The sequence below is a fragment of the Mesorhizobium sp. WSM4887 genome, from assembly GCF_029625865.1.
GTDB lineage: Bacteria > Pseudomonadota > Alphaproteobacteria > Rhizobiales > Rhizobiaceae > Mesorhizobium.
This window is the reverse complement of sequence record NZ_JARTVP010000004.1, coordinates 127,237-241,976: the sequence shown is the minus strand read 5'-3', so window position 1 is coordinate 241,976 and position 114,740 is coordinate 127,237. Positions and strand designations below refer to the sequence as shown.

Sequence of the window (114,740 nt, the reverse complement as noted above, 5' to 3'; positions counted from 1 at the left end):
AACACAGCCGTTACGGGAACCATCGCCGAGGCCGGCGGGGTCCGTGTGAGAACGTCGCGCGGTGACGTTCTCGCCAGGAAGGTGCTGATCTGCACGGATGCCTATACCGACGGCTTCGATCCTTGGCTGCGACGCCGTATTGTGCCGGTGCGCAGCCGCATCATCGCTACCGAGCCATTGGCAGAAGGCGTCATGGACCGGTTGATGCCGAAGCGCATGATGTATGGCGATATGCGCCAACTCAGCTATTACTATCGCCCTTCGGCGGACGGATCGCGCATCCTCTTCGGCGGCAGGGACGGCACCACGGCGGGTGACGCGCTGGCGCCGACCATCCATTTGCGCAGCGAACTTGGCCGAATTTTCCCCGAACTGAGGGGCGTCGGCCTGACGAATAGTTGGTTTGGCCAGGTCGCCATGCATCGCGACATGGTGCCTCGGATTTTCACCTCGGGTGATACGGTTTACGCCACCGGCTTCTGCGGCTCCGGAGTGGTCTGGGCCCGCTGGCTGGGCAAGAAGGCCGCCTTCAAGATCCTCGGCGAAACCGAAAAGGCGCAGTCCGCCTTCGATTTCGACCCCGCTCCGAAGGCCGTGCCGTTTTACCGCGGCAAGCCATGGTTCATCCCGCTTGTCTATTCCCTTTACGAATGGCGGGATAAGCGTGCGATGCGCCGTCGCCAGCCCGAAGCAAAGAGGCGATAACGTTGCTCTTCCTTGGGGACGGGCCCGCCGGGTACAGGAACCTCATCTTGTCTGGATGGCGCGCACCGCGTCCGTCGTGAAAACAGTGTCAGATGCCCCGCCTTGAATAGAACGACAGGCGATTAGCGTTCGAACGCGCCATTCCGCTCGGTTCGGCAATCTCAAAATTTTGGCGATGAGGCCTACTCACCCCATTGTCTCAGATCCGAGTATGTTGGCTCTCGCGGTCAAGATATGGCTATGCATTCTTTGTTCGGCCTGCCCACCATCGCGGTCAGTGATCGCCTGTAAGATCGCGCGATGATGAGCCGTATACTCCTGCATACGCTCTTTCGTCAGAGACAGCTCTTTCATGCGCCCCCAAAGACGCCCCGCCCGAAGCGAGTGAATACCTTCGTAGAGCGAGGCCAGCAATCCATTGCGGGCCGCCACCACTACCAGTTGATGGAACGCGGCGTCCCAACGCTCGAACTCCGCCAGCGTCGCGGCGGTACTGCCATGCTGGATGACCTTGTGCATCTCTTCAGTTTCATAGGGGGTCGCCCGCAACGCCGCGAGCGCCGCCACCTTCGGCTCGATGATTAATCGTGCTTCGAAGACCTCAGCGGGATAGGTCCACAGTTCCTTCCGGGAGGCGTCGTGTGCGCGATACGGAGCGCTGGCAGTTGCCCCTCGCTCGGCGACGAAAGTGCCACGCCCGACATGGCGAAGCAGGCGCCCCTCTTGCTCCATCTCAGCCAGCATGCGCCGGAGGGCCGTGCGGGGTAAACCTAGCTTGAGGGCCAGATCGCGCTCGGGTGGCAGCCGGTCGCCTGGCTGCAATCCTGCCGCCTCGATGAAATCCCTCAAAACGACGGTCATGCAGCCACTCCAGAACGAATCGGGCAGATTTCTCCGCAACCAATTTGATCTATATTGACACCGGTTGCAATACCAATGTCATATTGGTTCCAGCGATCGACCGACTGGTTGCGCAAGTTTTCTAAAGCCGCGAGAGGATGGGTGTGAGTCAGACAGCAAGGGATATCGAACCTTTTTGCGTGGATGCTGCGGCTATCATTGCAAGCGCTCCTGTGGATCTGCTACTGGGCGGCAAATGGACAAGTGCAACCGGCAGCAATCGGTTTAATGTCGCCGATCCATCCAACGGGCGCACGATCGCGTCTGTCGCAGACGGCGCAGTCGCCGACGGAATCCGGGCGATCGATGCTGCGGAGGCTTCTGCGACGATGTGGAGGCAAACACCCTCACGCCGGCGATCGGACATCCTGATGTGCTGCCATCAGCTCATGCTCGATCGTGCCGAATGGCTGGCGCAACTGATATCTCTGGAGAACGGCAAGGCCCTCCCAGACGCTCGCGCGGAGGTAACGTATGCCGCGGAGTTCTTCCGATGGTACGCCGAGGAGGGGGTGCGTACTCTCGGCGACATCGGCCACGCGCCGGGCGGTGCAAACCGAATCCTGGTTCAATACCAGCCGATTGGCATCGCCGTTCTCGTCACGCCCTGGAATTTCCCTGCGGCCATGGCGACCCGCAAAATCGCCCCGGCGCTCGCGGCGGGTTGCACGTGCGTACTGAAGCCGGCGGCTGAGACTCCACTGACCGCGTTGGCGATCGGTGCGATCCTCATGGAAGCCGGTTTGCCCGAAGGTGCCCTCAACATCGTGACGACCACGGCCGCGGGGCCTGTGGTGAGCGCGATGCTGCACGACAATCGGGTGCGCAAACTGTCATTCACGGGTTCGACCGCCGTTGGGCGCATCCTGTTGCGTGAGGCCGCCAACCGGGTCATCAGCTGTTCCATGGAACTCGGCGGCAACGCTCCTTTCATCGTGTTCGATGATGCGGATCTGGACGATGCCGTGGCCGGCGCCATGGTCGCCAAGATGCGCAACGGCGGAGAAGCCTGCACTGCGGCGAATCGCTTCTATGTGCAGCGCGGCATTTACGACGCTTTTGTCCGCCGGCTTACCCAGGAAATGTCGTCGCTTTCAGTGGGGCCGGGTCTTCAAGCGACGACCCAGCTCGGGCCCCTTATTACCGCGACGGCCGTGGAGAAGGTTGATCGCTTGCTGAAGGATGCCGTTGCCCGTGGGGCGCGTATCGAAACGGGCGGCAAACCGCGGCCTGGCGAGGGCTTCTTCTATCCTCCGACAGTCCTAGCTGACGTTTCCCCCGATTCCGACATCGCGAAGGAAGAGATCTTTGGGCCGGTCGCAGCGATCACGCCGTTCGATACGGAAGACGAGGCTGTCCGGCTGGCGAACGACACGGAGTATGGCCTCATATCCTACGTCTACAGTAGTGATCTCAGACGCGCCCTGAGGGTCGCCGAACGCATCGAAAGTGGAATGGTCGGCGTCAATCGTGGCCTAGTTTCGGACCCGGCAGCGCCGTTCGGGGGGATGAAGCAAAGCGGGCTCGGCCGCGAGGGAGGGCATCACGGCCTGCTTGAATATCTCCAACCAAAATACATCGCGACCAACTGGTAAAACCGCAAAATCGCTTCTCCGCCGAGTTGCGCCACATATCGGTCGTGCAGGTTACGCTAGCTACTTCTGGGAAACCGACAAGCCTGCTTGCGGGCCCATCCGGTCCTTCGAGACTGGAACTTATGATATCCCACGCACGTCAACGATTGGGCGAGCAGCCGCGTCGAGTCCTTTCCCCTTGCCAACGCCGCCACCTTCGCCTAATCTCCCTTTGAGAAAACCTTTTCCCAAATCGCCCCGCGTCCGCTGACCTCACCCGTCATCTTCGCGCAGGACGATAAGGGAAAACCTTTTCCCAACTTAGGGATGCGCCTCGAACTATGTCTTCCGACGCCGAGCCAGCGCCAGTTTCCGCCAAGCTGCCGGTCACGCTGCGCGAGGTGGCGGCTGCGGCCGGCGTCAGCGTGGCGACGGCGTCGAAGGCGCTGAACGGGCAGGGGCGGATGACCGCCGAGACGCGCGAGCGCATTCGTGAGGTGGCGCAGCGTCTCGGCTTCCGGCCGAACCACCTGGCGCAGAGCCTGCTGCGCAAGCGCTCCTTCACCGTCGGCCTGCTTACCAACGATACCTATGGCCGCTTCTCGCTGCCGCTGATGGCCGGCGTTTCGGATGCGCTGGTCGACAATGGCGTCTCGGTGTTCCTGTGCAATGTCGAGGACGACACGCGGCTCGGCCAACTGCATGTCGAGGCCATGCTCGACAAGCGCGTCGACGGCATCATCGCCACGGGAAAGCGCATCGACCGCCATCTGCCGATCGATCTCTCCAATTTGCGCATTCCGGTCGTCTATGCCTTCACTCAGCCGTATGCCGGCGCGGTCGGCCTGGTCTCCGACGATGCCGGCGGCGCGCGGCTGGCGGTCGAGCATTTTTTGCGGCTCGGGCGCCGCCGCATCGCCCATGTCACCGGACCGGCGGGCTTCGCCGTGGTGCACGCGCGGGCCGAGGCTTACCGGGAAGTGCTCGAGGCGCATGGCCTGCCGGTCGGCGAGCCGCTGCTCGGCGCCTGGTCGGAAGCCTGGGGGCACGATGCGGTGGCGAAACTGTTCGGCAACGGCCGGGGCAGGCAAGGCTGGCCCGATGCCGTCTTCTGCGGCAACGACCAGATCGCGCGCGGCGTCATCGACGCGCTGCGCGAGCGCGGCATCCGCGTGCCCGACGATGTCGGCGTCATCGGCTTCGACAATTGGGAGATCGTGGCCGAGGCGACGCGCCCGCCGCTGACCTCGGTCGACATGAACCTTTCAGCGCTCGGCCGCGAGGCCGGGCTCGCTCTGCTTTCGCTCGTGGGCGGCCAGCCGGCCGCGCCGGGCATCAGGAAACTGCCGTGCCGGCTGGTGGTGCGTCAGTCATGCGGCCGTCCGCCGGGCGGCTGAGGCATCGAACGAAACGGCCGTCGCGCAACGGCCAAACTGGGAGGAGAACCATGAGGAGGAATACCGTGACAACCATGTTTGCCAAGCTGGCCCTGGCCGCGGCCGTGATCGGCGGCGGCCTGCAGGCGGCGTCCGCCGAGACCGCCAACATCTGGGTGCGCGCCGACGGCTCGAATTTCATGCCGCGCATCGTCGACGCCTTCAACAAGGCGCATAAGGACCAGATCAAGCTCGACATCATCCCGAACGCCGAGATCATCCCGAAATATGGCGCGGCCGCAGCCGGTGGCACCGCGCCCGATGCGCTGTCGCTCGACCTGATCTACACGCCATCCTTCGCCGCCGCCGGCCAGCTCGAGGACATCACCGACTGGGCGAAATCCTTGCCCTATTTTTCGAGCCTCTCGCCGGCGCATGTGAAGACCGGCACCTATAAGGGCCGCATCTACGGCCTGCCGTTCTCGGCCGATTCTTCGGTGCTGATCTGGAACAAGAAGCTGTTCAAGCAGGCCGGGCTCGATCCGGAAAAGGGGCCGAAGACCTGGGCCGAGATCGAGGCCGACGCCGAGAAGGTCAACGCGCTCGGCGGCGACATCAAGGGCTTCTACTTCTCCGGCAATTGCGGCGGCTGCAACATCTTCACCTTCACGCCGCTGGTCTGGGCCTCGGGCGGCGACATCCTCTCCGAGGACGGCTCCAAGGCGACGCTCGATAGCCCGCAGCTGCGCGGCGCGATCGACCTCTACCGCTCGATGGTCAAGAAAGGGCTGGTGCCCGAGGGTGCGCAGACCGACACCGGCGCCAACTTCTTCGCCGCCTTTGCCGGCGGCAAGATCGGCCTCTCGCCGTCTGGCGCCTTCGCCATCGGCGCGCTCAACACGCAATACCCTGATATCGACTACGGCATCACCTTCCTGCCGGGCAAGGATGGCGGCTGGTCGTCCTTCGCCGGCGGCGACAATTTCGTCGTCACCAAGGGCACCAAGAAGATCGCCGTGGTGAAGGAGTTTTTGGACTTCGCCTACTCGCTCGAGGGCCAGACCATCCTCGCCAAATATGGTAGCCTGCCGGTGCGCGGCGACATCGCCAAGGAAGCGCTGAAGGACCTCGATCCGCGCTACCAGGTGGCGGCCGAGGCGATGGCCAAGGGCCGCACGCCCTATTCGGTGGTGTTCAACGACCTGATCAACTCCGCCAACGGGCCGTGGACGCAGATGGTCAACGAGGTCTTCTTCGGCGACGATGTCGACGGCGCGATTTCGAACGCGCAGGAGACCATGCAGTCGATCATCGACCAGGCGCCGAACAAGTAAAGCGCGGCCCTAAACCTCCCCTCGAGGGGAGGTCGGACCGCACCCGGGTGGGGTCGCCCGCGAAGTACGCCGACGCTATCTCCCGTAGGCGCACTTCATAGAGGACCTCACCCCCGGCCTTCGGCCGGACCCTCCCCTCAAGGGGGAGGGGGACGCCGCGCTAAATGGCAGGATTATCGCGTTGAGAAAGCTCACTCATCATCATCGCCAAGTTGAGGCGCCGCGAGGTTCGCTCCCTCTTCTCCCCCTGTGGGAGAAGGTGGATCGGCGCGCAGCGCCGAGACGGATGAGGGGTGTTCCAGGGAACACCAGCATCTCACTCCGCTGGAACACCCCTCATCCGTCGCCTTCGGCGACACCTTCTCCCAGAAGGGGAGAAGGGGGAGCGAAGCCATGACCTCCATCGCCGCAACCCACGCGCCCGCCCGAGCCAGACGCATCGGCGTCAGCCGCCGGCAATGGGTGGGCCTGCTCTATGTCCTCCCGGCCGTCGCCTTCGTCACCGTGTTCTTCGTCATCCCGCTCGGCATGACGGCGTGGATGTCGCTGCACAACTGGCCGCTGATGGGCGAGCACGCTTTCATCGGCCTCGATAACTATGTCGCCATCCTGCGCGACACGCGGTTCTGGAACGCGCTCAAATTCACCTTCTACTACACGCTGATCGTCACCATCGCGATCTTCGCCGTCGCCTTCCCGCTGGCGATCTTCATCGAGCGGCCGCGCCCGCTCACCAATCTCTACCGCACAGCCTTCTTCATGCCGGCGGTGGTGGGCTTTGCTTCCGCAAGCCTGCTGTGGTCGTGGCTGCTGAACGTCGATTCCGGCCTGTTCAGCCCGGCCGCTTACGACCTCGGCCTGACCGAGAGGAAGGTCAATCTTCTCGCCACCTTCCAGCCGGCCTTCTGGTCGATCATCGCCATGGTGGTCTGGAAAGTGGCCGGCTTCACCATGATCATCCTGATGACCGGCCTGCAGTCGATCCCGCAGGACCTGCAGGAGGCCGCCGTCATCGATGGGGCAGGGCCGTTCGCCCGCTTCAGGGCGATCACCCTGCCGCTGATGCGCCGCACCTTGGCGCTGGCGCTGATCCTGTCGGTCGCGGGCTCGATCCTCGCCTTCGACCAGTTCTACATCATCCTGCGCGGCGGCCCGCGCAACCAGACGCTGACGGCGGTCTACTGGATCTTCAACCAGTCCTTCGTCTCGTTCAAGCTCGGCTACGGCGCGGCACTTTCCATGGTGCTGCTGGTCATCCTGGTGGCGCTCAGCCTCATCCAGCTCTGGCTGCTGCGCAAGCCCGAGGGGCTCGACTGATGGCCGAGGCGATGTCGCAGCACCGCAAGGCGGCCTTCAGCCTCGCCAGGCATTCCACCGGCATCATCGCCTCGGTGCTGTTTTTGGCGCCGATTGTGTGGACGGTGCTCTCCACCTTCAAGCCGGCGCAGGAAGCGCGCCAGCCGCCGCTGCCGCCCTGGCCGACCACCGGCTTCTCGGTCGAGAACTATCAGACGCTGAACACCTTCGGCGACGGGCTTTGGGCCTCGGCGCAGAACAGCATCTATGTCTCGGTGATGACGGTATTGCTCTCCGTGCTGGTCAGCGTGCTCGCCGGCTACGGCTTCTCGCGTTTCCGCTTCCCGTTCCGGGACTTCTTCTTCATCCTCATCCTGTCGACGATCATGATCCCGTTCCAGTCGATCCTGACGCCGATCTTCCTGGTGCTGACGAAACTCGGTCTCCACAACACGCTGACCGGCCTGGTCTGCGTCTATGTCACGCTGCAGCTGCCGTTCTCGATCTTCATGATGCGCAACGCCTTCGACGCCGTGCCGCGCGAGATCGAGGAGGCGGCGCGCATGGATGGCGCCAACAATGTCACCATGCTGGTCAAGGTGATGCTGCCTTTGGTCTGGCCGGGCGTCGTCACCATCGCGCTTTTCGCCTTCCTCGGCGCCTGGAACGAGTTCCTGGCCGCGCTCGTGCTGATGACCGACCAGTCGAAATTCACCCTGCCGGTGATGATGACCGCGCTTCAGTCCGGCCGCTTCGGCGCCATCGATTGGGGCGCGGTGCAGGCGGGCGTCACGGTGATGATGGTGCCCTGCCTGATCCTGTTCCTGGCGCTGCAGCGCTTCTACATCCGCGGCCTGATGGCCGGGGCCGTCAAATGATTTCGCGCATTCGAATGGAGTGACGTTATGACCGCAGCACAATCCGCCACCGCAGCCCAGGCAGCCGCGGCTGCGAAGCCGAAGCTTGCCTTCCGGCCGCTGCCCGTGCCGCAGGTCGATGTCCGCGGCTTCTGGGGTGACCGGGTCGACGCGGTCGCCGCCAAGACCGCCGGCATCCTCTACGACCGCTGCGTCGAGGCGCGCATGCTTGAGCAGATCGATCCCGACCGGCCGTCGCCCGGCGTCGTCATTCCGTTCCATTCGCCGTCACCCGACGAGGCCGACGCGCAGGGCGCCGAGTTCACCGGCTCGACGGTGACGACCCAGATGTTCTGGGATTCCGATTGGGGCAAGACCATCGAGACCGCCGCCTATTCGCTTTACCGGCGCCGCAATCCGGAGCTGGAGAAAAAGATCGATGCCCTCATCGACATGTACGGCAAGCTGCAGCAGGAGGACGGTTATCTATCGAGCTGGTACCAGCGCATCCAGCCGGGTCTCCGCTGGACCAACCTGCGCGACTGCCACGAGCTCTACTGCGCCGGCCATCTGATCGAGGGCGCCGTCGCCTACTTTCAGGCGACGGGCAAGCGCAAGCTGCTCGACATCATGAGCCGCTACGCCGACCACATCGCCTCGATGTTCGGCCCGGAGCCCGGCAAGAAAAAGGGCTATTGCGGCCATGAGGAGATCGAGCTGGCGCTGGTGAAGCTCGCGCGGGAGACGGGTGAGAAGAAGTACATGGATCTGGCGAAGTACTTCATCGACCAGCGCGGCCAGCAGCCGCATTATTTCGACGAGGAGGCGCGCGCCCGCGGCGCCGACCCGAAGGCCTATCATTTCAAAACCTACGAATACAATCAGTCGCACAAGCCGGTGCGCGAGCAGGACAAGGTCGTCGGCCACGCTGTGCGGGCGATGTACCTCTTCTCCGGCATGGCCGACATTGCCACCGAATATGGCGACGACAGCTTGCGCGCGGCGCTCGACAGGCTGTGGGACGATCTGACCACCAAGAGCCTCTATGTCACCGGCGGCCTCGGGCCGTCGGCTCACAATGAGGGTTTCACCAGCGACTACGACCTGCCCAACGAAACCGCCTATGCCGAGACCTGCGCCTCGGTCGGCCTGGTGTTCTGGGCGAGCCGGATGCTCGGCATGGGGCCGAACCACCGCTATGCCGACATGATGGAGCGGGCGCTCTACAACGGCTCGATCTCGGGCCTGTCGCTCGACGGCTCGCTGTTCTTCTACGAGAACCCGCTGGAGAGCCGCGGCGGCCACCACCGCTGGAAATGGCACCGCTGCCCCTGCTGCCCGCCCAATATCGGCCGCATGGTGGCCTCCATCGGCAGCTATTTCTACGGCCTCGCCGACGATGCGCTGGCCGTGCATCTCTATGGCGACTCCACCGCACGCTTCGAGATCGCCGGCCGGCCGGTCAGCCTGGTCCAGACCAGCAATTATCCCTGGGACGGCGCGGTCTCGATCGAGTTCGAGGCACAGACACCGGTCGAATTCACGCTTTACCTGCGCGTGCCCGCCTGGTGCCGCAACGCGGCGCTGAAGCTGAACGGCAACATGCTAGATCTCGATGCGGTCACGGTCGACGGCTATGCCGCGATCCGCCGCGAATGGCAAAAGGGCGACCGCGTCGAGCTCGACCTCGAAATGTCGATGGCGCGCCTCTTCGCCAATCCGGAAGTGCGGCAGGACATCGGCCGCGTCGCGCTGTCGCGCGGCCCGCTGCTCTACTGCGTCGAGGAAACCGACAATGGCGGTGGCCTGCACCGCATTGCGCTGCCGCGCACGGCCAGGCTGGAGGCGCACAAAGAGCCGAACCTGCTCGGCGGTATCGTCACGCTTTCGGCGATCGGCAGCCGGGCCGAGGCGAAGACCTGGGGCGGCGATCTCTACCGCCCCGAGCCGCCGGAAACCGAAGAGACGACGCTCAAGGCAATTCCTTACTTCGCCTGGGACAACCGCGATCCCGGCGAGATGCTGGTCTGGCTCAGGGAAGGGTAGGGCGATCGCTGGATCTACAGATGCACGAAGGCGGTCAGCGGCAGGTGGTCGGACGCCACGCGCGACAGCGGCGTGTCATGCGCTTCCACCGCCGACACCATGCCGTCGCGGTTGCCCATGATCCGGTCGAGCGCCAGTACCGGCAGGCCCGACGGAAAGGTGGGCACGGCGGGCAGCGAGGGGCCGAAGGTGGTGTGCAGCGTGTTGAGCGCGGAGCGGTTGCCCAGCCGCCATTCGTTGAGGTCGCCGAGCAGGAGCGTCGGCCTTTCGTCCGCGCTGCTCATGATGTCGAGCACGACGCGGGCCTGTTCCGAGCGCGAGCGGCGCAACAGGCCGAGATGCGCGGCGATCACGCGCAGCGTCCGGTTCTCGTCGAGGTCGATCTCGGCGACCAGCGCCCCGCGCGGCTCAAGGCCGGGAAGCTTGATCTGGTGCACGTCGCGCACCGTGCCGCGCTTGAACAGAAGCACGTTGCCGCGCCAGCCATGTGCCTTGCCGTTTCCGGTGACCGGCACCGGCAGCAGCCCCGTTTCGATTTCGAGGCGGTTGAGGTCGAGCAGTCCGGCGCGGTCGCCGAAGCGGTTGTCGGCCTCCTGCAGCGCGATCACATCGGGGCTGATCTCGCGGATGACGCGCGCGGTCCGCTCGGGGTCGAACTTGCGGTCGGTGCCGATGCATTTGTGGACGTTGTAGGAGGCGACCACCATCTCGGCGCCGCCGACCCGTTTCGGCGCCGTGGCTTTCGCTTTCCGCATCTTTCTGCCGCGGATCGACAGGAGCACGGTTTCGGGGAGGGTGCGTCCGTTTCTCTCCATGGTTCCTGCTGCTCGTCTTTCTTGCCTACAGATAGGGCGATCCCAGCCACAGCAATCGGTCGAGGACACGAATGACGAAGGCTCTGGCCCTCAGCATCTGCAGCGTCACCGGTTTCGCCGACGCGATCGCCGCGTCGATACGCGCCTCGATCGCCCGGGCGAAGTTGGCATCCAGGACCTCCATGTCGATCTCGAAATTCAGCCTGAGCGACCGGGCGTCGAGATTGGACGAGCCGACATAAGCCCACGCGCCGTCGATTGCCATAAGTTTCGAGTGATCGAAGGGGCCTTCGTGCCGCCACACCCGGCAATAATGCTTCAGCACCTGGTCGAATTGTGCCGTCATGGCGCGGTCGACGAGGAAAAGGTTGTTCACCGCCGGCACCACGATGTCGATCTCGACACCGCGCGCGCCGGCCGTGGTCAGCGCGCTGATCAGCTCGCGGTCCGGCAGGAAATAGGGCGACATGATGCGGATCGATTTGCGGGCGACCGAAAACGCACCCATCAGCAGCTTGTGGTTGGTTTCGTTCGCGGCATCCGGTCCTGTCGCCACGGCTCTGACCAGCATCGGCTGGCCGGGCGGCGGGGCGGTTCGCTCGACCTGCCAGGCGTCGCCCTTCAGCGCCTCGTTGCTGGCGAAGCGCCAGTCCTCGGCGGCGACTGAGAACAGGTCGGCCACCACCGGCCCGGTGACCTCGAAATGCGTGTCCCTGGAGCTGTCGGAACCGGCGAATTCGGCCGAGAACCCCTTGCGGATGTTCATGCCTCCGGTAAACGCCACTGTCGCGTCGATGACCAGGACCTTCCTGTGGGTTCTGAGATTCGCATAAGGAAGTCTCAAGCCCATGACGATGTTGCCGTTGAAGAGATCGACGGCGACGTTGGACTCCCTGAGCTGCTTCAGGATGCTGGGTACCGAATAGCGCACGCCGACGGCGTCGATCAGCACGCGCACGGCAACGCCGCGTTTGACCGCGGCGGAGAGCGACTGCGCGAACATCTGTCCGACGGCGTCGTTGTCGAAGATGTAAGTTTCGAGAAGCACGCTCTTTTGCGCGCCGTCGATCGCCCGGCACATCGCCATATAGGCCTCGTCGCCGGTCTCGAGCACGGCGATCATGTTTCCCGAAGTCAGCGGACGCCGCGCCACCCTGTCGCCCAGTGTCTTCAATCCGACGAAGCGCTGGCCGAATTGGGCCTCGATCAAGGCTTCGACGGCGACGTCGCGATTGTGCCCCTCATCCGCCGAACCGGCGCTGGGCCGCATGGCGCTGATCGTCGCGCGGCGGATGCGGTTGATGCCGGCGATGGCGTAGATGATCGCGCCGAGGAAGGGCGACAGAAGCATCACGCCGACCCACCCCGTGGCGGCGCGCACGTCTTCCTTCGTCATGATGGCATGGACGATGCCGACCGCCGCCATCGCCAACGACAGGAAAAGGATAAGCGTCGACCAGTGACTCGCTATCGCCTCGAACATCGGCCCGACTATTGTGCGAGCCGGCGCGGAAGGCAATGCGCCAGGTCAAGGCGGCCCGGATTCGCATGCAGCTCTTTCCGGCCCGGTTGCATGAGGGATCCCGCCAGTGTGACCGGTCGTTCGAACGCTTTGCGCCTCTGTGCGAAAATCGGTCCACCAGGCAAGACGAAATCGTCGTCGGCATTATGTCGGCGCTGCCTCAGTGCCGAAGTGTCGGAGCTCACGCGGGAACCTTCGGCGATCCGATGCGTTTGGCTCTTCGTTGCCGAGCGGGAATGGGAGATGCGCATCGAAAGCCTTCAAGGAACCGAGGGGTTTATCCGTACCCCGCAGGACGCCGTCGCCCTGCAAATCCCGCCCGACTTCATCGAGACGCTGCCCATTGCGATCTACGCTTGCGACGCGCAAGGCCGATTGCTTTGGTTCAACAAGCGCGCTGCCGATTTGTGGGGGCGAACGCCCTTGCTTGGCTCGGACAGCGAACTCTATTGCGGATCCCACAGGCTCTATCTCGATGGACGGCAGATCGCGCGCGCCCAAACCCCGATGGCCGCGGTGCTGCGAACCGGCATTCCCGTCAGGGGGGTTGAAGGAAAGCTCGAGCGGCCGGACGGCACGGCGATATGGGTGATGGTCCACATCGAACCGATCGAAGACGAGGACGGTCGGGTCGTCGGAGCCATCAACTGTTTCCATGACGTCACGGACCGGCGTCTGACCGATGAGATCATTGGGCAACAGGAGCAGCGGCTCGCTGCAACTTACCAGCATGCGGCGATTGGCATCGCTGAAGTCAACGCGAAGGGCGAACTCGGGCGCGTCAACGGCTACCTGGCCGACCTGCTCGGCTATTCCGCCGATGAACTTGTCGGCAGGTCGGTGTTCGATGCCACTCTGGCGGAGAATGTCGATGCGGACCTGCGTCAGTTCGAGCGTCAGGTGCGAGGCGAGATCGACAGCTACCGGCACGAAAAGCGCTTCATCCGCAAGGACGGGGCAAGAGTCTGGGTCGCGGTCACGTCCTCGAGCGTAAGGGACTCCGAAGGCCGCTTCTTGTATGCGGTGCGCGTCCAGCAGGATATCACCGCCCGCAAGAAGGCCGAGGCCGCGCTCGTCCGGCATCTGGAGCAGCAGGCGGCGCTTTACGAATTCACGGACAGCCTTCAGCGCGCGGCGAATCTCGGCGAGGTTCACGAGATAGCCCTCAGCACCATCATTCGCGCATTGGGTGCGGACCGGGCCTCCATACTCTTCTTCGACAACACCGGCTTCCTCAGATTTGCCGCCTCGCGAGGCCTGTCGCAAGCTTACAGAACGGCCGTCGAAGGCCATTCCCCCTGGTCGCGCGACACACGCGATCCCGAACCGATCGCTATTGCCGACGTCGAGCAAAGCGGATTGCCGGACGACCTCAAGGCGGCTGTGCGGGACGAAGGCATTGCAGCGCTGGCTTTCATTCCGATCTCGGTGCGCGGTCAGCTGCTCGGCAAGTTCATGTCCTATTACGATCATCCGCACGATTTCGTGGAGTCCGAGCTTCGTTTTGCGCTGACAGTGGCCGGACAACTCGGCTTCGCGGTCGACCGCGTACGGCTCGAGACCGCCCGCCAGACGACGGAACGCGCGGCAAATCAGCTCGTGGCCGTTGTCGAATCCTCTCACGACGCGATCATCAGCAAGGACCTCAACGGCATTATCGCCTCATGGAATGCCAGCGCGGAGCGGCTGTTCGGCTTCACGGCCGACGAGGCGATCGGCAGGCACATCACGATGATCATCCCCGATGACCGGCTGGGCGAGGAGCCGGAGATCATCAGGCGCATCAGCAGCGGCGAAAACGTCGATCACTTCGAAACGGTGCGTCGCCGCAAGGACGGCAATCTCGTCGATATTTCCCTGACGATTTCGCCGATCCGCAACAGCCAGGGCCTCATCATCGGCGCCTCGAAGATTGCGCGCGACATCACCGACCAAAAGATGGCTGAAGCCAAGCTGCGGGCGAGCGAGCGTCAGCTGCGCGACCTGCTGGCGGCAATTCCGGCGGCGATCTACACGACGGATGCCGACGGCACGATAACCTTTTTCAACGAGGCGGCCGTCGAGCTTTCCGGGCGCGTTCCGCAGATCGGCAAGGATAAGTGGTGCGTGACGTGGAAACTGTTCTGGCCGGACGGAAGCCCGCTTCCTCACGACCAGTGCCCGATGGCGGTCGCCCTGAAGGAGGGGCGTCCGATACGCAACGCTGAAGCCGTCGCCGAGCGCCCGGACGGCGTGCGCATTCCCTTCATCCCGTATCCGACGCCGCTGCGCGATGAAGATGGCAAGATCGTCGGCGGCATCAACATGCTGGTCGATATTAGCGAACGCAAACAGGCCGAAACACAGCAGCGGCTGCTCTTCAATGAGCTCAATCATCGTGTGAAGAACAACATGCAGATGCTGCAGTCACTGCTGAGCTTGGCGGGTCAACGGGCAGCGAACCCGCAAGCGCGAGAAATCTTGCGTGAAGCCGGCAACCGCGTCGCGGCCATGGCCGCTGCTCAGCAGGTCCTGTACGAGACGGTCGATTCGACGCAGTTCAACGCGAAGGGTTTCTTGCTTGCGGTTTGCGGGACAATAAAGCAGACCTTCCCGAAGGAAGTCGCGGTTGAGTTCGAGGCTGATGATGCAAAGCTTTCGAATGACGTTGCAATGCCGCTGGCGCTGATCCTGAACGAGCTTCTGACCAACGCCATAAAATATGGAACTCCCGACGGAGCCGGCACAATCCGGGTCGGGCTTCGGCGCGATGTCGACGGCTTCCAGGTATTCGTCGAAGACAGCGGTCCCGGCTTTGACCTAGCTTCGGTCCGCGACCGTTCGTCCGGATTGAAGCTGGTTCAGGGCTTGGCGCGGCAGCTGCACGGCAAGCTTGTCGTTACCAAGGAACCGAAGACGCGCTGCAGCATTCGGTTCTCATGAAGCTCTTGCCGGCTCTTCTTCAGTTCCTGGATGGCTCTCGATGACCGAGCTTGCTGCCCCACACGGACGCCGTCGGCCAATCCCAACGAAAGCCGCGTCGGCCAACCTGTGGCCGCCGCATTGCCCACGCGGATCTTGGTCGTCGAGGACGATTTTCTCATCTCCCTCGAGATGGAGAGCACTCTGACCGCGGCCGGTTTCGAGGTCGTGGTCGTTGGCTCGGGCGAGGAAGCGCTCGATAGCGCAGCTGCGGACCGGCCTGATCTGGTTGTGATGGATATCCGGCTGTCCGGCGCCATGGATGGAATTCAAACTGCCCTGGAGTTGTTTCGAATTTACGGTTTGCGGTCGGTTTTTGCGACGGCGCATTCCGATTCCGACGTCCGCGCCCGGGCAGCGCCAGCGGAGCCGCTGGGCTGGCTGGTAAAGCCCTACACGCCGGCATCCCTGCTCTCAGCCATCCGCTCCGCGCTTAGGTCCGGCAGCTCGTCGGCAGGTTGAAACGCCGAATCCGCCGCCCCTCTGGCGAGCAGCCGCAGCCAGGGCGCGAGGTGGAAGGCAGCCATCAGGAAATACATCGGCGCCATGCCGCTGAGCACGGAGGCTCCGGGCCCGGACATGCACATCGCGTCCGGTCCGCTACCGGCGGCCGTGAGCAACGCCATGACGGCAAAGGTCGGCGCCGCCGCGAGACATAACCAGTCGGCCAGGCCGAATCCGCTCAGGCCTGCCGGGCGAGGGGTGGGATTGTCGATGCTCATGATCTCCACCTTCCAACTGCTCTCAGGAAAGTTCGGCTCTGGCGGCGCGGGCGACGCCGCCAGAGTCGCTTCGCGTTCAGGCGTTCTTGTTGCGAAACGCCGCTTCGCCGGCATCCGAGACCTCGACCCATCGCTGGTCGGGCGCGGCGCCTTCCTCATAGTTGTCGTGCCAGTTCCACCACTTGTAGGTCTGGGTCTGCGGATAGCCCTCGGGCGAATCCTCCCACACCTCCTGGCGGCCGAGCGGGGTGACGTCGAGATAGCTCCACACCGTGCCGAACGCCTCGTCGCCGCGGTTGTTGACGAAATAGGTGCGGAAGATACGGTTTCCGTCATGGATGAAGACGTTGTGGCCGTGCCATTCGTCGACGCCGAAATCCTTGTCCCAGCTGTCGGTGATGGTGTACCAGGGCATCTTCCAGTCCATCCGCTGCTTCAGACGCTGAATGTCGGCCTGCGGCGCCCGGGACGCATAGGCAAGCGTAGTGTCGCGGGCGTTGAGATGGGCGAGGTTGCCGACCATGTCGGCGCCGAGCGAGCAGCCCCGGCAGGCGTGCTCCGGCCAGCCATAGACGCCGGGCTCGAAGAAGGCGCGGTAGATGACCAGTTGCCGGCGGCCTTCGAAGAGGTCGAGCAGGCTTGCCTTGCCGTTTGGGCCTTCGAACACATAGTCCTTCTCGACAGGCATCCACGGCATGCGGCGGCGTTCCGCAGCCAGCGCGTCGCGGGCGCGGGTGAGCGCCTTTTCCTTCACCAGCATTTCTTCATACGCGCCTTCCCAGGCTTCCGGCGAAACGACCGGTGGTGTCTTCATGTGTTGGGTCATTGCTCTTGTCCCGTTCTTGCGTTTGGTTGGGGGTGACAAGGGAAACTTACAGCCGGACGGCGCGATGGTGAGAGTTACAAGTGTGACGCGATTTGATCCGGCAGACCCGGAAGGGGGCATCGGGGCGGGCATTGCATGGACTCGATGATCAATGCCGCCGGCCGCGCGCTCGCGACCGGTGATCCGCTGGGCGCCCTGAAGCGCGTCGCGTTGCGCGACGACGCCCCCGCGCTGGCGCTGCGCGGCATCGCGATGGCGCAGCTCGGCGACTTCGCCAAGGCCAAGGCGTTGCTGAAGAGCGCCGCCCGCGCCTTCAGCCCGAAAGAGGCGGTGGCGCGCGCCCGCTGCGTCGTCGCCGAGGCCGAGATCGCGCTGGTCTCGCGCGATCTCGGCTGGCCGGACAAAGCGTTGCGAGCCGCCCGCACGACGCTTGCCGCGCATGGCGATCGGGTCAACGCCGCCTATGCCGGCAGCCTCGAAGCGCGCCGCCTCATCCTGATCGGCCGGCTCGACGAGGCCGAGCGGCTGCTTGCCGGCTTCGATCCGGGACCGTTGCCGCCGGTCGCACGCGTCGCGCATGAGCTCGCGGCCGCGGGCATCGCGGTCAGGCGCCTGCGGACGAGGGCCGCGCGCGCCGCGCTCGGCCGGGCCGCGCTCGCGGCCTACGAAGCCAATATCCCGGCGCTGAAGGCGGAGGTCGAAAGCGCGTCGCTGGTGCTGAACACGCCCGTCGCGCGGCTCGTGTCGAAGGGCACGGAGATGCCGCTGCAGCTCGACGAAGTCGAGGCGCTGCTCACCTCAGGCGCCCTCGTCGTCGATGCCTGCCGCAATGTCGTGCGCAAAGCCGACACCGTAGTGTCGCTGGCGACGCGGCCGGTGCTGTTTGCGCTGGCGCGCACGCTGGCCGAGGCCTGGCCCGCGGATGCGTCGCGGGAGGCGCTGCTGAAGCGCGCCTTCCGCGCCAGGCACGCCGATGAATCGCATCGTGCGCGGCTCAGGGTCGAGATGGGCCGGCTGCGCGCCGAAATGAACGCGCTGGCGGAAATCAACGCGACGGCCGCCGGTTTTGCGTTAACGCCGCTGACCGCAGCCGAGGTCGTGGTGCTGGCGCCGCCTGTCGAGGAGGAGCATGGCGCAGTGCTCGCCTTCCTCGCCGACGGCGAGTCCTGGTCGAGCTCGGCGCTGGCGATCGCGCTCGGCGCCAGCCCGCGCACCGTGCAGCGGGCGCTGGAAGCGCTTTCGGCCGACAACAAGGTGCAGGCGGTCGGCCGCGGCAGGGCGCGCCGCTGGATGACGCCGCCGGTGACCGGATTCCCGACTGTCTTGTTACTCCCGGGTCCGCTGCCGAGCGACTAGTCTGCGGCCATTGTTCGAATGGAGATCGAAAATGAAACGAGCCGCTGCCGAGATCCTGCGCGAATACGGCCCCTTTCCGGATGCCGAGCGCATCAATGGCGTCACCTATGACGGCAAGAATGTCTGGTTCGCCACCGGCGACAAGCTGAAGGCGCTTGACCCGGAGAGCGGCGCGATCGTGCAGTCGATCGACGTCGCCTCGCATGCCGGGACCGCCTTCGACGGCGAGCATCTCTACCAGATCGGCGAGGACCGCATCCACAAGGTGGACCCGAAGACAGGCAAGGTCGTCGCCACCATTCCCGCGCCCGGCAATGGCGGCGACTCTGGGCTTGCCTGGGCCGAGGGCTCGCTCTGGGTCGGCGAATACAGGGCCCACAAGATCCATCAGATCGATCCTGAAACGGGCAAGGTGATCCGCACCATCGAGTCGAAGCGCGTCGTCACCGGCGTCACCTGGGTCGACGGCGAGCTCTGGCATGCCACCTGGGAAGGGGAGGAGGGCGATCTCTTGCGCATCGACCCCGAGACGGGCGATGTGCTGCAGGAGCTGGCGATGCCCTCCGGCGTGTCGGGACTGGAATCCGATGGCCGCGGCTGCTTCTTCTGCGGAGGCGGCAGCAGCGGCAAGATCAAGGCCGTGCGACGTCCCGGACATGATGGCAAGTAGCCGGCACGCCGGCGGCTTGCCGAGACGAAACAGCCGGCCTCAGGCCGCCTCGCGCGCGGGCCGCGCAATAGCCTTGTCGGACATCTGGCCGGCAGTCGGTCTGTCGACATGCGCCCAGGCCGGTCGCTCGAACAGGAAGGTTCCGAAGCCGGTGCGCTTGACGATGAAGTAGAGAATGACCGGGCTGATGACCGAGACGAGCAGCACCGCGAGGCTGAGCATGCCGGTATCGGTCAGAAGGCCGCTTGCCAGCATGATCCCGCGGAAGATCGACATCGGGATCGTGAAGGCGACATAGACGACCAGCGAATGCTCGCCGAGCCAGCGCAGCCATTCCATCGCGGCGAATTTCGACAGGAAGCCGCCGGCGACGCAGAGCGCCACCGCGCCGGCGACGGCCAGCGTAAGATGCAGCGGCGGCCATGCCGCCAGGCCCATCTGCATGCCGACCGGCTCGACGGCGTAGCCCGGCGAGTAGACGAGCAGGCCGTTGACGATGGCCCACACGATCAGCCCGGCAGCGGCGATCGCCGGACGAGCTTGCGTCCACGCGACCAGCCGGAACACCAGCGGCGCCATGACGAAGCCGAGATAGAAGAACACGAAATAGGCGGCGAATTGCGTGAGCGCATAGCTGTCCGAATGCGGTGCCCACATCTGCAGCGCGGCGGCAGCCGAGATGACGATCCAGTGCGGCACGCCTAGCTCGCGCAGGATGCGCGCCACGAGGCCGAACACGGCCAGCATGTAGATGAACCACAGCACGCCATAGGGCTGGACGACAGCCACGGCGAGGTCATGCAGCATGCCGGCGGGATCGCGGCTGAAGATGCCGATCTTCAGCCCGATCGAGATGACCGCCCACAGGACATAGAAATAGAGGTAGTGGACGACGCGCCGGTCGATATAGCGCCGCCAAGGCCGGTCGATCACCTGCGACAGGAAGAGCCCCGAGATCAGGAAGAATTCCGGCATCCGGAACGGGGTCGCGAAGCCGATGACATAATGCAGGAAGCCGACGCCGCCGGTATATTCGCCGGTGTTGTAGGCGGAATACATCATCACCACCAGGATGATCGAAAGACCTTTTGCCGTGTCCACCCACGGCATGCGCGTCGAAATGTTCATGAAAAACCCCGCAAAGGCACCCAGCGCCATAGTACCGGACAGGCGCGTCTCTAGCAGCATGAAGCTTCGGATATCGTAAACGCGGCGCTGTCGGGCTGGAGCTCGGAGCCGGGTCAGCGGCTGGTCTCTCGCATCGCCACCGCCACGATTACACCCGAGAGGAAGGTCAGCGCCGCGATCGCCGCGATCGCCGCGGCGAAGCCGAAGAAGTCGGCGATAAGGCCCGCCGACAGCGCTCCGATTGCGTAGCCGAGATCGCGCCAGAAGCGATAGACGCTGAGCGAGCGCGCCCGCCAGGACGGATGCGATGCGTCCGATACCGCCGCGATCAGGCTTGGATAGACCATCGCCGTGCCCAGGCCGAGCAGGAGGCTCGCCAGCAGCCACCAGCCGAAGTCGCGCGTCATGGCGGTGAGCAGAAGGCCGGCAGCCTGCACCCACATGCCGGCGACGATCAGGCCCTTGCGGCCCCAACGGTCGCTCAATGGCCCGGTTGCGACCTGTAAGACGCCCCAGACAGCGGGATAGACCGCCTTGAGGATGCCGATGCGCTCGACGCCGAGCCCGTTGGCGACGAAGAAGAGCGGAAAAAGCCCCCAGCTCATGCCGTCGTTCAGATTGTTGACCAGGCCCGCCTGCGAGGCCGCGAACAAATTGCGGTCCCGGAAAGAGGTCAGCATGAAGATCTCGCGAAAGCCGAGCGGGGAGACAGCTTTCGGATCGTTGGCCAGTTCCAGCCGCACATGCTCGCGCGTGTCGCGCACCAGAAGGATCGACAGCGCGGCACCCAGGATCGCATAGCCGATGCCGAGATAGATCGGCACCGGGCGCAGCCCGTACCGGCCGGCCAGATAGCCGGTCAGAAAAGCGGTGACGCCGACGGCGAGGTAGCCGGCGAACTCGTTGAGGCCGACGGCGAGCCCGCGCGATTTTGGCCCGACCAGATCGACCTTCATGATGACGGTCATCGACCAGGCAAGTCCCTGGTTGATGCCGAGCAGCGCGTTGGCGGCAATGATCCACCCCCAACTCGGCGCCCAGATGATCATGAAGGGCACCGGGAGGCCGAACAGCCAGCCGAGGATCAGCACGCGCTTGCGACCCCATGTGTCGGCAAGCTGGCCGGAGACGAGATTGGCGCAGGCCTTGACCACGCCGAAGCTCATGATGAAGGAGGTGACGAGCGTCGTGGAAGCAACGTGGAATTCCTCCGCGCCGATCAGCGGCACGACGGTTCGCTCAATGCCGACCATGCCGCCGACAAAGGCGTTGATCAGCATCAGCAGCGCGAACTGTTTCCAGTTGGCCTTGAGGCCGAGCGCGACGGCAGGCGCCGTTGCGCTCACGATCGCGATCCGGCGTTGGCGGCGCGGGTCCGGGCCGCGTCCGGCGGCGGGGGAGGGATGTCGGCGGTCATGGCGGCGATGAACTGGTCGACGTCCTCGATGCGGAAGGCCTTGTTGAAGCGCCGCTCAAAGCCGATGGTCGATGTCGGCTTGCCGCTGAGCGAGCGGCCGCACACCGAGCCGGAATAGGCGCCCGGCAGCACCTCGATGTGATCGGGCAATTCCTTCAGCCGGCGCACGCTGGCATAGAGCGCGCGGGCTCCGTCCTCGGCGCTCGAAGCAAGCTCGGTGCGACCGAGATCGCCAACCATCAGCGTGTGACCGGTGAGTACGAACCAGGGTTCGGTCGATCGCGTTCGGTCGGTGACTAAAAGGCTCAGATGCTCCGGCGTGTGGCCGGGCGTGTGCATGACGGTCGCCGTCACATTGCCGAGCTCCAGCACCTCGCCGTCCTTCACGTGGCGGAACGGGAAGCCCGCCTCGGCGCCTTCGAACAGCACGTATTCGGCGCCCGTCGCTTCGGCGAGCGCACGGCCTGCCGAGATATGGTCGGCGTGGATATGCGTGTCGACGACATAGAGGATGCGCATGCCTGTCGCGCGCGCCGCCTCGACATAAGGCGCGATCTCGCCGACCGGATCGACGACGGCAGCAGACGCCTTGCCGCCGCAGCCGAACAAATAGGACGCGGCGACCGGGTCGGTATGCAGGAACTGCCTGAGAATCTTCGCTTTTCTCCAAAGGGCAATTGCAGGTCGCTTGGCTTGACGGCAGGTCGAAACCATCATTCAATAATTACATTGAATGACGATGGGTCGCAGAAAGGTCGATGTCAATCCGCAATCCGAAGCTGGCGCTGTACGAACAGTTCGCGATCGTCGCCAAGGCGCTCGGCAATCCGCTGCGCCTGGAACTGATCGAGCATTTGGCGCAAGGCTCGCGCAGCGTCGAGGCGCTTGCTGCGAAGCTCGGCCAGCCGATCGCCAACATCTCCCAGCATCTGCAGGCGCTGCGCCGCGCCGGCATCGTCTCGGCCGAACGCGACGGCAAATACGTGCGCTATTCGCTGAGCGATGCGAGCGTGCTGTCGGCCTTTGCCGCGGTGCGCGGCATTGCCGAGCGGCAGCTTGCTGAGGTCGATCGCATTGTGCGCGACTGTTTCGAGGCACGTGACGACATACAGCCGGTCACGCGCGGCGAGCTTCAGGCGCTGATGCGCGACGGGCTGGTGACGCTGATCGACGTCCGCCCGCCAGACGAGTTTGCGCTTGGCCACGTGCCCGGCGCGGTCAATGTTCCCCTCGGAGAAGTAAAGGCCTGGTCCCACGGTGCCGACCCCGGCCGGGAAATCGTCGCCTACTGCCGCGGCCCCTGGTGCGTGTTGTCCTTCGAGGCGGTGGCCGCGCTGCGCTCGCTTGGCCATTCCGCGCGCCGCCTCGAGGACGGCATGCCGGAATGGAAAGCCGCTGGCCTGCCGGTGGAAATGGCGGCCTGACGGTGTCGCTAAGAAATGCATGTCGCCCGGAAATGGGCAGCGGTTCTGCGACAAGGGGCGGCGAGCAAGTTTTGGGCTCGCAGCCAACGCAAATTGGGCGTATCGTGACATATCGTCGGTTGCTAATAAATGGCCCGGCGACTGAGAGCGCAAGACTCCCGCATCGGACTGGGCGCTAGCATCCACAACCACTCGTCGCGCCCACAAGACCACCTGCCTCTGTCGAAACCTCTTTTGCTCGGTTCCGGCCAGAATTGCCCTTCGCAATTCGGAATGGGAGCGTTCTGATGCAGCAGATCACGCAAACCCCCCGACGTTTCCTAGCCGGTGCTGCCCTGGCAGGCGCTGCCGGTGTCGTCGTCCTTAAGATGTGAGCAACAGGCAAGCCCAGAGCCCGCCATGCAGGTACGGCCGACTGTGCATAACACAGCATCCACGGGTCAGCGTTCTCAGTGTCGCACTTGCCACCATCTGGAAAGGAGGTTCCCATGCATACCGTATATCCCGGACGGTTCAGCCGACGGAGGTTCCTGCGTGGGATGACGCTGGCGGGGACGGCGGGGCTTCTGGGCTGGCACCCCAGGCGCGCCGCTGCGGAGCCACCGCCTGAGACGACGCGGATCCGGCTCGTCCGGGTTCCCAGCATCTGTCAGGCCCCCCAGTATGTAGCCGAAGAACTGTTGCGCAGCGAAGGGTTCACCGAGGTGCACTACCTCCAAAGAGAGGGGACGGCAGACATCGCGCCGGCCCTCGCCTCCGGTGAAGCCGACCTCAGTGCGCATTTCGCCGCCCCGCTCCTTCTCCGCCTGGAGGCGGGGGATCCCATCGTCATCCTGGCAGGCCTCCACGTCGGCTGCTTTGAACTGTTCGGGACCGATCGCATCCAGTCGATCCGCGATCTCAAGGGGAAGACCGTGGCCGTGCCAGCGCTAGATTCCAGCCGATACGTCTTTCTCGCCACTATGACGGCGTATGTCGGCCTGGACCTCCATAAGGACATACACTTCGTCATGCATCCGGGACCCGAGTCCATCCGGCTCCTGAGTGAGGGGAAGATCGATGCCTATTTGGGCTTCCCCCCCGAACCGCAGGAGATGCGGGAGCAGCAGATCGGCCATGTGGTGATCAGCAGCACCGTGGACCGGCCCTGGTCGCAATACTTCTGTTGTATGTTGGCGGGGGAGCGGGAGTTCGTCCGTACGCATCCGGTGGCCACCAAACGCGCCCTCCGCGCCATCTTGAAAGCGGCGGATTTCTGCGCCAGCGAGCCCGAGCAGTCCGCCCAGTTCTTGGTGCAGCAGGGTTATACTAAGCGCTATGACCATGCCCTCCAGGTCATGAAGGCGATCCCCTACGGTTGGCGTGAGTATAGCGCTGAGGACACCCTGCGCTTCTACGCCCTGCGTCTCCACGAGGTCGGGATGCTGAGGAGCACCCCCCAGAAGCTGTTGGCCCAAGGCACCGACTGGCGTTTCTTCAACGAACTGAAGCACGAGCTGAAGACCTGACTAGGCGGCCAGCCGCGTGCCCATTTACCACGCGAGGGAGAACCCCATGCAAATCATCCAGAACCGTCGCCACTTCATGGCCGGAGCTGCGGCAGCAGGCGCTTCAGCTCTCATCGGCACAACGACTGACGCTTGGGCCGAGGCACTCCCTGAAACGACCTCCGTTCGCTTGCCGCGGTGGATCGATGGTGCCTACTGCTGGGCAGGCATGTACCTGGCCGGAGAGTTCCTCAAAGCGGAGGGCTTCACCGACGTCCGCTACGTGCAGGGCGACGAAAAAGTCGATCAGGCGGTGTGGATTGCGCGCGGCGACACGGATTTCAGCATGAACTACGCGCCGGTCCATGTCGCGTCGATCGACGCGGGCGTGCCAATCAGGGTGCTTGGCGGTCTGCATTCCGGGTGCCTCGAGCTGATCGCCAACGACAGCATCCAAGGCATCCCGGACCTCAAGGGCAAACGGGTAGGCATGCATGACATCCATGCGCCGTCGCGCGTGCTGGTCGCCCTGATGGCCGCCTATATTGGCCTGGATCCCGTCAACGACATCGAATGGGTCGAGGAAAGCAAGCCGGTGGAAGCCTTCGCCGACGGAAAGTTCGATGCATATCTCTTCACGCCTCCGGAGACGCAGCAACTGCGCGCCAAGAAAATCGGCCACACGATCCTCAACACGACCCTCGATCGCCCTTGGTCGCAGCACTTCTGCTGCATGACCTCGGCCGCTGCGGACTACGTGAACAGATACCCGGTGGCGACCAAGCGCGTGCTCAGGGCCATCCTCAAGGGCGCCGACCTATGCATTTCGGATCCCGCATGGAGTGCAGCGCAAATGGTCGATCGAGGTTTCGTCCCCAGCTACGAAATCGCGCTGCAAACGCTGAGCGACACGCGATACGGCGTATGGCGGGACTACGATGCCGAAGCCTCGATGCGCTTCTACGCGTTGCGCATGCAGGAGACGGGCATGATCAAGTCGAGCCCACAGCAGATCATCGCCGAGGGAACAGACTGGCGATTCCTGGAGCAGCTGAAGCGTGAGCTCAAGACGTGAGCGGGTTGGCAGCCCGCATCTTGCTGCTGGCGCTGATGGCCGGGCCAGCGCAGGCGCATGATGCGCAGCACGATGAGCGATTGCCGGCAATCGGACCGGCTCCGGACTTTACGCTGACATCGCAGGACCGGGCGAGCGTGTCGCTGCACGACTTTCGCGGCAAGGTGATCGCCATTGCATTCATCTATACGCACTGTACCGACGTCTGTCCCATGCTGACCGCCCAGATGGCCAGCGTGCAGGAAAAGTTGGGCAGTGCGTTCGGACCCAAGATCGCCTTCATTTCGATCACCGTCGACCCGGAGCGCGATACGTCCGATGTTTTGAACGAATATGCGCAGAATTTTGGCGCCGATCTGAAGGGCTGGTCGTTTCTTACCGGCGATCCGGCGATTGTCCATGAGGTTGGACGGAAATACGGGGTCTTCGCGAAGAAGGCGGCGAACGGTGAAGTCGACCATACCTTGTTGACCTCGCTCGTAGACCCGAATGGCATCTTGCGAGTACAATATCTTGGCGTCCGGTTCGACTTGGAGGAGTTCCGGGGTGACCTTCTCGGCCTCTTGGACGAAACCAAATAGCATAACGAACTGGCTCGTTGGCTGGGTTGCCCGGCTGCCGGCGCGCGTCCAGACCAAGCTCTTGATCGCGTTCCTGTCGATCGTCGGCCTGCTCATCGTGCTCGGTGCCGTCGGGTTGCAGGTGCTGAGTGGGGTCAACGATCAGACCAACGAGCTGATCAAGCTGCAGCGCAGGATCGCGGCCTACCGCCAAGTACAGCACGATACGACCACCCAGCTCTACGGTATCTCCACCGCCCTGTTGCTACAGGATAACCGGATGCTGGATACGGCGCTGCGCCAGCTCAATCAGTTCGGCTACGACCTCGAGCGCATGGAGTTCGTCGCCAAAGCCGAGGTGGAAGTGCTTGGCCAGGTCAGGCAAGAGTACGAAAAACTGACGGCCGGGGTGACGCACGTGGCAGAGCTTGTCCGCGCGGGCCGTACCGAGGAGGCGCGCAAGGTTCAGCTTGATGAAATCATACCGTCGGCTGATCGCCTCGAGCGGCTGACAAACCAGCTGGTCAACATGGCCGAAGCCGACATGGTGGCGGCCATCGAAACGACCGAGGGTGCGTACGGCACGTCCAGACTGATCGTGGTTTCGTTTGCCGTGGGCAGTATCCTGCTAGCGTTGGGGCTCGGTTACATCATCTCCTGGTCGTTGATCGAACCGGTCAAGAAGATCGAGACGCGTCTCAGCCAGATAGCGGCCGGCGACTTCGCCCAACGGGTTGCCGTCGCCAATCGCGACGAACTTGGAGTGCTCGCTGCTAACGTCAACCAGACCTCCGACCAGCTGGGCCGCCTGTATCAGGAGATTGAGACACGCACGCAGCAGCTCGACGAAGCCCTTCAGCAGCAGACAGCCACTGCAGACGTTCTGAAGGTCATCAGCCGCTCTACCTTCGATTTACAGGTGGTGCTCGATACGTTGGTGGAATCGGCTGTCAGGCTCTGTCGCGCCGACAAGGGTGGCATCGTGCAGTTGCTTGATGGCGTATTCCGCTATGTGTCGACGCTTGGCTACCCGCCCAGTTTCCGTGCCTATGTCGACGCCAATCCACTTCCAGCGCTTGCCGCTGGGCGAGGCTCCGCCGTAGGGCGCGTAATCGAAGAACGGCGGATCGTGCAAATCGAAGACGTGACCGCTGATCCGGACTACCGCGTCGCCTTGATCGCTGAGGCAGGCGGATTCCGCACCGTCCTCGCTGCCCCGCTGTTGCGGGAAGGTGATCTCGTTGGCGTATTCGTCATGACGAGGGCTGAACCGCAACCTTTCAGTCCCAAGGAGATCGCGCTCGTCGAGACATTCGCCGACCAGGCCGTGATCGCCATCGAAAATGCGCGGCTCTTCGAGGCGGTGCAGGCACGGACGCGCGAGCTTGCGGCGTCGGTCCGTGAGCTCGAGGCGCTTGGCGAAGTGAGCAAGGCGGTCAATTCGACGCTGGATCTCGACACGGTGCTGAAGACGATCGTTGCCAAGGCGGTCCAGTTGTCGGCGACGGATGCTGGCACCATCTACGTGTTCAGCAGCACGCGGCAGCAATTCCGTCCGCGAGCAAACTTTGGGATGAGCGATGAGCTTATCGCGGCAGTCTCGCAGCAGACGATCGGGCTGGCCGATATGGGTATTGGCGACGCGCCCGGACGGTGCATGCCGGTGCAGTTTCCCGACCTCGGCAAGGAAACCTCATCCTTCCTTGTGAGAAAGACGATCCTCGACGCCGGATATCGCGGCATCCTGATCGTTCCGCTGCTGAGGCCCAACAAGATCGTCGGTGCATTGGTCGTCAGGCGCCACAAGCCAGGCGCCTTCGATGAGCAAGTTGTTCACCTGTTGGAGACCTTCGCAGCCCAATCGGTGGTCGCGATCCAGAATGCCAAGCTGTTCCGCGAGATCGAGGAGAAAGGCGAGGAGCTGGAAGCAGCCAGCCGCCACAAGTCCCAGTTCCTGGCGAATATGAGCCACGAACTCAGGACACCGCTCAATTCAGTTCTGGGCTTCACAGAACTGCTGGTCGACGGCATCTATGGCGAACTCCCGGACAAGGCAAAGGCGACCGTCGCGCGTGTGCAGGCAAACGGCCGTCACCTCCTCGGGCTCATCAACGACGTGCTCGACCTGTCCAAGATCGAAGCCGGCCAGCTCACGCTGGCGATCGAGGACTACTCCGTCGCGCAGATTGTCCGATCGACCCTTACGGCGGTCGAGCCGCTGGCACGGGCGAAGGGTCTTGAGCTTTCAGCGACTGTTGCCGAGAACCTTCCAATCGGCCGTGGGGACGAACGCCGTTTGACGCAGATTCTGCTCAATCTCGCAGGCAATGCCGTCAAGTTCACCGAAACAGGTGCAGTCGACATTCTTGCCGATGCGGTCGGTGGGAACTTCGAGATCACCGTCCGAGACACCGGTCCCGGCATTGCGTCCAAAGACCAGGCTCTCATCTTCGAAGAATTCCAGCAAGTCGACAACAGCAGCACCAGGCAGAAAGGTGGCACAGGTCTTGGCCTGGCGATCTCGAAGCGCATCGCCGAAATGCATGGCGGAACCTTAGACGTCGAGTCCGTGATCGGGTCAGGGTCGACATTCCGTCTGAAGGTCCCGATCAGGATGAATGAGGACGTGAGGGCCGCATGAGCAAACGAATCCTGATGGTCGAAGACACCGAGGACAACCGCCAAATCATCCGCGATCTCATTGCCACCACCGAGTACGAACTGATCGAGGCGGCGGACGGTGCCGCCGGCATCGCTGCAGCCGCAGCACACAGGCCAGACCTGATCCTTATGGACATTCAGCTCCCGGTGATCGACGGGTATGAAGCGGCCCGCCGCATCAAGGCCGACCCGGCGCTCCGGCACATTCCGATCATCGCCGTCACCTCGTACGCGTTGTCGGGCGACAAGGCGAAAGCCCTTGCTGCTGGGTGCGATGGTTACATTGCCAAGCCATTCAGTCCACGCCAGCTGCTTTCCGAGATTCGCGGTTTCCTTTCTTGAGGGAGGCAACACCTTGCACGATCCGCCTCGCATTCTCGCGGTCGACGATACTCCGGAAAACCTCGAGATCCTGCGCATGCGTCTCGAGGCGAATGGCTATGAAGTTGTAACCGCCGCCGATGGTGAAGAGGGGCTTGCGAAAGCCCGCGAACTCACGCCGGATCTGATCCTGCTCGACATCATGATGCCGAAGCTCGACGGCATCAGTGTGGTCCGCATGCTCAAGCAGGATCAATCGCTGCGATCGATCCCCGTCATTCTGGTCACCGCGAAAGCCGACACGCGCGACGTGGTCGAGGGGCTGGACGCCGGTGGCGACGACTATCTGACAAAGCCCTTCGAGCACAGGGCGCTGCTGGCGCGGGTGCGCTCGATGTTGCGCCAGAAGGCGCTTCACGACACTGTCGCGAGCCAAGCCAAACGCCTCGAGGACCAAGCCGCGCAACTTTCCGACTGGAACCGCTCGCTCGAGCAAACCGTGGCCGGCCAGGTGACGGAGCTCGAGCGAATGGCGCGGCTCAGGCGGTTCCTGCCCGAACAGGTCGCCGACCTCATCGTTGCGGCGGGCAATGGAGATGCGCTCTTGCAGAGCCACCGCCGCGAGGTGACGGTTGTCTTTTGCGATTTGCGCGGCTTCACTGCGTTCGCAGAGACCGCCGAACCCGAAGAAGTCATGACAGTTCTGGCCGAGTATCATTCCTGTCTCGGCGAACAAATCGTCCGTCACGAGGGGACGCTCGAGCGGTTCGTGGGCGACGGTATCGTCGTGGTTTTCAACGATCCAATGCCATGTGCCGACCACAGCGAGAGAGCTGTCTCGATGGCTGCCGCAATGCGCGAAGCGATTGACGAGCATTCCGAGCGATGGCGCAAGCGGGACTATTTGCTTGGCTTTGGGATCGGCATTGCCAGGGGCCACGCAACCATCGGGCGCATCGGTTTTGATCAGCGCTCGGACTATGCCGTCATCGGCACCGTGTCGAACCATGCCGCCCGTTTATGCGAGGAGGCCAAATCGCGCCAGATTCTTGTTAGCCAACGGGTCCTCGGAGCTGTCGAGTCGTTGGTCGAATCCGTTCCTGTTGGCGAACTGACGCTGAAGGGCTTTCGCCGCCCGATGCCTGCCTATGAAATCGTGCGGTGGATCGGTCGGCCAATCTAGCGTTGAGCGCACTCCGGCTTCGTTCGAGGGATGCGGTGCGTCGAACCACCGGCGCCGCGGCGCGGATCTGCCGTTCACGTCGCGGCAACTTGTAAATCCGCTTCGGGTCAGGGCCTCACGCCCAGACGGCGGACAAACCGTGCTGACGATAGGCCCGCCTGGCCGCAGGCGAGCTGTGATAGTTGACTGCTGTACCCTAGTCCTTGGCGCGCTCGACATAGGAGCCGTCGGCGGTCATGACCACCACGCGCGTCCCGGTCGTGATGTGCGGCGGCACGGCCGTGCGCACGCCATTGGAAAGCACCGCAGGCTTGTAGGACGAGGACGCCGTCTGGCCCTTGGTGACCGGCTCGGTATCGACCACCTCGAAAACAGCGCGCTGCGGCAGCGTCAGCGAGATCGGCGCGCCGTTGAACTGCGCCAGCTGCACCGCCATGCCTTCCTGCAGGTAGGGCGCCATGTCGCCGACCACGCTTTCGGAGGCTACGACCTGGTCGTAGCTTTCCGGGTTCATGAAATGGAAGCCTTCGCCGTCGGAATAGAGGAAGGTGTGCTCGCGCTCCTCGACATAGGCGCGCTCGACCATCTCGGTCGTGCGGTAGCGCTCCGAGATCTTCACCCCGTCGCCGATGCGGCGCATGTCGAGCTGCGTCACCGGCGTGCCCTTGCCAGGGTGGATGTTTTCGGCAAAGAGGATGACATAGAGCTTGCCGTCCTTATCGACGACGTTGCCTTTGCGTAAGGAACTGGCGATGACCTTGACCACGATATTCAATCCCAATCGAGTTTTTCGGCCTGCAAGCGTCTTTGCCCACGAAGCGGCGACGGCGGCCATCGCGTGCGCCGTAGCGCATCTTGCGTCGAACCGCCAGCCTCCTCGGCGATTTTCCCGCCCATGACCACCGCTTCGCCCTGGTGGACGCCGCATGTTCATGCCGACCGCCGGCCAAGGCTGATGGCGCGCAACGCCATTGCCGCCGCCTTGCGCGGTTGGTTCGCGGAGCGCGATTTCGTTGAGGTGACGACGGCCGCCCTGCAGGTTTCGCCCGGCAACGAGGCGCACCTTGCGGCCTTCGCCACCGAGGCGATCGCGCCGGACGCGTCGCGCCAGCCGTTATACTTTCACACCTCGCCGGAATTCGCCTGCAAGAAGCTGCTTGCCGCCGGCGAGAAGCGCATCTTCAGCCTGGGCTCCGTTTACCGAAACCGCGAGCGTGGGCCGCTGCATCATCCCGAATTCACCATGCTCGAATGGTACCGCGTCGGCGAGGCCTATGAGCGCCTGATGGCCGACTGCGCCGAATTTCTGGCGCTCGCCGCGGAGAAGGCCGGGGCCAAAAGCTTTCGGTTTCGTGGCCGCGAGGCCGATCCCTTCGCCGAGCCGGAGCGGCTGAGCGTGGCGGAAGCATTCATGCGCCATGCCGGCATCGATCTGCTGGCGACCGTCGGCGCCGACGGCAGCACCGACCGCGAAGCGCTCCACCAGGGCCTGGTCCGCGCCGGCCTGCGCACCGCGCCCGACGACAATTGGGCCGACCTGTTCAGCCGCGTGATGGTGGAAAAGGTCGAGCCGGCGCTGGGGCAGGGACGGGCGACAATCCTCTATGGCTATCCAGTCTCCGAGGCGGCCCTTGCCCGGCCGAGCGCGGAGGACCCGCGCGTCGCCGAACGCTTCGAGCTCTACTGCTGCGGCGTCGAGCTCGCCAATGCGTTTGGCGAGCTCACCGATCCGGCCGAGCAGCGCCGCCGCTTCGTCGCCGAGATGGACGAGAAGGAGCGCATCTATGGCGAGCGCTATCCGCTGGACGAGGATTTCCTCACCGCGCTTGCCATCATGCCGCAGGCGAGCGGCTCGGCCCTCGGCTTCGACCGGCTGGTGATGCTGGCAACCGGCGCCGCCAGGATTGAAGATGTGATCTGGGCGCCGGTGGCCGGCTAATCCGCACTGTTCACGCGGTTACGGCGGGGCAGTGCGCTGCGAAGGGCCGCGATTGCCTTGAGATTGCCGCATCCGCCATTGCACAAGCGCTGGTGGAACAATAGATGGTGCAGCAGCATCCAAGACGATTGTGCGGGCTTCCAGAGATGGCGGCCCGGCATCCATGGATGTGCGGTAGCATCTGCCCTCCCGCACAGCTTGAACAAACAGGACCAACCGCATGACCGACACGCTCGACGCAGGGAAACTGACCGGCCGCGTCGCGGCGCTCGTCGAGGCGGCCAAGCGCGCCGGGGCGGACGCCGCCGACGCGGTCGCCGTGCGCGGCCGTTCGGCCGGCGTGTCGGTGCGGCTGGGCAAGGTCGAAGGCACCGAATCGTCGGAAAGCGAGGACGTGTCCCTGCGCGTCTTCGTCGGCCAGCGCGTGGCGAGCGTCTCGGCCACCGCCGCCTCCGACCCGAAGGCGCTTGCCGAGCGCGCCGTCGCCATGGCGAGAGTCTCCCCCGAGGATCCGTTCCAGGGCCTTGCCGACCCGGCGCTGCTCGCCCGCAATTTGCGTGATCTCGACCTCTTCGATCCGACCGAGGTGTCGGTTGATCAGCTCAAGGAGGCGGCGCTGGCAGCGGAAGCGGCGGCCCTTGCCGTCAAGGGCGTCACCAATTCCTCCGGCAGCAGCGCCAGCGCCGGCCTTGGCGGCCTGGTGCTTGCGACCTCGCATGGCTTTGTCGGCCAATATGTCGCGTCGCGCTTTTCGCGCTCGACCAGCGTCATTGCAGGCCAAGGCACGGCGATGGAACGCGACTATGAATTCTCCTCGCGCCAGCATTTCGCCGATCTCGACGCGCCGGAGGAGATCGGCCGCAAGGCCGGCGAACGCGCCGTGCGTCGCCTCGGCGCCCGCAAGGCGGCGACCGGCCCGGTCGACGTCGTGTTCGACCCGCGTGTGGCGCGCGGCATTGCCGGCCATCTCGCCGGCGCCATCAACGGCGCCGCGGTGGCGCGCAAGACCAGCTTCCTGCGCGACATGATGGGAAAGCAGGTAGCCTCAAGCGCGATCACCGTCACCGACGAGCCGCTGCGGCGTCGCGGCCAGGCGTCGCGGCCCTTCGACGGCGAAGGCGTCGAGGGCGACAAGCTGTTGATGGTCGACAGAGGCGTGCTCAACCACTGGTTCCTGTCGACCTCGGCCGCGCGCGAGCTTGGTCTCGTCACCAACGGCCGTGGCTCGCGCAGCGGCTCTTCGGTTTCGCCGTCCTCGACCAATCTGGCCATCGAGCCCGGCGATCGCGCGCCGGAGGAGCTGATCGCCTCGCTGCAGCGCGGCTTCTACGTCACCGAGGTCTTCGGCCAGGGCGTCGACATGGTGACCGGCGAATACAGCCGTGGCGCCTCCGGCTTCTGGATCGAGAACGGCGCGCTTGCCTATCCGGTGGCCGAGGTGACGATCGCCTCCAATTTGAAGACCATGTTCCTCAACATGGTGCCGGCGAGCGATCTCGACCGCAATTTCGGCACTGCCGCGCCGACGCTGCTGATCGAGGGGATGACCCTTGCCGGCGCCTGACATGGTCATCTCAGCCGAGACGCACGAAGACCTCGCTCTGCTGCGCGACGCCGCCCGGGAGGCGGGCACCATCGCCATGCGCTACTTCGGTCAAAACCCCCAGGTGTGGATGAAGGGCGGGACCTCGCCGGTCAGCGAAGCCGACCATGCGGCCGACGCCTATCTGCGCGAGACCCTGCTCAAGGCGCGGCCGAATTATGGCTGGCTGTCCGAAGAAACCGCCGACGATCATGCCAGGCTGTCGGCCCGCCGCACTTTCGTCGTCGACCCTATCGATGGCACGCGCGGCTTTCTCGATGGCCTGCATTCCTGGTGCGTCAGCGTCGCCGTGGTCGAGGATGGCCGCTCGCTGGCCGGCGTGCTCGAATGTCCGGCCAAGCGCGAGACCTACTGGGCGCTGCCGGGCGAGGGCGCGTTCCTCAACGGCAAGCGCATCCAGGTGCGCCAACTCGGCGATACGGTCGAGATCGGCGGGCCGAAGCCGCTGGTCGACCGCATGCCCGCTTCCTGGCAAGCCCGGATGCGCCGCGTCGCTTACATCCCCTCGCTCGCTTACCGGCTGGCGATGATCGCCAACGGCAAGCTCGACGCGACCTTCGTCAAGCCCAACGCCCATGACTGGGACATCGCCGCCGCCGACCTTATCCTCCGCGAGGCGGGCGGCGCCTTGCTCGACCGCACCGGCAAGCCGCCGCGCTATGCCGGCGAGGTGATCAACCATGGCGCGCTCGCCGCCGGCAGCGGCGAACTGCTGGGGGTCCTGGCCGGCGTCATTGCCGGAGCTGACCAAGGGTGAGTCGGCCCACGGTTTCAAAATCGGCGGCTTTGGTCTAAACGTTTCACAAAATTCATGAATCTGCGAAGGATCGGCATGGCCGTGGAAGACGGAAAGAAACAGCTTTTGCACCTGGTGTTCGGCGGCGAGCTGAAAAAGCTGGGTGGAACCGAGTTCCGTGATCTGGATGCGCTCGACATCGTCGGCATCTACCCCGACTATCAATCGGCGCACGCCGCGTGGAAGGCGAAGGCGCAGGCCAGCGTCGACAATGCCCATATGCGCTATTTCGTCGTTCACCTGCACCGGTTGCTCGATCCGGAAACAAAGGCAGCCGGTTGACATCGATGGAGCATGAAGCGGTGAAAGGAGCGACGGGGCGCGCCGCCGGGCGGGGCGGGACTCGCACGCTGTGGCGCCGCATCCGAGAGCCGCTCGCCCAGTCGCGATTCGTCAAGAATTTCATCGCCAGCCTGTTCGCCTGGTTCGTGCGGCTGATTCGCATCACCAGCCCGCTGGTGAAAGGGTCGACGCAGGTCGCCGGCGGCGCCTATGCGCATCTCGAACCGGGCATCATCGCGCTGTGGCATGGCCAGCATCTCTTGACGCCGGCTTATTATCCCAAGGGCCGGCCGCTGGTCGCCATGGTCTCGCGCAGTGCCGACGCCGAGCTCAACGCGCTGATGCTGAACAGATTCGGCATCGAGGCGGTGCGCGGCTCGGGTGGCCGCGACAGTTCGAGGCATCTCGACAAAGGCGGCGCCAAAGCCTTGATTGCGCTCAAGAAAGCGCTGGTCGCCGGCAAGAATGTCGCGATGATCGCCGACATTCCGCATGGCACGCCGCGCGACGCGGGGCTGGGCATCGTGCTTTTGGCCAGGCTTTCCGGGCGCCCGATCCTCCCCTCGGCGATCGCCACCAGCCGCCGCAAGGTGCTGGAAAAGAGCTGGGACAAGACCACCATCAACCTGCCGTTCGGCCGCTCCGCCGTTGTCGTCGGGCAGCCGGTGTTCGTGCCGTCCAACGCCGACGACGCCGAGATGGAGCGAAAGCGCCAGGAGGTCACCGCCTCGCTCAACGCCGCGACCGCCGAGGCCTACCGCCTCGTGGACGGCGACAAATGAGCGAGCGCTGGGCGCGCGCGGCCCTGACCGCCTACCGCTACGCCGGGGCCGTCGCCTATCCGCTGATCGGACCCTATGTCGCCTGGCGAGCCTCGCGCGGCAAGGAAGACCGCGTTCGCCGTCGCGAGCGCTACGGCGTCGCCGGCCGTCCGCGTCCGGAAGGACCGGTCATCTGGATTCACGCCGCGAGCGTCGGCGAGACGATCGCCGTCGTGCCGCTGGTCGAAAGCATCCTCGATTACGGCGTCAACATCGTGCTGACGACCGGCACCGTGACCTCGGCCAAGGTCGCCGACGAGCGGCTTGGCAGCCGCATCATCCACCAATATGTGCCGCTCGACCTCAAGCCCGCTGTAAGCCGCTTCCTCGATCACTGGCTGCCGGAGCTGGCCATCATAGCCGAATCGGAGATCTGGCCGATGACCATCCTGGAACTCGGCGCGCGCAACGTGCCGCAGGTTCTGGTCAACGGGCGGCTGTCGGACCGTTCGTTCCGGTCGTGGAAGAAGCGCGCCGGCGTCGCCGAGGCGCTGTTCAAGAATCTTGCCCATGTCGTTGCCCAGTCGGATGTCGACGGCGAGCGGTTCCGCGTCCTCGGCGCCCGGCCGGTGACCGTTTCCGGCAACCTCAAGGTGGACACCAACCCGCCGCCGGTCGACGAGCGGGCGCTGGCGATCCTGCAGCGCCAGATCGGCTTACGCCCGACCTGGGCGGCGATCTCGACCCATGACGGGGAGGAGGTCGCCGCGGCGGAAGTCCATGCGACCTTGCACAAGCGCCACCCTGGACTGCTGACCATCGTCGTGCCCCGCCATCCCGACCGCGCGGACGCGCTGGCCGCGCAGATCTCCGGCATGGGGCTGAAAGTGGCGCGCCGCAGCAAGGGCGACCGCATCACGCCCGACACCGATATCCTGCTCGGCGACACGATCGGCGAGATGGGACTTTATCTCAGGCTGACCGAGATCGCGTTCGTGGGCCGCTCGCTGACCTCCGAGGGCGGCCAGAACCCGCTGGAGCCGGCGATGCTCGACACGGCGGTGCTGGCCGGCCGCAACGTGCAGAATTTCCGCGAAGCCTATCAGCGCCTGCTCGATCGCGGCGGCGCCAAGCTGGTGCGCGACCGCGACATGCTGGCCGGCGCCGTCAATTTCCTTTTGACCAACGAGGCGGTGCGCCACGAGATGATGGCGGCGGGCGCGGCGACCGTCGATGAGATGCGCGGCGCGCTTCAGCGCACGCTGAAGTCGCTCGAACCCTACATCCAGCCGCTGGTCGTCAAGGCGCGCCTGAAAGGCGCCAACGGGCGCTAGCGCATGGCCCAAAAATTCGGATCCGATCTTTGGAAAGGGTCATGCGCCATGGAAGTCGCGCCATGACCAGCGAAGCGCCGCCCTTCTGGTGGGAAAAGCCGGACTGGCGCGTGCTGGCGCTTTCGCCGGTGTCCGCGATGTATGGAATGGTGGCTGGGCGCCGCATGCGGCGCGCGCCGCGCGAGAAGGTCGCGGCACCTGTGCTGTGCGTCGGCAACTTCACCGTTGGCGGCAGCGGCAAGACGCCGGTCGCCATCGCGCTGGCTAAACAGGCAAAGCGCATGCAGCTCACGCCCGGCTTCCTGTCGCGCGGCCATGGCGGTTCCTTCGCCAAGCCGCATGTCGTCGATGCGCATCACGACGCGGCCAAGCATGTCGGCGACGAGCCGCTGCTGCTTGCCGAACATGCGCCGGTCGCGGTGACGGCCAACCGCGCCGCCGGCGCCAAACTGCTGATGGCAGAGCATGGCTGCGACTTGCTGATCATGGATGACGGTTTCCAGTCGGCGCGCATCCATATCGACTACGCGCTGGTCGTGGTCGATGCGCGTTTCGGCATCGGCAATGGCCGCGTCATTCCGGGCGGGCCGCTCCGGGCAAAGATCGTTGATCAGCTGGTGTTCACCGGCGGCTTGCTGAAGATAGGCGAGGGGAGCGCGGCCGATACGGTGGTACGCCAGGCGGCGCGCGCCGGCCGGCCGATCTTTTTGGCCCATGTCGAGCCGGCGAACCCGGCGCGCTTCGCCGGCGGGCGCTTCCTTGCCTTTGCAGGCATCGGCCATCCGGAAAAATTCTTCGATACGCTGCGCAGCGCCGGCGGCGAGGTCGCGCTGTCGCGCGCTTTTCCCGACCATCATTTCTACGCCGCGGACGAGCTTGCCGATCTGGCGGCGCTTGCCAAGCGCGAGGGGCTTCGGCTTGTCACCACGGCAAAGGATGCCGCGCGGCTTCGCCACGGCGCCGCACCCGCCGGCTTCCTGGAGCAGCTCGACGTGCTTGAGATCGACGCCGTGTTCGAGATCGACCACGTGCCGGAGCGCATCATCAATGAGACGCTGGATGCATGGCGGCAGCGCAAGATGAGACCGTCCTCATCCTAGGAGGTTCTACCCGCGCTTGCGCAGCTCCGGATGCGCCTCGATCTCACGCCGCAGCGACGCTGCCGCGTTCACATATGGCTCCTGCCTGGCGACGCTCCAGTATTTGAGCTCGTCCAGCGGGATGCTCTCGCCGGTCACCGCGCAGCGCACGAACGCGCCGGGGCTCGTCACCTGGAAGTCGCCGTCGAGATAGCGGATGCGCGCTTCCTTGCCGCCGGGGCCTTCAAAACGGTTCATCATGGAATGGCGCATAGGTTCATAGGGGTTCAATCGCCACAAATCGAAGGCAAGGTCAAGCTTGGCGCAATGCTCATGTAGTATGCCGGTTGGCACAATGGTTGTCGGGAAGCGCCATGGACATCACCAACGCCAGCGTGACGTCGCTGCTGAAAGAGGCGCTGGCGCCGCAGCCGGTGCCGTCGCCCAAGGCCGAACCTGCGACCGCGGCGCTGGTCAAGGCGCTCGTCCAGTCGCCGGCGCCGTCCGTCGTGTCCTCCGCACAGGTGGCCGCGCAGGCGCTGAACGGCACGTTGCCGGCCGCTCGACCAACTCAGCGTCTGTCCTCGGCCGAGATCGAGAACGCCTACAGAGCCGTCCTGGAATCCGATGCCGACCCTGATGGCGCCTCGACGAAGTCTCCGGTTGGCAGGTCGGCGGCTGACGCCGATCAGCTTTCGCGGGCGCTGCCCCAGGTTCCACCGCCGGCCGCCGATGGCACCGCAAGGGTCGTGGCGGCGCCCTCTTCGTTCTCGCCGGTGCTTGCGTCCGGAGTGCTGGTAGCGGCCAACGCCAATGCGCCGCCGCGCGGCGGCGTTCGCAGCCCCGGCCATGCCCCGCGATCCGAACCCGGCCAGACGCCGCTGTGGATGATATCGATCGTGACGGCCGTCGTCTCGGCTGCGACCGCCACGATCGTGCTGATGCTGCTTCGCTGATCCGAGCGATCTAGTCCTCGTCCTGCAGGAAGGCTTCGAGCTTCTCCGGCGCCAGCCCCGCCTGTTCGGCGATGCGTCGGGCGAGATCGGCGGCGGCCGCGCGCGGCCGTCCGACCGGACGGTCGAGCCAGTAGGACACCGGATTGAGCGCGACCCGCTCGTCAACGGGAACAATCCGGCCCGACTTCAACTGGTCTGCCGTCAGCGGCGGCCGCGCCAGCGCGATGCCGAGCCCATGCGCCGCCGCGTCGAGCACCAGATTGTAGTCCTCGAAACGCCGGTCCTGCGGGCGCGGGCGATAATCGACCTCCTGTGCCGCGAACCAGGCGCGCCAGGCGGACGCGTCGGAATCGTTGATCAGCGGGAATTTGAGCAGCCGAGCCGGGTCGCCTTGCCCGATCTCCTTCGCCAGCTCCGGCGAGGCGATCGGGAAAATGTGCTCCTCGAAAAGCTGCACCGAGACGCGGCCCGGAATGCGGCCGCGCCCGCAGCGCACCGAAAGGTCGATGCCTTCGTCGGCAAGGTCGGCCTGGCGGTTGTCGACGTCGAGCACGATGCGCAGCCGCGTCGGGTTGTTTTCGAGCGCCGCCATGCGCGGCATCAGCCAAAGGCCGCTGACCGAAGGGATCGAAGCCAGCCGCACCACCGCGGTGCCGCGCGGCTCGACCCAGCGATCGGAATTGACCGAGATCAGCGCGAAGGCCTCGGTGGTGCGCAGGTGCAGCCGGTTGCCCTCATTGGTCAGCGTGACGCCGCGCGCGTTGCGCTCGAACACCTTGAGCCCGAGCCAGTCCTCCAGCTTGGCGATCTGACGGCTGATCGCGCCATGGGTGAGGTTGAGCCTTTCGGCCGCCGCGGAAAAGCTTCCTGTCCGCGCCGCCGCGTCGAAGGCGCGCAAAGTCTCGAGCGGCAATAGCTGGTCAGAGCTGTGAAGCATGCTCACAGCTGACCCCCGAATTGCTCGTTTGTCAATCGGCGGGCAATGACGTTTTCTCTCTCTATGGCACTGAGAGACGAGGATTCGGCAATGAGCGCTTACACCGCCACGTTGAATGAGACACAGCGCATGGACACCACGGCCGCGATCGCGGTGGCACTGACGGTGGTCGGCTGGGCGTCTGCCTTCCCGGCGATCCGCGCTGGCCTTGCCGCCTTCCAGCCGCTGGAGCTCGGGGCGCTGCGCTTCGCCATCGCGGCCGTGCCGGCAGCGATCTTCCTTGCGGTCAAGCGTCCGGCGCTGCCGAGGATCGATGAGCTGTGGCGTTTCGGCTTCGGCGGTGCCATCTTCGTCGCGCTCTACACCGCCATGCTCAATTTCGGCGAGCTCACCGTCTCGGCGGGCGCCGCCGGCTTCATCATCAATGTCAGCCCGATCTTCACGGCCATCATGGCCATGGCGCTGCTCGGCGAGCGCTTTTCCGGCATGGCCTGGCTTGGCACGGTGATCTCGTTTGCCGGCATCGGCATCATCGCGGTGGCGGACGGCCATGGCCTGCATTTCAACACCGGAGCGCTGCTGGTGCTGGGCTCCGCCCTTTGCTCGGCCGTCAACACCATCGTCCAGAAGCCGCTCTTTGCCCGCCACCATCCGCTGACGATCGCCGCTTCCAACATGGTGCTCGGCGCGCTCTGCCTATCGCCCTTGCTGGCGGAAGCGTTTTCGCAGGCCGCGGTCGCCGACATGGCCGGCCTCGGCGCCGTCATCTATCTGGGCATTGTGCCCAGCCTGATCGCCTACGCCGCCTGGGCCACCGCGCTGTCGCGCCTGCCGGCCGCGCGCGCCTCGAACTTCCTCTATCTGGTCTCGCCGACCTCCGCTCTGATCGGTTTCTTCTGGCTCCGCGAAGTGCCGACACTCTTCGGCATGCTCGGCGGCGCGCTGGCGCTCGGCGGTGTGATCGTGGTGAATTTGAAGCGGTAAGTCAAAGGGTTGAGGCCGGTTCCTGACTCAAGAAAAGCGCCGCCTCGAGCGGACCTTTATCTGGCCGCTACGCGGCCACGAGAACAGGTTGGTGCTGGCGCTGAAGGTCTCCTCTCCCATCGGGAGAAGTCAGCGGAAGTGAAGCGGAGGCTGGGTGAGGGCTTTGGTGCGCTCACCTTCGCCCGAACAATCTTTCAATGTCGGCGAGTTTCAGCTCGATATAGGTCGGCCTGCCATGGTTGCAGGTGCCGGAGCCGGGCGTCGCCTCCATTTGGCGCAGCAGCGCGTTCATCTCCTCGGCCTTGAGCAGGCGGCCCGAGCGCACCGAGCCGTGGCAGGCCATGGTCGCGGCTATTCTGTCCAGCCGTTCCTTCAGCGTCTCGACCGTGTCGTTGTCGGCGATCTCGTCGGCGAGGTCACGCACCAGTTGCTGCACATTGGTTTCGCCGAGCATCGACGGCGTCTCGCGCACTGCCACCGCGCCCGGGCCGAAGCGCTCCAGGCCGAGGCCGAATTTGGCCAGTGTCTCGGAATGCATCGCCAGCCGTTCGGCATCCTCTTCCGGAAGGTCGACGATCTCGGGCAAAAGCAGCATCTGCGAAGGCACGGCGCGAGAGTGCAGCGCGTTCTTCAAGGCCTCGTAGACCAGCCGCTCATGTGCGGCATGCTGGTCGACGATGATGAGCGAATCCCGGGTTTGGGCGACGATATAGTTCTCATGCACCTGAGCGCGCGCCGCGCCCAGCACCGTGCCGAGCAGCGCCTCGGCCGGCTCGGCGATGCCCGCCCGCGCGTCGGCGCTTGCCAGCGGCCTGGTGTCGAAGGCAGCCTGATCGTTCTCGGCGAAGCCGCCTCGCGCCGGCCGCGCTTCGCCCATGTCGAGCGGCCGCTGCGGCGAGCGCGCCAAATTCGAACCGTGGTCGAAGCTGGAGCCGGAGGCGCGAAAAGCGGCCTCATAGCTGCGGTGGCCATTGGCCGGTCCGGGATGCGAATAGGACGCCGCGCCGGGCCGGAAAGCCGCCATCATGCCGGCCGCGCCGGTGGTCGCGGCCCGGATGCCGGCGCCGGCCATCGCCTCGCGGATGGCGCCGACAATCAACCCGCGCACCAGGCCCGGATCGCGGAAGCGCACATCGGCCTTGGCCGGGTGGACATTGACGTCGACGGTTGCCGGATCGAGCGAAAGGAATAGCACGGTGACCGCATGCCGGTCGCGCGGCAGCACGTCGGCGAAGGCGCCGCGGATCGCGCCGGCGATCAGCTTGTCGCGCACCGGCCGGCCGTTGACATAGGCATATTGCTGCAGCGCGTTGGCGCGGGTGTAGGAAGGGATCGAGACGTGGCCGGCAAGATGCACGCCGTCGCGCATGGCATCGATCGCAATGGCATTGTCGGGAAAGTCGGCGCCCATCACTTGCGCGATGCGGGCGAGCCGGCCCTCCGGCGTGCCGCCGGTCGCCGGCAGCTCCAGCGTCGAGCGGTCGGAACCGGCAAGCGTGAAGCGCACGGCGGGGAAGGCGATGGCGATGCGCTTCACCACGTCACCGGTGACCGAGCTTTCGGCGCGCTCGCCCTTCATGAATTTGAGCCGTGCCGGCGTGGCGAAGAACAGGTCGCGCACTTCGACGGTGGTGCCGCGGTTGGCCGCCGCTGGCTTGACGGCCGACACCCGGCCGCCCTCGATGCTGATCTCGGCCGCGCTGTCGCCGGCGGCCGTGCGCGAGCGGATCGAAAGCCTGGCCACCGAGCCGATCGACGGCAACGCCTCGCCGCGGAATCCGAGCGAGCGGATGTCGTGGATGTCGTCCGACAGCTTCGACGTGCAGTGTCGGGCAACTGCCAGCGCCAGTTCGCGCTCGGGAATGCCCGAGCCGTCATCGGTGACGCGGATGAGCGAGAGCCCGCCGCCGGCGGTGACGATCTCGACGCGCGACGCGCCGGCGTCGAGCGCATTCTCGACCAACTCCTTCACCACGCTTGCGGGACGCTCGATGACCTCGCCGGCGGCGATCTGGTTGATCATCGTTTCGGAAAGCTGGCGAATGGGCATCCGAGGATTATAGGCGGATTCGAACGGTGTGGGGGAGGGGCTACTTCATGCCTGCGCCACCAGCCAGTCCCTGACCTTGCGCGCGTTGTCGCTGAGCTCGCGGTTCTTCGGCCAGATGACGTGGAAGCCGATGCCGGTCCTCATCACATGGCCGGTCACCGGCACCAGCAACCCTGATGCCACCAGCCGCTCGACCAGATGCCGCCAGCCAAGCGAGATGCCTTGCCCTTCCATCACCGCCTGGATCACCAGGGCATAGTCGTTGATGCGCAGGCCGCGCTCGGCATTGCGCAGGCTGGTTCCGGCCGACGCGAACCATTCGTCCCAGTTCGGCGCCTCGCGATAGGGCTCCTCGAGATGGATCAGCCGGTGCGTGGCCAGTTCCTCGACCGTCTTCGGCATGCCGAATTTGGCGAGATAGCTCGGTCCCGCGACGGGGAAGATCTCTTCGTCGGACAGCGACAGCGAGTGATAGTCCGGCCAGTCGCGCGGCACACCGCCGCGCACGCCGAGCGGAATACCCTCGGCAATGATGTCGAGGTCGCGGTCGGCGGTCTGGATGCGCAGATCGATGCCCGGCAGTTGGTCGCGGAACTGCTGCAGGCGCGGCATCATCCAGAACGAGCCGAAGGCGGTCGAGGCCGCAAGGGTGACATGGCCGCCGGTCGCCTGCAGGCGAAGGTCCTCGGCAGATTTGCGGATATGCGACAGCCCCAGCGAGACGTCCGCGTGGAAGCGCTCGCCGGCCTCGGTCAGGAGCACCTGGCGGTGGCGGCGCTGAAACAGCTTGGCGCCGAGCTGTTCCTCCAGTCCGCGCACCGCATAGGAGACGGCCGCCTGGGTCATGCCGAGCTCGCGCCCGGCCGCGGTGAAGCTCGACAGCCGGCCTGCCGCCTCGAAGACGACGAGGCTGCCGGCCGAGGGCAGGAGGTGGCGTAGGCTTCGCATAAGCGCAGCTTATACAAGAGATCAGGATTTTCCAGCATCACATCCATATTTCGTGTCGCTAACTTGGTCGGGCGGGATGAAGGAGACAACATGAACGCACCGGCCGCTGAATTGACTGAGCCGACCCACCGTCGCGGCGGCGGCCGCCTTGGGCGCAAGGCGCTGAGAAGCGCGCCGGTCGCGTCTTTCCCGACGCTCGTTCGCCAGATTCCGGCCTATGAGATCGTGCCCGACGAGGCGGTGGAGCTGATCCACGAGGAGTCGCTCAAAATCCTCGAGGAGGTTGGCTGCGAGTTCCGCGACGACGAAGCGATCGCGCTCTGGAAGGCGGCGGGTGCCGACGTCAAGGACACACGCGTCCGCATCGATCGCGCGCTGCTGATGGAGCTTGTCTCGAAGGTCCCGCCGGAATTCACGCTCAATGCGCGCAACCCCGAGCGTACGGTTCGCGTCGGCGGCAAGAACTCGATCTTCGTGCCGATGTATGGCGCGCCTTATGTGCGCGACCTCGACAACAAGCGGCGCTACGGCACGCTGAACGACCTCAACAATTTCCACAAGCTCGCCTACATGGCGCCGGCGCTGCATTCGTCGAGCTCGATCATCTGCGAGCCGATGGAGATCCCGGTGCCGAAGCGGCACCTCCACATCATTCATTCGGCGCTCAAGCACTCCGACAAGCCGTTCATGGGCATCGTGACGTCGAAGGAGCGGGCCGAAGACACGATGGCGATGGCTGCGATCGTGTTCGGCGAGGAGTTCGTGCGCGACAATCCGGTGCTGGTGGCGATCACCAATTGCAATTCCCCGCTGGTGTGGGACGCCACCATGCTTGACGCGATGCGGGTCTATGCCCGCCACAACCAGCCGCTGATCCTGGCACCCTTCGCGCTCTGCGGCGCCTCGACCTCGGCCTCCGCCGTCGGCGCGGTCGCGCAGGTCAATGCCGAGGCGCTGGCAGGCGTCGCATTCACCCAACTGATCCGTCCCGGCTCGCCGCAGATCTATGGCCAGTTCATGGTGACGGTGGACATGAAGACCGGCGCCCCGATGGGCGGCACGCCGGAGGCCGCGCAGATGATGTATCTGATGGGTGCGCTGGCGCGGAAATACAAGCTGCCATGGCGCACCTCGGGCTTCCATGTCGGCTCCAAGCTCAACGACGCCCAGGCCGGCTACGAGGCGAACATGCTTATGCATGCCGCGATCCTCGCCGGCGCCAATTACATCTGGCACTCCGCCGGCTGGCTTGAAGCCGGCCTTACCTGCGGCTATTCGAAATTCGCCACCGACTGCGAACAGCTCGTCGGTTGGTACAAATATGCCGGCGGCGTTCCCTTCGACGATTTCAAGGAGGCCATGGCGGCGATCCGCGAGGTCGGTCCGCAAGGGCATTTTCTCGGCACGCAGCACACGCTCGAGCATTTCGAGCGCGCCTTCTTCATGCCGAGCATCATGGACTTCAATTCCTTCGAACAATGGACAGCCGAGGGCGCGAAGGATCACGACACGCGCGGCCGCGAAAGGGCGCGCAACATGCTCGCCGACTACCAGGAGCCGAAGCTCGACGAAGGCATCGCCGATGGTCTCAAGGATTTGATCGCGCGGCGCGAGGAAAAGCTGCCTGATACCGTTAGTTGACAAAATATGGGCAAAGGCCGTCGGCAATCGTGACTGACAGCAAGCCAATGGCTCAGCCAGCGCGCACCTTGCCGTTCGCAAGGTGTTTCTGAAGCGATTGACAGGCGTTCATAATATGATCGTAGACCAACTTTGCGGCCTGTTCGGTCTCGCCAGCGCGGCAGGCGGCCAGGATTTCGCGATGTTCTCGATCCGCAAGCTCATGACCGCCGGAAATCGTCAGCTGAACTCGCAGATAGCGTTCGATGCGATCGTTAACCGACCGGATCATGCGGAGGAGATATGGTCGCCCGGCGTCTAGATAAAGACTGGAATGGAACTCCCAATTTAGTTCCGCCCAGCGGCCGACGTCGGTTTCCTTCGCAAAGGAGTCGCAACTTGCTTGCGCTTTATCGAAGGTCTTCTCGTTCATGTGGGGGAGGGAAAGCCGAATTGCGTTCGATTCCAGCATCGCTCGGACCTCGAAAATCTGCACGATCTCCGGTTCCGACATGCTGGCGACAATTGCGCCCTTGTTTCGCTGAAATGCCACGAATCCCTCTGCCTCGAGCCGCTTCAAAGCTTCGCGCACCGGAATCTTGCTGATGTTGAACATGCGGGCGACGTCGTCTTGCCTGATCGGTTCGCCCTCATCAAGCGACCCGGATATGATTGCTCCGCGGATGAACTTCAAAACCACGTCGGAAGCGGTGGGGGCGGCACCCAAATCGGGAATGTCGGCAAATGCAAATGGCACGTGTAGAGTCTCCGCACGGAGCGTCAGATCTGCAAACATAGATATCGTAGACGATGTTCGCGATCAAATACGCTCGCGATTCTGCTCAACCCGAGTGTCTGCATGGCCTGAGATGCCGTCCGGCGTGGGCTCTTTTGAGCCCGGCCGATCAGCAGCGACTGGCGCATTTCCCCTCAATCGAGCCTTGACGAGAGTCGAAGATCGTATACGATATCCAATTGGAAGCCGCGGCTCTGGGGACTCCCGAATGCGAAGCACGAAAGTCATCCATGTTGTTTCCTGCCACGCGGAGGGCGAAGTCGGGGATGTCATCGTTGGCGGGGTGTCTCCTCCGCCGGGAGACACTGTCTGGGACCAGCGAAAATGGATCGCAGAAGACAACCGACTTCGTAACTTCGTTCTTAACGAACCGCGCGGCGGCGTCTTCCGGCACGTCAACCTTCTGGTCCCTCCGAAGCATCCCGATGCGCAGATGGCTTGGATCATAATGGAACCGGAGGATACGCCCCCGATGTCCGGCTCCAATTCGATTTGCGTCTCCACGGTAATTCTGGACACCGGGATCATCCCCATGCAGGAGCCGGTAACCGAAATGGTGCTCGAGGCGCCGGGCGGCCTGGTACGCGTGCGGGCCGAGTGTGCCGGAGGAAAGGCCCAGCGCATCACCGTCGAAAACGTACCATCATTCGCCAGCAGGGTCGGTGTGCCGCTTGAGGTCGGTGGCCTCGGTACCATTACGGTCGACACGGCCTATGGAGGCGACAGTTTCGTCGTCGTCGATGCACCTGACCTTGGGTTAGCGCTTGAAACCGACGAGGCTCGTGATCTCGCCGAACTTGGGGTGCGCATTACCGATGCGGCCAATCGACAAATGGCGTTCTTCCACCCTGAGCGTCCCGATTGGCGCCACCATTCGTTCTGTCTTTTTGCCGGCGCCATCACCCAGGATGGCAACCGCCTCCGCGCAAAATCGGTCGTTTCGATAAAACCTGGCAAGCTCGACCGATCGCCGACCGGAACGGCGGTGTCGGCCCGCATGGCGCTCTTGCACGCGAAGGGTCAAATGACAGCCGAGGATTGGTTCACCGGTGTGTCCATCATCGGGTCAGAATTTCACGGCAAGATTCTCGGCACCACGCAGGTTGGCGGTATGCCCGCCATACGCCCTCAGATCAGCGGTCGCGGTTGGATCACCGGCATCCATCAGCACATGCTGGATCCTGAAGATCCTTGGCCGGCGGGCTATCGCGTGGCGGACACCTGGCCGATGAAGCGTGCGAAGGTCTGAAGGTGGTTCTTCGCCCGGCATCTTTCTCCAGCTCATGCCCCAAGAAGCTTGACGCGCAACAAGGCTCGTATACGATATTCGAAATGCCGCAGGGATGGAGCGAGTTCTCACTATCTCAGGCAAGGCAGCGTCTGGACGCTCGCTCACGCTGCAGGCGCCATCTACAGCTGAAAAAAAGTGCACTAGGATGGCCAATGTTTCGCAACATGGGAGGAAAAAATGACAATCTTCAAAAGCAACGGTGATCGCGTTCCTGCCGCCATCGAGGCGATGGCTAAAGAAGCGCGCGCGGGCCGCGTGGACCGGCGCGAATTCCTGGCGCTGGCAAGCGCCTTCGGCGCGTCGACGGCGTTCGCCTATGGCATGATTGGCCTTGCCGCGCCGACAAAAGCCCTGGCGCAAGAGCCGAAGAAAGGCGGAACGCTGCATGTCGCGATGTCGGTCAAGGCGCAGAAGGACCCGCGCACCTATGACTGGACCGAGATGGCGAACGTCACCCGCACCTGGCTGGAGCCGCTCGTGCGCTACACGCACCAGTTCACTTTCGAGCCGGTGCTGCTCGAAAGCTGGGACGTCAACGACGACGCCACCGAATACACGCTGCATCTGCGCAAAGGCGTCACCTGGAACAACGGCGATGCCTTCAACGCCGATGACGTGGTTTTCAACCTCAATCGCTGGTGCGAGAAGGGGGCTTCCGGCAATTCCATGGCCGCCCGCGTCGGCGCGCTGGTCGACGCCAAGACCGGCAAGGCAAGGGATGGCGCGATCACCAAGGTCGACGACCATACGGTCAAGCTGAAGCTGTCCGAGGCCGATATCGCGATCATCCCGGGTTTCACGGACTATCCGGCGCTGGTCGTGCATCGCAACTTCGACAAGGACGGCGCCGATCCGATCAAGAAGCCGATCGGCACCGGGGCTTTCGAGCTGGTGTCTTACGATGTCGGCCAGAAAGCCGTGGTCAAGCGCCGCGAGAACGGCAAGTGGTGGGGTGGCGAAGCGCCGCTCGACGGGGTCGAGTTCATCGACTACGGCACCGACTTCAACGCCACGCTGAATGCCTTCGATTCCGGCGAGATCGACCTCGATTTCGAGACACCGGCCGACTTCATCGACCCCCTCGACAAGATGGAGCTGGTGAAATCGGAAGTCGCGACGGCGACCACGCTCGTTGCGCGCACCAACATCACGCACAAACCTTACGATGACAAACGGGTGCGCAATGCGCTGCAGATGGCGGTCGACAACAATCAGGTCATGCAGCTCGGCTACGCGGGCCGCGGCACGGTCGGCGAGAACCACCATGTCAGCCCGATCCATCCGGAATATTACCCGCTGCCGAAGAAGGAACGGGACGCGGCGGGCGCCAAGAAGCTGATGGCCGACGCCGGGCAGGCCGACTTCGAGCACGAGCTGATCACGGTCGAGGACGAATGGCAGAAGAACACCGGCGACGCGATCGCCGGCCAGTTGCGCGATGCCGGCATCAAGGTGAAGCGCACGGTGCTGCCCGGTTCGACCTTCTGGAACGACTGGACGAAATATCCTTATTCCATGACCATCTGGTACATGCGCCCGCTCGGCGTGCAGGTGCTGGCGCTGGGCTACCGTACCGGCGAGGCCTGGAACGAGACCGCGTTCTCGAACCCGGATTTCGACGCCAAGCTCAAGGAGGCGCTGTCGCAGATCGACGTCGCCAAGCGCAAGGAGGTGATGAAGGACGTCGAGCAGATCCTGCAGGACTCCGGCGTCATCATCCAGCCGTTCTGGCAGAAGCTCTACTGCCACATGAACAAGAAGGTGAAGAACTACGCCATGCACCAGACCTATCAAATGGACTTCCAGAACGTCTGGCTGGAAGCTTAAGGCGCGCAGCGCAAGGACTTCATGCGCCGCGAAAAAGCCGATATGCAGGATGCGTGGTGGTGATCGTGCCACCACGCCGCCGACCATCCGGAGATCCTGCATGAGACCGATGATGCTGGCAGTTGCCATCTCGATCGCCTTGCCTGCCGCGGCGCTCGCCGGGCCGGCTTCCAACGCCGTGAAGTTCTTCTATGTGCCTGAAGTGAAGTTCGAGGCGGACGCGAAATACCGCGACCGCTTCACCGAGCCGGTCACCAAGCTCTTCGAAGCCAACGACAAGGCCCGCAAGGAGAAGCCCGACGAGGTATCCTGCATCGACTTCGACCCAGGCCTCGACGCCCAGGATTTCGACCAGAAGACCGTGTCGAAGACGCTGAAGCTTGCCGAGGCCGTCAATGGCGACACCGCCGAGGTGACGGCAAGCTTCAATCTTTTCCCGGAAGGCGATGACTCCAAACGCGAAATGGTGTGGTCGCTGAAGAAAGTGGACGGCAAGTGGAAGATCGCCGACATCACCTCCAAAACCAGCGACTGGACGCTCAGCGCGCTGGAATGCGGCTCCTCGACGGAGTGACGCCGTGCTTCGGCGTCTGGTCCTCGCGCTGTCGAGCTTGTCGATGCTGACCGCGGGGCTGAACGGCGGCGCCTACGGGCAAGGACTGTTCGGCTCGCCGCCGCCGAACGCGTCCTCTGGCGACAATGCGCCGGCGATCGAGAAGTCGGCGCCGGCCACAACGCCTGAAAGCAAGCTGGCCGAACCGGCGCCAGCTGCGCCCGTCCTGCCCGGATCGCCGACGGCGGTGGTGAAGCCCTTCTACGAGCATCTCGGGCTGGAATTGGACCCCAGCCAGCGCAAGAACTTCAGCGATCCGGCGAAGAGCGTACTCGACAAAGCCGACGCGCTGCGCGCCTCGGGTCAGGGCGAGTGCCTCGATCCCAACATGGCGCTCGACAATGCCGATTACGACAAGCTCGCCATCGACAAGAGCCTGCGCACCATCGAAGCGATCAATGGTGACGAGGCCAAGGTGGTGGTCGTCTTCGTCGTCGAAGGCCACCAGCACCGTCTCGAATGGAAGCTGAAGAAGGTCGGCGGCGACTGGAAGATCTCCGACCTCCTGTCGGTCACCGGCGAATGGGCGCTCAGCCAGTACCAGTGCGAATGATGAAGTCGCGGTCAGGGCATCACAGATGAAACTCCGTGCTATCCTTGCGGCGGCGATTATCGGACTTTGCGCGGCCGACTGGGCGGCTGGAACAACGCTGATCGCCCGCGGGCTCCGTCAGAACTTGACGGCGCCGAGCGAGGTGCCCGTCGAGCGCGTCGTGCTCAACCAGGCTGGTGCGCCCGAACTTGTCGGTTGGGTGATTGGTCGAAAGGACAGTTGCGGTGCGATCGTCCTGTTGCACGGGCGCGGCGCCAACAGGCTAGCGATGCTGCAACGCGCAAAACTGCTATCCGATAGCGGCTATTCGGTTGCCCTGTTCGATCTGTCGGGGCACGGCGAGAGCGGCGGAACCGTACAAGGCTTCGGCTACTTTGAAGGGCAGGACGCTGTCCGCATCCTGACATATGCCCGACAGCGCTTCCCCGGGCAAAAGATCGGCGCCGTGGGATCCTCGCTGGGAGCGGCAGCCTTTGTCTTTGCTGCACCGAAGGCGATCGCCGATGCCTACGTGCTGGAACAGCTCTACGCGACATTGCGCGAGACGACGGCTCGTCGAATGCCGTTCAGCATGCTGCGTAGCCTCCAAGCGGATGTCCTTCTGGCGCAGATGCCGCTTCGGCTCGGAATAAGCGCCGACGATGTCAGGCCGGTCGGCCGCCTCGGCAAAATCGGCAAGCCGTTACTCTTGCTCGCCGGCGGCGAGGATCCCTTTATAGACCACGGGCAGGTAATGGCGCTGAAAAAAGCCGCTGCCTCGCAATTGGTCTGGTTCAACGGCGCCGGTCATGTCGATCTGTTGCGCCACGACCAGCAACGCTATCGCATTTCGGTCGTTCCGTTTCTTGCGACCAACCTGTGCCGAACCAATGCGGCCGGCCATGTCTGATGGCCGCTCGATAAACTCACCCGCGCCCGCGATATGGCGCGACCCCGGTGTCGGGCAGCCAGGCGCCTTCGGGCGGCGCGCCGGTCTGCCAGAAGACGTCGATGGGGATGCCGCCCCGCGGGAACCAGTAGCCGCCGACGCGCAGCCAGAGCGGCTTGGTCGCTTCGACGATGCGGCGGCCGATCATGACGGTGCATTCCTCGTGAAAGGCGCCATGGTTGCGGAACGAGGTGATGAACAGCTTCAGCGACTTCGATTCCACCAGCGTCTTGTCGGGCGCGTAGTCGATGACGATGTGGGCGAAGTCGGGCTGGCCGGTGACCGGGCAGAGCGAGGTGAATTCCGGGCAGGTGAAGCGCACGATCGCGGGCGGGCCGTCGCCTCGCTCGAACGGCACGGTTTCCAGGACTGCCTGTTCGGGACTCTGCGGCGTCTCGACGTGTTTGCCGAGCTGGGTCAGGTTTTTGGCGTCGGTCATCGATGGCTCCTCGCTGCCGCCGATGATTGCAAGGGCGGCAGGTGCAATCAGTTGAAAGTGCGCCGCGATCGAACGGACCCGGCGTGTTTGGCGGCTCATTAGCATTGGAGCGAAAGCCGCGCAGCGGTTTTCGGATGAATCCGATGCGTGAAATGGAAGCGGGAGCAGCGCCCGCGCAATTTGATACGGCAGGAAGACGATGACCAGCAACGACCCGCTTCTCCAACCTTATCCGCTCAAGCACCTGACGCTGAAGAACCGGGTGATGTCGACCAGCCATGAGCCGGCTTATTCCGAGGACGGCATGCCGAAGGAGCGCTACCGGCTCTACCACGCCGAGAAGGCCAAGGGCGGCATGGCGCTGACGATGACAGCGGGCTCTGCCATCGTGTCACGCGACAGCCCGGCCGCCTTCGGCAACCTGCATGTCTATGACGACGCCATCGTGCCGTGGCTCGCCGAACTTGCGGATGCCTGTCATGAGCATGACTGCAAGGTCATGATCCAGATCACCCATCTCGGTCGCCGCACCGGCTGGAACAAGGCCGACTGGCTGCCGGTGCTTTCCGCCTCGCCGGTGCGCGAGCCGGCGCATCGCGCCTTTCCCAAGACCATCGAGGACTGGGACATCGAGCGCATCGTTGCCGATTATGCTTCCGCCGCCCAGCGCTGCCAGGAGGCCGGCCTCGACGGCATCGAATTCGAATCCTACGGCCATCTGATGGACGGCTTCTGGTCGCCCGCCACCAACCATCGCGACGATGATTTCGGCGGCTCGCTCGACAACCGGCTGCGCTTCACCAACATGGTGCTGGATGCGGTTCGCGCCGCGGTCGGCGAGAAATTCGTCGTCGGCATCCGCATGGTCGCCGACGAGGATTTCGAAAAAGGCCTGTCGAAGGAGGAGGGCGTCGAGATCGCGAAACGTCTGGCTCGCTCCGGCAAGGTCGATTTCCTCAACATCATCCGCGGCTCGATCGAGACCGACGCGGCGCTGACCAAGGTCATCCCGGTGACCGGCATGCGCTCGTCGCCGCATCTCGATTTCGCCGGCGAGGTGAGGGCGGCGACGAAATTCCCGACTTTCCACGCGGCGCGGATCTCCGATGTCGCGACCGCGCGTCATGCGATCGCCTCCGGCAAGCTCGACATGGTCGGCATGACGCGCGCCCATATCGCCGATCCGCATATCATCAGGAAAGTGATGGAAGGGCGCGAGCACGAGATCCGGCCTTGCGTCGGCGCCACCTACTGCCTCGATCGCATCTATGAAGGCGGTGAGGCGCTCTGCGTCCACAACGCCGCCACCGGCCGCGAAGCGACGATCCCGCATGTCATCGCGAAAAGCGAAGGGCCGAAGAGGCGGGTGGTGGTCGTCGGCGCCGGGGCGGGCGGTCTGGAAGCCGCGCGTGTCGCCGCCGAACGCGGCCATCAGGTGATGGTCCTCGAAGCGTCCAGCCAGGCCGGCGGCCAGGTGCGGCTCGCGACGCAAAATCCCCGCCGCAAGGAACTGATCGGTATCATCGACTGGCGGCTTGCCGAGCTCGATCGCCTCGGCGTCGAGATCCGCTACGACACATGGGCCGAAAAGGACGATGTCCTCGCACTTTCGCCGGATGTGGTGATTGTCGCCACCGGCGGCCTGCCGCAGAACCCGCCGCTGGCAGCGGGCGACAATCTCGTCACCTCGAGCTGGGACATTATGGCCGGCAGCGTCAAGCCGGCCGAGAACGTGCTGCTCTATGACGACAATGGCGGCCATCAGGGCATGGGCGCGGCGGAATTGATTGCCAACAGCGGCTCGAAGCTGGAGCTGGTCTCGCCCGAACGCTTCTTCGCGCCGGAAATGGGCGGCCTGAACCACGTGCCCTATATGCGGGCTTTCCACGAGAAAGGCGTCACCGTCACCATCAACACTCGTCTGCGCTCCGTGCGACGCGAGGGTAACCAGCTCATCGCCGAGCTGGCGTCGGACTTCGCCGATGGCTGGCGCGGCGAGCGGCGCGTCGACCAGGTGGTGGTCGAGCATGGCACCGCGCCGCTCGACGATCTCTACCTCGCGCTGAAGCCGCTGTCGAAGAATGGCGGCGCGGTCGACTACGAGCGGCTGGTAAGCGGCGGCGACATTTTTCCGCCGCGCAATCCGGAAGGCGGCTTTGTTCTGTTCCGCATCGGCGACGCAGTCGCCTCGCGCAACATCCACGCCGCTATCTATGACGGCATCAGGTTCGGCATCCGGATCTGAACCTCGGTCCTCCAATGGCCAGGCTAGACCTGACAGATCTTATTTGCAATTTTCGGGCGCGGATTCGGAGGGCTGCAACCGGGGTCGCATAGTCGGGGGGCTTGCTTGACCGGAAAAGATCTGTTCGTTCCGCGCCAGACCAATACGGCGCTCTATATCCAATTGCACGAGTCCGGGCACTCGTTGGGCGATCTTCTACGCGTGCAGAAGGCCTATCGCGTGGCATGCGCGATGTTCAACGGCCGCTATCGAAAGTCAGGACGGCCCTTTATCTGCCATGCGGTAGGCGCCGCCTCGTCTGTGGCGCATTTCGAAAGGGATCTCGATTTCGTCCTCGCGGCGATGTTCCATGCTGCCTATGACAGCGGCCAGTATCCGGACGGCAGGTCCAGCAGGCGCAGCGAGGCGCACCGGAAATGGCTGGAGGCGCGGATCGGGCCGAGGGCTGAAGGCCTCGTCGCCCGCGTCGGCGCCATGAAATTCGACACCGGCGACCCCGAGCGCCTTCTGCAGGAGGGCGTGCCGGCCGGCGATGAGGACATCCTGTTCCTGCAGCTTGCGCACGAGGTCGACGACCTCGCCGACGGCGGCTTGGCATTCGCACCCAAATATGGCCGCTCGATCGAAACGCGGGTCGCGGCCTGCGCCATCTTGGCCAGGCAACTGGGCCGCGAGGATCTCGCCGCGACGATCGACCCATATGGCGGCCGTTATGAAGCGCTTGGCTGGGCGGCAGCGCTTCAGGACGTCAGACTGGAAGGTTTTCGCATCGCGCCGAATATGCGGACCTATATAAAGCTGCGACGGGAAAAACTACGCGGCGGTTCCATTGAGGTGATCTGATGCACCGGTGACGGCCGCACCACGGAAACGCACCGGACCTTCAAGGAGAGCCACCTGCCGCGTTGGTCCGGTGCGCCGCGCGCGGCCGCCGGCCTGCACCGGTACCGCGCGAGCCGTTGACGGTTCAGAACATCCTGGCCGTGGCCATGCACAATACGGTGACGACCAGCAGCCCGCCGGCGAGGCGTTCGCCTTTGGTCATTTTCGCGCGCAACTGCGTTTGCGTCGCCGCATCGGCACCGGCCAATCGCCTGCTGGAAGAGGCGACAATGGCGCCCTGCACGCCGGCGGCGATCAGCGCCGTCGCAATGCCCAGCGCCAGCACTATTTCCATCGGGCCGAAAGCGCCTTCGTGGAAGAAATACCAGAGCAGCAGACCGGTCAAGAAGACCATGCCGGAGGCGCCGAGTTGCGGCCGGATAAAGCGCTCCGCCTTGATCTCCGGATCACGGGCAACCGCAATGGTCGTGCCGGCCCAGAAGACGCCGGCCATAACATGCAGGCCGATGACGACGATGTAGACATATTGCATGACTGCATTCCTCTCGTTCGCCCCGCCACCGGTGTGACGCTTTGCCTGTCGGGTTTGCCTATCGGCTGGGTCCGACAACGTTAATAAGACAAAGTTAGATATCTAACAGTTAGATGTCAATGCTTCATGCGAAGTTTCGCCAACCCGTTGCTTGTTCTAGGGTCCAGCCATGACGCCATTTGATCGCCCGCCCATCGGCATGAATCTCGCGCGCACCGCCAAACTGGTGGCGCAGGCCTTTGACGCTGCCTTGGTGGAGGTCGGCGGAACGCTGCCGGTCTGGGTGACCTTGCTCTCGGTCAAGTCGAAGGAACTGGCCAACCAGCGCGAGCTTGCCGGCATGATCGGCATCCAGGGCGCGACGCTGACGCATCACCTCAACGCCATGGAGGCGCAAGGGCTGCTGACGCGCCGCCGCGATCCGCAGAACCGCAGGGTGCATCAGGTGGCGCTGACCGAAACCGGCGAAGCGCTGTTCGAGAAGTTGCGCCTCGAGGCCGTCGCCTTCGACAAAAGGCTGAGAGCTGGGCTGCCGGACGACCGGCTTGCGGAATTCGCCGAGGTGCTGGCGGCGCTTCGGGCGAATGTGGGAGGTTAAGCCCGGCTGCCCTGCAGCACCTTGAGCTTCGCCTTCTTCGGGCTGCGCGCGGTAAGCCATTCGCGCGCCTTGTCCTGCGGCATCGGGAAGGCGATCGAATAGCCCTGCACCTGGTCGCAGCCGATCGCCATCAGCGAGTCGAGCTCGGCCTCGGTTTCCGCGCCCTCGGCGACGATCGAGATGCCGAGGCCGCGGGCAAGCTCGGTGATGGCGCGCACGATCTTAGTGTTGTCGCCGTTCTCGTTGATGTTCTGGACGAAGCGGCGGTCGATCTTCAGCCGATCGATCTCGTTCGGGTTGACATGGCTGAGTGAAGCATAGCCCGTGCCGAAATCGTCGAGCTCAAGATGGACGCCCGCCGCGCGGATATGCCTGAGCTTGGCGGCGATGCCGGTCTTCTCGTCGTCGAGGATGACGGATTCAACGATTTCCAGCGACAGCTTCTGCGGCGCAAGCCCGGCTCGCTCCAGCGTTCCGAACAGGAAATTGTCGAAATCCGGCTCGCGCAGCTCGGTGCCCGAGACATTGACGGCGATGCGTCCGAAATCGATGCCGACGCGATCCCATTCGGCGGCTTCGTTGATCGCCTTGCTGATGACGATGCGGCCGATATCCGGCATGAAGCCGCACTTCTCCGCCACCGGGATGAATTCGCCGGGCGAGATCATGCCGCGCGTGGCGTGCTTCCAGCGCACCAGTGCTTCGATACCGCTGATCTTGCCGCTGGTGAGCGACACTTGAGGCTGGAAATAGACCTCGAAGGTCTTTTCCGCGATCGCCGTGCGGATGTCCTGCTCGAGCTGCTTGCGGTAGTCGAGCTCGCGCCGCAGCTCTTCGGAGAAGAAGGAGAAGCTGCCGCCGCCGAGCTTCTTGGCCGAATAGAGGGCAAGATCGGCATGGACGAGCAGGTCCTGCGCGTTGTCGGCGTCGACTGGATAGACGGCGATGCCGGCGCTGGCGCCAGGCATTATGGTCGTGCCCTGGAAGGTGATCGGCTCGTTGATGTTGGCGATGATGCGCTTGGCCAGTGCATGGATGTCCTCGGTGCTGCCGGCGCCGTTGAGGATCATCACGAACTCGTCGCCGCCGAGACGGGCGCAAAGATCCGATGCGCGGCAGGAATCGCGCATGCGTTGCGCGGTGACGACAAGCACATAGTCGCCCGCCGCATGCCCCAGCGTGTCGTTGATCTGCTTGAAGCGGTCGAGGTCGAGTTGGATCACCGCCAGCCGCTCGCGGCGACGATGCGCGCCCTTGATCAGCGTGTCGAAATGATCGGTGAGGAAGGTGCGGTTGTGCAGGCCGGTCAGGCCGTCATGCACGGCGATGAAGGCCATCGAATTGCGGGCGTCGACCAGTTCATGCGTCTTGCGCAGGATGGCCTTGGACATCGGCCGGAAGATGAATAGCGCGACCAGCACGATGACGCCGATGGTGGCAAAGAACAGCGTGCGGTGCAGGCTGAGCATCTCATCCGACCGCTCGGTGGCGAAGGCGCTGATGCGCTGGCCGAGCGCGGCATAGCCGGACAAAGTCGCATTGGCGACTGAGGCGTCGAGGCCGACGCGCTCGCCGCCGCCCTTATAGCCGTCGCTTTGCATGCCAAGCTGGGATGCAAATGATGAAACCAGTCGATCGCCGTTGGCGATAAGTCCGACGGAGAAATAGTCGAGATGGAACGGCTTGCTGAACAGCACATATTCGATCGATTGCGGATCGTTGCGCGCCGGCGATAGCGGATCGGCGCCGGTCTCCTTGAGCAGCCGGTCGTAATTGGTCTCGAACTCGCCCGTTGCCTGCTTGAGCGCGGTGACCAGCGCCGGCTGCTTGTCGCGCGGGGCCGCACCGGTCGCGCTGGCCAGGAAGACGATGCGCTGCGACAGCGCCTTCTGCGTGGAGACGATGTTGAGCAGCGCGTCGTTATGCTGCTGCTGCGCCATCAACTGCTGCAGCAGGATGAAGGAAGCCATCACCATGGCGGCGATGATCAGCAAGGCCAGCCAGTAGCCGCTCTTGATCAGCAGAATCAGCTTGCGCGAAACGCTGTGCACCGGCTGCTGCGACATAACTGAGTGACCCCTCCCGATCGACGGATTCCTGCCATGGATTTGCGGCGCCAGAACCCTTGACGTGAAAGGGTTAACAGCTCGGCAAACCGGCACGGTGCCGGAGCTGGCGGCGCGACAAAGCTGACAGGATGGTTATTATGTCCTTTCGCAGATCGTCGCATTTGAACACATCCTTGTCCGGCTGCGCTGAAGGAGCTGCGGCGCGGCTTGCGCAACGCCACCGAAGCGGTCGTTTTTGCGATGGATTTTTCTTGTCCGCAGCGCGACAGTCCGCATCGAACAAACAGGGCCAGACCATGAGCGCAGCGTTTCTCTCCCACATCGACAACGAGGTTGAAGGCCTGAAATCGGCCGGGCTCTACAAGTCCGAGCGGGTGATTTCCTCCACGCAGTCGGCCCTGATCGAGGTCGCCGGCCAGAAGGTGCTGAATTTCTGCGCCAACAACTATCTCGGCCTCGCCGACAGCCCCGAGCTGCGCGATGCGGCGAAGCAGGCGCTCGACCGCTACGGCTACGGCATGGCCTCGGTGCGCTTCATCTGCGGCACCCAGGAAGAACACAAAGAGCTCGAAGCCACCATCTCTTCCTTCCTCGGCATGGACGACACCATTCTCTACGGCTCCTGCTTCGATGCCAATGGCGGCCTGTTCGAGACGCTGCTCGGCGAGGAAGACGCCGTCATCTCGGACGCGCTGAACCACGCCTCGATCATCGACGGGGTGAGGCTCTCCAAGGCCAAGCGCTTCCGCTACGCCAACAACGACATGGCCGACCTCGAGGCGCGGCTGAAGGAGGCGAAGGACTGCCGCTTCCGGCTGATCGCCACCGACGGCGTGTTCTCGATGGACGGCATCATCGCCAACCTGCAAGGAGTCTGCGACCTCGCCGAGAAATACGACGCCATGGTCATGGTCGACGACAGCCATGCCGTTGGCTTCGTCGGCAAGAACGGCCGCGGCTCGGCCGAGCACTGCGGCGTCGAGGGCAGGGTGGACATCATCACAGGCACGCTCGGCAAGGCGCTGGGCGGCGCGTCCGGCGGCTATACCGCGGGGAAGAAACAGGTGGTCGACTGGCTGCGTCAGCGCTCGCGGCCCTATCTCTTCTCCAACACGCTGATGCCGGCGATCGCCGGCGCCTCGCTGAAAGTCTTCGAGCTGATCCGCAATGGCGATGCGCTGCGCCGCCGCCTATATGCCAATGCGGAACGCTTCCGGTCTCAAATGGGCAAGCTCGGCTTTACGCTTGCCGGCGCGAATCATCCGATCATCCCGGTAATGCTGGGCGACGCCGCCCTTGCGCAGGAGATGGCGGCTCGCATGCTGAAGCGCGGCATCTACGTCATCGGTTTTTCGTTCCCGGTGGTGCCGAAGGGCCAGGCGCGCATTCGCACCCAGATGTCGGCGGCGCACTCCGGCGCCGATATCGATCGCGCCGTCGAGGCGTTCGGCGAGGTCGGGAAGGAACTGGGTGTAATCGCTTGACGCTACCGCCGGCAATGGAAAAGGGCCATGGCGATCGATGCAACGAGCAGTATCGAGATCGCCAGGCCGCGCGCGGTTGTCGCCGCCTTTTCTTCCGATCCGGACAATGTTCCGCGCTGGTACGTCAACATCAAGTCGGTGGAATGGAAGACTCCCCGACCGGCCCAGATAGGATCGAGAATTGCCTTCGTAGCCCAGTTCCTCGGACGGCGGCTCGCTTATACCTACGAGATCCTGGATCTCGTGCCGGGCGAGAGGCTGGTGATGCGATCCGACGAAGGACCGTTTCCGATGGAGACGAGCTATGGATGGCGGGAGTCCGGCGAGGGCCGCACGCATATGACGCTCCGGAATCGCGGCTCGCCGGCCGGCTTTTCCCGTCTCATGACCCCGCTCATAGCCGTGGCTGTCCGGCGTTCGACCGATCGCGATCTGCTGCGACTGAAGAGCATCCTGGAAGCGGCAGGTTGATGATCCGTCAGGACAGGGAAGATTTTCTGGAGAGTGTTCGATGTCCAACATGATGAAGGCGCTGGTGAAGGCCAAGGCCGAGCCGGGCATCTGGATGGAAGAAGTGCCGGTGCCGGAAATCGGCCCCAACGACGTGCTGATCAAGGTCAGGAAGACCGCGATCTGCGGCACCGACGTCCACATCTACAATTGGGACCAGTGGGCGCAGAAGACCGTGCCGGTGCCGATGGTGACCGGCCATGAATTTGTCGGCACCGTCGCGGATTTCGGCGCGGCCGTCACCGAATACAAGGTCGGACAGCGCGTCTCGGGCGAGGGCCACATCGTCTGCGGCCACTGCCGCAACTGCCGCGCGGGGCGAGGGCATCTCTGCCGCAATACGCTCGGCGTCGGCGTCAACCGGCCCGGCGCCTTCGGCGAGTATGTAGCGATCCCGCAGCACAATGTCGTGCCGATCCCCGACGACGTGCCGGACGAGATCGCGGCGATCTTCGATCCATTAGGCAACGCCGTCCACACCGCACTGTCCTTCGACCTGGTCGGCGAGGATGTGCTGGTCACCGGCGCCGGCCCGATCGGCATCATGGGCGCGCTGGTCGCGCAATGCGTCGGCGCTCGGAAAGTCGTCATCACCGACATCAACCCGGTCCGGCTGGAACTGGCGCGCAAGCTCGGCGTCCAGCATGTGGTCGACGCCTCGAAGGAGAAGCTGCGCGACGTGATGCCGGCACTCGGCATGACCGAAGGTTTCGACGTCGGGCTGGAGATGTCGGGCGCCGCGCCAGCCTTCCGCGACATGATTGACACCATGAACAATGGCGGCAAGATCGCCATCCTCGGCATCGCTCCCACCGGCTTCGAGATCGACTGGAACAAGGTCATCTTCAAGATGCTGCATCTCAAAGGCATCTACGGCCGCGAGATGTTCGAGACCTGGTACAAGATGATCGCCCTGGTGCAGGGGCCGCTGGATGTCTCGGGTCTGATCACGCATCGCATCGGCATCGACGATTTCCAGGTTGGGTTCGATGCGATGCGCAGCGGCAGTTCCGGCAAAGTGGTGATGGACTGGTAGGGTTTGGTGGAAGCAGCATCCTGGCAATGCTGGCGGGACAGCACCGCCCTTTGGCCTGCCGGACGGACAGAGGGGGAGTGAAGGATCGCTAAGAAGAAGATAAAGCCTCTTCCAGTGCTGCCACCCCCCTGACAATCGCCGCTCTCTCTTCCTCGCTCAGCCTCGCCAGCAGCTCCCTTTCAAACGCTTTCGCCAGCGGCATCATCTCGCGATAGGCGGCGAGGCCCGCCTTGGTCAGCGTCAGATGCTCGAGGCGGCGGTCGTTCTCGTCCGGCGTTCTTGTCAGCCAGCGCCGGCGTTCGAGCGCGGCGACTGCGCGCGACACCTTGGTCTTGTGCATGGCCGACTGCTTGCCGAGTTCCGTCGCCGTCATCATCCCGCGCTGGCCGAGGCCTGAGAGCGTGCGCCATTCCGGCCGCGTCAGACCGTGGCGCTCCTTGTAGATGCGCGAGAATTCGCGGCTCACGGTGTCGGCCAGCCGGTAGAGCCGGTAGGGCAGGAAGTTTTCTAGCTCGAGAATTTCCGGTTTCATTTGGCGCACCATCGATGCGGGGTTCGGCGTTGATAGTTACATCTTCGATGGTTACAAATGAAACCAGTTTGGTCAACATCACCGGAAAGCCTTCCTCAACGCTGAGGGCGGCAGCCCGGGATCAGGGAGGATCGGATGGCCTTTTCCTATATGCCGGGCTTCGGCAATGATTTTGAGACCGAGACGCTGCCGGGATCGCTGCCGCAGGGCCGCAACTCGCCGCAGCGGCCGGCCTACGGGCTCTATGCCGAGCAGCTTTCGGGCTCGCCCTTCACCGCGCCGCGCGGCACCAACGAGCGCTCCTGGCTTTACCGCATCCGCCCAAGCGTGAGACATACCGGCCGCTTCAAGGGCGCGAGCTATCCCATGTGGAAGACCGCGCCCAACGTCGGCGATCACGAGCTGGCACTCGGCCAGTACCGATGGAACCCGGTGCCGATCCCGACCGAGCCGACCGACTTCATTTCCGGCATGCGCACCATGACCACCGCCGGCGACGCGGTCGGCCAGTCCGGCATGGCGGCGCATGTCTATGTCGCCAACCGCTCGATGGTCGACGACCATTTCTTCAATGCCGACGGCGAGCTCATGATCGTGCCGCAGGTCGGCACGCTGCGCTTTGTCACCGAGATGGGCGTCATCGAACTTCGCCCCGGCGAGATCGCGGTGCTGCCGCGCGGCCTCGTCTTCAAGGTCGAGCTCGCCGACAAGGAGGCGCGCGGCTATGTCTGCGAGAACTACGGGGCAAAATTCACCATGCCCGACCGCGGCCCGATCGGCGCCAATTGCCTGGCCAATCCGCGCGACTTCAAGACTCCCTGCGCCTGGTTCCAGGAGAAGGAGACGCCATGTCGGCTGATCGTCAAATGGTGCGGCACTTTCCACGTCACCGAGCTTGGCCATTCGCCGCTCGACGTCGTCGCCTGGCACGGTAACTACGCGCCCTATAAATATGATCTGGCGACGTTTTCGCCGGTCGGCGCGATCCTCTTCGATCACCCGGACCCGTCGATCTTCACCGTGCTGACGGCGCCGAGCGGCGAGGAGGGTACGGCCAATGTCGACTTCGTCATCTTCCCGCCGCGCTGGCTAGTGGCCGAAAACACTTTCCGGCCGCCCTGGTACCACCGCAACATCATGAGCGAGTTCATGGGCCTGATCCACGGCCAGTACGATGCCAAGGAGGAAGGTTTTGTCCCGGGCGGCATCAGCCTGCATAACCAGATGCTGGCGCACGGGCCCGACGCCTCCGGCTTTGAGAAGGCCACCCGCGCCGACTTGAAACCGGTCAAGCTCGACAACACCATGGCCTTCATGTTCGAGACGCGCTTTCCGCAGATGCTGACGCGCTACGCCGCCGAACTCGACACCTTGCAGGCGAACTACATCGACTGCTGGGCCGACCTGAGGAAGCACTTCAACGGCACGCCGGAAGGCGACTGGCCCTGATTGGTGAAGTCAGAGTCAGGAAAACATCGGCGGGTGGCTTGACGATCACTCGCGACGGCCTTGTTGTGGGGACGAGCGGCACAAAGCCCGCGAGGAGAGGAAACCGCATGAAGCTTGCCACTTTGAAGAACGGGACGCGCGACGGAAAACTGGTCGTGGTCTCGCGCGATCTGACGCGGTTCACCGACGCTTCTTTCCTGGTGCCGACGCTGCAGGCTGCGCTCGACAATTGGGAGCGCTTGGCGCCGCATCTGGCGGCGATGGCGGAATCGCTCGAGACCAACGCGGTGCCCTCGGCCCGCTTTCACGAGCATGACGCCCATTCGCCGCTGCCGCGCGCCTATCAATGGGCGGACGGCTCCGCCTATGTGAACCATGTCGAGCTGGTGCGGAAGGCACGCGGCGCCGAGATGCCGGCGAGTTTCTGGACCGATCCGCTGATCTACCAGGGCGGCTCGGACTCCTTCCTTGCGCCGCGCGATCCGATCCGCATGGCCGACGAAGCCTTCGGCATCGACATGGAGGCGGAAGTTGCCGTCATCGTTGGCGATGTGCCGATGGGCGCCGGGCTGGGCGAGGCACGCGAGGCCATCCGCCTCGTCATGCTGGTCAATGATGTGACGCTTCGCGCCATCACGGGGCCGGAACTGGCAAAGGGCTTCGGCTTCTTCCAGTCGAAGCCGTCTTCTGCTTTCTCGCCGGTCGCGGTGACGCCGGACGAGCTTGGTGATGCCTGGGACGGCGGCAAGGTCAGCCTGCCGCTGCTCGCCGATCTCAACGGCAAACCGTTCGGCCGTGCCAATGCCGGCATCGACATGACCTTCGATTTCCCGGCCTTGATCGTGCATGCCGCGAAAACGCGGCCGCTCGCCGCCGGCGCCATCATCGGCTCCGGCACCGTCTCCAATAAGCTGAATGATGGGCCAGGCAAGCCGGTCGCGGCAGGCGGCGCCGGCTATTCGTGCATCGCCGAACTGCGCATGATCGAGACCATCGAGAGCGGCGAGCCGAAGACACCGTTCCTGCGCTTCGGCGACACGGTGCGGATCGAGATGAAGGACAAGGCCGGCCATTCGATCTTCGGCGCCATCGAGCAGAAGGTCGAGAAATACGAGGGGGAGAAAGGAACCTGAAAGGGTGACCTTGCTCGAGCACCTGCGCCGGATGGCGCGCAACAATTTGTGGTCGAACGACCGGCTCTACCGCGCCGTGCTGGAGCTTCAGCCCGGCGAGTTCGAGGCCGGTCGAACCAGTTTCTTTCCCTCGATCAAGGAGACGCTCAACCACATCCTTGCGGTCGATTGTCTCTATCTCGATTTTCTGACCGGTGGCGGCCTCGGTGCTGCGGCCTATGACGACTTCATACCGTTTGACGATGCGTCAAGCCTGGCCGCTACACAGACCGATTTTGACCGCAGGCTTGTCGCCTTCTGCGACGGCCTGTCGGAGGCAGATCTCGACCGCCGCGTCATCACCGACCGCCGCGAGGACGGCATGATCCCCGAAAGGATCGGCGACATCCTCGCCCATGTCTTCCTGCACGACATCCACCATCGCGGCCAAGTGCACGCGATGCTGTCGGGCACCTCGGTTGCACCGCCGCAATTGGATGAGTTCTTGCTCGATTACGACATTAAGCTCAGGAAGGACGAGGTCGAGCGGCTTGGGTTGTGAACAAGTGAGAACGCTTCGGGAATTATTGTAGTTACGAAAATTATTGACTTAATTCATGTAGGTACATAAATTCAGATGCAGATCGTCTGGGATGAACCTAAACGGTTGGCCAACATTGACAAACACGGCTTGGATTTCGCGGCGCTAGACGAGGAGTTTTTCCTTGCCTCGGCGATCCGGGCGGCCAAATCCGGCCGTTTCATGGCGATTGGTCGGGTAGTCGGCGGCGGCGTTGTTGCAGTGGTCTTTTCCCGGCTTGGCTCCGAAGGCATCTCGGTTATTTCAATGCGGGCGGCCAACCAGACGGAAAGGAGATTGTTCGATGGCGAAAGCTAAGCTGAACACTACAAAGCTGGACAACGGATTCAAGTCAGGCAAGGGATTCACCGAGGAAGATTGGGATGCGGTTTCGGACAATCCCGAATGGACCGAGGAGGATTTTCGGAATGCTCGTCCCTTCGCCGACGTGTTTCCGGACCTTGCCGAAAGCATTCGCCGCTCACGTGGTCGGCCGGCACTCGACAATCCGAAGAAGCAGGTAACGCTGCGCCTCGACAGCGATGTGGTTGCTCGTTTCCGTGCCAGCGGGCCCGGCTGGCAGAGCCGAATCAACGAAATTCTGAGGAAGGCCGCCGGCCTTTAGAGTAGCCGGCGGCTTGGTCTTTCGGCTGACTACGCCGCCCTGCCATCCAGCTTGATCACGCCGCGCTTGATCTGGTCCTGCTCGATCGACTCGAACAGCGCGCGGAAATTCCCTTCGCCAAAACCTTCGTCGCCCTTCCTTTGGATGAATTCGAAGAAGATCGGCCCGATCACCGTCTTCGAAAAGATCTGCAGCAGGATCTTGGTCATACCGCCGTCTACGACGCCTTCGCCGTCGATCAGGATGCCGTGCTTCTTCATGCGCTCGATCGGCTCGTCATGGCCGTGCACGCGCTCACGCGACATCTCGTAATAGGTGTCGGGCGGGCCGGGCATGAACTTCAGACCGTTGGCGGCAAGCTTGTCGGTGGCATCGTAGATCGCATCGGTGCCGACAGCGATGTGCTGGATACCCTCGCCGTTGTACTTCTTCAAATACTCGGCGATCTGGCTGGTTTCGTCCTTGGACTCGTTGAGCGGAATGCGGATCTTGCCGCAGGGCGAGGTGATCGCCCGGCTGACCAATCCGGTGATCCTGCCGTCGATGTCGAAGAAATGGATCTGCTTGAAGCCGAACAGGTCGCGGTAGAAGTCCCACCACTTGTCCATGTTGCCGCGATAGACATTGTGGGTCAGGTGGTCGAGATAGTAGAAGCCGACGCCTTCGGGTTTCGAATTGCGCTCGCCCAGCCACTCGAACTCAGCATCGTAAGCCGAGCCCTTGTCGCCATAGGTTTCGATGAAATAGAGGAGCGATCCGCCGATGCCGACGATCGCCGGCGCGTCGAGCGCCTTGTCGGTGCCCTCATAGGGCACAGCACCCTTCGACACGGCATGGTCGAAGGCATGCTTGGCATCGACCACGCGCCACGCCATCGAGGCGGCGCAGGGGCCGTGCTTTTCGACGAATTTCATCGCATGCGAGCCTGGCTCGGCATTGACGACATAGTTGATGTCGCCCTGGCGCCAGACGGTGATGTCCTTGGTGCGGTGCTTCGCCACCGCGACATAGCCCATGCGGGCGAAGAGCTCGGCGAGTTTTGCCGGGTCTGAATGCGCGAACTCGACGAATTCGAAGCCGTCGGTGCCGGCGGGATTCGCCTTGCTGATCTTGGCGGGCGGGGCGTCATGCGGGAAGGGGCCCATGGCAGTCCTCCGAAAGCTGTTAAGGCCGTGCTTGGCCAGCTTTCACTATAATAACGCTGGACGGCTGCATGGTGCTTGCATTCAACCGCCTGGAATGCCCATCATGTGCGCAGATTGTGCATGATTGGGGAGAAAATCATGGATGATGCGCGCCTTGATCAATTTGACCGCAAGATACTGGCGCTCCTGCAGGGCGATGCGCGGCTCACCAACAACGACCTTTCGGAGCGTGTGAACCTGTCGGCCTCGCAATGCTCGCGCCGCCGCCAGCGGCTGGAGGAAGATGGCTATATCAGGGGCTATCGCGCCGTGCTCGACCGCGACCGTCTCGGCTTTTCGCTGGTCAATGTGATTTCGGTGACCTTGGCCACCCACAACCGCGACAATGCCCGCCGCTTCGGCGAGCTGGTGGCGCGGCTACCCGAGGTGCAGGAAGCGCACGCGCTGACCGGCGAGATGGATTACATCCTGAAGGTGGTGACGCCCGATCTCAAATCGCTTTCCGAGTTCGTCAACGGCGTGCTGCTGCCGCATGAATCGGTGCAGCACGTCAAGACAGCGATCGTGCTGGAAACGTTGAAAGAGACCGGCGCGCTGCCGATTTAGTTTGCGGAGATCTTTGTTGGATGCGACGGCGACGGAACGCGAACCTGCGGAATTGGCTCTCGCCAATGCGCAAGCTTTCACCCCCGCTGCTGCTGGATCAGCCCATAGAGGTTGGTGCAGCGCGCGCCGGAGCGGCAATAGGCGAAGACCGGGCCTTCGAGCTCGTCGAGCGCCTCGGCCTGATCCTCGACATTGTCCATGGTGAGCTGGCCGCTGATCACCGGGATGTAGCGGAAGGCGAGCCCCGCAGCTTCCGCGGCCGCCTTGACGCTGTCGGCAGAGGGCTGGCCGGGCTGCTCGTCGTCCGGCCGGTTGCAGATGACGCTCTTGAAGCCGGCGTCCTTGATGGCAACGATGTCCTCGGGCTGGATCTGCCCCGAGACCGAATAGTCTTCGCTGATCTGGCGGTATTCCATAGCGTCGTCCTCGCAATCCTTGGCCGCAGTCATGCCACCGCGCGGCATTAGCGGCAATCCGTAGCACCGGATCTCTCTGCCAAATAGAGAGTGCGGGGCGGAAAATCCAACCGGGCCGATTTTAGCGCGGTTGGATGATGCCGCTTAGCTTCCGAGCAGCGCGCCTTTGAACTGCTCGATGTTGTTGTGCATCATGTCGATATAAGTCGAGGCCGGGCCGTCGGGCGGCGACAGCGCATCGGAATAGAGCGTGCCGCCGACCTTGATGCCGGTCTCGCTGGCGATCTGCTCGATGAGCCTGGGGTTGGTGATGTTCTCGATGAAGATCGCCGCCGCCTTGTCCTGCTTGACCTGGTTGACCAGCTTGGCCACGTCGGCGGCCGAAGGCTCGGAATCGGTCGAGATGCCTTGCGGAGCAAGGAAGGTCAGGCCGTATGCATGCTCGAAATAGCCGAAGGCGTCGTGCGAGGTGATGACGACGCGCTTGGCCTCGGGGATCGCCTGGATCGCCGCGGTCACTTCGCCCTCCAACGCGTCGAGCTTCTGCGTGTAAGCGGCGGCATTGGCCTTGTAGCTGTCGCAGCCCGCGCTATCGGCGGCGCAGAATGCATCGGCGATATTCTTCACGTAGATCTTGGCATTGGCAATCGACTGGAAGGCGTGCGGGTCGTTGACCGTCTTGCCGCCGCCGGTGCCGGCGCCTTCGGCCGCGTCGGCATCGGCGAATTCCGGCTTGAAGGCGATCGGCGTCACGCCCTTGGTCAGCGTCACGATCGTCGCCTTGGTGGCGCTGGTGTCGACCAGGCGCTGCAAAAAGCCTTCGAAATGCAGACCGTTGACCAGCACGACATCGGCGCCGGCCATCGCCACCGCATCTGCGGGGGTCGGCTCGTAGACATGCGCGTCGCCGTCCGGGCCGACGATGGTGGTGATGTTGACGCGGTCGCCGCCGACATTTTTCGCAAAGTCAGCGATCACCGTGAAGCTCGCCACCACCTTGAGCGGCGCCGCAAAAGCGGACGATGTGGCGAAAGCGCTTAATGTTATAACGCTCAGCGCCAGGGCGGCGCGGAAGGATTTCAACATTGGGAAGAGTCTCCTTGCTTGGGGATTAAGCTGTGCGGTGGCGGTGATGCACGATACGGGCGCGCAGCGCGCCGCGCGTGCCGAACAGGATCGAGCAGAAATAAACGACGCCGGCCGAAAGGATGATAGCCGGGCCGGACGGCAGTGAGGCGTGATAGGACAAAAGCAGTCCGGCTATGCAGGAGGCAAAGCCGATCAGCACCGCCAGCGCGCACATCGGCTCGACGCGAACCGTCCAGAAGCGGGCGGCGGCGGCCGGCAGCATCATCAGCCCGACCGAGAGCAGCGTGCCCAGCGCCTGGAAACCGCCGACGAGGTTGAGCACGACCAGCCCAAGAAAGATGAAATGGACCGGGCTGCCCATGCGGCTCACCGAGCGCAGGAACAGCGGATCGAGGCATTCGGCGACCAGCGCCCGCCAGAAGATGGCGAGGCAGGCGAGCGTCACAACCACGATGCCGCAGATCAGGATCAGCGCCTCGTTGTTGAGCGCCAGCACGGTGCCGAACAGCACATGCATCAGGTCGACGCTCGAGCCGCGGATCGACACCATAAGCACGCCGATGGCGAGCGAGATCAGATAGAAGGCCGCCATCGAGGCGTCCTCGCGCTGGATGGTGAAGCGCGAAACCGCCCCTGCGCCGAGCGCGACGATGATGCCGGCGATCAGCCCGCCGACGGTCATCGGCAGGATCTCGAGGCCATAGAACAGGAAGCCCGCGGCGGCGCCGGGCAGGATGGCGTGCGCCATTGCGTCGCCCGACAGGCTCATGCGCCTGAGCATCAGGAAGACGCCGACCGGGCAGGCGCCGAGCGACAGCATCAGCGAGCCGAACAGCGCCCGTTGCATGAAGGCGAAATCGGCGAAGGGCTGGATGAACAGGCCGTAGAGAAACTCCATCACGCCGCCCTCGGTCCGGAGCCATGGCCGTGATGATGATCATGCGCGTCCGCGTGGTCATGATGTTCGTGGTCATGGCCATGGTCATCGGGCTCGCACCAGGGCGCGTTCTCTTCCCAGGCCTCGTGAAAACGCCGCGCCTTGAGCAGGTTTTCAGGCCTGAGCGTCTGTTTTGTGTCGCCCCAGGCGACAGGCTGGCGGGCGAGCAGCAGCGTCTCGGGAAAATTCCGCCGCACGAGATCGAGGTCGTGGACGACCACCATGATCGTGCGCTCCTCGCCATGCCAGCGCTTTATCAGCTGGATGAGGTCGCCGACGGTCTTGGCGTCGACGGCATTGAACGGCTCGTCGAGCAGGATGAGGTCGGCATCCTGCAACAGCACGCGGGCAAACAACGTGCGCTGCAGCTGACCCCCGGAGAGCGTGTCGATCGGCCGCTTCTCGAAGCCGCCGAGCCCGACCGCCATCAGCGCCTTGCTGACCGACTCGCGATCCTCTTTGGTGTAGCGGCCGAGCATGCCGCGCTTCGGCCACAGGCCAAGCGAGACCAGGTCGACCACCCGCGCCGGGAAGCTGCGGTCGAGCTCCGACTGCTGCGGCAGATAAGCGGTGCGCACGCCGGGCGCGCGGACAACCGTGCCCTCCATCGGCTTCAGCACGCCGACAATGCCCTTCATCAGCGTCGACTTGCCCGAGCCGTTGGCGCCGACAACGGCAGTCAGCGAGCCTTTTCGGACCGTGCCGTTGAGGTGATGAATGGCCGGATGGCTGTTGTAACCGAGCGTCAGGTCGCGGAAGGTCAGGCAGGCATTTGTCATCAGGCGTTCCGGATCGGACACGAATTCGAGAGCACTCGTCGATATGTGATGTTATTACATTAGTCAACATGCCGGTTCGGCAGAATTGTGTCCAGATCGGTCAACTCGCCGTGTACACGGAAGCGGTCCGGAGCCGATAAATTGGCTCAATCGGTTTCGCGCCGGTCGGCCTTGCCCGGAGCCGGCACGAACTCTAAACAGGCGCGACCCTAGAAAGAAGGAACCTCCCATGAGCATTCGTCGTATCGATGTCGGCCCGCGCATGAGCCAGATCGTCATTCACGGCAACACTGTCTATCTGGCCGGCCAAGTCGGTGAGCCCGGCGGCAACGTCGCCTCGCAGACTCGCGACATCCTGAAGACCATCGACGAATTGCTGGCCAAGGCTGGCACCGACAAGACCAAGATCGTGCAGGCGATCATCTGGCTGGCCGACATGGGCACCTTCGCCGAGATGAATTCGGAGTGGGACAAGTGGGTGCCGCAAGGCCACACGCCCGCCCGCGCCACCGGCGAAGCCAAGCTCGCCACCCCGGAATATCTGGTCGAGATCATTATCACGGCGGCGCTGTAAGGCGCTGGATCCGCCAATCTTCCCCTCGTGGGCCCGCGAGGGGAAGATTGCTCATCCCTGCGAAGGCGTGAACCGCGCCACAAGCGTGTGGCTTTCCGCCGGATAGATGAAGCGCACATGCGTGACCGGATGCTCGGCGCTCCAGGTGCGGCGCTCGACCACCAGGCAGGGCGCGCCGGGATCGATGTCGAGCGTGTCGGCGATAGTTTCGTCAGCCGCCATGGCGCGGATACGGTGCTCGGCCTCGCTCCACGGCACGCGGCCGATCAGCCAGGGGCCGGGCGCGATGTCGAGAAATTCTTCCTCGCTGGCCTCGCCCACCGCCGAAAGATTGATCAGGCGCTGCTCGAGCGCGAATGGCCGTTCGCCGGCAAAATGCAGCCCCTCCAGCCAAAGCACTGGACCCGTGGCAGATAGCCCAAGCAGCGACCGATCCTCGGCATTGCCGCGTCGTTTCATGCGCTCCAGCCGTTCATAACGATAGGGCAGGCCAAGCGCCTCGACCTCGATCCTGATGTCGTGCAGTTCCAGCACCGCCGCCTGCGACTGCGGCTGGCGCACGAAGCTGCCCGAGCGGCGGCGGCGCTCGATCAACCCCGCCTTGGCGAGCTGCGACAGCGCCTTGTTCACAGTCATGCGCGAACAATCATACTGAGCCGTCAGCTCGTGCTCGAACGGGATGCGGTGGCCGGGCGCCCATGCACCCGACAGGATTTTTTCCCGGATGTCGGACAGGATCCGCTGGTGCAGCGACAGGGTCTCGCCGTCTTCCATCTCTGCCGTTTCGGTCATGCTCATCGGGATCAGCCCTCGGAAAGCGCCATCATCACTTTGCGGAAGCGCCCGGCGACCGCCTCGCGTTTGACATGCCTGCCGCCGCTCACTTGCTTCTTGCCATGCACCCAGACGCAATCGACCTTGCCGCCATTGGCAAAGATCCAGGCGTCTAGGATGGCATCGCCCGCCTTGCCGGCAAGCGAGGGATGACCGGCGTCGAGCGAGACGAAATCGGCGGGCCTGCCTACGGCGAGAGTTGAGGGGCCGGCGCCGAGCGCGATGCTGCCGCCATCGAGCGCGGCATCGAACAGCGCGCGGCCGGTAGAGCCGCCGGCGCGCGCCAGCACATTGCGAGCGCGGTGGGCAAGGCGCTGCGAATATTCGAGCTGCCGAAGCTCGTCCGGCAGGCCGATCAGCACATTGGAGTCGGAGCCGATCCCGAAGCGGCCGCCATGTTCGATGAACGAGGGGGCGGCGAAAGTGCCGTCGCCGAGATTGGCTTCGGTGACGGGGCACAGCCCAGCGACGGCGCCGCTCTTGGCCATGGCGATCGTCTCGGCCTCGGTCATATGCGTGGCGTGGATCAGGCACCAGCGCCTGTCCACCTCAGCATGTCCGAGCAGCAACTCGACCGGACGCTTGCCTGACCAGGCGATGCAGTCCTCGATTTCCTTCACCTGCTCGGCGACATGGATGTGGATCGGCCCGTTCGGCGCCATTGCTGCAACCGCGTTGAGTTCGTCCGGCGTTGCGGCGCGCAGGCTGTGCGGCGCGACGCCGACGACGGCTTGCTCCAGCGAGCGAACGCCTTCGCGAGTTTTCTCAAGCAGACGTTCGAAGCGTCCGACATCATTGATGAATCGCCGCTGGCCTTCGTTGGGAGCAGCGCCGCCGAAGGCCGAATGGGCATAGAAGACCGGCAGCAGCGTCAGTCCGATGCCGGTGTCGGCGGCGGCAGCCGCGATCCGCTCCGCCATCTCGGCGATGTTGGCGTAAGGCTGCCCGTCGCGGTCGTGATGCAGATAGTGAAACTCGCCGACGCGCGAAAACCCGGCTTCCAGCATCTCCACATAAAGCTGCGCCGCGACCGCCTCGACCTGGTCCGGCGTCATCGACAGCGCGAAGCGGTACATCACCTCGCGCCAGCTCCAGAAACTGTCGGCCGAGGGACCGCGCAGTTCGGCAAGCCCCGCCATGCCGCGCTGGAAGGCGTGGCTATGCAGGTTGGGCATGCCGGGCAGGACGATGGCGTGGCGTTCGTCGCCGGCGTGTGCCGAAGAGCCCGCTTCGACTTCAGAGATACGGCCGCCGTCGAAAGCGATCCTCACATTGCCCCGCCAACCGCCGGGCAGCAGCGCCTGTTCCGCAAAGATCGCCGTCACGTCCAAACTCCCAATCCGAATGCCCGAGCGACATTAACACTTGCGTCGCGTTTCAATATGTATATACATAATCGTCATCCTTTCAAATGGAAAAGATGATGGGTGGAGCAAACGGAAAGAGCGGCCTTCGTCTGTGGCGCAATGCGCGCCTGGCGACTATGGCCGAGGGTGCTGCCGGTCTCGGCATCGTCGAGAAAGGTGCGATCGCCGCGCGCGACGGGCTGATCGTCTATGCCGGATCGGAGGCCGACCTGCCGGCAGCCGCCGGGCAGGGCGCCGAAACGGTCGATTGCCAGGGCCGCTGGATCACCCCCGGCCTGATCGATTGCCACACCCACCTTGTCTATGCAGGCAACCGCGCCAACGAATTCGAGATGCGCTTGGCCGGCGCCACGTATGAGGAGGTGGCGAGGGCAGGGGGTGGCATCGTTTCCTCGGTCAAGTCGCTGCGCGCCGCGAGCGAAGACGAGCTCGTCTCCCAGACGCTGCCCCGCCTCGACGCGCTGATGGCCGAGGGCGTGACGACCGTCGAGGTCAAGTCCGGCTACGGCCTCGATGCCGACAATGAAAAAAAGTCGCTGCGCGCCGCCCGCCGTCTGGCCAGTGAGCGTCCAATCACGATCCTTACGACCTGTCTCGCCGCCCATGCGCTGCCGCCTGAAGCCAGGGGCGACAAGGACGCTTTCATCGATCTCGTCGCCGGCACGATCCTCCCGGCGGTTGCCGCCGAAAAGCTCGCGGACGCCGTCGACGGTTTTTGCGAGGGCATTGCCTTCTCACCGGAACAGATCGCGCGCGTCTTCGATAAGGCGAAAGCGCTTGGCCTGCCGGTGAAGCTTCACGCCGACCAGTTGTCCAACCTGCATGGCGCCGCGCTTGCCGCGCGCTACGGCGCGCTGTCGGCTGATCACCTGGAATACACCGATGAGGAGGGCGCTGCGGCGATGGCCGGATCCGGCACCGTCGCGACCATCCTGCCCGGCGCCTACTACTTCATCCGCGAGACCAAGAGGCCGCCGGTCGATCTCTTCCGCCGCCACGGCGTGAAGATGGCGGTCGCCACCGACTCCAATCCCGGCACCTCGCCGCTTACCTCGCTGCTGCTCACCATGAACATGGCCGCGACGCTCTTTGGCCTGACCATCGACGAATGCCTCGCCGGCGTCACCCGCGAGGCCGCGCGTGCGCTGGGGCTTCTCGACAGGACCGGCACGCTGGAAGCCGGCAAATCGGCCGACCTTGCCGTCTGGGATATCGAGCGTCCGGCCGAACTTGTCTACCGCATGGGCTTCAATCCGCTCCATGCCCGCATCTGGAGAGGACAATGACCGAACTGATCCTGAAGCCCGGCAGCGCAACGCTTGCCGACTGGCGCGCCATCTATCGCGGCGCCGTGCCGAAGCTCGACGATTCCTGCCGGCCGAAGATCAAGGCCAGCGCCGAAGCCGTCGCCCGCATCGTCGCCAAAGGCGAGCCGGTCTACGGCATCAACACCGGCTTCGGTAAGCTCGCCAGCGTTCGCATTCCGGCAAACGATCTTGAAACGCTGCAACGCAACATCGTGCTTTCCCACGCCGCGGGCGTCGGCGAACCGATGCCGGCCCCCGTGGTGCGGCTGATGATGGCGCTGAAGCTGGCGAGCCTCGCCCAGGGCGCTTCCGGCGTGCGCGCCGAGACCATCGACCTGCTCCAGGGGATGCTCGCCAACGACGTCATTCCGGTGGTGCCGGCGCAAGGTTCGGTCGGCGCCTCGGGCGACCTCGCGCCGCTCGCGCATATGACGGCGGTCATGATCGGCGTCGGTGAATGTTTTACCCCGCATGGTCGCTTCCCGGCCAAGGTCGCCTTCGTCTCGCATGGGCTGGAACCGGTCACGCTCGTTGCCAAGGAGGGCCTGGCGCTGCTCAACGGCACCCAGTTCTCGACCGCCTTCGCGCTCGCCGGCCTGTTCGAAGCCGAGACGCTCTACCAGTCGGCGCTGGTCGCCGGCGCCCTGTCGACCGATGCTGCCCGCGGCTCCGACGCGCCTTTCGACCCGCGCATTCATCTGTTGCGCAAGCATCGCGGCCAGATCGAGACCGCGGACGCGTTGCGCAATCTGATGGCCGGCAGCGCCATTCGTGAATCGCACCGCGTTGGCGACGAGCGCGTGCAGGATCCATACTGCCTGCGCTGCCAGCCGCAGGTGATGGGCGCCGCGCTCGACGTCCTGCGCAAGGCGGCCGACACGCTGGAGACCGAAGCCAACGGCGTCACCGACAACCCGCTGATCTTCGCCGAGGACGACACCGCGCTCTCGGGCGGCAACTTTCACGCCGAGCCGGTGGCCTTTGCCGCCGACATGATCGCGCTTGCGGTCTGCGAGATCGGCTCGCTGTCTGAGCGCCGCATCGCCATGCTGGTCGATCCGGCGCTCTCCGGCATGCCGGCTTTCCTGACGCCGAAGCCTGGCCTCAATTCCGGTTTCATGATCCCGCAGGTGACGGCGGCGGCGCTCGTTTCGGAAAACAAGCAGAAGGCCTATCCGGCGAGCGTCGATTCCATCCCGACCTCGGCCAACCAGGAAGACCATGTCTCGATGGCTGCCCACGGCGCGCGCCGCCTGCTCGGCATGATCGAGAATGCAACGGCCGTCATCGGCATCGAGCTGTTGGCAGCCGCGCAAGGCTGCGATTTCCATGCCCCGCTCGCTTCGAGCGAAGCGCTGGAAACGGTGCGCAAGCTGGTCCGAGCCGAGGTGCCGCATCTCGACAACGACCGGCATTTCCACCCCGACATGGAAAAGGCGATCGCCCTGGTCCGCAGCGGCGCGGCGGTTAAGGCGGCGGCTGCGGTGGCGCTGCCGGGGATTGCATCATGAGATTGAATGCTCTGATAGGTCGCGATCCTTCACGCCCCCCGCTGTCCTGCCGGACATCTCGCTCACAAGGGGGGAGATTGGCAACTTTGGCGCCCCGCTCCTTCTTGCAACGTGGACGATTGGCGAAAGCCGGCCTGATATCTGATCTCCCCCCTCGTGGGGGAGATGTCCGGCAGGACAGAGGGGGGCGCCGTAGAGCTCCAACCCGTGGAGGGCTCCAATGACCACGCCCTGGCTCACCATCACACGCGGTACGGCGCCGCTGCTGGTCTCGATCCCGCACACCGGCATAGATCTTGCGGGCCTCGACAGCCGGTTGGTCTCGCCGTGGCTCGGCCGCCGCGACTGCGACTGGTGGATCGACAAGCTGTACGACTTCGCGAACGATCTTGGCGCCACGGTCGTCCACACCGCCATCTCGCGCACCGTCATCGACGTCAACCGCGACCCCTCCGGCGTCTCGCTTTATCCTGGACAGGCGACGACCACGCTCTGCCCCACCGACACGTTTGATGGCGATCCGCTCTACCGCATGGGCGAGGAGCCGACGCCGTCCGAGATCGACCTGCGCCGCGAGACTTACTTCGCGCCTTACCATGCCGCCCTGCAGGCTGAGATCGACCGTCTGCGCGGCATGCACGAGAAGATCGTGCTCTATGACTGCCATTCAATTCGCTCGGTGCTGCCGCGCCTGTTCGAAGGCACGCTGCCGGTGTTCAATCTCGGCACCAATGACGGCAAGAGCACCGAACCATCCCTGCAGGAAAAGGTAGCCGCCATCCTCGCGGCGAGCAGCCAGTCCTGGGTGGTCAATGGGCGCTTCAAGGGCGGCTGGATCACCAGAAGTTTCGGCCGGCCGCAGAGCGGCGTCCATGCGCTGCAGATGGAGCTCTCGAACCGCGGCTATATGCGCGAGCCGTCGGAAAAGGGCGCGCCAGACAACTGGCCGGTGCCTTACGACCCAACCTACGCGGCGCCGATCCGCGCCACGCTGAAAACCATTCTCGAAACCGCGATTGCCTGGGCCGCGCGCTGACGCTCCCGCCGCACCTGATCGAAAGGGAACTGCCGACATGACCGACCCTCGCCACAACATCCGTGAAGTCCGCGCGCCGCGCGGCGATAAGCTCAACGCCCGCTATTGGACGACCGAGGCGCCGCTGCGCATGCTGATGAACAATCTCGATCCGGAGGTCGCCGAGAACCCGAACGAGCTCGTGGTCTATGGCGGCATCGGCCGGGCGGCGCGCACCTGGAACGATTTCGACCGCATCGCCGCGTCGTTGAAGACGCTCGGCGAGGACGAGACGCTCTTGGTGCAGTCGGGCAAGCCGGTCGGCGTCTTCCGCACCCACAAGGACGCGCCGCGCGTCTTGATCGCCAATTCCAACATCGTGCCGCACTGGGCGACCTGGGAAAAATTCAACGACCTCGATAGGAAGGGCCTGATGATGTACGGCCAGATGACGGCCGGTTCCTGGATCTATATCGGCACGCAAGGCATCGTTCAGGGCACCTACGAGACCTTCGTCGAGGCCGGCCGCCAGCACTATGGCGGCAATCTCAAGGGCAAGTGGATCCTGACCGCCGGCCTCGGCGGCATGGGCGGCGCCCAGCCTCTGGCCGCTGTCATGGCCGGCGCCTCCTGCCTCGCCATCGAATGCAATCCGGACTCGATCGACTTCCGCTTGCGCACTCGCTACCTCGACGAGAAGGCCGAAACGCTCGACGAGGCGATGGAAATGATCGAGCGCTGGACCAAGGCCGGCGAGGCGAAGTCCGTCGGCCTGCTCGGCAATGCCGCCGAGATCGTGCCGGAGATGTTCAGGCGTGGGATCCGCCCCGATATCCTCACCGACCAGACCTCGGCGCATGACCCGATCAACGGCTATCTGCCCAAGGGCTGGACCATTGCCGAATGGCGCGAGAAGCGCGTCAGTGATCCGAAGGCGGTGGAGAAGGCGGCGCGCGCGTCGATGCGCGAGCATGTCGAGGCGATGGTGGCGTTCTGGAACGCCGGCGTGCCGACGCTCGACTACGGTAACAACATCCGCCAGGTCGCCAAGGACGAGGGTTTCGAAGATGCCTTCGCCTTCCCCGGCTTCGTGCCGGCTTACATCCGTCCGCTGTTCTGTCGCGGCATCGGCCCGTTTCGCTGGGCTGCGCTCTCGGGCGATCCGGAAGATATCTACAAGACGGACGCCAAGGTGCGCGAACTCACCCCCGGCAACACGCATCTGCACAATTGGCTCGACATGGCGCGCGAGCGCATCTCCTTCCAGGGCCTGCCGGCGCGCATCTGCTGGGTCGGGCTTGGCGACCGCCACCGATTGGGACTCGCCTTCAACGAAATGGTGGCCAAGGGCGAGATCAAGGCGCCGGTCGTCATCGGCCGCGACCATCTCGATTCCGGCTCGGTCGCCTCGCCGAACCGCGAGACCGAGGCGATGAAGGATGGCTCCGACGCCATTTCCGACTGGCCGCTGCTCAACGCGCTGCTCAACACCGCGTCCGGCGCCACCTGGGTCTCGCTGCATCACGGCGGCGGCGTCGGCATGGGCTTCTCGCAGCATGCCGGCATGGTGATCGTCGCCGACGGAACGCCTGACGCGGCCAGGCGCCTGGAGCGCGTGCTGTGGAACGACCCGGCGACCGGCGTCATGCGTCACGCCGATGCCGGTTACGACATCGCCATCGAGTGCGCGAAGGAGCACCAGCTCAACCTGCCGGGCATACTGGGTTGAACCGATGCGCATCCTTCGTGCCGCCGGCTATCGCGTCATGCCGTGGAAGAACGGCGGCGGCACGACCACCGAGATCGCCGTCTCGCCTGATGGCGCCGGTCTCGAGGATTTCGACTGGCGCATCTCCATGGCGCGCGTCGAGACCAGCGGGCCATTCTCCAGCTTCGCCGGGGTCGACCGCACGCTGTCGGTGCTGGAAGGCGACGGCATTATGCTCGACATCGCCTCTCGACCGCCGGCGCGGCTGACGCCAGCCTCGGCGCCGCTTCCTTTTCCCGGCGACGTGCCGACCCGCGCCACGTTGATGGGCGGCCCGATCACCGATCTCAACGTCATGAGCCGCCGCGGCTGCATCAGCCATACGGTCGAGCGCTTGCCTGTTTCGGGTGAAGTCGAGATAAGGTCGACCGACGGCACGACGATTATCTTGCCGGTTGGCGGTGGCGTCACAGTCCTCACGGACACCGCTGCCAGCCTCGGACCGCTTGATGCGCTCGTCCTCAATCAGCAGAGCCAGAAACTGCGCCTCCAGCCTGAAGGGCATGAGCTGATTTTTGTGATCCGCCTGCGCGTCACCGCCGCCAATGGTTAACGGCTGTTGCCAAACATGATCGCGGCGCGGGCGAAATATCGCCTGGCCCCTTGCATGTATCACGAAAAAGCCTGAATCCTTTCCCTGATCGGACCCGGGGCGGGAAGCGAGGGGCGTTCGCCCTTGAGTTGTCGAAAGGGGACGCCCCTGTCATGGAGCGCAAACAAACTTTCGGCCGAACCTGCCATGCAACAGATTGCATTTGAACCGGTTTTAGGGCCATTGCCGTGGCGGTGACGCCGCATCGCGCCCCGCCTTACGGAATAATCAATGAACATCCAGACGAATCCCGCCAAGATCGAACAAACTAGTGCCGGCTTCCCGACCGTCACGGAAGCGCCGATACGCTCCAATTTCCTGCCGGAAGACCGGCTGCGCGCGCTGGGCGCAGCACTCGCCAAGGGCGATGTCAGGGACCTGTTCGGGCTTTCGCCGTTCGAATTCCAGGCCCGCATCCGCGATAGCGCCAAGAAGATTCTCGAAGTCTACCGTTCGACCAACGCCGCCCAGGCCAAGGGCGAGACGATCACGCCCGCGGCGCAATGGCTGCTCGACAACAACTACCTGGTCGAAGAGACCATATTTCAGGTCAAGCGCGATCTGCCGCGCCGTTTCTACCGCCAGTTGCCGACGCTCAAGCTTGCGGGCGGCACGGCGTTGCCGCGCGCCTTCGTCGTCGCCTGGAGCTATGTCGAGCATTCCGACAGCGCCGTCTCGGCGACCATGTTCAAGGCCATCGTCGAGGGCTTTCAATCGGTCGAGCCGCTGAAGATCGGCGAGCTCTGGGCGTTGCCGTCGCTGCTGCGGTTCGTGCTGATCGAAAACCTCCGACGCATCGCAGTGCGCGTCAACCGTACCAGAGAGATGCGCCAGATCGCCAACGAGGTCGCCGACCGGGTGCTGGCGACCGACGACAATGCCGACCGGACCAGGATCCTGTCGAGCTACGCCGCGCATGCGCAGGATACCACTTTCGCCACCCAGCTCCTTTATCGCCTGCGTGACGGTTCGCAGAACGCCGGCCGCGCGCTGGAATGGCTGGAGGGCGAGCTCGAGAAGACCGGCTCCGACGCCGAGGAGATCATCATCTCCGAGCATCAGACGCTGTCCAGCGGCAACGTCACCACCGGCAATATCATCCGCGGCCTGCGCCTCATCAACGACGTCGACTGGACGGTCTGGTTCGAGGGCGTCAGCCGCATCGACACGCTGCTGCGCGAGAAGACCGATTTCGCCGCGCTCGATTTCTTCTCGCGCGATCAGTATCGCACCGCGATCGAGCAGCTTGCGCGCCGCTCCGACCTTTCCGAATTCCGCGTCGCCGAAACGGCGATCGAGCTTGCAGGCCACATGCCTGGGGTCACCGATGCGTCCGGCGTGCCGGAAACTGCCGACCCCTCCGTGCATACCGATGTCGGCTTCTTCCTGGTCGGACCGCGTCGGCCGGAGCTGGAACAGGCGATCGGCTACCGGGCTCCCTTCTATGTGACTTTCAAGCGCGCCTTTGCCGCCACCGGCTGGCTCGGCATCGTCGTGCCGGTCTTCCTGCTGACGGTGCTCCTGCTTGTGCTGTCCGGCAACGCGCTTGCCAATCTCGGCCTCTCGGCGGGGGCGATCACGCTGATGCTGGCTTTGTTCGCGGTGCCGGCGAGCGAAGGCGCGTTGGCCTTCTTCAACACCGTCGTGGCGCTCTTCCTCAAGCCGACGCGGCTAGTCGGCTATGACTACAAGCACGGCATCCCCACCTCAGCGCGCACGCTGGTCGTCGTGCCTTCGCTCATCGGGTCGCGCGACGACGTCGAGGAAAACATCCGCAACATCGAGGTGCATCATCTCGCCAACACGGCAGAAGAGATCCATTTCGCGCTTTTGTCCGACTGGCCGGATTCCAAGACCGAAATCGACGCAGCCGACATCGAGATCCTGCAATATGCCCGCGACGAGATCGCCAGGCTGAACGCCCGCTACCCGTCGGAAGGCGCTCCGCGCTTCTATCTTCTGCATCGCCGCCGGCTCTACAATCAGGCCCAGGGCTGCTGGATGGGCTGGGAACGCAAGCGCGGCAAGCTGCACGAGCTCAACCTTCTGCTGCGCGGCGACAGCGATACCACCTTCCTGCCGCTCGATGTGCCGCTGCCGGACAAAGTCACCTATGTGATGACGCTCGACGCCGATACGCGCACCACCCGCGACGCCGTCTCGAGCCTTGTCGGCAAGCTCGCGCATCCGCTCAACCGTCCGCATTTCGATCCGGCAAAGCGCGTCGTCACAGCCGGCTACACCATCCTGCAGCCGCGCATCACCGCCTCGCTCACCAGCGGCGACGATGCCTCCTTCTTCCAGCGCGTCTTCTCGGCCAATCGCGGTCTCGACCCGTACGTCTTTGCCGTGTCCGACGTCTATCAGGACGTCTTCGGCGACGGCACTTTCACCGGCAAGGGCCTCTACCATATCGACGCCTTCGAAACGGCGCTGAAGGGCCGCATCGAGGAAAACACCATCCTCAGCCACGATTTGCTCGAAGGCGCCCTGGCGCGCGCCGCGCTCGTCACCGATGTCGAACTGGTCGAGGACTATCCGACCCGCTACTCGGTCGACGCCTCACGCCACCACCGCTGGGCGCGCGGCGACTGGCAATTGCTCGGCTTCATGTTCGATCCGCGCTCTGGCGTTCCGGCACTGTCGCGCTGGAAGATGGTCGATAACCTCCGCCGCTCGGTGACCCCGATCTTCTGGGTGATGGCCTGTATCGCCGGCTGGACGCTGCTGCCGTTCACGCAGGCCGCGCAGTGGCAGGCGCTGATGATCCTCAGCCTGTTCATGGCCCCGACCTTCGACATCGTCAACGGCATCCTGCCGAAGAGCGGCGACCAGACGCCGCGCGGCCATTTCTCGGCGCTGGCGCGCGACACTGTGTTCGGCACCGCGCTGGTGGCGCTGAAGGTGCTTTTGATGGCGCACCTTGCCTGGATGATGGGCGATGCCATCGTCCGCACTCTTTACCGGCTCTTCGTCAGCCGCCAGAACCTTCTGGAGTGGCGCACCGCCTCGCAGGCGCACAAGACCGGCGGCAGCGATCTCGGCGCCTATTACAGCATGATGTATGGCGCCGTGATCATCGGCGTCGTCGGCCTTGCCGTTCCGGTCCTGGCCGATTCCACCGGCGCGTTCGTCGCCTTCTTCTTCGCGATTTTCTGGATCGGCTCGCCCGCCGTCGCCTGCTGGATCAGCCGCTCGGCCGAGACCGAGGACAGGCTGCGCATTTCCGCCGCCGACATCCATGCGCTGCGCACCGTGGCGCGTCGCACCTGGCATTATTTCGAGACCTTCGTGACCGCCGAGCACCACCATCTGCCGCCCGACAATTTCCAGGAAAGCCCGGCACCGGTGGTGGCGCCGCGTACCTCGCCGACCAACATCGGCGTCTACCTGCTCTCGGTGGTGTCGGCGCGCGACTTCGGCTGGATCAGCCTGTCGGATGCCATCACCCGCATCGACGCCACGATGACGACCATCGAGAACATGCCGCGCGATCGCGGGCATCTCTACAATTGGTACGACACGACGACGCTGAAGCCGCTTTATCCGCTCTATATCTCGGCGGTCGACAGCGGCAATCTCGCCGGCCATCTGGTCGCCGTGGCCGCGGCCTGCGCCGAATGGGCCGAGGCGCCTTCCGTCCACCTGCAGGGCGATTTCGAGGGCATCCTCGACACCGTCACCATCCTCGACGAGAGCCTGGAGGAACTGCCCGACGACCGCCGCCAGCTGCGGCCGCTGCGCCAGCGTCTTGCCGACCGCCTCGACGGCATGCGCCGGGCAGTGATGACCATCAAGGCGCAGCCCGAGATGGCCTCGATCCGCACCATCAATCTCGCGGTGCTGGCCGGCGAGATCCGCAAGCTCGCCACGGCCATCCACGTCGAGGCGGCGTCGGCCAAGAGCGACGTCATCGCCGACTGGGCGGCCAGGCTGGAGGCGACCTGCGAGGCGCATGTGCACGATTCGCACAATGACGAAAGCGCGGTCTCGGCGCTCCGCACCAAGCTGCTCGCGCTGCGCGGGCGCTGCCGCCGCTACGCCTTCGAGATGGATTTTTCCTTCCTGATGCGGCAGGAGCGCAAGCTCCTGTCGATTGGCTATCGCGTCGAGGAGCACCAGCTCGACGAGAGCTGCTACGACTTGCTCGCCTCCGAGGCGCGGCTGACCAGCCTGTTCGGCATCGCCAAGGGCGACTTGCCGACCGAGCACTGGTTCCGGCTCGGCAGGCCGATTGTCGAGATCGGTTTCAAGGGCGCGCTGATGTCCTGGTCGGGCTCGATGTTCGAGTACCTGATGCCGCCGCTGGTGATGAAGGAGCCGCAGGGCTCGATCCTCAACCAGACCAGCAAGCTCATCATCAAGCGCCAGATCCAGTATGCGCGCTCGAAGAACGTGCCCTGGGGCATCTCGGAAGCGGCCTACAATGCCCGCGACCGCGAGCTCACCTACCAGTACACCAACTTCGGCGTGCCCGGCCTCGGCCTGAAGCGTGGTCTCGGCCAGAACACCGTGATCGCGCCTTACGCCACCATCCTGGCGGCGCAGTTCAATCCGCGTGAGGCGGTGCAGAACCTGATGCGGCTGCGCGCGATCGGCGCGCTCGGCCGGCACGGCTTTTACGATGCGGTCGACTTCACGCCGCAGCGCGTGCCGGAAGGCACCGACCATGCCGTCGTCCAGAACTACATGGCCCACCATTCCGGCATGTCGATCGCCGCCGTGGCGGACGCCATCTTCGAGGGTCGGCTGCGCGAACGCTTCCACAGCGATCCGGTGATTGAGTCGGCCGAACTCCTCTTGCAGGAGAAGGCGCCGCGCGACATCCCGACCGCCACCGTCAGGACCGAGGCCGACGAGCGCTCCAAGGACGAGACCGAGACCGAGAGCCCGGACAGCCGCATCATCCTTGACCCGATCAAGGCGCTGCGCGCGACCAACGTCATGTCGAATGGCCGTTACTCGGTCATGGTCACCGCCACCGGCTCCGGCTACAGCCGCTTCGGCGAGCTTGCCATCACCCGTTGGCAGCCGGACCCGAGCGAAGACCGTCTCGGCTCCTATATCTTCTTGCGCGACACCGCGACCGGCGACTGGTGGTCGGCCACCGCCGAGCCGAAGCGCGCCGAGGGCGAGCGCGTGCAGACGCTGTTTGCCGACGACAAGGCGAGCTTTACCAAATCGATCGGCTCGCTGCGTTCGGAGGTCGAGTGCATCGTCATCTCCGAAGGGAACGGCGAAGGCCGGCGCGTCACGCTTTACAATGACGGCCCCACCGACCGGCACATCGAGGTGACGTCCTTTGCCGAGCTGGTGCTGGGCAACGAAGCCTCCGACAACGCCCATCCGGCGTTCTCGAAGATGTTCGTCGAGACCGAGATCTCCGCTAACAACGGCGCGATCTTCGCCACCAGGCGCAAGCGCGAAAAGAACGAGCCCGACCTAACCATGGTGCATTTCGTCACCGATCCGTCGGGTCCCTCGCGCGACGCCGAGGCCGAAACCGATCGCCGCGCCTTCATCGGCCGTGGCCGCACCATCGCCGACGCTGCCGCCTTCGACCCCGGCGCCCGGCTCTCCGGCAGCCACGGCTTCACGCTCGACCCGGTGGCGGCACTTCGCCGCCAGGTGCGCGTGCCGGCCAACAAGAAGATCTCGCTGACCTTCTGGACCGTCGTCGGCGCCAACCGCGGCGAGCTCGACGAGGCGATCGGCCGCCTCGACCATCAGGAGAGCTTCGCCCGCCAGGCTATGCTCGCCTGGACGCGCAGCCAGGTGCAGACCCGCCATCTCGGCCTCAGCCTGACCGATGCCGCCAATGTGCAGAAGCTGGCGCGTTACCTGATCTATCCCGATCCGTTCCTGCGTCTGCCCGCCGACTCCATCGCCTCGGGCCTCGGCCGCCAGTCGAGCCTCTGGCCGACCAGCATCTCCGGCGATTTCCCGATCTTCCTGGTGCGCATCGGCGACGTCGCCGATCTCGAGATCGTCGCCCAGGCGCTGCGCTTCCAGGAATACATGCGCGCCCGCGGCATGATGATCGACTTCGTCGTCGTCAACGAGCAGGCATCCTCCTACGTGCAGGACCTGCAGCGCGCAGTGGAGACGCTGTGCGAGAACAGCCGCCTGCGTGGTCGCGAGCTTGGCCCGCGTCAGCACATCTTCGCCGTGCGCCGCGACCTGATGGACGAGCCGACCTACAAGACCCTACTGTCGGTCGCGCGTGTTGCGCTCCACACCCGCAACGGCACCATCTTCGACCAGCTCGAGCGGGCCGAAACGGCGGCATTGCAGGCTCGCGATGCTTTGCAGCAGGCGGAAGGCGTTCCGGCCCGCCAGCCGTCGCCGCCTTTGCCTGAGCCGACGCGGGCAAGCGAGGGGGGAGCCGATATTGCCGCCGACGGCACCGGCCTCAGCCTCTGGAACGGCTTTGGCGGCTTCGACGGCGACGGCCGCCACTACGTGACGCGGCTGACCGGCCGTCGTGTGACGCCGCAGCCCTGGATCAACGTCATCTCCAACGCTTCCTTCGGCTTCCACGTCTCTGCCGAGGGCGCCGGCTTCACCTGGAGCCGCAACAGCCGCGACTACCAGTTGACGCCGTGGTCGAACGACCCGGTGTCGAACCGGCCGGGCGAGGGCTTCTATATCTACGACCAGTTGAGCGGCAAGGCGTTCTCGCCGATGGCCGCGGTGGTGCGCGATCCCTCGATGACCTACGAGACCTGGCACGGGCAGGGGTTCTCGACCTTCCGCTCGAAGCGCGGGCCGCTGTCGATGGATCTGACGCAGGTCGTCGACCCGGTGGATCCGGTGAAGATCACGCGGCTGCGCATCCAGAATGCCGGCCCCGCGCCGGCAAGGCTGCGCGTCTATGCCTATGCCGAGTGGGTGCTCGGCGGCCATCGCTCGCGCACGGCGGCAACCATTGTGCCGACCAGGGACGCCGCGACGGGCGCCATGCTGGCGCAGAACCCCTACGGGCTCGACTTCGGCGAGCGGTTGGCTTTCCTCGCCGCGACGGCGCCTGTTCATTCGGTGACCGCCGACCGCGGCGAGTTCGTCGGCAGGCACGGCACGACCGAATATCCGCAGGCCGTGCTTGGCGGAGTTGCTTTGTCCGGCCGCGTCGAGGCAGGCGACGATCCGTGCGCGGTGATCGCCAGCGACATCGACATCCCGGCCGGCGGCAACGTGACGCTGTTCTGGCTGCTTGGCGACGCCGCCACGGCCGCCGAGGCGAGCGCCCTGGTCCAGACCCACAGGGACAAGGATTTCGACCGGCGTCTGGCCGACAATGAGCGCGTCTGGCGGGGCTTCCTCGACACCATTCAGGTCGAAACGCCGGACAAGGCGCTCAACGCCATGGTCAACCACTGGCTGCCCTACCAGAGCCTGGCCTGCCGCATCCGCGCGCGGTCGGCCTTCTACCAGGCGAGCGGCGCCTTCGGCTTCCGCGACCAGTTGCAGGATACGCTGGCCTTGCTGGCGCATGATCCGAAGCTGGCGCGCGACCAGATTCTCAACGCCGCCCGCCGGCAGTTCCAGGAGGGCGACGTGCAGCACTGGTGGCTGCCCCGCACCGATGCCGGCGTGCGCACCATGATCTCGGACGATGTCGTGTGGCTGGCGCACGCGACGGCCCGCTACATCGAGGTGACGGGCGATGCCGCCATCCTCAAGGAGCAGATACCGTTCATCGACGGGCAGGAGCTTGGCGAGGGCGAGCACGACGCCTTCTTCACGCCCGAGATCACCAAGACCACAGCCTCGCTTTACGAGCACTGCGCGCGGGCGCTCGATCTGGCGATCAAGCGCAGCAGCCCGGCCGGCCTGCCGCTGATCCTCGGCGGCGACTGGAACGACGGCATGAACCGTGTCGGCGAGGGCGGCAAGGGCGAAAGCGTCTGGCTAGGCTGGTTCCTGCTGAAGACGCTGGGTGACTTCGCCCCCATCGCCAAGGGACAGAGCGATGGCAAGCGGGCGCAGGCCTGGACGAAGCACGCGGACCTGCTGAAGCGGGCGCTGGAGAGCACGGCCTGGGACGGCCAGTGGTACCGGCGCGGCAGCTTCGACGACGGCAGCCCGCTCGGCTCCCGCAATTCGGACGAATGCAAGATCGACTCCATCGCCCAGTCCTGGAGCGTGCTGTCGGGCGAGGGGGATCCTGCCCGCTCGACCACGGCCATGGAGCAGGCGACGAAGATGCTCGTCGACGACAAGCACAAGATCGTCAAGCTGTTCACGCCGCCCTTCTCGAACAGCGACAAGGATCCCGGCTATATCAAGAGCTACCCGCCGGGCGTGCGCGAGAACGGCGGCCAGTACACCCATGCCGCCACCTGGTTCGTCATCGCGCTGGCCGAGATGGGACGCACCGACGAGGCCTATCGCTGCTTCTCGATGCTGAACCCGGTCAACCACGCCTCGGACGAGGCGGCGGCCGAGCATTACCGCGTCGAGCCTTACGTCGTGGCGGCGGACATCTACGCCGGCGAAGGAAAAGGCGGCCGCGGCGGCTGGACCTGGTACACGGGGTCGGCCGGCTGGCTCTACCGGGCCGCGGTGGAAGGAATCCTCGGCATCGAGCGGCGCGGCAAGCAGATCACGTTTAGGCCGAAGCTGCCTGGCCACTGGGACGGCTACGCCGCCACACTCAAGATGTTCGGCGGCGAAATCAAGGTTCGCGTCATCCGCGACAAAAAGACCAAGTCGATCGCGCTTGAAGTCAATGGTTCGAAGACCAAATCAGGGTCTTTCGAACCGAAGGCCGGTGAGATGACCGACGTCGTCGTCAAGATACCTGCGTAGGATCAAAGACTTGACTTGCAGGCCGCGCATCTCTCGGGATGCGCGGCCGAGCTTGGCGTATTACTTTGCCAATGGGCTGGGCAGCGTGCGCCCACGTTGCTTCAGGCACGGCTAAGCAAGCGCCAAGTGATTAAAAATGTGGCAGCGCTGGGCAGGTGCCATTGTTTTGCCGCAAGGCTGACATTTCACCTTTTATCTCAAACCGTTAGGTGATCACGTCAGATTTCGCACCGTCGTCATCTTTTGTTCGCTAAATGGGAACGGAAGGGATAGACGACGCATTGTTTCGCGACACATAAACCGGTACGTGTCAAAAAATGGTGCGGCGCACAATACCGACATTGAGCACGGACAAGAGTTTGGCGGAGTAGCTGAAGTGTCACTTCTGCAGATCTACTTTAGAGCGCTGAGTTATCTGGCTGCGGACAAGAAGCGCGTCGCGCTGATCTGCGGCGCCAACGTCGCGCTTGCCGCGATCGCCATTCTCGAGCCGATCCTTTTGGGCCGGGTGATCGGCGCCATTTCCGAAAAAGGTCCGGTGTTTTCGACGCTCGCCGTCTGGGCCGCTCTCGGTGTCTTCAATGTCATAGCTTTCGTGCTGGTGTCGCGCGGCGCCGACCGCTTCGCCCATGCCCGGCGTTCGGAAGTGCTGTGCCAGTCCTTCGAGCGCGTCATCACCATGCCGCTCGCCTGGCACCACCAGCGCGGCACGTCCAATTCGCTGCACACGCTGCTGCGCGCCATCGAAACCCTGTTCAGCCTGTGGCTCGAATTCATGCGCGTGCATCTCTCGACGGCCATTGCGCTGGTGCTGCTGGTGCCGACCGCGCTTTCCATGGACATCCGCATGTCAATCGTGCTGCTGGGCCTGGGCGTGCTCTACGTCGGAATCGGCCGTATCGTCATGCGCCGTACCAAGTCGGGGCAGACCGCCGTCGAGCGCCACTACCATACCGTGTTTGCCCATGTGACCGACAGCGTCAGCAACGTCGCCGTGCTGCAGAGCTACAACCGCATCGGCCATGAGACCGCGACGCTGAAGCGCTACGTCAAGGACCTGCTCGACGCGCAGAACCCGGTCCTCGACTGGTGGGCGATCGCCAATGCGCTGAACCGCCTGTCGTCGACCATCTCGATGATGATTGTGCTCTCGATTGGGGCTTATCTCGTCACCCGTGGCCAGCTCCGTGTCGGAGACGTCGTCGCCTTCACCGGCTTTGCCGGAATGCTGATCGCCCGTCTCGACCAGATGTCGGCCTTCACGACGCAGATTTCCGAGGCCCGCGCCAAGCTCGAGGATTTCTATCGCCTCGAGGACTCGGCCGCCGAAACCGCCGAGCCGGACGGCCTGCGCGAGTTGACCAACGTCACTGGCCGTGTGCGCTTCGAGGACGTCAGCTTCGAGTTCGCGAACTCGGGCCATGGTATCGAGAATGTCTCCTTCGAGGTGCCGGCCGGCAAGACCGTCGCCATCGTCGGCCCGACCGGCGCCGGCAAGACGACGCTTATCAACCTGCTGCAGCGCGTGTTCACGCCGTCCAGCGGCCGCATCCTGATCGACGGCATCGACACTCGCACGGTGACCCGCAAGTCGCTGCGCCACTCGATCGCCACCGTCTTCCAGGACGCCGGCCTGCTCAACCGCTCGATCGAGGATAACATCCGGGTCGGCCGCGCCGATGCGAGCAATGACGAGGTGCACGCCGCCGCCAATGCCGCCGCCGCACAGGACTTCATCCTGGCCAAGAGCAGCGGCTACGATACCGTCGTCGGCGAGCGCGGCGGCCAGCTCTCGGGCGGCGAGCGCCAGCGCATCGCCATCGCCCGCGCCGTGCTGAAGGATGCGCCGATCCTGGTGCTCGACGAGGCGACCAGCGCGCTCGACGTCGAGACCGAGGACCGAGTCAAGGAAGCGATCGACGAACTGCGCCGCAACCGCACGACCTTCATCATCGCCCACCGCCTGACCACCGTGCGCGACGCCGACTTGGTCGTCTTCATGGACAAGGGCAAGGTGGTCGAATACGGCGGCTTCACCGAGCTGTCGCTGCGCAACGGCCGCTTCGCAGCCCTGCTGCGCGCCGGCGGCCTGCTCAACGACGAGGAGGTCCGTCGCCTCAGCCGTCCGGTGACGGAAGCGGCGTAAGCTTTCTTCCCTGTGGGACAAGGTGTCGCCGCAGGCGACAGATGAAGGTGTTCCAGGAAGATCAGCGTCTCACTCCGTCGCGCACCCTATCCGTCTCGGCGCTCGCGCGCCGATCCACCTTCTCTCACAAGGGGAGAAGGAGAGAGTGCGACAACCGTCCGATTGCCCCTGATGCATCGCCGGTCTATTTAGATCGGCATGAGCGACACCACCTCACGCCTCGCCGGCTGGATCGATCTCGCCAACCCGACGCGCTTCGTCGGGCTGGCCGACAAGGTTATTCCGTGGCTCGCGGCGACCGCGGCGATACTGCTCGGCGTCGGCCTCTATATGAGCTTCACCGCGCCGGAGGATTTCCAGCAGGGCATCACGGTGCGCATCATGTACATCCACGTGCCTTTCGCCTGGCTTGCGATGATGTGCTACACCATCATGGCGATCTCGGCGCTCGGCACGCTGGTCTGGCGCCACCCGCTGGCCGACGTGGCGCTGAAGGCAGCGGCTCCGATCGGCGCCACCTTCACCGCGCTCGCGCTGATCACCGGCTCGATCTGGGGCAAGCCGATGTGGGGCACCTGGTGGGTGTGGGACGCTCGGCTGACCTCGGTCTTCGTGCTTTTCCTCATGTATCTTGGGATTATCGCGCTGACCCGCGCACTGGACGACGCCGGCCGCGCCGCCTGGGCCGCCGCCATCATCACGCTGGTCGGCTTCATCAACATCCCGATCATCAAATTCTCGGTCGATTGGTGGAACACGCTGCACCAGCCGGCCTCGGTCTTCCGCCTCGGCGGCCCGACCATCGACCCTTCGATGCTGTGGCCGCTCGCCGTGATGGCGCTTGGCTTCACCGTGCTGTTCTTCGCGCTGCACCTGATGGCGATCCGCACGGAGATTTTCAGGCGCCGCGTGATCGCGATGCGCAGGGTTGCGGCGCGGCAGGCGGAACGGCAGTAGATTTTCGGACCAATAGCGGTCTGTCGCGTTCCTTCTCGCCCCCCTCTGTCCTGCCGGACATCTCCCCCACAAGGATGGTGCGATTGCTTTCGGCAACTTTCAGCGTTTGGAGGAGGGCGCGACGCCCGAGCCGCCAATCTCCCCCCAAAGTGGGGGGGAGATGTCCGGCAGGACACGGGAGGCGCTGTCCCGCCAGCCTAGACGAACTTAAAACATCTGCGTGCGTCTCAGGATCCTCAAGCCATCTTCCCCCGCGCCGCCACTGGCAGCGTTTCCAGCACCTTGTCGCCGTCGATCAGATGCACCTGGTCGAACAAATTCGTCACCACGCAGCAATGATCGGGAACCACGCGCACGCGCTCGCCAATGCGCAGGGCGCCGCCGTCTGAAAGCGTGACGTTGCCGTGCTCCTCGCTCAGTCCAGTCACTCGCGCGCTGGGCACGCCGAGCAGCTCGCCGAAATCCGGCAGTCCTAGCGTATCGGAGGACAAAGCCTTGCTGCCGCTGTCGAGGATGGCGCGGGAGGGCGTCGGGTGGCTGACCACGGTGGCCAGCACCGTCAGCGCGCAATCGTCGAGCGTGCCGACGCCTTTGGCGACCTGGTAGCGGTCGAGATAGATGTAGGTGCCGGGCCGGTATTCGGTGACGACGCTGTCCTCGCCCGAGCGCCACATGTCCGGCGTGCCTCCGCTGGAGATGCGCCGGCATTCGAGCCCGGCCGCCGCAAGCGTCTCGCGCGCGTTCCGCAGCCACGCCTCGGCTTCGGCGGCGCGGCCCGCCGCCGGATAAGTCATCAGCCCGCCGAAGGTTAGTCCTCTGGCCTGGTCGATCACTTTCGCCAGTGCAACCGCTTCGGCCGGGCTCTGCACGCCGCAGCGCCCCATGCCGGTGTCGCATTCGACCAGCACCGGCAGCGGGTGGCCGGTATCGGTGAAGGTCGCGGCTAGCCCTGACAGCGTTTCGTGGCTGTCCGCCGTGACCGACAGCGTGACGCGGCCATGCAGTGCCTTCAGCCGCTCCAGCTTGGCGCGGCCGAGAATGTTGTAGGGCAGGAAAATGTCCTCAAGCCCGGCATCGGCCATCACCTCGGCCTCGCCGATCTTCTGGCAGGTTATGCCGACCGCGCCAGCCGCGACCTGCTTCTTCGCCCAGTAGGGCAGCTTGTGCGTCTTGATGTGCGGGCGGAGCTTCAGCCCGTGGCGGTCGGCATGCGCCTGCGCCTTTGCGATGTTGGCTTCGGCGCGGGCCGCGTCGATCAGGATCGCCGGCGTGTCGAGATCGTCTATGCTTGCCATGAAGATCACCGTTCAAAAGCATGTCTCCCGAAGGTGGGAACCGGTTTCGGGAATGAAGACATGCGCGATCAAAAACCGGTTGGGGTTATGGGCTTGATCGGGCCGGATGTCACGAGGCCAGAGCCGTCAGTTTGCGTCGACAGCGGACCGGCATTGCGATATTCGGGTTGGCAGATTTCAGCAGGCAGCGGCCGGAAGGAAAACGACGATGAAGCGCTCCAAAATCAACGACATCATCCGCGAAGCCGACGCCTTCATCCGCTCGTTCGGCTACATCATGCCGCCCTTCGCCTACTGGTCGCCGGAAGAGATGAAGGCGCACAAGGCGGACTCTTCGGCCATTTTCAGCTCGCGTCTCGGCTGGGACATCACCGACTACGGCCAGGAGAAGTTCGATGAGCTTGGTCTCTTCCTTTTTACCGTCCGCAACGGCCGCTACGCGGACATGAAGCTCGGCATGGGCATGCTCTACGCCGAGAAGATCATGATCTCGCGCAAGGACCAGCTGTCGCCCATGCACCGCCACAACATCAAGGCCGAGGACATCATCAACCGCGGCGGCGGCAAGCTGGTGCTGGAACTGTTCATGCACGACCGCGACGGCGGCATCGACCCGAAGGCCGAAGTGTCGGTGCCGGTCGACGGCACCATCACCAGATTGCCCGCCGGCGGGCTCCTGAAGCTCGACCCGGGCCAGAGCGTGACGCTGCTGCCGGGCGTCTGGCACGCCTTCTGGGCCGAGGGCAAGGACGTGCTGATCGGCGAGGTCTCGACCGTCAATGACGACCTCACCGACAACGTCTTCCGCGATCCGATCGGCCGCTTCTCCAACATCGAGGAGGATGTGGCGCCGGTTCACCTTCTGGTGTCCGACTACGAGAAGTGGGTGGGGTAGGCGGGGGCGCTGAGGCTCTATCCGGTCTGATTAAGAAGTGCGCGCAGCCGGCGCACTTCCGCGACCAGGCGAGGAACGTCCTGCCGCGCAGCCGCAATGAAATCTTGCTCCGCGACGGTCGCACCGGACCTTTCAATGTCTTCGCCGCGCTCTGCGCCGTTGCCGGTCTGGATGAAGTTGGATCCTCCGTCGAAATCCCGACCTTCGTCCCAAGATTTCCACGGTCCGGGGCAGGCTGCGGCCGCCCGCGATTCCATTTCCTGAAGTTCGAATTCGGGCAACGAACTCATCATTCCCTCGCTTAGGCGTCTACCGCGCGTACTTGTCCGCCTTCCGATTGCCCAGCAGCAGCTTGCGCTCCAGGTGCGCGCGCAGCTCGCCGTAATAGGCGGTGAGGAATGCCCTTGAATCGACCGGCTCGACCCTGGCGCCGATCTTGCGGCCTATCGTTTCCGCCACCGCTTTCATCGCGAAATAGTCGTCGCGGCGCAGCACTTCCTCCAGCTTGTGCAGCTCGGCGATGCCATAGGCGTCGAGCTGCGCGGCGCTGAACTGGAAGCGGGTCGCGACCGGATCCTTGCGCAGCGACAGATCCTCGAGCAGCGCCACCTTCGGCGCCTCGACCACCCAGGTTCCGGCGAGCAGGTCGCCAATCCGCAGCCGGTCGCGGTTGAAGAGCGGGAACAGCGAGAACAGCAGCGCCCACACCAGCCCGAAGATGGTCGACAGCGTGTCGGCGACACCGGCGCTGCCGCGCGCCGCTAGGATCGACAGCGGCAGGAACACCTCGATCTCGCGCATCAGGTTGCGCGCGATGACCTGGTCGAGGCTGAGGCCGGCGCCGCTGCGCGAAGCGACGCGGACGCCGACCATCCGCTTGCCGGGCGTCGCCGCCCGCCGGCCCGCCTCGAAGGCGATGAAATAGACGTTGCGCAGCAGGAAGATGAAAATGATCCAGACGATGAACAGCGGTTCGGCGTCCTTCACGCCGAGCCCGCCCAGGCCGAAGATCGCGACAAGGCTGACCGCGACGGCGGCGACGACGATGATCACCACATCGAGCAGGAATCCCGAAGCCCGCGTCCCGGCATCCGCCAGCTTGACGCGCAGGTCCACGCCCTCCGGCGTCACCAGCGGGCGCACCAGCGCGGCGGGATTCCTAGCCGTTGCCATGCCGCACCATCCGGAACAGGTAGAAGTAAGAAATCCAGAGCGCCAGCATGCCGCCGCCGATCGAATAGCGGGCGATATCGCTTGTGATCGTCTGCCGGCCGATGCCTTCGAGCAGGCCGGCAAACAGCAGCATCATGACGACGCCGACCATCGCGGTCGCCGCCACGCGGCCCGCTCGTGAGGCCGCGGCCATGCGCGTCAGCTCGCCGGGAAAGGCGATGCTGGTGCCGATGCGCATGCCGGCCGCGCCCGCGATGGCGATGGCGAAAAGCTCCGTCGTGCCGTGGATCGACAGCCAGCCGCCGAGCTCGAAACCGAGCCTCTTGGCGGCATAGATCTGGAAGATGGCGCCGAGCATGCAGCCATTCATCAGGATGATCAGCACGCTGGGCACCGCGAAGGCGAAGCCGAGCGCGAAGGCCAGGATCGACACCTGCGTGTTGTGGGTGAAGAGATAAGCGGCGAAGCCCGAGAGAAAGTGGTCGCCGCCGCCATAAAGCACGCTGCGCAGCATCTCGGCCGACGAATCCGGATTGCGCCCGCCGGCGAGGCTCGGCGCGATGATGGCGTCGTACCAGCGCTTGTCGGAGGCGACCAGCCAGTACCCGGCAATGGCGCCGATCACCGTCAAGGCGACCGATGCCCACACCTCGCGCCACAAGTCGCGGATCGCCGCCGGCCAGTCGTGCAGGAAGAAGTCGCCGATGCGCGTTCTCAAGGATCGCCGCGCGCCATAGAGGTAAAAATAGCCGCGCAGGCAGAGCGCTTCGAGGTAAGCAATCAGTGCGCTGTCGAGCGAAGTGGCTCGCGCCACCGAAAGCGAGGACAGTGCCGAGCGGTAGAGGAGGGGCAGTGACAGCAGCTCCTCTTCCGACAGCGCGCGCGGCGCGCGCTTCTCGACGCGGGCAAGCAGTGCCTCGAACGCCTTCCAGTCGGCCTCGCGCTCCTGGCGGAAGCTTGCCAGCGACTGGCGCACGGCATCGGTGCCGGCGGGCAGCGTCATAAGAGGTTTTCCTCCTTGAGCTGGATATAGCGCTCGACCAGCGCCGGGCCGAGCCGCTGGTGGTCGGCCTCGATGACATGCGCGCCGAGCAGCCTGAGCCTGCCGATCACCACCTGCCGCTGTCTGAGCAGGTCGCCGGCGGTGACCGCGCGGGCCACGTCCTCCGGGGCGGTAGGCGCCATATCGGCCAAAGTCTCCAGCTCGACATCCTTCATCAGCATGAACAGCACCAGATGCCGCTCGGTCAGCCGCCCGACGGTGCGCAGCATCAGCTCGGCGCTGATCGGGTCGACGAAATCGGTGAAAACGATGACCAGTGAGCGCCGGTCGAGCTTCGCGGCGAGCGTCGTCAGCGCCAGGGTGAAATTGGTCTCCTCGGTCGAATAGTCGATCTCGGCGGCGCGCTTCTGGATCATGGTGAAGCTCGGCGAGCCGCGCACGGCGCCGCTGGAAACGCGCGGCCTGGCGTCGAAAGAAAACAGGCTGACGAGGTCGCCGCCCTTGAGCGCAATGAAGGCGGACAACAGCGCCGCCGTCACGGCCCGGTCGACCTTCGGCACGCCCTCGACCGGCTCGCACATCAGCCGCCCGCTATCGATGGCTAGAACGATGTTGTTGTTCTCTTCGATGCGGAATTCGCGGGCAAGCAATTTGCCGTGGCGGGCGCTGCGCTTCCAGTCGATCATGCGCCGGCCCATGCCGGGCTGGTAGTCCTTCAGCGCCTCGAACTCGCGGCCCTGGCCGGCGCGCTTCTGCGCATGGCCGTCGGCAAGAGCGGAGCGCTGCAGCAGCGTGATCGCCTCGTCGCGGGCGCGGCTGACATCGGGCAGCACCGCTATCTTGCGCTCCACCGGCAGCACGGCCTGGTTCCAGATCAGCCCGAACGGCCCTTGCCAGCGCAGCCACAGCCGATCGAAGCTGGCGATGCCGCGCCGAATGGCGTCGAATTCGAGATCGAGCGTGCCGCCATTTGCCGGCAGTGTGCCGCCCGTGCCGTTGACCGGCGCCAGCCGCTGGTCATGCCCGACGCGCGCCTGCAGCCGGCGCGTTCGCGCCCCGAGACCGGCCGCGATGTGCAGCGTGAAACGTCCGCCGACGCCGACCTGCGGCGGTGCGGTGAGCGTGGCGCTGAGCGACGCGCGTCCGCGCCCGGCCGCCGCGTCGACCGCCAGGAAGGCAAGCAAAGCGCAAATCCAGAGCAGCCCGAGATACCAGACATGCGGCAGCGCGAGCGCGATCAGGAAGGCGGGAATCGCTCCCGCCGCCGCCGCCCATACCGCTCTGCCGCTCGGATAGATCAACGCGGCGCTTCCGTCTGGTCGACCAGGTCGGACACGATCTGCTCGACCAGCCGTCCGTCGATCTGCGCCGCCGGCGAGAGGATGACGCGGTGGCGCAGCGCCGGCACGGCTAAAGCCTTGACGTCGTCGGGGATGACATAGTTGCGGCCGTCGAGCGCCGCCCGGGCTCGCGCCGCGCGCGCCAGCATGGCGCCGGCGCGAGGACTGGCGCCGACCTCCAGATCCGGGCTTTCGCGCGTGCCGCGGACAAGGGCCGCGATGTAGCCGACGACGTCGTCGACCAGCGTGACGGCGCCCACTGTGGCAAGCGCCGCCTCCAGCGTCTTGCGGTCGGTCTGCGCCTTGATGCCGTATTGCTCGATATTGTGCGAGGCGGAGCCGCCGCCGTGGTGGATGATGATGGCACGTTCTTCCTGCGCGTCCGGATAGCTGACCCGGTGCTTGAACAGGAAGCGGTCGAGCTGGGCCTCGGGGAGCGGATAGACGCCTTGATGCTCGATCGGGTTCTGCGTCGCCACCACCATGAAATTCTTGCCGAGCGAATGGGTCGTGCCGTCGAATGTGACAGCGTGCTCCTGCATGGCTTCGAGCAGTGCAGCCTGCGTCTTCGGCGGCGTGCGGTTGATCTCGTCGGCAAGCAGCAGATCGCAGAAAATCGGGCCGCGCGTCAGCGTGAACTGGCCGGTCTGGAAATTGTAGATGTTGGCGCCGACGATGTCGCCGGGCATCAGGTCGGGCGTGAACTGGATGCGCCCATAGACGACGCCGAGCGCCTGCGCGAAGCAGCGCGCGGTCATGGTCTTTGCGGTACCGGGCGGACCTTCGAGCAATATATGGCCGCCGGCGAACAGCGCCGTCAGCATCAGATCGACCGTGTCGCGCTGCCCGGTGATCGCTTTAGCCACCTCTTCCCTGATCGCGCTCGCCAGGGCTTTCACTTCATCGACGTTCACCGAGCCTCCTTGCCGTCCAGTCATGCAGCTCTTCCGCTGCTTCATGCATTGCGGCCAATGTGTTGGAACCGTTCGCAGCCTTGAACCGTGCGGTGAAGCCGTTCGCCTCATTTTTGTCGCGGGAATCCAGCCAGCGGTCCAGCGCTTCACCCTGCAGCCCGTGCGGCGCGCCAAGCAGCGCGGCGGCGCGCTGGCGCATCAGCGCGGCATAGCGGTCGCCGAGTTCCTGCAGCCGTCCTGCCCGCTTCAGGAGCATTGCCGTGGTGTCGACCAGCGCCTGCTTGCCGAAGGCGATGGCGCGACCCTCGGTGCGTGGCGGCCCGAAGCGGCCGAGCCCGTGCAGGAAGGCGAGGGCAGCCGCCACCAGCACCGACAGCGTCAGCGCCAGGAAGGGCGGTTCGACCAGGAGCTTGCCGAGATCGTAGTTCTGGCCGATGCCGTGAAGCGTCAGGTCGAACATAACCGCGCCCTTGGCGGGCTCCAGCATGGCGATCATGTCGAGCGCCGCTGCCGCCTTTTGCGGATCCTTCAGCGCCGCGTTGTTGATGAGATCGGGATCGGTCAGGATGTAGAAGGGTTCGCTGTCGAGTTCGGTGAGAACAGCCTTGCCGTCACCCGCCGCAATCAGCGGATGATTGTCGGCTACCCATTGCAACTCCTCGGGCACGGCGATCTTGCGCCCCTCTACATCGATCCGATCGACCGATGGCTTGCTGTCGCCGAGCTTGGCCTTGGCGAGGCGACCGAGCCAGTCGTTGACCGCCGTTGCGGGCAGCCGCTCGACTTTCGTCTCCCAGCCCTCCTGGCCCGGCTGCGGAAAGGTGACCCATTTGGGCAGCACGAAAAGCGTGTGCTTGCCCAAGCGGAGCTTGATGATGCGCTGAAGCGCCGCCGGGTCGCTGTTGGGCGCGATGGTGACGATCAGCAGGAATGTGGATGCCAGGGGAGATTGCAGATCCTTCTCCCCGCGCGCCATGGGCGGCGCCTGCCCGTTGGTGAGCTTCAGCCATTCCACGAGCCCGGCATAGCCGGTGCCGCCCTTGGAGAGCGGTGTTGCGCCGCCCTCGGGCTGACGAAAGTCCGGAGCGTAGGTCGAGAGCAGGAAGAATCCGGCGGCCGCGAGCAGGCTGGCGAAGATGCCCCAGAACAGCGTCCTGCGGCTGAACGGCTCTTGTGCCTCTGTCGCCTCCGCGCTCATGCCCAGGCATCCCGGAAGGCAAAGCGCTCATAGGCGCCGCGCGCCTGCTGCCAGCCCTCGGCGCCGACCGGCCGGCGAGCGAACAAGGCAGCCTCGACGATGCGCGCGATCTCACTGAAGGCAGCGCGGGGGCGGGACGGGATGGAACCTGCGGCGGCGATGTCGCGCGCGGTCAGCGACGGGCGCAGGAAGTCGGGCAGGCGGCTGGCGATGTCGACAACGCTGCGGCGCAAGAGAAGATGCACCGCCTCGTCATAGTCACCGCGCGCGGCGAGCGCATCGGCTTCGGAGAGCAGGATCTGAGCCGCGCCGGCATCCGGGCGCCATTCCTCCTTCGTCTCGTCCTCCTTGCCGGGGCGCCGCCACGGCAGCCGCCAGGCGATGCCCTTCGCCTCGAGCACGAGCAGGAACACGATGATTGCGACGCCGATGATCACCGCGCCCCAGAACAGATAGACCATGTAAGGGCCTAGCTTTGCCAGGGCTTCCAGAAAAGGCTTCAGCCATTCCGGCGGCTCCGGCCGCACCAGCCCCGGCAGGTCAAACTGGATCGAATCGTCAGCCAGCAGCTGCTTGTGCATCTTGGCCAGCCATTCGGCGTCTGCTGTGGCCGGCTGTGCCGCTGTCACCAACTCGCTCCCCTGCTACCCACGGGTTCGACACTGGCAATACGGCAGGACAATTGCAAGTGATTGGACGCGTCTCGTCAATACTGGCAGATTTGCTTGGGGCGATGGGCTGGCGCAGAGCGGCCAAGCAGGGGAGGGCGTCATGACTTCAGCCGCGTTGGTACGGCCGGAGAATTTTCAGATCGGCCGAGTGTTCAACAACACTTTCTCCGTGATCGGTCGTAACATTGTACTCTGCGTTGGTCTTGCGGCGCTGTTTTCAGGACTGCCGCAACTGGTCACCCAACTTATGCCACAACTGGTCACCCAGCACGTGGGTCTGAATTCCCATACTGGAAATCCGGCGAATTTCGCCGCGGCTATCACGAACCACAAGCTCGGCTTCATCATTGGAACTGCGGTCATTGTAATACTTTATCTCGCCTTTGCGGTTCTGTTGCAGTCGAGCCTCGTCCGGGTGGCGATCGAGGACATGAACGGCAAGAAGCCGACTTTCGGGGATTCCATCGCAACAGCGATCCGCTTCCTGTTGCCCACGGTCGCCATAGGTCTGCTTGTAGCGCTCGGCGTGGGCGCGGCCTCGATTGCCTTGCTGGTGCCCGGAATCATCCTCGGGCTCGGCTGGTCGGTGGCAATACCGGTGCTCATTCAGGAGCGCTTGGGCGTCTTCGGCTCGATGTCGCGCAGCCGCGCCCTGACCAAAGGCAGCCGCTGGGCTCTGTTTGGCCTTTTCGTGATCCTGGTCATCATGGGGCTCGTGATTCAATCCATAACCGGAGTGGTCGCTTATCTATTCCATGGCATCGTCGCCGCCGTCGTGGCCGCCATGGTCCAGAGCATCGGCTCGATGGTGGGTTCCGTCGCAGCCGCCGTCAGCTATGTCGAACTGCGCCAGGTCAAGGAAGGCACCGGCGTCGATGAACTGGCGGAGATATTCTCGTAGTCTGGGATGCTGGCGAGGCCGGCCGAAGTGCTGGTGAGCGGCAGCCCCCGCTGAGAGCCTGCCTGTCCTGCAAAATCGCCTTCCTGGCCTCAAATCAGAGCGCGACCGTGAGCTTTTGCTGCAGTCGGCGGTTCTGGCTGACACCGGGAATACCCGAAACAATTGCAAGTCCACTGGACGGGGTCCGCCGTTCTTGGCAGATTTACTTTGAAGTTGCCGAATTGGATTCGGCAGCGGCTCGGGGGAAAGCTATCATGACCACTGCGACATTGGGACGACCAGGCAGATTCGAAATCGGCAGGGTGTTTAACAGCACTTTTGCCGTCATCACGCGCAACATAGGACTCTGCGTCGGGCTTGGGCTTTTGTTTGCCGGCCTGCCGACGCTGCTCATCAGGTTATGGACCCAACCGCAGATGGAAGCGGTGATGAATGGCGATCCGAGTGCCATGGCGGATCCGAACGCGATGCTGCGCAACTCCTATCTCAGCATCCTCGCGGGATTGATTTCCTTCGTCTTCACGCTGCTGCTCCAGTCGTCGCTGGTGCGGGCAACGATCGAGGATCTGAACGGAAGGCGGCCATCCTTCGGCGACAGCGTGCAGATTGCCATCCGCTTCCTGTTGCCGACGCTCGCGATCGGCCTGCTCGTCGGCATCGGCTCAGCGCTTGCGATGATCGCGCTGATCGTTCCCGGCATCATCCTGTGGCTCGGCTGGTCGATGTCGGTTCCCGTTCTCATCCAGGAGCGGTTGGGCGTATTCGGCTCGATGTCTCGCAGCCGAGCGCTGACCAAAGGCAATCGCTGGTCGCTGTTCGGCCTCTTCCTCATCCTGGTCATCATCGCGATGGTTATCCAGTGGGGGATTCTGGTGGTGCTGCTCCTCTTCGGCGGGATCCTCGCCGAACTGGGAGCCGCCGTGGTGCAGGCCGTCGTCTCGATGGTGCTCTCCGTCGCCACCGCGGTCAGCTATGTCGAACTGCGCCAAGTCAAGGAAGGCACCAGCGTCGACGAATTGGCGAAAATCTTCTCTTAGCAACGGCCGGGCCGCCTTCCACTTTGAGGGCGGCCGTACGCTGTTTCAGCGACAACAGCAGTGGTCTGCCCGCACGCTCGTGCGGCAGAGGCATGACGAAGTGATCGGCACGTCCGCCTTGGTCAGAGCCAAAGCAAGTTTCGCCTGCAAGCCCGGCAGCTCCTCGCTCTCGCGGCGCCGCTTCAGGCATTCGACCAGCCCGTGCTGCGTCCAGACATTGTCCGGAAGCTGGGCGCAGCGCTGCACGGCGCCGCTCAGGCCCAGATCGTCGCGATCGGTCCTGGGAGGAATCAGGACTCCAGCCAAACCGTCTCGAAATGCTGCTCGAGCGCCTGGTGCTGCTCGCAGCCATGCACGCCCTTGCGGTAGGTGCGGTAGACCGAGCGCCAGTAGGGCTGGATGATGATGCCGGAGTCGCGCAAATTCTGCTCGATCTTGGCCATGATCTCCTTGCGCTGGGCGGCGTCCGGCGTCGCAAGTGCTTTATCGAGAAGCTCGTCGAACTCCTTGTTCGAATAAGCGCTTTCGTTCCAGGCCGCGCCTGATTTATAGGCCAGGGCCAGCACCTGGACGCCGAGCGGACGGCCGAGCCATTCGGTGCAGGAGTAGGGGAACTTGCTCCAGTCGTTCCAGAAGGTGGCAGCCGGCAGCACGGTCCGCTTGATCTTGAGGCCGGCCTCGCGGATCTGGGCGGCGATCGCGTCGGCGGTGCTCTTTTGCCATTCGACGTCGACCGAGATCAGCTCGTATTCGTGGTCGGCCTTGCCGGATTCGGCCAACAGCTTCTTCGCGGCGTCGACATCGCGCTTGGCTGGGCCGATATCGGCGAATTCGGGATGCATCGGTCCGACATGGTGGTTATCGGCGGGCTTGCCCCTGCCGTCGAGGCCGAGCTTCAGCACGGCCGCATTGTCGACGGCAAGCTGGGCGGCACGGCGCACCTTGACGTCGTCATAGGGCGCGTTGCCGACATTGAAGCGCGCGACGATGGTCGAGCCGGTCGCGATCTCGGAATTCTCGAGTCCCATCTGCTCGGTCTGCGACACGGCGTCCGAGGCGGTCTCGTGGTCGGTGTCGATCTCGCCGGATTCGAAGGCCGACAGCATGGCGTTGGGATCGGAGCCGTAGTCGACCCACTTGATGCCGTCGAGATAGAACTCGCCCTTCCACCAAGGCTTGTCCTTGCGCTTCACCTCCGCACCGGTCTCGGCGTCCCAACTCACCAGCTCGCACGGGCCGGTGGTGATGGCCAAAGCCTTCTTCGGATCGGCATCGCCTTCATAGGAGCGGTGCATGATCAGCGCCGGATAGTCGGCCATGCCGGCGATCAGCGAGATGTCGGGCTTTGGCAGGTTGAGCTTGACGGTGTAGTCGTCGACTTTCTGGATGCCGCCGTCGACCGGCTTCTTGGTGTCGGCGTTGACCAGCGCGCCCATGCGCGCGGCGACCGAATTGCCGGCGACCGAGGCATCGCACCAGCGGTTGAGGTTGTGGATCACGTCGTCGGCGTTGAAAGTGTCGCTGTTCGACCAGGTGATGCCTTTGCGCACGTGAAGCGTGATCGTCTTGGCGTCGTCGCTGGTCTCCCAGTTTTCGAGCAGCCAGGGCTCGAAGGTGAAGTCGGTTTTCCAGCGCACCAGATATTCGTTGCAATGGCGCGCCACATTCGACATCTCGACGCCATCGAAAGTGCGCGGATCCTTGAAGCCCTTCACGTTCATGGCGACGCGCAGGACCCCGCCGCGCTTCGGCTCCTCGGCCCGAGCGGGCGAGGGAGTAAGGCCGCCCAGCGCCAGCGCGCCGACGGCGCTGACGCCCAAGCCGGCCATAAGCGCCAGATACTCGCGCCGGCTGATCGCGCCCTTCTTGAAATCACCCGCGGTCGGCTTTGCCCGCGGGTGCAGTTTTCTGTCGGTCAGCATGAATTTCATTGTCGTTCCCTCTATTGTTGGTGCAGGTCGCCCGCGCGGCGGCTTTTGGCGGCAACGACCTGCACGAAACCCAGGGGCGCCCCCCTGCCGTCAGGCGCGGAGGCGGATACGGCCGCTGGGCGCCGTTGCCTGCGAGGGGATCATAGGTCCGCTTTCCGCGACGAAATGTTTGGTTTTCCGCAATTCTTGTGCGCTGTTCCGCAGGCTAAAGTTGGCTGACGCGCATAATTGCTGCGCCTTGCCGGGCGGCTGGGTCTCCGGTCTTCGCGGTCAGAGCTCTGCGTAAAGTTGCGCCGCATTCTCGAAGGTGAAGCGCAGCGGCACCGATCCCTCGACCTGCCACACGCTCACCGTGTCGCCTGCCATCAGCCGGCAAGCGTCGAGCGTGTTGGTCACGGCGCCGCCATAGAGGCGGTTGGCGAGGTTGAGGATGCCGGTCTGGTGCATGGCGCTGCTGCCGCTGCCGCAGGCATCCTTGACCAGGAGCACGCGAAAACCGTGCGCCACCGCGTCCTTCACCGTGGCGTCGATGCAGGCTTCGGTCCACACGCCGGCAATCACCAGCCATTCGATGCCGGCTGCTTCGAGCTTGTCGCCAAAATCGTTCTTGCCGAAGACGCTGGCTTCCTGCTTGACCAGAGTGGCTTCGCCGTTTTGCGGCGCCACTTCATGGCAGATCGCCGTCAGCGGATCGTCCTTGTCGGAGAAGGCCGACTTGCCGCTCTCGTCGAGCGGATGGAACGGCCGCGCCTCGGCGAGGTCGACAATATAGGCCCAATGATAGAGCGGCACGAAATTGCGCCGCGCCGCCTCCTGCAGGCGTTGGACGTTGGCGAGGATGTCGGCAAAGCCCTCGACCAGATAGCGCTTGTCCTTGCGATGCTCCTCCTGAAGATCGATGAACACCGCGGCCACCGTGCCGCGCCGGATGGAAATGGGGGATTTCATGCGGATGCTCTCGAAGGGGTGCCGCGGCGCGTCGGAATGGGCCGCAGCGTATCAGCTTCGTCATTCCAGCGCGAAGCAGCCGCGAAGCGGCGTCGCGAAGACCCCGGAATCCATTCCGTTACCTTGATCGAAGAGTTCGGCCTAACAGAATTCTGCACCGTTGCGGCGCTCCGACGTAACGGAATGGATCCTATGGCCTGCGCCGCGTCGCTTCGCTCCTTGCTTCGCCCGAGGATGACGACGACATGAGTGCGGCGGCCAATCTCGAACGCCTGCGACAATGTATGGGCGGCTCCAACAGAGCGTATCGGCATCAAACCGCTCATTCCAGAAACTCATCCTCATAAGGAAACCGCGAAAGCAGCTCGGTCCCCGTTTCGGTAATAAGAATCTCGTCCTCCAGCTTGACGCCCTCGCGGCCGCCTTTCTCGCCGATATAGCTTTCGACGCTCACCACCATGCCCGGCACGATCATGCCGTCGCGGCCGTACGTCTCGTAATCCATCGCGTGGGCGATGAAGGGCGTCTCGCCATGCATGCCGACGCCGTGCATGACCGAGGTATAGCGCTGGTCGACGAAGCGGTCCGGGATTTTCCAGGCCCTCTCGGCGATCTCGCGGAAGGCCATGCCGGGTTTCACGATGGAAATGTTGTGCTGGACCTGGTCGTGCGCCATGCGGTAGAGCGATTTCTGGTAGGGCGTCGGCTTGCCCGGGCCGCAGCGGAAGGTGCGCGAGAAGTCGGAATAATAGCCGTAGCAGCCGATGGTGTCGGTATCGAGCGCGACCAGCTCGCCCGGCCTGATCTTGCGGCCGCTCGCCTCGTTGAACCACGGATTGGTGCGCTGTCCTGAAGTCAGCAGCCGGGTCTCGATGAACTCGCCGCCCTGGCGGATCACCTCGTGATACATAATGGCGAAGAGCTCGTTTTCGGAAACGCCGGGCTTGATCGCCTGGCGCACGGCGGCCACCGCGGCTTCGGCTCCGGCCATGGAAGCCTGCAGGCATTTCACCTCCTCCGGCGTTTTCACCGCGCGCACGGCAAGAATCTCGCCCTGGCAGTCCTTCACCTCGCAGCCGCGCTTTTCCAGAGCCACCGCCTGCAGATGGCTGCAGCGGTCGAGGCCGAGCTTCATCGAGCCGCCGCCATGCCTCTTCAGAAGCTCGGTGATCTCGTCGGCGAACGGCCCCGCCGTCTCGTCGTCGCGACCGGAGACGGAGGACCAGACGAGCTTGGAAGGACGCGCCTCGTCGATCGTGTCGAGCACCATCGAGACATGGTAGCTCTGCGGATATTCGAACAGCACGATTGGCCCATCGGTCGGGATGAAGAAGTAGCGGGTCGAATTGCGCAGGAAATAGCCGAACATGTTGCGCGAGCCGGTGGCGTAGCGCTGGTTATAGGGGTCGAACAGCACGACGCCGCCATAGCCCGCCTCGCGCATCCAGGCGCGCAGTTTGGCGAGGCGCCCCTTGCGCAGAGCGTCAGCGTCGATGAAGGACGGCTCGGTGTCGGAGAGCCACATGCCGTCGGCGGGATCGGCCGCGGCCGGGTGGCGCATGCGGTCCTTGAAGTCCACATCCTCGGTGCTGTCGGGATCGAAAACGACGATGCTCATGGGTGCCTCCTGTTCCCGCGAACATAGCCGGGCAGGATGCAGAGCTTGTGCGGCATTCCGCAAATGTCGTGCAGGATGCCGCGCGACCGATGTCGTCACTGCAATGTCGGCGGGACAGAGGGGGTGTGAAGGAAGTCTGCGTAGTAGCAGCAAAGCGCACCCTAATGCCTTCGCATCGCCTTCGGCGCGTGCCCATGCTCCTCGCGAAACGCCCGCGCGAAACTGGACATCGAAGCAAAACCGCAGGCCAGCGCAACATCGCGCACCATCAGCGTCGAATGCGCCAGCAGATCGGCGGCGCGCTTCAGCCTGAGCCGCCGGTAATAGCCGTTCGGCGAGATATCCAGCTCGGCGCGGAAATTGCGCTCGAGCTTGTCGGGCGAGACCCCAAGCCGCTCAGCCAGCTCCGCCATGCCGAGCCGTTCCTCGACCGCGTCCTCCATGATGGCGATCGCCGACAGCACCAGCTCGTTCTGCACCCCGGTGCGCAGGCGCAGCGGCATCAGCTTGCGGTCGACGCTCGACCGCAGGGGAGAGTGCACGAACCATTCCGCGACACCCGCGGCAAGCTCGGCGCCGTAGTCGCGCGTGATGATCTCCAGCATCATGTCGAGGCTGCCGACGCCGCCGGCCGAGGTAAAACGCTTGCGGTCGATGACGAAGAGATCGCGCCTGAGCTCGATGTCGGGAAACGCCTCGGTGAAAGCGGCCTGGCTGGTCCAGTGCAAGGTGCAGGCATGGCCGTCGAGCAGGCCGGCGCGGGCGAGGAAGAACGCCGCATCCGCCACCGCGCCGATATGCGCGCCACCGCGCAGGCTTTTGCGGATCCAGCTCATCGCCTCGTCGGCCACGACATGGTCGGCATCGCCGCCCGAGCAGACGACGATGCGATCGACCTTCGGTGCGTTGGCGGCCGAGAAGCCGGGCTGGATGACGACGCCGTTGGAGGCTTCGACCGTGCCCTGATCCGCGCCGACGATCACCCATCGGTAGCAGTCGCGCTTCGCAAGAATGTTGGCGCCGCGCAGCGGCTCGATGACAGAAGAAAACGCCATCATCGGAAAGCCGGGAAAGACCAGCACCGCAAAGGTGAGCGGGGTCTCGCCTGCCTCCGGCTGCGCGCGGTCGCGTTTTCGGTTGGCGAGAATGGCGCTCACGACTTGTGTATTTCCCGCGCGCAGCATTGGTGGCAGATAAGGCCAAACTGTAGCGGGCGCTTCAGCGCCTTAGCAACGGAGAAACGACTAGGATGTTTGCGGCAACGGCCCTCGACACGAGCAACAAGCCGGCCTTCTACGATGAGCTGGCCAGGCAATTGAAAGCGCTGCTGGAAGGCGAGCGAGACTCGATCGCCAACGCCGCCAACACCTCGGCGCTCATCTACCAGATGGTGCCCGACCTCAACTGGGCGGGTTTCTATTTCCTTCAATCCGACGAAGAGCTGGTGCTCGGCCCCTTCCAGGGCAAGCCGGCCTGCGTGCGCATAGCGGTCGGCAAGGGCGTCTGCGGCACGGCGGTCGATCTCGATATGTCGATGCTGATCAAGGACGTGCACGATTTTCCCGGCCACATCGCCTGCGATGCCGACTCGCGCTCGGAACTGGTCGTGCTCTTGCGCGACGACGAAGGCATCTTCGGCGTGCTCGATCTCGACAGCCCGCTGCCAGGCCGCTTCGACAAGGAAGACCAGGCCGGCATCGAGAAGCTTGCCGCGATCTATGTGGCCGCCAGTTCCTTTGAGGACTGAACTCTTAGCGGACTGCGGTACGGCTCCGCCGCTGGCTCAACGACCCTGTCTTGCGTTGCCATACGCGCGTCGTTATCTCTGGCGGAATATGACGCTCGCCAAGCGCGCCGAAGGGAGAAGATATGTCGCACAATCTGCAGTTCTATATCGAAGGCGTGTGGGTCGATCCGGTGGTGCCGAACAATTTCGACGTCATCGATCCGTCGAACGAAGACGCCTTCGCGCAGATCTCGCTGGGCACCAAGGCCGATGTCGACAAGGCGGTCGCTGCCGCCAGGCGCGCCTTCGCTACTTTCGGCTTCAGTGAAGTCGAGGAGCGCCTCGACATCCTCAACCGCGTCATCGAGGTCTACAAGAAGCGCAGCAAGGACCTTGCGCTCGCCGTCTCGCGCGAGATGGGCGCGCCGCGCCAGATGGCGCTGGACAGCCAGGTCGGCGTCGGCCAGGCGCATCTGGAGAAGATGGCCGAGGTGCTGAAGACCTTCCAGTTTCGCCATGTCAAAGGCTCCTCGCTGATCGTCAAGGAGCCGATCGGCGTCGTCGGCCTGATCACGCCCTGGAACTGGCCGCTCAACCAGATCACCTGCAAGGTCGGCCCGGCGCTCGCCGCCGGCTGCACCATGGTGCTGAAGCCGTCGGAGATCGCGCCGCTCGACGCCATCATCTTCGCAGAGATCATGGACGAGGCCGGTGTGCCGAAGGGCGTCTTCAACCTGGTCAACGGCGATGGCCCAACTGTCGGGCAGGCTTTGGCCAGCCATCCGGATGTCGACATGATGTCCTTCACCGGCTCGACGCGGGCCGGCATCCTCGTCGCCAAGGCGGCCGCCGACACGGTGAAGCGTGTGCATCAGGAGCTCGGCGGTAAATCCGCCAACATCCTGTTCCCCGACGTCGATCTGCAAAGGGCGGTGACCAAGGGCGTGGCCGGCTGCTTTGGCAATAGCGGCCAGTCCTGCAACGCGCCGACCCGCATGTTCGTGCCGCGCGACCGGCATGACGAGGCCGCCGGCTATGCCAGGACGGCGGCGGAGAAACTCACCGTCGGGCCGGCCGACGCGCCGGGAACGAAGCTCGGCCCGGTGGTAAGCCAGCTGCAGTTCGACAAGATTCAAGACCTGATCCAGAGCGGCATCGACGAAGGCGCGACCCTGATCGCTGGCGGCCCCGGCCGTCCGGCCGAGCTCAACCGCGGCTACTATGTCCGCCCGACCGTCTTCGCCAACGTGACGCACGACATGCGCATCGCGCGCGAAGAAATCTTCGGGCCGGTGCTGTCGATCATGCCTTACGACACGGTCGAGCAGGCGATCGAGCTGGCCAACGACACCGTCTTCGGCCTCGCCTCCTACATCCAGGCCAAGGACATCGAGAAGGCGCGCCAGGCCGCGGCCCGCATGCGCTCCGGCAACGTCTATATCAACTATCCGACGTGGGACGCCGGCCTGCCCTTCGGCGGCTACAAGCAGTCCGGCAACGGCCGCGAATATGCCGAATACGGTCTCGAGGATTTTCTGGAGATCAAGGGCATCGCGGGATACGCGGCGGCGGAGTAGGCGGAGCAGAGGCCGGCGCAGGCAGATAGGGAAAGGGCGCGATCTCGGCTTCGCCATTTGCCATGAGCCGCTTGCCGCGACAGCCGATCAGCTCTTCCTCGCCGCCTTCTTACCCGCGCCTTGCCTCGATGATGCCCACCATGGCGCGGGTGAATTCGACCACGCTGTTTGCCGTGATGGCGGCATTGTCGGGGCTCTGGCCGATTTGCTCGGCTGCTCCGCAGCACGAGCGGCGGATGAGGTCGTAATGAGCAAGTCTTTCATCGTCCGGCAACGCCGCCAGGTTCAAGGCTCGACGGTGAAGCATGCGCAACAGCTGCGCCAGCGCTGTTTCGACACTCATGCGTTTGGCTCCGCATCGGTCGAACGTCTCGGCACATAAAGCGCCGGATCGTCGATCAGGGGGCGGTTCTCGTCCCCGATCCGGCAAGGCTGCGCCTTAGTCGTTAATACATCGTTGATCGCTAATATGATCGGCGAAGCCTTTGGGGCGGATTCCCGGATGCTATCGGATGCGGCGGAGGCAGATCATCCCCGCGCGGTACGGCTAACATCCTCGACATTTCAAAATCTAACGATCGGCAAAATGCACCAGTGAGGATGCTTGGTAAGGGTTGATTCAACCCTTGCTGGTATGTAAAAGGTGGCGGCTCCGGCCAGGGGTAGGGTTGCCTGAAAGCCGGAGCCGCCTGCGCGGCCGATGGGTAGTGTCCGCGCTGTCCCAGAATAGGACAGCGCGGTCTACGATTCGTTAATTCGCTAATATATCGTCGTATGGGAAGCTCGCGGACAGCGATGCCGGCAAACGACATATCCCAAGCAATTGAATTCTCACACGAAGTTCTAGCTGCAAATCTGGATTCGAACCAGGACCGGCGGAGTTAATAGTCCGCTGGTCTACCCGTTCCCTATCACCAGCAAACGCTGCCAGCTCCCAGATAAGATCCACCATGTCTTTGGCCTTGTTTTCGGGGGGCGTTGGGATCGAGTAGGGATGGTGATGGGGTCGACAGACCGGCCCGGCCGTCATCCTGAATGATGATTGCATCGATGCACTTCGTCGCCCAATGCTCAAGCCCTTTGCCATGGTTAACGAGTCATGGGCCGGCGGGACCTTCATAAAGACTTTGCTAATATTAGAAAGAAGACAAGCCGTTCAGCGGAACAAGCCTCGCTGAACGCAGTTCGGTGCGACGTGGCGTCGGCTATTGCCGTCGCGTTGGGAGACAGCAGCGCAAGCGAACCCGACAGGAAGCCAAGCCTTCGCAAGGCCTCTCGCGAGCTGCCAAGAAATGAGTGGAACATCACCCAGGTGCGCAATGACTACCTCCAAACACATTTCAGCGTTCGACCTCGATCAGTTGCGAGAAGCCTTCAAGCAATTGACTCGCGAGCAAGGTATCACAGTCGAAGAACGGGACGTATACGCCCAGCTTTTCCTGAAGCAGACCTGCGCCCCAGTTTTTCCGCTCGGGCCTGAACGGCGGCCGGTTCAGGCTTCGAGTTAGCTTGGTGTGCCGCATCGACGGTTGCGGGTCCACGGCAGCTTCCCGCAAAGTCCGGCGACACACTTGCGCCAAGCCAGGCTTGTCCGTCGAGATCATGGCCCGAACGCCGCTGCAGCTCTGCGATAGATCACCAGATGGTGGGCCGGGGGGCCCCCAACTGATCTGGACGCCCTATGAAGCGGCGCTAAATCAAGCCGATGCGGGTTGCGTTCAGTATATTTGCTTTTCTTTTTTGCACCGCCTCTCTTCAGGCCCAGGAGTGGCAGCCGTTTGGGGTCCGGCAACTGGGCTTCACATTCGATGTTCCGCCTGGTTTCGTCCTCACCCAGCATTCGGATCAGGGTGCTGCATTCCAAGGCGAACAAGACGCGTTTCTTGCCGTGTGGGGCGCCAGACTTGGAAGAGCCAGCTTTCGGGCCGAGATCGAGCATCGCATGCTGGAAGACGAAAAGGCCGGCTGGAAGTTGACGTACCGGCGCCTGACCTCGACCTGGGCCAGCTATTCAGGGATCAACAACGGCGAGATCCGATATGTTCGCGCCATCAGGGTCTGTGATGACCGCGCCGCGCTTTTCACGATCAACTACAGCAGATCGGAGAAAACGCCTTATGATCGGATCATTGTGCGAATGGTAAGATCCCTAAGGGCCGAAGGCTGCTAGCCTTAGGCCCAGGGTGGGTTTCGATCTGCATTGCCGGCATGCCCTGATGCTATTTTTTACGAGCGACACGCATTTCAATGATGCCCGCATCCTGCGGATTGACCGGCGGCCTTTCGCATCGCTTGCCGAACATGACGAAGCGCTGATCTCTTTCTGGAACGAGACCGTCACGCCTGACGACGAGGTCTGGCATCTTGGCGACTTCGCGCGCCACGGCAAAGCAGGCGGGGAGGCACTTCTGTCGCGCCTCAATGGGCGCAAGAACCTGATCATCGGCAACAATGACCCGGACGAAACGACCGCCGCCGACGGATGGGCCAGTATTCAGCATTACGCGGAACTCAGGTTCAATGGGGTGCTTCTCATCCTGTGCCACTATCCGTTCCGCACCTGGAATCAGATGGGCAAGAAGTCGATCAATTTGCACGGTCACTCGCATGGGAAGCTTAAGCCGCTTCCACGCCAGTACGACGTTGGCGTAGATGCTTGGAACTTTCGGCCGGTCCCGCTTCCAGCATTGATCCAAAAAGGCGGTGCCCGGGCGCAAGCTTCGCTAGCTTAAAGTAGGTCAGCCGGCCAGCGAGAGCATCAGGGGCGGCCGTTCTTTTGGACCGCGCTAACCGAACACCCGAGTCCTTCATCATCGACGGCGAGATGATCACGCGGGATCCCGACGGACGGCCGAACTTCCATGCCATCCATTCGCGCATGACCTGGAACGCCCAGGCTCGCCTTCGTCGCTTTCGACCTTCTCTCCTCAACGGCGAGCCCATTCGTGCTCTGCCGCTGATCGAGCGCAAGGCGAGGCACTGGAAACTGATCAAACCGTAAGACGGGGCGCTCACACGGCGCGATCCGGCGCGAAGACCGAGATCGCCTTTGGGCGAACCTTGAAATGGGCCGGTGTCGACGTGACGATCTCGCCATCGGTGTTGACCGGCATCGCCTTCCGCGTCTCGATGTCGAACTCGACGCACCTGGCCGTGCGCACCTCACGCCATGCGCCATGCGTTCCAGAACGGAAAGAGCGGAGCATCAGCGCCAGCTTCCAGAGGTTCGTCATTTCCAAGCTATAGAGATCGAGATGTCCGTCATCGATCTCGGCCGTTTCTTCCACGACGTTGCCGCCGCCGTAGTGCCGACCGTTTCCAACCGCGATCTGGTAGGTTTCCACCTCGATCGCCGCGCCTTTCTCGGTAATCTTCGCGTGAAACCGCGCGGCCCGGGTCAACACTTTCATCGCCGCCAGCGCATAGCCCAGCCTGCCGAAGCGTTTCTTCAGTGCGGGGTCAAGACCCTGCGCCAGTTCGGTGCTGAGTCCGATACTTGCGACATTGAAAAAGGCATGACCGTTGACCGTCCCGACATCGATCAGTCGGGTTCGGCCTCGCGCGATCACATCGGCGGCCTGCAGGAGATCCATCGGAATGTTGAGCGTACGAGCAAGGTCATTCGCCGTCCCCATAGGAATGATGCCCATCGGCAGGCCGCTTTCCATGAACGCCGTCGCCGCCGAGGACACCGAACCATCGCCACCGCACACGACCACAAGATCGGCCATATGGCGTAAGCGAACGATGTCTCGAGCGATTTCAGGCAACGCCTCGAACATCTCAACGGTGACGGAAAGCCGACCTCGCCCCAGCCGCTCCACAATTGGCGCGAGCATCTCCTGGCCGCGCCGAGCCTTGGGATTGAGGAGCAGCAACGCGCGCCTTTTGGCTGCTTCGCTCATTCAAAGATCGGTCCGACTGATCATGGCTCAACGCAAATAGGGTGGCTGCTTCCGGATTTCGACCGCAAACCGACGCGAAACGTCACACCTGCCCCGCCTATGGCGCGCGGTTTCTAAGCGACGGAGAGCGTAGCGCGCCTGCGGCGTCGGATAATTCGCGGGCAAAAGGTCCACATTGGCTATGGCGAAGCGCTTTCTTGAGAAGGCGGGCTGAAGCGATCCGCTTTTTGCAGTAGGACTCCCGAGGAGCGAGAGAGCCGCCTTGGCTAGTGAAGTTTGTCCTTGGAAGGTTTGGCGGCCGACTCGCTCAAGATTTCTTTAAGCGCTTGCTCCAGCTCCAGCCCGAGCCCGATAATGGGCTCGGGAATCGCAATCACGTCATTCCGGCCCGCCACCACTTGCGTCTCGGCCGAAAGCTCCGAGACTGCTTTACCGGCCGATTTCGATAGCAGTCGCGACAGGTGCTGCCGCTGCAATGCGTAAACCTCTTCCAACAGGCTCAGGAGCCTCAATGCATCCTCGATCGGCAGCCTGCTGGTTCTGAGGCAGGCAATCCGCTCGTGCTGACGTGCGATGTGCCGCTCGCCCTGTCGGACGTGGCGCCGCGCCATGCTGATGTGGTCGTGGAGAAGCATTGCCCACAACGCGAAATCCCCCACGTCGTTCCGTTGTGGTTTTGAGGCGCAAATCACAAAGGTTAATGCAGCGAGTTTCTTGCCCGCTTACATGCAGCAAGGCCGCAGTCTGCTCAAGCTTGTCGGTGCCGGTCGGATGATGAGAAGGGAATCTGATGAAGGCAATGAAGAGGGAAAATCGTCGCCGCTTGCTGATCCAACTCCGCCAGCAGGAGATGCGCTATCTAGAGCTGATCGACCAGACGCGAGTGATGATTGCCAAGAGCTCCAGACTGGTCGAGCAATCCAGAAAACTCCTGTTGGTTCAGCGCAGCGGCGCATGCAAGACCAAGCCGGCAATTGTCAGTCTGCCGCCATCCCGACGGTATCGCGTTCGCTGTAGCGCAGACCGCTCGGGCTGACCCCGCGCTCGGGCGCGCTTATTATCCATCTAGGGAGGCGTACCGTCTTGCCGGCGAAGGGGTACGTCACCTTTTCGTCCCTCGAATGAAAGGCGACGAGATACGCTGGCCCGCCGAGCCGGAAATGACGGCAAAACCAAGCTCTGGTTCC

Annotated in this window: 105 protein-coding genes (1 of these 105 running past the window's edge); 63 read left to right on the top strand and 42 right to left on the bottom strand. The window is 64.2% G+C overall.

Annotation, left to right across the window (positions count from 1 at the left end; genetic code table 11):
- On the top strand, positions 1–705 hold the 3' portion of the coding sequence (locus P9230_RS18050) for an FAD-binding oxidoreductase (RefSeq protein ID WP_278120208.1). Its footprint begins 627 nt before the window's first position; 705 of the gene's 1,332 nt are visible here — the last part of the coding sequence; its start codon lies beyond the left edge, outside the window; it ends in the stop codon at positions 703–705.
- 186 nt (positions 706–891) lie between these two features.
- Here the strand turns inward: P9230_RS18050 and P9230_RS18045 are convergent, their stop codons facing one another.
- Entirely contained in the window at positions 892–1,566 is a 675-nt protein-coding gene (locus P9230_RS18045) for an FCD domain-containing protein (protein ID WP_095783156.1), read from the bottom strand.
- 137 nt (positions 1,567–1,703) lie between these two features.
- Between P9230_RS18045 and P9230_RS18040 the strand changes: the two genes are divergently transcribed.
- The 6 genes from P9230_RS18040 (at position 1,704) to P9230_RS18015 (ending at position 10,088) form a co-directional block, all read left to right on the top strand.
- Positions 1,704–3,200, top strand: coding sequence for an NAD-dependent succinate-semialdehyde dehydrogenase (locus P9230_RS18040; RefSeq protein ID WP_278120206.1), 1,497 nt, complete (start codon positions 1,704–1,706; stop codon positions 3,198–3,200).
- A 320-nt stretch (positions 3,201–3,520) separates the two neighbouring features.
- Positions 3,521–4,576 carry a LacI family DNA-binding transcriptional regulator gene (locus P9230_RS18035; protein WP_278120204.1) on the top strand — a complete coding sequence of 352 codons (1,056 nt, stop codon included), beginning with the start codon at positions 3,521–3,523 and terminating at the stop codon, positions 4,574–4,576.
- A 65-nt stretch (positions 4,577–4,641) separates the two neighbouring features.
- Complete coding sequence (locus P9230_RS18030) at positions 4,642–5,889, top strand: sugar ABC transporter substrate-binding protein (protein ID WP_128372950.1); 1,248 nt, start codon at positions 4,642–4,644, stop codon at positions 5,887–5,889.
- A 393-nt stretch (positions 5,890–6,282) separates the two neighbouring features.
- Positions 6,283–7,206 (top strand): sugar ABC transporter permease, encoded by a 924-nt coding sequence (locus P9230_RS18025; RefSeq protein ID WP_278120202.1) that lies wholly within the window; start codon positions 6,283–6,285, stop codon positions 7,204–7,206.
- Positions 7,206–8,063, top strand: a complete 858-nt coding sequence (locus tag P9230_RS18020) for a carbohydrate ABC transporter permease (RefSeq protein ID WP_067000383.1) — start codon at positions 7,206–7,208, stop codon at positions 8,061–8,063. The genes P9230_RS18025 and P9230_RS18020 overlap by 1 nt, the downstream gene beginning before the upstream one ends.
- A 27-nt stretch (positions 8,064–8,090) precedes the next feature.
- Positions 8,091–10,088 carry a glycoside hydrolase family 127 protein gene (locus tag P9230_RS18015; RefSeq protein WP_278120200.1) on the top strand — a complete coding sequence of 666 codons (1,998 nt, stop codon included), beginning with the start codon at positions 8,091–8,093 and terminating at the stop codon, positions 10,086–10,088.
- A gap of 14 nt (positions 10,089–10,102) precedes the next feature.
- Here P9230_RS18015 and P9230_RS18010 read toward each other — a convergent pair whose 3' ends face one another.
- Together P9230_RS18010 and P9230_RS18005 are read right to left on the bottom strand one after the other, a co-directional pair.
- Complete coding sequence (locus P9230_RS18010; protein ID WP_278120198.1) at positions 10,103–10,903, bottom strand: endonuclease/exonuclease/phosphatase family protein; 801 nt, start codon at positions 10,901–10,903, stop codon at positions 10,103–10,105.
- A gap of 25 nt (positions 10,904–10,928) precedes the next feature.
- Positions 10,929–12,386: a phospholipase D-like domain-containing protein gene (locus P9230_RS18005; protein WP_278120196.1), complete on the bottom strand. Its 1,458-nt coding sequence runs from the start codon at positions 12,384–12,386 to the stop codon at positions 10,929–10,931.
- On the opposite strand from P9230_RS18005, the gene P9230_RS18000 reads away from it, so the two are divergent.
- A complete protein-coding gene (locus P9230_RS18000; RefSeq protein WP_347404001.1) occupies positions 12,306–15,347 on the top strand; it encodes a PAS domain S-box protein in 3,042 nt (1,013 codons plus the stop codon). The two genes, P9230_RS18005 and P9230_RS18000, sit on opposite strands and share 81 nt — an antisense overlap.
- Before the next feature lie 30 nt (positions 15,348–15,377).
- Positions 15,378–15,848, top strand: coding sequence for a response regulator (locus P9230_RS17995; protein WP_278120194.1), 471 nt, complete (start codon positions 15,378–15,380; stop codon positions 15,846–15,848).
- Here the strand turns inward: P9230_RS17995 and P9230_RS17990 are convergent.
- Together P9230_RS17990 and P9230_RS17985 are read right to left on the bottom strand one after the other, a co-directional pair.
- Positions 15,779–16,108 (bottom strand): hypothetical protein, encoded by a 330-nt coding sequence (locus P9230_RS17990; RefSeq protein ID WP_245322385.1) that lies wholly within the window; start codon positions 16,106–16,108, stop codon positions 15,779–15,781. The two genes, P9230_RS17995 and P9230_RS17990, sit on opposite strands and share 70 nt — an antisense overlap.
- Before the next feature lie 76 nt (positions 16,109–16,184).
- Positions 16,185–16,934 (bottom strand): DUF899 family protein, encoded by a 750-nt coding sequence (locus P9230_RS17985; protein WP_067329733.1) that lies wholly within the window; start codon positions 16,932–16,934, stop codon positions 16,185–16,187.
- 135 nt (positions 16,935–17,069) lie between these two features.
- On the opposite strand from P9230_RS17985, the gene P9230_RS17980 reads away from it, so the two are divergent.
- Together P9230_RS17980 and P9230_RS17975 are read left to right on the top strand one after the other, a co-directional pair.
- Entirely contained in the window at positions 17,070–18,290 is a 1,221-nt protein-coding gene (locus P9230_RS17980; RefSeq protein WP_127403891.1) for a helix-turn-helix domain-containing protein, read from the top strand.
- Between the two features lie 31 nt (positions 18,291–18,321).
- Positions 18,322–18,960 (top strand): PQQ-binding-like beta-propeller repeat protein, encoded by a 639-nt coding sequence (locus tag P9230_RS17975; protein ID WP_095801191.1) that lies wholly within the window; start codon positions 18,322–18,324, stop codon positions 18,958–18,960.
- Positions 18,961–18,999: 39 nt separating this feature from the next.
- Here P9230_RS17975 and P9230_RS17970 read toward each other — a convergent pair whose 3' ends face one another.
- The 3 genes from P9230_RS17970 to P9230_RS17960 form a co-directional block, all read right to left on the bottom strand.
- A complete protein-coding gene (locus tag P9230_RS17970; protein WP_127215909.1) occupies positions 19,000–20,088 on the bottom strand; it encodes an acyltransferase family protein in 1,089 nt (362 codons plus the stop codon).
- A 113-nt stretch (positions 20,089–20,201) separates the two neighbouring features.
- Positions 20,202–21,443, bottom strand: coding sequence for an MFS transporter (locus P9230_RS17965; RefSeq protein WP_278120493.1), 1,242 nt, complete (start codon positions 21,441–21,443; stop codon positions 20,202–20,204).
- Positions 21,431–22,222: an MBL fold metallo-hydrolase gene (locus P9230_RS17960; protein ID WP_278120189.1), complete on the bottom strand. Its 792-nt coding sequence runs from the start codon at positions 22,220–22,222 to the stop codon at positions 21,431–21,433. The genes P9230_RS17965 and P9230_RS17960 overlap by 13 nt, the downstream gene beginning before the upstream one ends.
- 41 nt (positions 22,223–22,263) lie before the next feature.
- On the opposite strand from P9230_RS17960, the gene P9230_RS17955 reads away from it, so the two are divergent.
- The 7 genes from P9230_RS17955 (at position 22,264) to P9230_RS17925 (ending at position 30,216) form a co-directional block, all read left to right on the top strand.
- Positions 22,264–22,929 carry a metalloregulator ArsR/SmtB family transcription factor gene (locus tag P9230_RS17955; protein ID WP_278120187.1) on the top strand — a complete coding sequence of 222 codons (666 nt, stop codon included), beginning with the start codon at positions 22,264–22,266 and terminating at the stop codon, positions 22,927–22,929.
- Positions 22,930–23,417: 488 nt separating this feature from the next.
- Complete coding sequence (locus tag P9230_RS17950; RefSeq protein WP_245307706.1) at positions 23,418–24,437, top strand: ABC transporter substrate-binding protein; 1,020 nt, start codon at positions 23,418–23,420, stop codon at positions 24,435–24,437.
- Positions 24,438–24,483: 46 nt separating this feature from the next.
- The gene (locus tag P9230_RS17945; protein ID WP_127240481.1) at positions 24,484–25,491 is read left to right on the top strand and encodes an ABC transporter substrate-binding protein; all 1,008 of its coding nucleotides are present in this window, start codon (positions 24,484–24,486) and stop codon (positions 25,489–25,491) included.
- A gap of 5 nt (positions 25,492–25,496) precedes the next feature.
- The gene (locus P9230_RS17940) at positions 25,497–26,072 is read left to right on the top strand and encodes an SCO family protein (protein WP_127240480.1); all 576 of its coding nucleotides are present in this window, start codon (positions 25,497–25,499) and stop codon (positions 26,070–26,072) included.
- A complete protein-coding gene (locus tag P9230_RS17935) occupies positions 26,038–28,692 on the top strand; it encodes a GAF domain-containing protein (RefSeq protein WP_278054883.1) in 2,655 nt (884 codons plus the stop codon). The genes P9230_RS17940 and P9230_RS17935 overlap by 35 nt, the downstream gene beginning before the upstream one ends.
- Entirely contained in the window at positions 28,689–29,054 is a 366-nt protein-coding gene (locus tag P9230_RS17930) for a response regulator (protein ID WP_095783172.1), read from the top strand. The genes P9230_RS17935 and P9230_RS17930 overlap by 4 nt, the downstream gene beginning before the upstream one ends.
- Positions 28,972–30,216 (top strand): response regulator, encoded by a 1,245-nt coding sequence (locus P9230_RS17925; protein WP_278054880.1) that lies wholly within the window; start codon positions 28,972–28,974, stop codon positions 30,214–30,216. The genes P9230_RS17930 and P9230_RS17925 overlap by 83 nt, the downstream gene beginning before the upstream one ends.
- 196 nt (positions 30,217–30,412) lie before the next feature.
- Here P9230_RS17925 and efp read toward each other — a convergent pair whose 3' ends face one another.
- Positions 30,413–30,982, bottom strand: coding sequence for an elongation factor P (efp, locus tag P9230_RS17920; protein WP_067000944.1), 570 nt, complete (start codon positions 30,980–30,982; stop codon positions 30,413–30,415).
- A gap of 129 nt (positions 30,983–31,111) precedes the next feature.
- Between efp and epmA the strand changes: the two genes are divergently transcribed.
- From epmA to lpxK, 7 genes are all read left to right on the top strand, one after another.
- Positions 31,112–32,155 (top strand): EF-P lysine aminoacylase EpmA, encoded by a 1,044-nt coding sequence (gene epmA / locus P9230_RS17915; protein ID WP_067329773.1) that lies wholly within the window; start codon positions 31,112–31,114, stop codon positions 32,153–32,155.
- Positions 32,156–32,375: 220 nt separating this feature from the next.
- A complete protein-coding gene (locus P9230_RS17910; protein WP_278120184.1) occupies positions 32,376–33,719 on the top strand; it encodes a TldD/PmbA family protein in 1,344 nt (447 codons plus the stop codon).
- 1 nt (position 33,720) lies between these two features.
- Complete coding sequence (locus P9230_RS17905; protein ID WP_278054874.1) at positions 33,721–34,515, top strand: 3'(2'),5'-bisphosphate nucleotidase CysQ; 795 nt, start codon at positions 33,721–33,723, stop codon at positions 34,513–34,515.
- A 75-nt stretch (positions 34,516–34,590) separates the two neighbouring features.
- Complete coding sequence (locus tag P9230_RS17900; RefSeq protein WP_040973997.1) at positions 34,591–34,836, top strand: DUF4170 domain-containing protein; 246 nt, start codon at positions 34,591–34,593, stop codon at positions 34,834–34,836.
- A gap of 5 nt (positions 34,837–34,841) precedes the next feature.
- A complete protein-coding gene (locus P9230_RS17895) occupies positions 34,842–35,618 on the top strand; it encodes a lysophospholipid acyltransferase family protein (protein WP_067000444.1) in 777 nt (258 codons plus the stop codon).
- On the top strand, positions 35,615–36,931 hold the full coding sequence (gene waaA, locus P9230_RS17890) for a lipid IV(A) 3-deoxy-D-manno-octulosonic acid transferase (RefSeq protein WP_278120182.1): 1,317 nt from the start codon (positions 35,615–35,617) through the stop codon (positions 36,929–36,931). Before P9230_RS17895 ends, waaA begins: the two co-directional genes overlap by 4 nt.
- Before the next feature lie 62 nt (positions 36,932–36,993).
- On the top strand, positions 36,994–38,031 hold the full coding sequence (lpxK, locus tag P9230_RS17885) for a tetraacyldisaccharide 4'-kinase (RefSeq protein WP_278120491.1): 1,038 nt from the start codon (positions 36,994–36,996) through the stop codon (positions 38,029–38,031).
- A gap of 6 nt (positions 38,032–38,037) precedes the next feature.
- Here the strand turns inward: lpxK and P9230_RS17880 are convergent, their stop codons facing one another.
- The gene (locus P9230_RS17880) at positions 38,038–38,271 is read right to left on the bottom strand and encodes a DUF2093 domain-containing protein (protein ID WP_067000947.1); all 234 of its coding nucleotides are present in this window, start codon (positions 38,269–38,271) and stop codon (positions 38,038–38,040) included.
- Between the two features lie 113 nt (positions 38,272–38,384).
- Between P9230_RS17880 and P9230_RS17875 the strand changes: the two genes are divergently transcribed.
- Positions 38,385–38,966 carry a hypothetical protein gene (locus P9230_RS17875; RefSeq protein ID WP_278120180.1) on the top strand — a complete coding sequence of 194 codons (582 nt, stop codon included), beginning with the start codon at positions 38,385–38,387 and terminating at the stop codon, positions 38,964–38,966.
- 10 nt (positions 38,967–38,976) lie between these two features.
- On the opposite strand, the gene P9230_RS17870 is transcribed toward P9230_RS17875, so the two are convergent.
- Entirely contained in the window at positions 38,977–39,903 is a 927-nt protein-coding gene (locus tag P9230_RS17870) for a LysR substrate-binding domain-containing protein (protein WP_278088143.1), read from the bottom strand.
- Positions 39,904–39,993: 90 nt separating this feature from the next.
- Between P9230_RS17870 and P9230_RS17865 the strand changes: the two genes are divergently transcribed.
- Entirely contained in the window at positions 39,994–40,887 is an 894-nt protein-coding gene (locus P9230_RS17865; protein WP_278120178.1) for a DMT family transporter, read from the top strand.
- Positions 40,888–41,059: 172 nt separating this feature from the next.
- Here P9230_RS17865 and mutL read toward each other — a convergent pair whose 3' ends face one another.
- Both mutL and P9230_RS17855 read right to left on the bottom strand, forming a co-directional pair.
- Positions 41,060–42,937 carry a DNA mismatch repair endonuclease MutL gene (gene mutL / locus P9230_RS17860; RefSeq protein WP_278120176.1) on the bottom strand — a complete coding sequence of 626 codons (1,878 nt, stop codon included), beginning with the start codon at positions 42,935–42,937 and terminating at the stop codon, positions 41,060–41,062.
- Between the two features lie 45 nt (positions 42,938–42,982).
- Positions 42,983–43,885, bottom strand: coding sequence for a LysR substrate-binding domain-containing protein (locus tag P9230_RS17855; protein WP_127325062.1), 903 nt, complete (start codon positions 43,883–43,885; stop codon positions 42,983–42,985).
- A gap of 90 nt (positions 43,886–43,975) precedes the next feature.
- Between P9230_RS17855 and P9230_RS17850 the strand changes: the two genes are divergently transcribed.
- Complete coding sequence (locus P9230_RS17850) at positions 43,976–45,526, top strand: trimethylamine methyltransferase family protein (RefSeq protein WP_127246888.1); 1,551 nt, start codon at positions 43,976–43,978, stop codon at positions 45,524–45,526.
- Between the two features lie 52 nt (positions 45,527–45,578).
- On the opposite strand, the gene P9230_RS17845 is transcribed toward P9230_RS17850, so the two are convergent.
- Positions 45,579–46,262: a GntR family transcriptional regulator gene (locus P9230_RS17845; RefSeq protein ID WP_067000956.1), complete on the bottom strand. Its 684-nt coding sequence runs from the start codon at positions 46,260–46,262 to the stop codon at positions 45,579–45,581.
- Between the two features lie 247 nt (positions 46,263–46,509).
- Here P9230_RS17845 and P9230_RS17840 point away from each other — a divergent pair, with 247 nt between their 5' ends.
- The 5 genes from P9230_RS17840 (at position 46,510) to P9230_RS17820 (ending at position 51,474) form a co-directional block, all read left to right on the top strand.
- Complete coding sequence (locus P9230_RS17840) at positions 46,510–47,550, top strand: proline racemase family protein (protein WP_278120172.1); 1,041 nt, start codon at positions 46,510–46,512, stop codon at positions 47,548–47,550.
- A gap of 219 nt (positions 47,551–47,769) precedes the next feature.
- Positions 47,770–49,419: an ABC transporter substrate-binding protein gene (locus P9230_RS17835; protein WP_067329806.1), complete on the top strand. Its 1,650-nt coding sequence runs from the start codon at positions 47,770–47,772 to the stop codon at positions 49,417–49,419.
- Positions 49,420–49,519: 100 nt separating this feature from the next.
- Positions 49,520–49,993 (top strand): DUF3828 domain-containing protein, encoded by a 474-nt coding sequence (locus tag P9230_RS17830; RefSeq protein WP_067000473.1) that lies wholly within the window; start codon positions 49,520–49,522, stop codon positions 49,991–49,993.
- A gap of 4 nt (positions 49,994–49,997) precedes the next feature.
- Positions 49,998–50,585: a hypothetical protein gene (locus P9230_RS17825; RefSeq protein WP_127241729.1), complete on the top strand. Its 588-nt coding sequence runs from the start codon at positions 49,998–50,000 to the stop codon at positions 50,583–50,585.
- Positions 50,586–50,610: 25 nt separating this feature from the next.
- Positions 50,611–51,474 carry an alpha/beta fold hydrolase gene (locus tag P9230_RS17820; protein ID WP_278120170.1) on the top strand — a complete coding sequence of 288 codons (864 nt, stop codon included), beginning with the start codon at positions 50,611–50,613 and terminating at the stop codon, positions 51,472–51,474.
- 16 nt (positions 51,475–51,490) lie between these two features.
- Here P9230_RS17820 and queF read toward each other — a convergent pair whose 3' ends face one another.
- A complete protein-coding gene (gene queF / locus P9230_RS17815; protein ID WP_278120168.1) occupies positions 51,491–51,952 on the bottom strand; it encodes a preQ(1) synthase in 462 nt (153 codons plus the stop codon).
- A gap of 199 nt (positions 51,953–52,151) precedes the next feature.
- On the opposite strand from queF, the gene P9230_RS17810 reads away from it, so the two are divergent.
- Together P9230_RS17810 and P9230_RS17805 are read left to right on the top strand one after the other, a co-directional pair.
- Positions 52,152–54,197: an NADH:flavin oxidoreductase gene (locus P9230_RS17810; protein ID WP_278120166.1), complete on the top strand. Its 2,046-nt coding sequence runs from the start codon at positions 52,152–52,154 to the stop codon at positions 54,195–54,197.
- 105 nt (positions 54,198–54,302) lie between these two features.
- Positions 54,303–55,040, top strand: coding sequence for a hypothetical protein (locus P9230_RS17805; RefSeq protein WP_278120165.1), 738 nt, complete (start codon positions 54,303–54,305; stop codon positions 55,038–55,040).
- Positions 55,041–55,164: 124 nt separating this feature from the next.
- Here P9230_RS17805 and P9230_RS17800 read toward each other — a convergent pair whose 3' ends face one another.
- Positions 55,165–55,572: a hypothetical protein gene (locus P9230_RS17800; RefSeq protein ID WP_127239988.1), complete on the bottom strand. Its 408-nt coding sequence runs from the start codon at positions 55,570–55,572 to the stop codon at positions 55,165–55,167.
- A gap of 169 nt (positions 55,573–55,741) precedes the next feature.
- Between P9230_RS17800 and P9230_RS17795 the strand changes: the two genes are divergently transcribed.
- On the top strand, positions 55,742–56,170 hold the full coding sequence (locus P9230_RS17795) for a MarR family winged helix-turn-helix transcriptional regulator (RefSeq protein ID WP_095783187.1): 429 nt from the start codon (positions 55,742–55,744) through the stop codon (positions 56,168–56,170).
- On the opposite strand, the gene P9230_RS17790 is transcribed toward P9230_RS17795, so the two are convergent.
- Positions 56,167–58,236, bottom strand: coding sequence for an EAL domain-containing protein (locus P9230_RS17790; RefSeq protein WP_278120162.1), 2,070 nt, complete (start codon positions 58,234–58,236; stop codon positions 56,167–56,169). The two genes, P9230_RS17795 and P9230_RS17790, sit on opposite strands and share 4 nt — an antisense overlap.
- Before the next feature lie 299 nt (positions 58,237–58,535).
- Here P9230_RS17790 and P9230_RS17785 point away from each other — a divergent pair, with 299 nt between their 5' ends.
- Genes P9230_RS17785 through tdh form a run of 3 tightly spaced genes read left to right on the top strand, consistent with a single transcriptional unit; the run spans position 58,536 to position 61,269 of the window.
- Positions 58,536–59,723: a glycine C-acetyltransferase gene (locus tag P9230_RS17785; protein ID WP_278120160.1), complete on the top strand. Its 1,188-nt coding sequence runs from the start codon at positions 58,536–58,538 to the stop codon at positions 59,721–59,723.
- A gap of 27 nt (positions 59,724–59,750) precedes the next feature.
- Positions 59,751–60,194 carry an SRPBCC family protein gene (locus P9230_RS17780; protein ID WP_278120159.1) on the top strand — a complete coding sequence of 148 codons (444 nt, stop codon included), beginning with the start codon at positions 59,751–59,753 and terminating at the stop codon, positions 60,192–60,194.
- A gap of 40 nt (positions 60,195–60,234) precedes the next feature.
- Entirely contained in the window at positions 60,235–61,269 is a 1,035-nt protein-coding gene (gene tdh, locus P9230_RS17775) for an L-threonine 3-dehydrogenase (RefSeq protein WP_067000502.1), read from the top strand.
- 88 nt (positions 61,270–61,357) lie between these two features.
- Here tdh and P9230_RS17770 read toward each other — a convergent pair whose 3' ends face one another.
- Positions 61,358–61,801, bottom strand: coding sequence for a MarR family transcriptional regulator (locus tag P9230_RS17770; protein WP_278120158.1), 444 nt, complete (start codon positions 61,799–61,801; stop codon positions 61,358–61,360).
- Positions 61,802–61,936: 135 nt separating this feature from the next.
- On the opposite strand from P9230_RS17770, the gene hmgA reads away from it, so the two are divergent.
- From hmgA to P9230_RS17745, 5 genes are all read left to right on the top strand, one after another.
- Entirely contained in the window at positions 61,937–63,250 is a 1,314-nt protein-coding gene (gene hmgA, locus P9230_RS17765; RefSeq protein ID WP_067329831.1) for a homogentisate 1,2-dioxygenase, read from the top strand.
- 107 nt (positions 63,251–63,357) lie between these two features.
- The gene (locus tag P9230_RS17760) at positions 63,358–64,383 is read left to right on the top strand and encodes a fumarylacetoacetate hydrolase family protein (RefSeq protein ID WP_095824778.1); all 1,026 of its coding nucleotides are present in this window, start codon (positions 63,358–63,360) and stop codon (positions 64,381–64,383) included.
- A 4-nt stretch (positions 64,384–64,387) separates the two neighbouring features.
- Positions 64,388–64,924: a DinB family protein gene (locus P9230_RS17755; protein ID WP_127246895.1), complete on the top strand. Its 537-nt coding sequence runs from the start codon at positions 64,388–64,390 to the stop codon at positions 64,922–64,924.
- A 75-nt stretch (positions 64,925–64,999) separates the two neighbouring features.
- Complete coding sequence (locus P9230_RS17750) at positions 65,000–65,260, top strand: BrnT family toxin (protein WP_095783194.1); 261 nt, start codon at positions 65,000–65,002, stop codon at positions 65,258–65,260.
- Entirely contained in the window at positions 65,247–65,567 is a 321-nt protein-coding gene (locus P9230_RS17745; RefSeq protein ID WP_095801227.1) for a BrnA antitoxin family protein, read from the top strand. Before P9230_RS17750 ends, P9230_RS17745 begins: the two co-directional genes overlap by 14 nt.
- Positions 65,568–65,596: 29 nt before the next feature.
- Here P9230_RS17745 and hppD read toward each other — a convergent pair whose 3' ends face one another.
- Positions 65,597–66,712, bottom strand: a complete 1,116-nt coding sequence (hppD, locus tag P9230_RS17740) for a 4-hydroxyphenylpyruvate dioxygenase (protein ID WP_278120157.1) — start codon at positions 66,710–66,712, stop codon at positions 65,597–65,599.
- A gap of 138 nt (positions 66,713–66,850) precedes the next feature.
- On the opposite strand from hppD, the gene P9230_RS17735 reads away from it, so the two are divergent.
- On the top strand, positions 66,851–67,318 hold the full coding sequence (locus P9230_RS17735; protein ID WP_059187534.1) for an Lrp/AsnC family transcriptional regulator: 468 nt from the start codon (positions 66,851–66,853) through the stop codon (positions 67,316–67,318).
- A 77-nt stretch (positions 67,319–67,395) separates the two neighbouring features.
- Here the strand turns inward: P9230_RS17735 and P9230_RS17730 are convergent, their stop codons facing one another.
- The 4 genes from P9230_RS17730 to aztA all read right to left on the bottom strand — a co-directional run bounded on the left by P9230_RS17730 (position 67,396) and on the right by aztA (position 70,539).
- Positions 67,396–67,734, bottom strand: a complete 339-nt coding sequence (locus tag P9230_RS17730) for a TIGR01244 family sulfur transferase (protein ID WP_067000965.1) — start codon at positions 67,732–67,734, stop codon at positions 67,396–67,398.
- Between the two features lie 144 nt (positions 67,735–67,878).
- Positions 67,879–68,820, bottom strand: coding sequence for a zinc ABC transporter substrate-binding protein AztC (gene aztC / locus P9230_RS17725; RefSeq protein WP_127215372.1), 942 nt, complete (start codon positions 68,818–68,820; stop codon positions 67,879–67,881).
- 25 nt (positions 68,821–68,845) lie between these two features.
- Positions 68,846–69,721, bottom strand: coding sequence for a zinc ABC transporter permease AztB (aztB, locus tag P9230_RS17720; protein WP_067000522.1), 876 nt, complete (start codon positions 69,719–69,721; stop codon positions 68,846–68,848).
- Positions 69,721–70,539, bottom strand: coding sequence for a zinc ABC transporter ATP-binding protein AztA (gene aztA / locus P9230_RS17715; protein WP_127215373.1), 819 nt, complete (start codon positions 70,537–70,539; stop codon positions 69,721–69,723). Before aztA ends, aztB begins: the two co-directional genes overlap by 1 nt.
- A 229-nt stretch (positions 70,540–70,768) precedes the next feature.
- Between aztA and P9230_RS17710 the strand changes: the two genes are divergently transcribed.
- Entirely contained in the window at positions 70,769–71,113 is a 345-nt protein-coding gene (locus tag P9230_RS17710) for a RidA family protein (RefSeq protein ID WP_095778583.1), read from the top strand.
- 51 nt (positions 71,114–71,164) lie between these two features.
- On the opposite strand, the gene hutC is transcribed toward P9230_RS17710, so the two are convergent.
- Positions 71,165–71,911: a histidine utilization repressor gene (hutC, locus tag P9230_RS17705; protein WP_095824772.1), complete on the bottom strand. Its 747-nt coding sequence runs from the start codon at positions 71,909–71,911 to the stop codon at positions 71,165–71,167.
- Positions 71,912–71,916: 5 nt separating this feature from the next.
- Complete coding sequence (locus P9230_RS17700; RefSeq protein ID WP_095824868.1) at positions 71,917–73,272, bottom strand: formimidoylglutamate deiminase; 1,356 nt, start codon at positions 73,270–73,272, stop codon at positions 71,917–71,919.
- Between the two features lie 98 nt (positions 73,273–73,370).
- Between P9230_RS17700 and hutI the strand changes: the two genes are divergently transcribed.
- The 8 genes from hutI to P9230_RS17660 all read left to right on the top strand — a co-directional run bounded on the left by hutI (position 73,371) and on the right by P9230_RS17660 (position 91,421).
- Positions 73,371–74,600 (top strand): imidazolonepropionase, encoded by a 1,230-nt coding sequence (gene hutI / locus P9230_RS17695; protein WP_189413634.1) that lies wholly within the window; start codon positions 73,371–73,373, stop codon positions 74,598–74,600.
- Positions 74,597–76,132 carry a histidine ammonia-lyase gene (hutH, locus tag P9230_RS17690; RefSeq protein ID WP_067329858.1) on the top strand — a complete coding sequence of 512 codons (1,536 nt, stop codon included), beginning with the start codon at positions 74,597–74,599 and terminating at the stop codon, positions 76,130–76,132. Before hutI ends, hutH begins: the two co-directional genes overlap by 4 nt.
- Positions 76,133–76,352: 220 nt before the next feature.
- Entirely contained in the window at positions 76,353–77,168 is an 816-nt protein-coding gene (gene hutG / locus P9230_RS17685; protein ID WP_067329862.1) for an N-formylglutamate deformylase, read from the top strand.
- A gap of 37 nt (positions 77,169–77,205) precedes the next feature.
- The gene (gene hutU / locus P9230_RS17680; RefSeq protein WP_067329865.1) at positions 77,206–78,876 is read left to right on the top strand and encodes a urocanate hydratase; all 1,671 of its coding nucleotides are present in this window, start codon (positions 77,206–77,208) and stop codon (positions 78,874–78,876) included.
- Positions 78,877–78,880: 4 nt separating this feature from the next.
- Entirely contained in the window at positions 78,881–79,468 is a 588-nt protein-coding gene (locus tag P9230_RS17675) for a HutD family protein (RefSeq protein ID WP_067329868.1), read from the top strand.
- Positions 79,469–79,738: 270 nt separating this feature from the next.
- Positions 79,739–88,318, top strand: a complete 8,580-nt coding sequence (locus P9230_RS17670; protein ID WP_278120156.1) for a glucoamylase family protein — start codon at positions 79,739–79,741, stop codon at positions 88,316–88,318.
- Positions 88,319–88,694: 376 nt separating this feature from the next.
- Positions 88,695–90,464: a glucan ABC transporter ATP-binding protein/ permease gene (locus tag P9230_RS17665; RefSeq protein WP_278120155.1), complete on the top strand. Its 1,770-nt coding sequence runs from the start codon at positions 88,695–88,697 to the stop codon at positions 90,462–90,464.
- A gap of 198 nt (positions 90,465–90,662) precedes the next feature.
- On the top strand, positions 90,663–91,421 hold the full coding sequence (locus P9230_RS17660; RefSeq protein ID WP_067000549.1) for a heme ABC transporter permease: 759 nt from the start codon (positions 90,663–90,665) through the stop codon (positions 91,419–91,421).
- Between the two features lie 236 nt (positions 91,422–91,657).
- Here the strand turns inward: P9230_RS17660 and P9230_RS17655 are convergent, their stop codons facing one another.
- Positions 91,658–92,716 carry a D-TA family PLP-dependent enzyme gene (locus tag P9230_RS17655; RefSeq protein WP_278054819.1) on the bottom strand — a complete coding sequence of 353 codons (1,059 nt, stop codon included), beginning with the start codon at positions 92,714–92,716 and terminating at the stop codon, positions 91,658–91,660.
- A gap of 208 nt (positions 92,717–92,924) precedes the next feature.
- On the opposite strand from P9230_RS17655, the gene P9230_RS17650 reads away from it, so the two are divergent.
- Complete coding sequence (locus P9230_RS17650; protein WP_067329872.1) at positions 92,925–93,611, top strand: D-lyxose/D-mannose family sugar isomerase; 687 nt, start codon at positions 92,925–92,927, stop codon at positions 93,609–93,611.
- A gap of 17 nt (positions 93,612–93,628) precedes the next feature.
- Here the strand turns inward: P9230_RS17650 and P9230_RS17645 are convergent, their stop codons facing one another.
- From P9230_RS17645 to P9230_RS17615, 7 genes are read right to left on the bottom strand one after another with little or no spacing between them, the layout of a single operon-like run.
- Positions 93,629–93,901, bottom strand: a complete 273-nt coding sequence (locus P9230_RS17645; RefSeq protein WP_164747543.1) for a hypothetical protein — start codon at positions 93,899–93,901, stop codon at positions 93,629–93,631.
- A 19-nt stretch (positions 93,902–93,920) separates the two neighbouring features.
- Positions 93,921–94,784 carry an RDD family protein gene (locus tag P9230_RS17640; RefSeq protein WP_067329877.1) on the bottom strand — a complete coding sequence of 288 codons (864 nt, stop codon included), beginning with the start codon at positions 94,782–94,784 and terminating at the stop codon, positions 93,921–93,923.
- The gene (locus P9230_RS17635; RefSeq protein ID WP_127215553.1) at positions 94,771–95,787 is read right to left on the bottom strand and encodes a stage II sporulation protein M; all 1,017 of its coding nucleotides are present in this window, start codon (positions 95,785–95,787) and stop codon (positions 94,771–94,773) included. The genes P9230_RS17640 and P9230_RS17635 overlap by 14 nt, the downstream gene beginning before the upstream one ends.
- Entirely contained in the window at positions 95,784–97,088 is a 1,305-nt protein-coding gene (locus P9230_RS17630; protein WP_095801241.1) for a DUF58 domain-containing protein, read from the bottom strand. Before P9230_RS17630 ends, P9230_RS17635 begins: the two co-directional genes overlap by 4 nt.
- Positions 97,085–98,041, bottom strand: a complete 957-nt coding sequence (locus P9230_RS17625) for a MoxR family ATPase (protein ID WP_278120154.1) — start codon at positions 98,039–98,041, stop codon at positions 97,085–97,087. Before P9230_RS17625 ends, P9230_RS17630 begins: the two co-directional genes overlap by 4 nt.
- The gene (locus P9230_RS17620) at positions 98,028–99,239 is read right to left on the bottom strand and encodes a DUF4350 domain-containing protein (protein ID WP_127215556.1); all 1,212 of its coding nucleotides are present in this window, start codon (positions 99,237–99,239) and stop codon (positions 98,028–98,030) included. The genes P9230_RS17625 and P9230_RS17620 overlap by 14 nt, the downstream gene beginning before the upstream one ends.
- Positions 99,236–99,868, bottom strand: a complete 633-nt coding sequence (locus tag P9230_RS17615; protein ID WP_278111210.1) for a DUF4129 domain-containing protein — start codon at positions 99,866–99,868, stop codon at positions 99,236–99,238. Before P9230_RS17615 ends, P9230_RS17620 begins: the two co-directional genes overlap by 4 nt.
- A gap of 142 nt (positions 99,869–100,010) precedes the next feature.
- On the opposite strand from P9230_RS17615, the gene P9230_RS17610 reads away from it, so the two are divergent.
- Both P9230_RS17610 and P9230_RS17605 read left to right on the top strand, forming a co-directional pair.
- Positions 100,011–100,811, top strand: coding sequence for a hypothetical protein (locus P9230_RS17610; RefSeq protein WP_278120153.1), 801 nt, complete (start codon positions 100,011–100,013; stop codon positions 100,809–100,811).
- Between the two features lie 254 nt (positions 100,812–101,065).
- Positions 101,066–101,848, top strand: coding sequence for a hypothetical protein (locus P9230_RS17605; RefSeq protein ID WP_095783213.1), 783 nt, complete (start codon positions 101,066–101,068; stop codon positions 101,846–101,848).
- A gap of 45 nt (positions 101,849–101,893) precedes the next feature.
- Here the strand turns inward: P9230_RS17605 and P9230_RS17600 are convergent, their stop codons facing one another.
- The 5 genes from P9230_RS17600 to P9230_RS17580 form a co-directional block, all read right to left on the bottom strand.
- The gene (locus P9230_RS17600) at positions 101,894–102,154 is read right to left on the bottom strand and encodes a hypothetical protein (protein WP_347404000.1); all 261 of its coding nucleotides are present in this window, start codon (positions 102,152–102,154) and stop codon (positions 101,894–101,896) included.
- Complete coding sequence (locus P9230_RS17595; protein ID WP_278120152.1) at positions 102,139–103,779, bottom strand: ABC transporter substrate-binding protein; 1,641 nt, start codon at positions 103,777–103,779, stop codon at positions 102,139–102,141. The genes P9230_RS17600 and P9230_RS17595 overlap by 16 nt, the downstream gene beginning before the upstream one ends.
- Before the next feature lie 270 nt (positions 103,780–104,049).
- The gene (locus P9230_RS17590; protein ID WP_278056019.1) at positions 104,050–104,727 is read right to left on the bottom strand and encodes an isochorismatase family protein; all 678 of its coding nucleotides are present in this window, start codon (positions 104,725–104,727) and stop codon (positions 104,050–104,052) included.
- Between the two features lie 322 nt (positions 104,728–105,049).
- Positions 105,050–106,345, bottom strand: a complete 1,296-nt coding sequence (locus P9230_RS17585) for a Xaa-Pro peptidase family protein (RefSeq protein ID WP_278120151.1) — start codon at positions 106,343–106,345, stop codon at positions 105,050–105,052.
- A gap of 161 nt (positions 106,346–106,506) precedes the next feature.
- A complete protein-coding gene (locus P9230_RS17580) occupies positions 106,507–107,403 on the bottom strand; it encodes a GlxA family transcriptional regulator (RefSeq protein WP_164747433.1) in 897 nt (298 codons plus the stop codon).
- A gap of 191 nt (positions 107,404–107,594) precedes the next feature.
- On the opposite strand from P9230_RS17580, the gene P9230_RS17575 reads away from it, so the two are divergent.
- Together P9230_RS17575 and P9230_RS17570 are read left to right on the top strand one after the other, a co-directional pair.
- Entirely contained in the window at positions 107,595–108,092 is a 498-nt protein-coding gene (locus P9230_RS17575; protein ID WP_067000588.1) for a GAF domain-containing protein, read from the top strand.
- Between the two features lie 122 nt (positions 108,093–108,214).
- Entirely contained in the window at positions 108,215–109,648 is a 1,434-nt protein-coding gene (locus tag P9230_RS17570; RefSeq protein WP_095801246.1) for an aldehyde dehydrogenase family protein, read from the top strand.
- Between the two features lie 109 nt (positions 109,649–109,757).
- Here P9230_RS17570 and P9230_RS17565 read toward each other — a convergent pair whose 3' ends face one another.
- Both P9230_RS17565 and P9230_RS17560 read right to left on the bottom strand, forming a co-directional pair.
- Positions 109,758–109,991, bottom strand: a complete 234-nt coding sequence (locus tag P9230_RS17565; RefSeq protein ID WP_067329916.1) for a hypothetical protein — start codon at positions 109,989–109,991, stop codon at positions 109,758–109,760.
- Positions 109,992–110,988: 997 nt separating this feature from the next.
- The gene (locus P9230_RS17560; RefSeq protein ID WP_095801247.1) at positions 110,989–111,252 is read right to left on the bottom strand and encodes a hypothetical protein; all 264 of its coding nucleotides are present in this window, start codon (positions 111,250–111,252) and stop codon (positions 110,989–110,991) included.
- Between the two features lie 101 nt (positions 111,253–111,353).
- Here P9230_RS17560 and P9230_RS17555 point away from each other — a divergent pair, with 101 nt between their 5' ends.
- Genes P9230_RS17555 through P9230_RS17545 form a run of 3 tightly spaced genes read left to right on the top strand, consistent with a single transcriptional unit; the run spans position 111,354 to position 112,649 of the window.
- Positions 111,354–111,818 carry a hypothetical protein gene (locus tag P9230_RS17555; RefSeq protein WP_278120150.1) on the top strand — a complete coding sequence of 155 codons (465 nt, stop codon included), beginning with the start codon at positions 111,354–111,356 and terminating at the stop codon, positions 111,816–111,818.
- 46 nt (positions 111,819–111,864) lie between these two features.
- Positions 111,865–112,380 carry a metallophosphoesterase gene (locus tag P9230_RS17550; RefSeq protein WP_067329925.1) on the top strand — a complete coding sequence of 172 codons (516 nt, stop codon included), beginning with the start codon at positions 111,865–111,867 and terminating at the stop codon, positions 112,378–112,380.
- 44 nt (positions 112,381–112,424) lie between these two features.
- Entirely contained in the window at positions 112,425–112,649 is a 225-nt protein-coding gene (locus P9230_RS17545; protein ID WP_278120149.1) for a hypothetical protein, read from the top strand.
- A gap of 10 nt (positions 112,650–112,659) precedes the next feature.
- Here P9230_RS17545 and P9230_RS17540 read toward each other — a convergent pair whose 3' ends face one another.
- Both P9230_RS17540 and P9230_RS17535 read right to left on the bottom strand, forming a co-directional pair.
- The gene (locus P9230_RS17540; RefSeq protein WP_278120148.1) at positions 112,660–113,553 is read right to left on the bottom strand and encodes a lipid kinase; all 894 of its coding nucleotides are present in this window, start codon (positions 113,551–113,553) and stop codon (positions 112,660–112,662) included.
- A gap of 266 nt (positions 113,554–113,819) precedes the next feature.
- On the bottom strand, positions 113,820–114,197 hold the full coding sequence (locus P9230_RS17535; protein ID WP_278120147.1) for a hypothetical protein: 378 nt from the start codon (positions 114,195–114,197) through the stop codon (positions 113,820–113,822).
- Between the two features lie 146 nt (positions 114,198–114,343).
- On the opposite strand from P9230_RS17535, the gene P9230_RS17530 reads away from it, so the two are divergent.
- A complete protein-coding gene (locus P9230_RS17530) occupies positions 114,344–114,589 on the top strand; it encodes a hypothetical protein (RefSeq protein ID WP_095824759.1) in 246 nt (81 codons plus the stop codon).
- Positions 114,590–114,740 lie beyond the last annotated feature (151 nt).

Coding starts and splice junctions, on each gene's coding strand:
- P9230_RS18045 (WP_095783156.1), bottom strand. CDS start 1,566: ATGACCGTCGTTTTGAGGGATTTCATCGAGGCGGCAGGATTGCAGCCA.
- P9230_RS18040 (WP_278120206.1), top strand. CDS start 1,704: ATGGGTGTGAGTCAGACAGCAAGGGATATCGAACCTTTTTGCGTGGAT.
- P9230_RS18035 (WP_278120204.1), top strand. CDS start 3,521: ATGTCTTCCGACGCCGAGCCAGCGCCAGTTTCCGCCAAGCTGCCGGTC.
- P9230_RS18025 (WP_278120202.1), top strand. CDS start 6,283: ATGACCTCCATCGCCGCAACCCACGCGCCCGCCCGAGCCAGACGCATC.
- P9230_RS18020 (WP_067000383.1), top strand. CDS start 7,206: ATGGCCGAGGCGATGTCGCAGCACCGCAAGGCGGCCTTCAGCCTCGCC.
- P9230_RS18015 (WP_278120200.1), top strand. CDS start 8,091: ATGACCGCAGCACAATCCGCCACCGCAGCCCAGGCAGCCGCGGCTGCG.
- P9230_RS18010 (WP_278120198.1), bottom strand. CDS start 10,903: ATGGAGAGAAACGGACGCACCCTCCCCGAAACCGTGCTCCTGTCGATC.
- P9230_RS18000 (WP_347404001.1), top strand. CDS start 12,306: ATGGACGATGCCGACCGCCGCCATCGCCAACGACAGGAAAAGGATAAG.
- P9230_RS18005 (WP_278120196.1), bottom strand. CDS start 12,386: ATGTTCGAGGCGATAGCGAGTCACTGGTCGACGCTTATCCTTTTCCTG.
- P9230_RS17995 (WP_278120194.1), top strand. CDS start 15,378: ATGGCTCTCGATGACCGAGCTTGCTGCCCCACACGGACGCCGTCGGCC.
- P9230_RS17990 (WP_245322385.1), bottom strand. CDS start 16,108: ATGAGCATCGACAATCCCACCCCTCGCCCGGCAGGCCTGAGCGGATTC.
- P9230_RS17985 (WP_067329733.1), bottom strand. CDS start 16,934: ATGACCCAACACATGAAGACACCACCGGTCGTTTCGCCGGAAGCCTGG.
- P9230_RS17980 (WP_127403891.1), top strand. CDS start 17,070: ATGGACTCGATGATCAATGCCGCCGGCCGCGCGCTCGCGACCGGTGAT.
- P9230_RS17975 (WP_095801191.1), top strand. CDS start 18,322: ATGAAACGAGCCGCTGCCGAGATCCTGCGCGAATACGGCCCCTTTCCG.
- P9230_RS17970 (WP_127215909.1), bottom strand. CDS start 20,088: ATGAACATTTCGACGCGCATGCCGTGGGTGGACACGGCAAAAGGTCTT.
- P9230_RS17960 (WP_278120189.1), bottom strand. CDS start 22,222: ATGATGGTTTCGACCTGCCGTCAAGCCAAGCGACCTGCAATTGCCCTT.
- P9230_RS17955 (WP_278120187.1), top strand. CDS start 22,264: ATGTCAATCCGCAATCCGAAGCTGGCGCTGTACGAACAGTTCGCGATC.
- P9230_RS17950 (WP_245307706.1), top strand. CDS start 23,418: ATGCATACCGTATATCCCGGACGGTTCAGCCGACGGAGGTTCCTGCGT.
- P9230_RS17945 (WP_127240481.1), top strand. CDS start 24,484: ATGCAAATCATCCAGAACCGTCGCCACTTCATGGCCGGAGCTGCGGCA.
- P9230_RS17930 (WP_095783172.1), top strand. CDS start 28,689: ATGAGCAAACGAATCCTGATGGTCGAAGACACCGAGGACAACCGCCAA.
- epmA (WP_067329773.1), top strand. CDS start 31,112: ATGACCACCGCTTCGCCCTGGTGGACGCCGCATGTTCATGCCGACCGC.
- P9230_RS17910 (WP_278120184.1), top strand. CDS start 32,376: ATGACCGACACGCTCGACGCAGGGAAACTGACCGGCCGCGTCGCGGCG.
- P9230_RS17905 (WP_278054874.1), top strand. CDS start 33,721: ATGGTCATCTCAGCCGAGACGCACGAAGACCTCGCTCTGCTGCGCGAC.
- P9230_RS17900 (WP_040973997.1), top strand. CDS start 34,591: ATGGCCGTGGAAGACGGAAAGAAACAGCTTTTGCACCTGGTGTTCGGC.
- P9230_RS17895 (WP_067000444.1), top strand. CDS start 34,842: ATGGAGCATGAAGCGGTGAAAGGAGCGACGGGGCGCGCCGCCGGGCGG.
- waaA (WP_278120182.1), top strand. CDS start 35,615: ATGAGCGAGCGCTGGGCGCGCGCGGCCCTGACCGCCTACCGCTACGCC.
- lpxK (WP_278120491.1), top strand. CDS start 36,994: ATGACCAGCGAAGCGCCGCCCTTCTGGTGGGAAAAGCCGGACTGGCGC.
- P9230_RS17880 (WP_067000947.1), bottom strand. CDS start 38,271: ATGATGAACCGTTTTGAAGGCCCCGGCGGCAAGGAAGCGCGCATCCGC.
- P9230_RS17875 (WP_278120180.1), top strand. CDS start 38,385: ATGGACATCACCAACGCCAGCGTGACGTCGCTGCTGAAAGAGGCGCTG.
- P9230_RS17870 (WP_278088143.1), bottom strand. CDS start 39,903: ATGCTTCACAGCTCTGACCAGCTATTGCCGCTCGAGACTTTGCGCGCC.
- P9230_RS17865 (WP_278120178.1), top strand. CDS start 39,994: ATGAGCGCTTACACCGCCACGTTGAATGAGACACAGCGCATGGACACC.
- mutL (WP_278120176.1), bottom strand. CDS start 42,937: ATGCCCATTCGCCAGCTTTCCGAAACGATGATCAACCAGATCGCCGCC.
- P9230_RS17855 (WP_127325062.1), bottom strand. CDS start 43,885: ATGCGAAGCCTACGCCACCTCCTGCCCTCGGCCGGCAGCCTCGTCGTC.
- P9230_RS17850 (WP_127246888.1), top strand. CDS start 43,976: ATGAACGCACCGGCCGCTGAATTGACTGAGCCGACCCACCGTCGCGGC.
- P9230_RS17840 (WP_278120172.1), top strand. CDS start 46,510: ATGCGAAGCACGAAAGTCATCCATGTTGTTTCCTGCCACGCGGAGGGC.
- P9230_RS17835 (WP_067329806.1), top strand. CDS start 47,770: ATGACAATCTTCAAAAGCAACGGTGATCGCGTTCCTGCCGCCATCGAG.
- P9230_RS17830 (WP_067000473.1), top strand. CDS start 49,520: ATGAGACCGATGATGCTGGCAGTTGCCATCTCGATCGCCTTGCCTGCC.
- P9230_RS17820 (WP_278120170.1), top strand. CDS start 50,611: ATGAAACTCCGTGCTATCCTTGCGGCGGCGATTATCGGACTTTGCGCG.
- queF (WP_278120168.1), bottom strand. CDS start 51,952: ATGACCGACGCCAAAAACCTGACCCAGCTCGGCAAACACGTCGAGACG.
- P9230_RS17810 (WP_278120166.1), top strand. CDS start 52,152: ATGACCAGCAACGACCCGCTTCTCCAACCTTATCCGCTCAAGCACCTG.
- P9230_RS17800 (WP_127239988.1), bottom strand. CDS start 55,572: ATGCAATATGTCTACATCGTCGTCATCGGCCTGCATGTTATGGCCGGC.
- P9230_RS17795 (WP_095783187.1), top strand. CDS start 55,742: ATGACGCCATTTGATCGCCCGCCCATCGGCATGAATCTCGCGCGCACC.
- P9230_RS17790 (WP_278120162.1), bottom strand. CDS start 58,236: ATGTCGCAGCAGCCGGTGCACAGCGTTTCGCGCAAGCTGATTCTGCTG.
- P9230_RS17785 (WP_278120160.1), top strand. CDS start 58,536: ATGAGCGCAGCGTTTCTCTCCCACATCGACAACGAGGTTGAAGGCCTG.
- P9230_RS17780 (WP_278120159.1), top strand. CDS start 59,751: ATGGCGATCGATGCAACGAGCAGTATCGAGATCGCCAGGCCGCGCGCG.
- tdh (WP_067000502.1), top strand. CDS start 60,235: ATGTCCAACATGATGAAGGCGCTGGTGAAGGCCAAGGCCGAGCCGGGC.
- P9230_RS17770 (WP_278120158.1), bottom strand. CDS start 61,801: ATGAAACCGGAAATTCTCGAGCTAGAAAACTTCCTGCCCTACCGGCTC.
- hmgA (WP_067329831.1), top strand. CDS start 61,937: ATGGCCTTTTCCTATATGCCGGGCTTCGGCAATGATTTTGAGACCGAG.
- P9230_RS17760 (WP_095824778.1), top strand. CDS start 63,358: ATGAAGCTTGCCACTTTGAAGAACGGGACGCGCGACGGAAAACTGGTC.
- P9230_RS17750 (WP_095783194.1), top strand. CDS start 65,000: ATGCAGATCGTCTGGGATGAACCTAAACGGTTGGCCAACATTGACAAA.
- P9230_RS17745 (WP_095801227.1), top strand. CDS start 65,247: ATGGCGAAAGCTAAGCTGAACACTACAAAGCTGGACAACGGATTCAAG.
- hppD (WP_278120157.1), bottom strand. CDS start 66,712: ATGGGCCCCTTCCCGCATGACGCCCCGCCCGCCAAGATCAGCAAGGCG.
- P9230_RS17735 (WP_059187534.1), top strand. CDS start 66,851: ATGGATGATGCGCGCCTTGATCAATTTGACCGCAAGATACTGGCGCTC.
- P9230_RS17730 (WP_067000965.1), bottom strand. CDS start 67,734: ATGGAATACCGCCAGATCAGCGAAGACTATTCGGTCTCGGGGCAGATC.
- aztC (WP_127215372.1), bottom strand. CDS start 68,820: ATGTTGAAATCCTTCCGCGCCGCCCTGGCGCTGAGCGTTATAACATTA.
- aztB (WP_067000522.1), bottom strand. CDS start 69,721: ATGGAGTTTCTCTACGGCCTGTTCATCCAGCCCTTCGCCGATTTCGCC.
- aztA (WP_127215373.1), bottom strand. CDS start 70,539: ATGACAAATGCCTGCCTGACCTTCCGCGACCTGACGCTCGGTTACAAC.
- P9230_RS17710 (WP_095778583.1), top strand. CDS start 70,769: ATGAGCATTCGTCGTATCGATGTCGGCCCGCGCATGAGCCAGATCGTC.
- hutC (WP_095824772.1), bottom strand. CDS start 71,911: ATGAGCATGACCGAAACGGCAGAGATGGAAGACGGCGAGACCCTGTCG.
- hutI (WP_189413634.1), top strand. CDS start 73,371: ATGGGTGGAGCAAACGGAAAGAGCGGCCTTCGTCTGTGGCGCAATGCG.
- hutH (WP_067329858.1), top strand. CDS start 74,597: ATGACCGAACTGATCCTGAAGCCCGGCAGCGCAACGCTTGCCGACTGG.
- hutG (WP_067329862.1), top strand. CDS start 76,353: ATGACCACGCCCTGGCTCACCATCACACGCGGTACGGCGCCGCTGCTG.
- hutU (WP_067329865.1), top strand. CDS start 77,206: ATGACCGACCCTCGCCACAACATCCGTGAAGTCCGCGCGCCGCGCGGC.
- P9230_RS17675 (WP_067329868.1), top strand. CDS start 78,881: ATGCGCATCCTTCGTGCCGCCGGCTATCGCGTCATGCCGTGGAAGAAC.
- P9230_RS17670 (WP_278120156.1), top strand. CDS start 79,739: ATGAACATCCAGACGAATCCCGCCAAGATCGAACAAACTAGTGCCGGC.
- P9230_RS17660 (WP_067000549.1), top strand. CDS start 90,663: ATGAGCGACACCACCTCACGCCTCGCCGGCTGGATCGATCTCGCCAAC.
- P9230_RS17655 (WP_278054819.1), bottom strand. CDS start 92,716: ATGGCAAGCATAGACGATCTCGACACGCCGGCGATCCTGATCGACGCG.
- P9230_RS17650 (WP_067329872.1), top strand. CDS start 92,925: ATGAAGCGCTCCAAAATCAACGACATCATCCGCGAAGCCGACGCCTTC.
- P9230_RS17645 (WP_164747543.1), bottom strand. CDS start 93,901: ATGAGTTCGTTGCCCGAATTCGAACTTCAGGAAATGGAATCGCGGGCG.
- P9230_RS17640 (WP_067329877.1), bottom strand. CDS start 94,784: ATGGCAACGGCTAGGAATCCCGCCGCGCTGGTGCGCCCGCTGGTGACG.
- P9230_RS17635 (WP_127215553.1), bottom strand. CDS start 95,787: ATGACGCTGCCCGCCGGCACCGATGCCGTGCGCCAGTCGCTGGCAAGC.
- P9230_RS17620 (WP_127215556.1), bottom strand. CDS start 99,239: ATGAGCGCGGAGGCGACAGAGGCACAAGAGCCGTTCAGCCGCAGGACG.
- P9230_RS17610 (WP_278120153.1), top strand. CDS start 100,011: ATGACTTCAGCCGCGTTGGTACGGCCGGAGAATTTTCAGATCGGCCGA.
- P9230_RS17605 (WP_095783213.1), top strand. CDS start 101,066: ATGACCACTGCGACATTGGGACGACCAGGCAGATTCGAAATCGGCAGG.
- P9230_RS17595 (WP_278120152.1), bottom strand. CDS start 103,779: ATGAAATTCATGCTGACCGACAGAAAACTGCACCCGCGGGCAAAGCCG.
- P9230_RS17590 (WP_278056019.1), bottom strand. CDS start 104,727: ATGAAATCCCCCATTTCCATCCGGCGCGGCACGGTGGCCGCGGTGTTC.
- P9230_RS17585 (WP_278120151.1), bottom strand. CDS start 106,345: ATGAGCATCGTCGTTTTCGATCCCGACAGCACCGAGGATGTGGACTTC.
- P9230_RS17580 (WP_164747433.1), bottom strand. CDS start 107,403: ATGATGGCGTTTTCTTCTGTCATCGAGCCGCTGCGCGGCGCCAACATT.
- P9230_RS17575 (WP_067000588.1), top strand. CDS start 107,595: ATGTTTGCGGCAACGGCCCTCGACACGAGCAACAAGCCGGCCTTCTAC.
- P9230_RS17570 (WP_095801246.1), top strand. CDS start 108,215: ATGTCGCACAATCTGCAGTTCTATATCGAAGGCGTGTGGGTCGATCCG.
- P9230_RS17565 (WP_067329916.1), bottom strand. CDS start 109,991: ATGAGTGTCGAAACAGCGCTGGCGCAGCTGTTGCGCATGCTTCACCGT.
- P9230_RS17560 (WP_095801247.1), bottom strand. CDS start 111,252: ATGATCTCGACGGACAAGCCTGGCTTGGCGCAAGTGTGTCGCCGGACT.
- P9230_RS17555 (WP_278120150.1), top strand. CDS start 111,354: ATGCGGGTTGCGTTCAGTATATTTGCTTTTCTTTTTTGCACCGCCTCT.
- P9230_RS17550 (WP_067329925.1), top strand. CDS start 111,865: ATGCTATTTTTTACGAGCGACACGCATTTCAATGATGCCCGCATCCTG.
- P9230_RS17540 (WP_278120148.1), bottom strand. CDS start 113,553: ATGAGCGAAGCAGCCAAAAGGCGCGCGTTGCTGCTCCTCAATCCCAAG.
- P9230_RS17530 (WP_095824759.1), top strand. CDS start 114,344: ATGAAGGCAATGAAGAGGGAAAATCGTCGCCGCTTGCTGATCCAACTC.